Below are 115,343 nucleotides of genomic sequence, written 5' to 3' on the forward strand. Positions count from 1 at the left end.
AAAGAAAACAATTGCAATTAAAAAAAATGACTTTGGCATTAGATTTGAATAGTAATCAACAGAAGGAAATGGAAAAAATTATTTCTGAACAATCTGCTAAACGAGAAGCCAAAATGGCGGAAAGAAAAGCTTCAAAAGAGTCTAAAAAAGAATTGACTGCCGACGCACGCTTTGCCATGGAAAACCAAAGGCTCGACGAACAAATCGCCACGAAAGCCAGAGTGAAAAAGATTTTAAACGCTGAACAATTTGAAAAATGGGAAAAAATGAAAGCCCAAAGACATCATAAAGGCGGAAAGAAATTTCACAAAAAGTAATTGAATGGTGAAAATAAGCCGATTGCGATAATTTAATTTTGATGTTTTGTTCAAATGATTTAGATTTGACATTCTATAAACTAGACTAAACCAAATTACCATGAAAAAAATAATTGCTCTTTTGACTTTATTCTTTGCTTTTACATTTAACGTTTCTGCACAAGATGCATCGAAAGTTAATGAACTTGCTAAAAAGGACGTTGCATTACTTTCAACAATTGTAAAAGTTAGTCCACAAGCTCAAGCAAAATTGAGCGAGGCTTTTTTGAGAAAACATGAGGTATACACTCAGGGAAATCTTTCTGAAGAAAGAAAAAAAATTGTAGCTAAATCTATCGATGCGAAATTGAGAGCTACTTTAAGCGCTGACGAAATGACTAAACTGCAAGCAAATGCCGAAGTTTACAAACAGTTGACTCAAAATTAATTTATCAAGAATAAAAAAAAGGCTTTCCGATCGGAAAGCCTTTTTTATTTAGAATTCTTTTGAAATTTTGTCGATTGCGTTTATCGTAAAATCTAAGTCTTCATAACTCAAAGCATCAGTGATAAACCAAGTTTCATAAGCAGATGGCGCAATGTAAACGCCTTCTTTTAATAATCCGTGGAAGAATTTTTTGAAGGTTTCGTTGTCTCCTTTTGAAGCAGATTGTAAGTCAGTTACAGACGCTTCGTCAAAATGTACCGAAATCATCGAACCAACTCTATTGATCGTAAATTTCACGTTATTAGCGGTTAACTTTTCAGCAATTCCTTTTTCTAAGTAAGCTGTTTTTTGGTCTAATCTTTCGAAAATTGCTGGTTCAGAATTTAATGCTTTCAACATTTCTAATCCGGCAGCCATCGCCAACGGATTTCCTGACAACGTTCCCGCTTGATAAACCGGACCTAACGGTGCCAAATAATTCATTATTTCATTTCTTGCAGCAAAAGCACCAACTGGCAATCCGCCACCGATTACTTTTCCGAACGCGACAATATCAGCTTTGATGCCAAATAATTCTTGCGCACCACCTTTTGCAAGACGAAATCCTGTCATTACTTCATCAAAAATCAATAACGTTCCGTTTTCATCGCAAAGCATTCTTAAAGCTTCCAAAAACCCTTTCTGTGGTGGAATACAACCCATATTTCCGGCGACAGGTTCAATGATAATCGCCGCAATTTCATTTTTATTTGATTCAAATAATTCTTTTACGCTATTTAGATCATTGTATTTTGCCAGTAAAGTATCTTTTGCTGTTCCCTTCGTAACTCCAGGACTATTTGGCGTTCCAAAAGTCATTCCGCCACTACCCGCTTGAATCAAAAACGAATCAGAATGTCCGTGATAACAGCCTGCAAATTTGACGATTTTATCTCTATTTGTAAATCCCCTGGCCAAGCGGATGGCACTCATACAAGCTTCTGTACCTGAATTCACAAAACGGATTTTGTCAATATTTGGAACCATTGAAACCGCTAATTCTGCAATCTCAGTTTCAAGCGCAGTAGGCATTCCGAAGGAGGTTCCCAGTTTTGCTCTTTCGATAACTGCGTTTACAACTGGTTCAAAAGCATGGCCCAAAATCATTGGTCCCCAAGAATTTATATAGTCGATTAATTTGTTTCCGTCTTCGTCAAAAAGATAAGCACCTTTGGCAGATTTGACAAAAATTGGCGTTCCGCCAACGCCTTTAAATGCGCGAACTGGAGAATTTACGCCACCCGGAATTACTTTTTCAGCTTCAGCAAAAAGCTGACTGCTTCTTTGATATAACATAATGTATTTTTAGAAGTTGCAAAGGCACAAAGTTACAAAGTTGAATTCTTTTGCGATGCTAATTTGTAGTTAAGTTTGGAGGGACAAAGATTCCAAAAGATAAAATGGTTTGTCAAATAGCCCCGATTGGCGGCAGTAGCTTTTTCTTCCGATTTTTCATCGGAGAAAAACTACTGCAGAAAGCGGGAAAATGGATTGCTGAAAATGCCTTAACTTTCGCTTCTAAGAAGAAAAAAATTATTTAACTTTTATCGATTGTCCGATTGAAATGGCGTTATCGGACATATTATTGAGTCGTTTTAAATCATCAACGGTCGTACCAAAACGCTTGGAAATGGAATACAACGTATCGCCCTTTGAAACTTCGTAATAACCTTCTCCTGAGCTGGTTGGCCTTGGTTTTGGAGCTGAAGCAATCGGCTGACTTTTGGTAATTGGCGTGTAATTTGTGCCTAAAACCTCAGCGTCATATTGGTGCAAATTGTAACGTTCGATGTAGCTGATCAATTTGTCTGGATATTTTGGATCTGTGGCGTAACCGGCGGCTTTAAGGCCTTTTGCCCAAGCTTCGTAATCTCCTTTTTCCAACTTAAAAAGATTGGCGTAACGGCTTCTTCCTGTCAAAAATTCGGCATGGTCGCGGTAAGATTCTGCTGGATCTTTGTATTTTCTGAAACATTCTTGAGACGCGTCGTCATCGTGGCGCACGCTTTCTCCTTCCCAACCTGTGTGGCATTTTATACCAAAATGATTGTTGGCATTTTTACTCAAAGTTCCAGAACCAGCGCCAGATTCCAAAATTCCTTGGGCCAAAATAATACTTGCAGGAATTCCATATTGCTTCATATTTCCTTTGGCGATGTCTTTAAATTGTGCCACATAATTGTTCACCACGTCACTGTAAACCACCGTTCTTGAAGTCGATTCTATGACTTCTGTAGTCCTGTCGTTTGAAGAATTCGATTTTGAAGAAGACGTTTTTGAAGCTGTTGGTTTTCTGGTTACAACAGTTTTCTTTGGTTTATAAGCTGTTTTTTTTGATCGTGATGACTTTGAAGAACCGCAACTCACCAACGTTGCGATTGCCAATAGAAATAAGATTTTTTTAAACATTTGTGGTTATTTTGGGTAATTGTTTTTTTGCTAATAATTGGTTCATCCCTTGAATTCCCTGCAATCCGCCGGTGTGAATCATCAAAATTTTTGAATTGGCTGGAAAATAATTTTTATCGATTAAATCTAAAACGCCAAACGCCATCTTGCTTGTATAAACGGGGTCTAATGGAATTTTATTACTCTCACTGAAATTATTTATGAAATTAATAAGCTCTAAATTTACTTTTCCGTAGCCTCCAAAATGGTAATCTGTAATCAATTGCCAATTATCGGTTTTTGCAAACTTACAAATTTCTTCTTGCAAGAAGTCACCTTTTAAGGCTGGAAATCCTAAAACTTTTTGATTTGGCAAAGCCGAATTAATTAATCCGGAAATAGTTCCACCGGTTCCAACAGCGCAGCAGATGTAATCAAATTGGGAATCTTCTTTAGTTAAAATTTCTTCGCAACCTTTTATGGCCAAATCATTTGTGCCACCTTCTGGAATCAGGTAAAAGCTTCCAAATTTTTGTTTTAATTGGTCGATGAATTCTGGTTTTTCTTTATTGGAATAATCATTTCTTGACACAAAATCAAACTGCATTCCGTTTTCTTGAGCAAATTTTAAAGTCGGATTTTCTTGAATTTTATGGCGTAATTCATCACCACGAATGATTCCGATGGTTTTGAAATTATTTTCTTTTCCGGCAAAAGCGACGGCTGCGATATGGTTTGAAAATGCTCCTCCAAAAGTCAGCAAAGTGTCTTGGTTTTCAACTTTTGCTTGGAGCAAATTATATTTCAATTTTCTAAATTTATTTCCCGAAACAAACGGATGAATCAGGTCTTCTCGACGAATCGCGACCGTAATTCCGTTTTTTTGAGCGGGAAGACATTCTGTTGGGATTTCCAAAATATATTAAATGTAATTTTTAAATTTCCAGAACGGACGCGTTTTCAAATAATCTAAATTTCGTTCATTATCATAAGCTTCTCTTTCAAAACTAATATTTCGATAGGCTTTATTTCGGTCTTTAAATTGAACCAATCGTATTAAATATTCCAGAAAATAAAGCACAAAAAACGGCAAAATTAAAAGTTCTAATTGCTGACGAATGTGGATTCTTTCGTGATTCAAAAGCACTTTATTTTCTTTGTCTAAAAAATCCCTAATGATAACAAAAGGAAAAAGCGTCAGTCCGCGATAACCTTTCGGAATTAAATATTTAGAAACGATTAGAAACATTAATTATAAAGTTTATATTTTTGCTATTATGAATGAGCAAAATAATGAAAATAAATTAAAAGAAGGCGAAGATTTTTATTATACTCCCGAAGGCTACAAATGTTTTACGGAGAAATTTCATCTGAAACGCGGTTATTGCTGCAAAAGCGGATGCCGTCATTGCCCGTATGGATTTGATAAAAAAACAGGCTCTAACAAAAGGACATCTTAGTATTTTAGACTTGTTAGACACTTTAGACTTAAGTAAATTGAAAAATAATTTCGATAAAACATATTGCGTTGCTTCCTTAGAAAGTTAGCAACTCTTAACCTCAGCAACTTTAAAAAAATGACTTTCAAAGAACAAATACAACAAGGAATTCCGTCGATTTTACCGGAACCAAAACCTTATGAAACGGATATAAATCACGCTCCAAAGCGAAAAGAAATTCTTTCTGACGAAGAGAAAAAACTGGCTTTAAGAAATGCGTTGCGTTATTTTGAACCAAAAGATCACCCGGTTTTAGTTCCAGAATTTTTGGAAGAACTAAATACCTACGGGAGAATTTACATGTATCGCTTGCGTCCGGATTACAAAATGTATGCGCGACCGATTGAAGAATATCCAGGAAAATCAGAACAGGCAAAAGCCATTATGCTGATGATCCAAAACAACTTGGATTATGCCGTGGCGCAACATCCGCATGAGCTAATAACTTATGGCGGAAACGGTGCCGTTTTCTCAAACTGGGCGCAATATCTTCTGACGATGAAATATCTTTCAGAAATGACTGACGAGCAGACTTTGACGATGTATTCTGGACATCCGATGGGATTATTTCCTTCGCACAAAGAAGCACCAAGAGTTGTGGTGACAAACGGAATGGTGATTCCGAATTATTCAAAACCAGATGATTGGGAAAAATTCAATGCGTTGGGAGTTTCACAATATGGGCAAATGACCGCGGGAAGTTATATGTATATTGGTCCGCAAGGAATTGTGCACGGAACGACAATCACGGTTTTAAACGGATTTAGAAAGATAAAAAAATCTCCGACCGGCGGTTTATTTGCAACTTCTGGCTTGGGAGGAATGTCTGGCGCACAGCCAAAAGCCGGAAATATTGCTGGATGCGTGACGGTTTGTGCCGAAGTAAATCCAAAAATTACCAAAATTCGTCATGAACAAGGTTGGGTAAATGAAATTGTTGAAAACATTGAGGATTTGGTTCCAAGAGTCAAAAAAGCTTTGGAAAATAAAGAAGTGATTTCGATAGCTTATTTAGGAAATGTGGTAGATGTTTGGGAGCGTTTTGACCAAGAAAATTTACATATCGATTTGGGTTCTGACCAAACTTCGCTTCACAATCCGTGGGCTGGTGGTTATTATCCGATTGGCCACACTTTTGAGGAATCAAACGAAATGATGGCAAATAATCCGGAGAAATTTAAGGAGGAAGTTCAAAAAACTTTGCGTCGCCACGCTGATGCGATTAACAAACACACGGCAAAAGGAACTTATTTCTTTGATTATGGAAACGCTTTTTTACTAGAAGCTTCTCGTGCCGGAGCTGATGTTTTTGCTAAAAACGGAATTGACTTCAAGTATCCGAGTTATGTTCAAGACATTATGGGACCAATGTGTTTTGACTATGGATTTGGGCCTTTTCGATGGGTTTGTGCTTCGGGAAAACCAGAAGATTTAGCAAAAACTGATGCTATCGCCTTGCAAGTTTTGGAAGAAATGAAGAAAAATTCTCCGGAAGAAATCCAACAGCAAATGCAGGATAATATCCAATGGATAAAAGGCGCTCAAGAAAACAAATTGGTGGTTGGCTCGCAAGCCAGAATTTTATACGCGGATGCGGAAGGAAGAATTAAAATTGCCGAAGCTTTTAACCAAGCGATTGCAAAAGGTGAAATCGGTTACGTAATTTTAGGTCGTGACCACCACGATGTTTCTGGAACGGATTCTCCTTACAGAGAAACTTCAAATATTTATGACGGATCAAAATTCACGGCTGATATGGCGATTCAAAACGTTATTGGAGATAGTTTCAGAGGCGCTACTTGGGTTTCAATTCACAATGGCGGTGGCGTCGGTTGGGGCGAGGTTATAAATGGCGGTTTTGGTATGGTTCTTGATGGTTCTACAGAAGCTTCAAGACGCTTGCAATCAATGCTTTTCTGGGACGTGAACAACGGAATTTCACGAAGAAACTGGGCAAGAAACGACGAAGCTATTTTTGCAATTAAAAGAGCCATGCAAACGCAACCTTTATTAAAAGTTACCATCCCTAATAAAGTGGACGATGCGCTCTTAAATTTTTAATATTTTCTTTTAAATATGTCGAAATTGAATAGCATATCATTAATGTTCATGGGGCTTGGATTTTTTATTTTGGGCTTAGTTTTTGAAAATATTTATTTGAAAATAACATTGCTTTTTTTGGCCGCCGTTTTAAACATAGCCGCTGCAATAAAAAGTTTTAAAGACAAGAAAAACAAACGCTTTTGATATAAAACATTTACTTTTAAACATGATTTGCTATGAAAACGATTAAATTTTTACCATTGCTTTTTCTCTTTGTATTGGCCTCCTGCTCTTCTGTGAGAGTGGCTTCTGACTTTGATAAAAACGCTGATTTTAACCAATACAAGACTTACGCTTTTTACAAATCTGGAATTGACAAAGTTGAAATTTCTGATTTAGATAAAAGAAGAATTTTGCAAGCAATTGATACAGAATTGGCCTCAAAAGGATTTACGAAAAGTGAAAATCCAGATTTATTGATTAATATTTTTACCAAGTCAAGACAGCAAGTTGACATCAACCAATTCAATGCGGGTTGGGGTTACGGCTGGGGTTGGGGTTGGAATCCTTGGATGTGGGGCGGAAACAATACTTCTGTTTCAACTTCTACGGAAGGAACACTTTACATTGACCTTGTCGACGCCAAAAAGAAAGAACTTGTTTGGCAAGGCGAGGGAATTGGCGTATTGACTCAAAATATGAATAAAAAAGACGAGCGAATTCAAGAATTTGTTCAAAAGATATTGGCGAAATATCCGCCAGAGAAAAAATAATTTCCTGCAAACTTACCCCAAAAAAGCCATGGAGAAATCTGTGGCTTTTTTATTATTTTACATTTTTTAAGACTCATTTCGTTTAAAGATTTGTAAATTTACCGAAACTACAACGTTTGAAAATATGGACGCAAAAATTGAAAGCAACCCGCTAATAGACAGACTTCCTGAACATTTAAAGCAATTTATAAAACCACAGGATTATGCAGATTACACACCGATAAATCAAGCGGTTTGGCGCTATGTGATGCGTAAAAACGTCGATTATCTTTCAAAAGTAGCACACAATTCTTATCTCGACGGTTTAAAAAAGACCGGTCTTGAGATAGAAAATATTCCAAATATGTATGGCATGAACCGAATTTTGAAGGAAATTGGTTGGGCTGCCGTCGCCGTTGACGGATTTATTCCGCCAAATGCTTTTATGGAATTCCAGGCTTATAATGTCTTGGTAATCGCTTCAGATATCAGACAATTAGAACACATTGAATACACTCCAGCGCCAGATATTATTCACGAAGGCGCCGGCCACGCTCCCATTATTGCCAATCCAGAATATGCTGAATATTTGAGACGTTTTGGCGAAATTGGTTGCAAAGCGATTTCTTCTGCTCACGATTATGAAATGTATGAAGCCGTTCGTTTACTTTCAATTTTAAAGGAAGCCGAAGGAACGCCGCAAAGCGAAATTGACGCTATCGAGAAAAAAGTCGACGATTTGCAAAACAATATGGGCGAATTATCTGAAATGGCTTTGATCAGAAATCTGCATTGGTGGACTGTGGAATATGGCTTGATTGGAGATTTGAACAACCCAAAAATTTATGGCGCCGGATTGCTTTCTTCTATCGGAGAAAGTGCTTGGTGCATGACCGATAACGTGAAGAAAATTCCGTATGATATCGAAGCTGCTTATCAAAATTTTGACATTACAAAACCGCAACCGCAGTTATTTGTAACGCCAGATTTTGCACAATTAAGTTCTGTTTTAGAGGAATTTGCAAATACAATGGCGCTTCGAACCGGAGGTCTTTCTGGATTAGAAAAATTGAAAGAATCAAATGCTTTAGGAACAATTGAATTGAGTACTGGAATCCAAATTTCAGGGGTCTTGACTAACGTAATTGAACACGAAGGAAAACCCGTTTATGTCCAAACCACCGGAAAAACGGCGTTATCTTACAGAGAAAAAGAATTAGTTGGACACGCAACTTCTTATCATTCTGAAGGTTTTGGAAGCCCAATCGGGAAATTAAAAGGAATTAATTTGGCCATTGAAGATATGAGTCCGAGGGATTTGCAAGCGTATGCAATTTACGAAGGCGAACGCGTGACTTTAGAATTTCAAGGCGATATTACCATTTCGGGAGAAATTATTACCGGAACTCGAAATATTCAGGGAAAAATCATTTTGATCAGCTTTAAAGATTGCACCGTTACGCACAACGACACCGTTTTATTCCAGCCAGAATGGGGAATTTATGACATGGCTGTTGGTAAAAAAGTGGTTTCGGCATTTTCTGGTCCGGCTGATGTGAGAAGTTTTGACTTAATCAATCACGTTCCGTCAAGTACGACAATTAAGGCGAAGAAAAGCGACGAAAGGGAAGAATTAGAAAGTCTTTATTTGAATATCAGAAATATTCGTGAAGGAAAAACATCGTTTATGACGATTGAAAAAACTTTTGAAAATCTAATCGAAAATCATCCAAAAGATTGGCTTTTGGCTGTAGAAATTGCAGAACTTTTAGACAAAGAAAATGAAACCGAATTGCTTCAAAAAGTGATTTTATACTTAGAAAAACAAAAACAAAACCGTCCTGAAATTGCTCATTTGATTTCTGGCGGATTAGAGTTGATCTTTGAGAAAGAAAGTGTTTAAAAGATTGCAGGTTGCAGATATTAGAAAACAGAACCGCAGATTCGCAGATTTTAAAATATGAAATTTTAGAATAATCTGCAAATCTGCGGTTTATTTTTAAAGCAAAACTTTGTCTAAAGATTCTTCATTCACGGTTTCGCCTTCATATTTCAGCGTCCAGCCCATTGAATTTGTGGTAATTAAAATCTTTGAAAGCTCGCTGATCAATCGATTTTTTGCGTTTGATTTCAACGTAGATTTTTCAATTTTCTTAGCCAAATTTGCTTTCACCGTTTTATTTATTTTGTTGTAATCATCGCCAGTAAACGGATTCATTCGGCTTTGATTCACGTCATAAAACTTAATATCTGGATTGATTTTTATTTCTTCCTTTGGAATATATGTAATCGTAATCGTTTTATTTTTTTCGTCGATATCATATTTCATTTGGCGCAAATCATAAGCTACAGTTACATCGGCGTTAACAATAACCAGCGCCTTTTTCTCGAAAGAAACCATATCCATCAAATACTTATCTTGGTCTTTATATGTCAAAACCTCAGCAAAATGGCCTTCGGTTACGATCAATTTCCCCACATTTACAATACGCTCTTGGATTAAATTGGTATCATATTCGATTGTTTCGCCATCATTTTTTTTAAATTCACAAAAGCGAAAAGCCAAAAAGATTACCACTATAATTCCAACAAAAATGAGTATTCTGCGCATAAGTTTTTTTATAAAGTTATCGAATTAAAAGTTAGTCTGTTTTAATTTTGTCCTAAATTGCAACAATTAAGCCAAACTAAATTAGAATTTCATAAACGGAAATTGGCGTTGCAAAACCGAAATTTGCTGTTGCAATTTCGCCAAAAAAATCAAATGCTGTTCAGATTCTGCATTAAACGGACGGTGATTTAAACCTTTTTGGATATTTTCAACTTCTTGCAAAACAGAAAATGCTTCCTCAGAAATCCAAGTTTCAGAAAAACGATTCCAGATATAATCAATCGCAGTTTGGTTTGGATGAATCATATCTTCGGCATAAAATCTATAATCTCGAAGCTCGTCCATCATAATTTCATAGCTGGGAAAATAAGAAGTGTTCAGATTGCAGTGTTCAGATTGCAGTGTTTGATGTAAAGCTGAAATAAGATTTGCCTTGCTCCACTGGTTTTCCACAAAACCGTCTTTTATGTGACGAACCGGCGAAATCGTGAAGACGATTTTTGCTTTTTTATTTACCGAAGAAATCTTGTCAATAATTTTGTCCAAACTACTTTTTATGTCTTCCACCGAAAGCAATTCCTTTTTAAATTGATTTTGTGACACTTTATGGCAATTGGCTACAACTGAATTAGTCTCAACCTTTCTGTAAATCCACGAAGTTCCTAGTGTGATTATAATATGGGAACTTTCGGCCAAATCATTGTACAAACTTTTTAAATTTACGTTAAGCGTTTTTAAAAATTGTGCCTCATCAGAAGCGCTCAAATCAGAATGAACATCAAACGAATGCCAACGTTCATTATGAAAAAAAATATCTTCTTTAGAAAATTCATCCTTAAGAATTGCCTTCGAAATAATTTTTTCCAAAGCCAAAGGATGAAATAAAATTCCAAACGGATTGACGCTATTTTGGAATTTATAGCGCTCAAATTTCTCTCCAATATTTACCGCAAAACATGATCCCAATGATACAATTTTTGAATTGTAATCAATCTGGCGATTGCTTTTTTTGATTGGAATTGGCGTTGTAAATTGCATTTTTTTATAAAGTTCAGAGTTACAAAGATAGAATTTTCATATGAAATCATATCCTTTGAATTTGTACACAAGTTACATTTTCGAGTAAATTCTATCCGTTTTCTGCAGCGAGCCAATTTTTAATCTCGCCGAAAAATAACTACGTTTGAAAGAATTGGACTTACTACAATTAAATATTTTTTAGAAGAATCAAATAGAAAAGGCATTCAGATTATAAAATTTGTATGAAATTTCAATCGTCAAAACCATTTTTTCGCTAAATTTACAAACCTAAACTATCCCCAAAGTTAGGAACCATGGAAAATCAAAAACGAATTATAACAATTGAAACCAGCATAAATGCGCCCATTGAAAAAGTTTGGGAAAGTGCCACTTTAAGCAAACATATTAAGAACTGGATTTTCGCTTCAGACGATTGGCATTCTCCAGGAGCAGAAAATAACCCAAATGACGGCGGTACTTTTTCTGTAAAAATGGCTTCAAAAGATGGTAGCATGAACTATGATTATGAAGGTAAATACAAATCGATCATAACTCACAAAAAAATAGAATATGAAATTTCGGAAGGTCGAGAAGTCAAGCTCTTGTTTGAAGAAATAGACCAGTTTATAAACGTTACTCTTACATTTAATCCAGAAATTCAGAATCCTTACGAACTTCAACAAAATCTTTGGCAAGCGATTTTAGACAATTTCAAAAAATATACAGAAACACTTTAAATAAAAAAACCACAACATAATAGTTGTGGTTTTTTGTTATCTGCAAACTGAAGTCTGCTACCTAAAATCTATTTCACAAAGTCAACTGCTTTTTCTAAAGCTTCCTTGATTCCGGCAACGTTCTTTCCTCCTGCTGTTGCAAAGAAAGGCTGTCCGCCACCGCCACCTTGGATATATTTCCCTAATTCACGAACAACTTTTCCGGCATTTATATTTTTTTCTGCGACTAATTCTTTTGAAATATAACAGGTAAGCATTGGTTTTCCTTCATCGGCTGTAGCCAAAACCAAGAATACATTTGTTCCCAAAGTTCCCAATTCATAAGCCAAATCTTTTGCAGCTTCAGCGTTTAAATCAACTTGTTTTGCCAAGAATTTCACACCGTTGATTTCTTGGATTTCTAAAGCCAATTCTCCTTTCAAGTTTTTCGCTTTTTCTTTCAATAAAGCTTCCACTTGCTTCTTCAATTTTGCATTTTCATCTTGCAATGAAACTACGGCTTTCAATGAATCTTGCGGATTTTTCAGCGCTTCTTTAATTTCTTTCAAAGCCACTTCTTGCGATGCAAAAAATACTTTTACGCCTTCATTGGTAATAGCTTCTATTCTTCGGATTCCTGCTGCAACTGCTCCTTCCGAAACAATTTTAAAGTGCCAGATCTCTGCTGTGTTTTTCACGTGGATGCCACCGCAAAGTTCCATGCTTTCTCCGAATTTTATCGCACGAACATTGTCACCATATTTTTCTCCGAACAACGCCATTGCGCCTTCTTCCACGGCTTGCTTAAACGGAATATCTCTTCTTTCGATCAATGGCAAATGTTCTTGAATTTTCTCGTTTACGAAGTTTTCCACCAATTCTAATTCTTCTTCGGTCACTTTTGCAAAATGTGAAAAGTCAAAACGCAGGTGATTTGGAGAAACCAACGAACCTTTTTGTTCCACGTGCGTTCCTAAGATATGGCGCAACCCTTGATGCAACAAGTGCGTAGCCGAGTGATTGCTTGCTGATTCGCTTCTTAATTTCGTATTCACCAACGCCATGAATTTCCCTTCTGGATTTTCTGGAAGCTCTTTTGTGAAATGCAAAATTAGGTTGTTTTCTTTCTTCGTATCTAAGATTTCGATGGCTTGGTTTGGCGTAAAAAGTGTTCCTTTATCACCAACTTGACCACCTCCTTCTGGATAAAAAGGTGTGTTGTCTAAAACGATTTGGTACAATTTACCGTCTTTTTTAGAATCTACTTTTCTATATCTTGTGATTTTTACTTCTTTTTCGACTTCGTCATAACCTACGAAAGTTTCAGTATTTCCTTCTACCAAAATTGTCCAGTCATCTGTTGAAGTTTCAGAAGCAGCACGAGATCTTGTTTTTTGCTTTTGCAATTCTGAGTCAAATTCTGCTTCGTTATAAGACATTCCTTTTTCTTTCAAAATCAAGGCTGTCAAATCTTTTGGAAACCCGAAAGTATCGTATAATTCAAACGCTTTTGCTCCAGAAACTTCTGCTCCTTTTGTGTCTTTAACAACATTTTCTAGCAACTGCAATCCTTGGTCCAAAGTTCTTAAAAACGAAGCTTCTTCCTCACGAATTACGTTGGTAACCAAGTTTTGCTGTGATTTGATTTCTGGGAAAAATTCGCCCATTTGATTGGCCAAAACCGCCACCAATTTGTAAATAAACGGTTCTTTTGTATCTAAAAATGTAAATCCGTAGCGAATCGCTCTACGCAAAATTCTTCTGATTACGTAACCAGCTCCTGTGTTTGAAGGCAACTGTCCGTCAGCAATCGCAAACGCAACAGCACGAACGTGATCAACAACCACACGAATTGCGATGTTTGTTTTGTCTTGCTCTTCGCTTACATTTTTAATTTCGTTTGAAGTATATTTTCTTCCTGTAATTTTTTCAACTTCTTCAATAAGCGGTGTAAAAACATCGGTATCATAATTAGAAGTTACGCCTTGCAAAGCCATGCACAAACGCTCAAAACCCATTCCGGTATCGACGTGCTGCGCTGGTAACTTTTCAAGCGAACCGTCAGCTTTACGGTTGAATTCCATGAAAACGTTGTTCCAAATTTCCACCACTTGCGGATGGTCATTGTTCACCAAACTTTTTCCGGAAACCTGTGCTTTTTCTTCCGCAGTTCTTAAATCTACGTGAATTTCTGAGCAAGGACCACACGGACCTTGGTCGCCCATTTCCCAGAAATTATCTTTTTTATTTCCTAAAATGATTCGGTCTTCATCGATCAAAGTTTTCCAGATATCCCAAGCTTCCTGGTCAAAAGGCACATTTTCCGCTGGATTTCCTTCGAAAACAGAAACGTATAGATTTTCCTTCGGAATTTTATAAACTTCCGTCAATAATTCCCAAGCCCAATTGATAGCGTCTTTTTTGAAATAATCTCCAAACGACCAGTTTCCAAGCATTTCGAACATCGTATGATGGTAGGTATCAAAACCTACATCCTCTAAATCATTGTGCTTTCCTGAAACACGAAGACATTTTTGCGTATCGGCAATTCTCTTGCTTTTTGGCGTGGCGTTACCCAAAAAATATTCTTTAAACTGCGCCATTCCTGAGTTGTTGAACATCAAGGTTGGGTCATCTTTTAGAACAATTGGCGCCGAAGGAACAATCAAATGTCCTTTGCTTTCAAAAAATTGTAGAAACTGCTTTCTGATATCTTGTGATTTCATTGAAAATTGGTTTAAGGTCTTGGGTTTAAGGTTCAAGGCTTTGCGAAGCGATCTTGACCGTCAACATTTTAAATTTATTATTACAAAATAAAAAGGCGAACGAATGAAACATTTATTAAATTTGTTCGTCTAACTATATATCAACCGACAATTAAATTGCATCAGCATTGATATTTACGGTGCAAAAATAGCATATTTTAAAATATGAAAAAGGTAAAATATTATTACGATACCGAAAATTTAGCTTACCGAAAAATCAAGCCGAAGAAAGGACAGAAATTAGGCGTAATTGCTTTATTTTTATTGGCTTCGGGATTGTTTGGATTTTTATGTTTCGTAATTTTGATAAATACGCCATTTTTTGAAACTCCTAAAGATAGACTTCAAGCTCGCGAAATTGAGAATATGAAAATCAATTATGCGCTTTTGAATAAAAAAATGGATCAAGTCGATGAAGTTTTAGAAAGTGTTGCTGAAAGAGACAATAATTTATACCGAGTTTATTTCAACTCGTCACCGATTCCGGAAGAACAGCGAAAAGCGGGTTTTGGAGGAGTGAATCGTTACAAAGCTTTGGAAGGTTATGACAATTCAGAATTGGTTGTCAGTACGACAAAACGTGTTGATGTCATCTCAAAAGAATTAGTCATTCAGTCAAAATCTTTGGACGAAATATTGAAATTGGCTAAGGAAAAAGAAAAATTATTGGTAGCAATTCCAGCGATTCAGCCAGTTAAAAATGAGAACTTAAAGTCGATGGCGTCTGGGTTTGGCTACCGAAGCGATCCGTTTACCAAAATCAGAAAGTTTCACGCAGGAATGGATTTTTCTGCCAAAACCGGAACTCCGATTTATGCGACTGGCGACGGTGTTGTGGAACGCGCAGACAACACCGCGTCAGGTTATGGAAACCATATTGTTATTCGGCACGGATTTGGATACGAAACATTATACGGACATTTGAGCAAATACAAAGTCAGAGCCGGGCAAAGAGTCAAACGTGGCGACGTGATTGGTTATGTGGGAAGCACGGGACGTTCAGAAGCGCCGCATTTGCATTATGAAGTACACAAAAACGGGGAAGTCGTAAACCCTTTAAATTTTTATTACGGAAATATTTCGGCGGCAGAATTTGCAGCCATTTCAAAATTAGCGAACCAAGAAAACCAATCTTTAGATTAATGCATTTAGACTTACCAACAGACAAAAGATATTACAGCATTGGAGAATTGGCCAAGGCTTTTGACGTAAACGCCTCACTAATTCGTTTTTGGGACAAAGAATTTGATATTCTGCAGCCCAAGAAGAACGCAAAAGGAAACCGAATGTTTACTCCCGAAGACGTGAAAAACCTGCAATTGATTTATCATCTGGTAAAAGAACGCGGCTTTACTCTGGAAGGCGCGAAAACGCATTTGAAAGAAGGACAGAAAAAGACTTTGGATAAATTTGAGGTGATTAGTAAGTTGGAATCTATTAAGGCGCAGTTGAGTAGTATTAAGAATGCGTTGTAGATAACCGAAAAATATATTTGTAGAATTTTGTAAAGAAAGAAAACTAATGAAAATTAAAAAAATTAATTTTAAAAAATATCGTGCTATTAACGAATCAGGCAAAATCAAAAAAATTCAATTAGAGCAAAATCACATCTTAGATTTAAATATCTATGGAGATGAAATTCAGAATATCCTTTGTGATGTTTACGGAAATGAAATTTCAACTTGGAAAACAGAATATAATGATATTGGCAAAATTTCTAAAAGCTATAATGATTCAAACTCAAAAAAAAATTTTCATTATAACGAAAATGGTTTATTGATAGAAATGCTATTTTTCTTTAATGAACAAATTGAGTATAAATTACAATATGAATATGATGACGAAGAAGGCGGAACAGGAGATTTAATTTCAGAATACCGCATTGATGAGAAAGCACAAAATTTCACTAAAACATTATATGATTTTGATTCAAGCGGAAATAATTTAGAACGTACCAGGTTAAAACAAAAAAATGGAATAACAACTAATGAAAAATTCTACAAGAATGGACAACTCACTCATGAGCATTTTTTCAGTTATGATTTAGGTGAAAAAACATCTACTATTTGTTATACTTATGACCTTTTTGGAAACCTCATTAAAAAGGATTCTTATTTTGCACCTGATGGGAATGCCAGCGTTGAAGAATATGATTATGAATTCGATAATTATCAAAATTGGACAAAACAAATTGTGAATAAAAACTCAATGTCCCCAATAGTTATTGAAAGAGAAATTCAATATTTCTAAACGAAAATAAAATTATTTAAACAAAAACAAATCAATAAATAAACTCTAAAAACAAGAACAAAATGAAAAGATGGTTAATACCTGTAGGAATTATTATTGCGTTAATAGTAATTATCGGATTCTGGGTTGTGGGAATCAAAAACACAGCTTTGAAACACAATCAAGCCGTTGGAAAAGAATGGGGTAACGTGGAAACAGCGTACCAAAGAAGAAATGACCTTATCGGAAACTTGGTAAACACGGTAAAAGGTGCCGCTGATTTTGAAAAAGGAACGCTGACTGCTGTTGTAGAAGCTCGTGCAAAAGCAACTTCTGTGACAATTGATCCAAGCAATGTGACTCCAGAGCAAATGGCACAATTCCAACAAGCGCAGTCGAATGTTTCTTCTAGCTTATCAAGATTATTGGTTTCTGTGGAAGCATATCCGCAATTGAGAGCGAACGAAAACTTCTTGAAATTACAAGATGAATTGGCAAGCACAGAAAACCAAATTTTGACCGCAAGAACACGTTTTAACGAGCAAGTTCAAGTATATAACGGTTATGTACTTACAATTCCAAACAGTTGGTTTTTGGGCGGTTCTTATCCTGAAAAACCATATTTCAAATCTGTGGAAGGTGCTGAAAAACCAGTAGAAGTAAAATTCTAAAAACGAAAACCGATGTCAAAAGTAGAAGATTTTTTAACTTCTGAAGAAGAGGCTGAAATTGTAAAAGCGATTTCTCAGGCTGAAAAAAACACTTCGGGAGAAATAAGAGTCCACATCGAAAATCATACAGAAAAACCTCCGCTTGAAAGAGCTCAGGAGGTTTTTCATTTTTTAGGTATGGATCAGACTTCCTTGCGAAATGGAGTCCTTTTTTATGTGGGCGTTGCCGATCATGCTTTTGCCATCATTGGTGACGAAGGCATTGATAAAGTTGTGGAAAGTGATTTTTGGGATTGTACAAAAGATACGATAATTTCAAATTTTAAAGAGAAGAAATATAAAGAAGGTTTGGTTGCCGGAATTTTGAAAGCTGGCGAAAAATTGGAACAGTATTTCCCATTCACAGATGGCGACAAAGACGAATTATCTAACGAAATATCAAAAGGATAAATGAAAATTTTAAATTTAAAAAGCGCCTTTTTCCTGTCGGTATTTTTGTTGGTTCAAACTTTGGGATTTGCGCAGTATGACATTCCTCCTGTTCCAAAATTTCAGACCAGTTTATATGATTATGCCGGAATAATGAATGCTTCGGAGAAGGCAAATTTGGAAGAAAAACTGATCAAATATTCTGATTCGACTTCTACTCAAATTGTAATTATCACGATTGAATCTTTAAAAGGAGAAGATATTGGAATCCTTACACCAAAATGGGGACAAGCTTGGGGAATTGGCGGCTCGAAAGATAATGATAACGGCGTTATTGTGCTTTTAGCAGAACAAGAACGCAAGATCTGGATTTCTGCCGGATATGGCGTTGAAGATCGTTTATCTGCAGGAATTATTGGAGAATTGACAAGAAACGTAATCATTCCGGAATTTAAGGCTGGAAGTTATTACAAAGGCCTGGACAAAGGGACGGATGCTATTTTTGAAGTCTTAAAAGGAAAATATAAAGGAACCAGAAAACAAGATTCTGGAGAATCGAATTCAGGTGGTTTGATTTTCTTTATCATCATTTTTGTGGTCTTGATTTTTATTATTTCTAAGAATAAAAACAATAAAAACGGTGGAAATCGCGGTGGCGGAATGGATTTGGCTGACATTATCATCTTGAGCAGTCTGGGTCGCGGAAGCGGTTCTGGCGGTGGCTTTGGTGGTTTTGGAGGCGGTTCTTCTGGCGGTGGCGGTGGATTCGGCGGTGGATTTGGCGGTGGCGGCTTTAGTGGCGGTGGCGCTGGAGGAAGTTGGTAAACCTGTTTTAAAATATTTAAAAAGCTTCGCTGTATTGCGGAGCTTTTTTTTTGCTTTTCTTCAGACGCGGATTTTGAATAATGACGCGGATTTTCGCAGATTTCTTCCTAACAGGCATTTCTCCTGTTAGGTTTAATTTATAGAACAAAGAAACAACTGGTGTAATCTTTATACCTAACAGGTTTTTAAACCTGTTAGGATATCGACAACGATTAGTACAGACGTTTACTGAAAATTCAAATGGTTTCTCCCATAGCCCTGATGGTTGCAACTATCCTTTTGTTCTGTGGTTCAGAACAAAAGATAGTGCATCCAGCAGGAAAATGGTCAGCAAATATGCCTTCACTTTCGCTTCAAAAAATAAAAAAGTCAAGAGATGAAACCCGACTTTACTTTCTTAAAACATTTGAATTCCGCCGCCCTTTTTTTCTTTTCCGGCGAATTTTTCGATTTTATAAGTTAGCGAAAACATAACGTATCGTTTCAAAACGTCGTTTTCTTCGTCGCGGATTGTGGTGGCAGAAATGGTTCGTGTTGTGCTTAAATTTTGGTTCAAAACATCATAAACTTTTACTTTTGCGAGTAAGGTTTTGTTCAAGAAATTGTAGCCCAAACTGGTGTTCCAAAGGTAAAAATCTTTCTTGAAACCGTCGGCGATATTTGAGTTGTACGTGTATCCAAAATCGTTCCCGAAAACAAAATTCTTTGGAAAATATGTTGTGGCTTGTAGGTTAAATTTGTGCGTGAAATTTGAAGCTTTGTCTAAAATATAGTTGGTGTATTCTGTCTCTCGATACGTAAAATTATAGGTTGGATTTAAGGAAATCAGCTCGCCATAATCATAGTTAAAAGAAAGCTTTGGCGTGATTCTCTTGCTCTTTGCGTCAAACAATTGACCGTCTGTAAAACCTTTGTTTATGTCATACGAACCGCCTAAACTTAATCCGAATTTATACGAATGTGCTTCGTTTTTTAGCGCTTTGTTCCAGCTTGCACCAAACCAAGAACTGAAAGTTCCCGAAACGTTTTTATATGTGGTTGTTCGCTTGTTACTTTCATCAAATGTCGTGGAAGAGACAATTTGGCTGTCATAAAAATTACCGCCCATATAAATATTAAATCCGGTTTTTGTGGCAAAATCATAATCTCGCAAACTCATGTAAACATAGTGGCTTTTATTGGGATCAAGATCTGGATTTCCGATGTAAGTATTCAAAGCATTTGAAAGGTCTGCAACAGGCAAAATTTCATTTGGATTTGCAAAATCTACTTCGTAGCCGTAGTTCATCCAAAAGGATTTTGACTTTGTAAATTTGTAATTTCCGTATAATCCCACACTTGGAAGCACATAATTTTTTACCAGATTTGTCGCGTTATTCAAATACAGTGAGCTACTTTCAAATTTTGAAATTGCCGTTCCCATGTTCAAACCAAAATAAAAATCTTTCTTAGTCATACCGATAAACATGTACGGATTTACAGTATTTGTCGTGGACGAAAGAAAATTTGTAAGCAACTCATTTCGAACCGAATATTCGTTTGTTGTCGCGTCAAAATCAAAACCATCTCTATTTTCTGAAGTCTTGTTGTTTTTATATTTTAAAGTAAAACCAACTTTTAACGAATCGGCAACCGGTTCAAAATATGAAAATTCTGCCGTGTACGTATCTTTTAATTTTCGGTTTTTCAAGATTTGATTTCTTGCGTCTATCGTTGAATCATCGAAAATTCCGTCGTTGTCAGTATCGGTGTAAAATGTTGTCGTTGTGTTATTTAAACTATTTAAATCCTCTTTTGTATTGTCATTTTCAAAACCAACTTCGATTGATCTGCCTTTTTTCTTAAACGATTTGTAAAAATAAATGGAGTTTGCAAAATTCAAATTATCGGTTTCATCAAAGGTATTTCCCACGCTTTCATTTGCAATCTGATTTGTCTCATTCGTAGAAAATTCAGAAAGATTTTTTGAGTATCTTGATTTTGCTTTGACAAATTTTGGAGCCACATAAATTGAAGTTGTCGAATCGATTTTATATTCAAAATTGTAATTGAAATTATGGGCAAATTTATCGTCAACAGTTTTTGAATTTGACTCTGTAGTGAAATTTCCGGTTGGCCTTAAATTGATCTGCTTGGTTCTATTGTTGTTTTTTGAATTGGCATCTGTATAAAAATAGCTTCCGTTTGCGTCGAGATTTTTGAACCATTCGTCGGCATAATTTAATCCGACCATGTTTGAAACGGTGATTCCAGCGCCTCCGCCAAAACGCATTCCGTTAATTCCAAAGCTTCCGTTGTCGCTCGTGTAAATTGAGTTATTTCGGCCGCCGCCCATGCTATCAAAAATTTCATTCATCGAAAATCCGGTAGAATTGATATTATTTGAAGAAGCCAGAACGCTAATTTTTCTCTTGTTTTTAAAATAATTGACCAAAAAACTGCTTTCGTATCTATTATCGGAACCATAACCTCCCATAAATTTTCCGAAAAATCCCTTATTTTTATCTTCATCAATTGTCAAGTTGATGCTGGCATTATTTGAGCTCGCCTTCTCGCCAGAAATCTCTTCTTTTTTAGATTTTGTGTCTGTAATTTGAACTTTGTTGATGATTTCAGAAGGCAAATTTTGGAGCGCAATTTTTCCGTCTTTGTCAAAAAACGGTTTTCCGTTTACAAGAACTTGGTTGACTTCTTTTCCGTTGACCGTAATCTTTCCTTCGTTATCGATTTCAACGCCGGGTAATTGCTTAAGCAACGCTTCAACATTGGCATCTGGCCGAACTTTAAATGACGAAGCATTGAATTCTAAAGTGTCATTTTTGATTCGGATCGGTGGTGCTTCGCCAGTTACCACAACTTCTCCCAACGTCGTCACGTCATCATTAATCAAAAGTTCTCCCAAGTCTAAATTTGCTTCCAAACTCTTAAATTCTTTTTGAAAGGTTTCAAAACCAATTGAAGAAACTTTGACGATAAAAGGTTTCGTTTGTTTTTTTACAGAGAAGTTGAAACTTCCGTTTTTATCAGAAATCGTGTAGTCAATCATCGTTGAATCTTTTGCAGATGTCAAATAGACAGTTGCAGATTCGATTGGTTTTTTATCAACAGCGCTCAAAGTCTTTCCTTTAATTGAAAAATTATTTTGGGCAGAAGCGATAATCGAAAAAAGGAAAAAAGTTAAAAATAGAATGATTTTTGGCACTGAATGAGGGTTTTAAGTTTTAGTTTGTAAGAAAATAAAAACAGCGAATTAATACAATTATTGTCAATAAAAATATTTTATTTTATAATTTTTAACGATTTATGACGAAATGTTAAAACCCAAAAATAGTTACAAACAAATTGGTTTCAATACAAATGATTCTGATGGCGGCTGTAATTCGTGTGGTTTATTTTTAGAAAACCGAAACATTACTTTTCAGTCGATTGAAGGAATTGTTTATTTCAATCCTAATTTGATTAAACCGCGTTTACCAACCAGTGAAATTTTTTGAAAGAAGCTGAAGTTTATTTAAAAAAATCAATTTAAAAGAAAATTGTCTGAAGTTTTTACGATCAAAACAAAAAAATTTTACGATCTCATTTAAATTTTACGAATCGTCTTTATTATTAGCTATTGCCGATTGCTTTTCAATAGTTATCTTTGCCAAACACAACACACAAAACAATGAACTACTTTTCTTCCGATTTCAAGCTCGGTATTTTAGGCGGAGGCCAATTAGGAAAAATGCTCTTGGCAGACACCCGAAAATTTGACATCCAAACTTATGTTTTAGATCCAAGCGAAGAAGCGCCAAGCCGAATTGCCTGCAATAAATTCTTCCAAGGAAATTTGATGGATTTTGATACCGTTTATAATTTCGGAAAAAATGTGGATGTCCTGACTTTTGAAATTGAATTGGTCAATATTGAAGCTTTAGAAAAATTAGAAAGCGAAGGCGTAAAAGTCTTTCCTTCTCCAAAAACCTTGCGAGGTATCCAAAACAAAGGAAAACAGAAAGATTTCTACGTAGAAAATAATATCCCCACAGCGCCACATAAAAGATTTAAAGATCTAAAAGATTTAAAGATTGAAGTAGAAAACGCTGCCGTTTCTCTTCCATTTGTATGGAAAAGCGCTGAATTTGGTTATGACGGAAATGGCGTGAAAGTCGTTCGCTCTGTTTCAGATTTAGAAAATCTTCCCAATGTGGAATGTATTGCCGAAGAAATGGTTCCGTTTAAAAATGAATTGGCTGTAATTGTGGTTAGAAATCCAAAAGGTGAAATCAAAACTTATCCGGTTGTGGAGATGGAATTTCATCCGGAAGCCAATCAAGTAGAATATGTAATTTGTCCTGCAAGAATTGACGAAAAAGTCGCTGAAAAGGCAAGAGCAATCGCTTTAAATGTTTCCGAAAAATTCAACCACGTTGGACTTTTGGCTGTGGAAATGTTCCAAACTAAAGACGACGAAATTTTGGTCAATGAAGTCGCTCCAAGACCGCATAATTCTGGCCATTATTCTATCGAAGCCAGTTATACTTCACAATTCGAAAACCATTTGAGAGCAATTTTAGATTTGCCTCTAGGAAATACCGACAGTAAAGTAGCCGGAATTATGGTAAATTTAGTTGGCGAAGAAGGTTTTTCTGGACAAGTAGTTTATGAAAATATCGAAGAAATCTTGGCGATTGATGGTGTAACACCGCATATTTATGGAAAACGTGAAACGCGTCCGTTTAGAAAAATGGGACACGTGACAATTGTCAATGAAGATATTACGAAAGCTAGAAAAATCGCAGAAGAAGTGAAGAAATTGATTAGAGTAATTAGCAAATAGATTTTTAGATAGTTGGACCTCTTAGATTTTTAGACTTTCGACTTTTGACATTCAGACTTTAAGACTTAAATAAATAAAAATGAGCAAAGTAGCAATAATAATGGGTTCCATTTCAGACATGCCAGTCATGCAAGAAGCCATCGACATACTGAAAGATTTCAACATCGAAACAGAAGTTGATATCGTTTCGGCACACAGAACGCCTGAAAAATTATTCGATTTCAGCAAAAACGCACATACAAGAGGAATTTCGGTAATCATTGCCGGAGCTGGCGGTGCTGCACATTTACCAGGAATGGTGGCTTCAATGTCGCCTCTTCCAGTAATTGGAGTTCCAGTAAAATCGAGCAATTCTATTGACGGCTGGGATTCTGTTTTGTCGATTCTGCAAATGCCAGGTGGCGTTCCCGTTGCAACTGTGGCCTTGAACGGGGCAAAAAATGCTGGGATTTTGGCAGCACAAATTATCGGAAGTTCTGATGCTTCCGTTTTAGACAGAATTATTGCTTATAAAGAAAATCTGAAACAGGCTGTTATTAAAGCTTCGGAAGGATTAAAATAGCAAGTTTCGAAGTTTTTTCAAACGCAAAGAGACGCAAAGTTTTTCGCAGAATTTCGCAAAGCTACCTTGGCTTTTCATTCTTTGCGAGACCTTAGCGAACTTTGCGTTTAATTTTTTTTATAACGTCAACGTTTTCACAACAATCTTTCAAATCTATCTCCAATTTCATACTTTTGAAATCAATCATAACGAAATTCATTACATGTCAATACTCACACAAAAATTCACGACACAACACGATACCGCTCCTTTTTCCCAAATTAAAAACGAAGATTTTCTTCCCGCTTTTAAGGACGGAATCGCAACTGCAAAAAAAGAAATCGACGAAATAATTGCCAATCCAGAAGCGCCAACTTTTGAAAACACAATTGAAGCAATGGATTTCAGCGGTTCGACTTTGGACCGAATTTCAAGTATTTTTTTCAATTTACATTCAGCAGAAACCAATGATGAAATCCAAAAAATTGCTCAGGAAGTTTCGCCACTTTTATCCGAATTCGGAAATGATATTCGATTGAATGCGGATTTATTTCAAAGAGTAAAAACGGTTTATGACAATAAAGAAAACTTGAATCTGAATGCAGAACAAACAACTTTATTAGACAAAAAATATAAAAGTTTTTCAAGAAACGGTGCCAATTTATCTGAAGAAAAGAAAAATCAACTTCGCGAAATTGACAAAGAATTATCAAAATTGAGCTTGGAATTTGGAGAAAATGTTTTGTCTGAAACACAGAATTTCCAGCTTCACATTACAGACGAAAAAGATTTGTCAGGTTTGCCAGAAGGAACAATTGAAGCAGCAAAAGAATTGGCCAAAAGCCAAGAAAAAGAAGGCTGGATTTTTACTTTAGATTATCCAAGTTATGTTCCGTTTTTGACGTATGCGGACAATCGTGAATTGCGTAAAAAAATGGCAATTGCTTTTGGTTCAAAAGGTTTTCAGAAAAATGAATTTGACAATGAAGAAATTGTTTTGAAAATTGCAAGATTACGTTTTGAACGCGCAAAACTTTTAGGTTATGCTTCGCACGCACACTTTGTTTTGGAAGAAAGAATGGCGGAAAGTCCAGAAAAGGTGACAACTTTTTTGAATGAATTATTAGAAAAAGCAAAACCTGCAGCTGAAAAAGAATTTGAGCAATTGAGGAAATTTGCCAAAGATTTAGACGGAATTGAAGAATTGGAAAAATGGGACGGGGCGTATTATTCTGAGAAATTGAAACAGCAATTATTCAATTTAGATGATGAAAAACTGAAGCCTTATTTCAAATTAGAAAATGTTTTAAACGGCGCTTTTACTGTCGCAAGTCGTTTGTATGGTTTGACTTTCGTCGAAATTAATTCGATAGAAAAATACCATCAAGATGTAAAAACGTATGAAGTAAAAAATATTTCGGGCGAATTGGTTTCCATCTTTTACGCCGATTTTTTCCCAAGAAAAGGAAAACGAAACGGCGCTTGGATGACTTCGTTCAAATCGCAGTATGTTTTGGGAGGAATCAACGAAAGACCGCATATTTCGATTGTTTGCAACTTTACAAAACCAACAGAAACAAAACCTTCTTTATTGACTTTCAACGAAGTAACTACGTTATTTCACGAATTTGGGCACGCTTTACACGGAATGTTGGCCGACACGATTTACCCAAGTTTGTCAGGAACCAGCGTTTTCTGGGATTTTGTGGAGTTGCCGAGCCAGATTTTTGAAAACTGGTGTTATGAGCCGGAAGCTTTGGCTTTGTTCGCGCACCATTATCAAACGGGCGAATTAATTCCGACAGAATATATCCAAAAAATTAAAGAAAGTGCAAGTTTCCAAGAAGGTTTGGCAACAATGCGACAGTTAAGTTTTGGACTTTTAGATATGGGCTGGCACGGACAAGACCCGACGGAAATTAAATCGGTTAAAGATTTTGAAACCGCGCAATTTGAATCTACAAAATTATATCCGGATGTGAAGGAAAATGCGATGAGCACTTCGTTTTCACATATTTTTCAAGGTGGTTATTCTTCAGGATATTACAGTTATAAATGGGCGGAAGTTTTGGATGCCGATGCTTTTGAATTCTTCCAAGAAAAAGGAATTTTTGATGCGGAAGTTGCCAAAAGATTCCAAGAAAATGTACTTTCAAAAGGTGGAACTGAACACCCGATGATTTTGTACAAACGCTTCCGCGGAAGCGAACCAAAACCAGATGCTTTGCTGAAACGAGCGGGATTGTTGAAGACTTCTTAGATTTTTAGAATTTTAGATTATTATTGAGATGGATTGCTGGATTATTTCTGGCAATCCATTTTTAATTTTAGCATCGAATTAAAATTTTTCTTACTAATAAATTATATTTATATATTTGTTTTAACATTTTAATCAAGTTAACTTAAATTTTTTTAAATATGAGCCAAATTTTTACGCCAACTCAAAAAAGAGCTTTAGACTTCATCTGGATTTTAGTTCTGATTATTGCGACTTTTGATATCAGCAATTACTTTGTAAACAACTATGGACCAGACAACACGACTTATACTTATGTTTGGAGAATCCAAAATTGGTTGATTTACAGCACTTTTTTTGCTTGGTATTTTTATAGAAACAGTAAAATCAAACAAGGAATTTTGATTCAGTTGCTGTTTATTCCATACTATATTTTCAGGATTGATTGGAGTATTTTGGGCGATTATTATCTAGATTTTGACAACAGCAGTTCCATTTATAATGTTATTCGGTTTGTTACTTTTATAATTCCAATCACCTATTTTTCAGTTGCTTATTTTAAAAACGAAACGCTTTCTACTTCCATTTCAAAGAAGAAAAAATTCTTTATTCAGCTGGCTCTGACGTTGATTTTATCGTATGTTGTTGAAACAGACGTTGATGAATTTTACAAATATGTGGCTTTTGCGTCAGACTCTCTTTACACGCAAGACATCATCGTTTCGGTAATTTTATTGTTTATTTCAGCCAAAAGCGTTCTAGCGTTAATCGGATTTTTTTACATTTCAAACCGAATTTATTCCAGAACAGAACTCAAAAATCCGTTGGACGTTCAGCACATTTCGAGCGGTCTTTTCAAGTGGGGATTTGTGGTGAGTTACACGCTTTTTGTATTTTCAATCATTGATTTGGGAAGCAGTGCTTTCCGAATTTCGTTTCTTTCCTCAAACATAAAACTAACCGGAATTTTATATCTTTTATCAAGTTTCTTTGTTGTTTTTGTCAGCGGAAGATTTTTTGCGCAGTTGATTCAGTACCGCAATTATTCGCTTAAAAAATATTTTGGCGTAATCAATTCGCTTTCTGTACTTCCTATCTTTAATCTAATTCCGTTTCTGGTTTTATCGATTTCTAAAACAAGTCAAGAAACCATCGAAAATTACATCTCAAAATTAAAAAAGAAACGCAATATTCATCTATTGATTTATTGCTCGTTGCTCATTTTATTTATATGCTACGGTTATTTTTCAACAGATGCAGAATATCGAGATGCGAGCACCTTTTACAAAATTCCAACGATGATTGGCGCTGTAATCCTGCTTTCAAGGTACCGTGTGATGACGAAGGTGGTTCCGTTTGTTTTGGTTTTTATAAGTTATTATGAAGACATTAAATACCTGTTTGATTTCACCAACGGCTTCTTATCTTTCTTTGAAGAAAATATTTTATCCTTTGTTTGGCTCGGAACAATTTCTGTTTTTCTGCTTTATTATTTGATTTACTATGTACTTCACAAATCGTTTTATACCGAATATTTTGAAGACCAAGACGAAGATGAATTTGAAGAAAACATCAAACAATTTCAATAAAAAACGGCTGTCAATTGACAGCCATTTTTGTTATTTCTTTCTAAGAATAAAGGAAAACCGTTCTCCGAAAAAAGAACCGTCTTCTTCACTGGTAATCTTGAAATCGAAATCATATTTACCATCTTTAGGAACTACAAATGATTTATTTTCCCGTTCAAACTCTTGAGACGAATCTTCTCCGCCATTAAAAAGACTCGAGATAAATCCGCTTTCAGACACTTTTGAATTTATTGTGTGCTCGCCACTCATCACGCTGGTGCTGTCAAACGCGACGACTTTATTTTGTGAAGCGATGCTGTATTTTACTTTGTAATCTGAAAATTTGGTCGTGGAGACTTTTGACCAAAAAACAACTTCTTCTCCTTTCTTTAATTCTAAATCTTTTATCGACGTAATTTCATCTAAAACTAACGGAACTTCAGCCAAATCTTCCCCGATTGGGTTACAAGACACAAGCGAAATTAAACCCAAACCAATTATATATTTCTTCATAAATTACTTTTTTTGAGAGATTTCCAAGGAATTATTATTGGAGTAATAATTGAACATTTTGACAAAAAAATCAAGTCCTTTTTCATTTAAAGCTTTTGTATTTTTCAAAATAAACGCTTTTTCATCTTTGTTTATAACACAAATAACTGCAAATTGTTTCTCGGTTTTATTGTCTTCTTTGTTAAATCTTGAAATTTCTACAACGGTGGAATTTCCGTACGGAGTCACTTTATAGTTTGCGCTATAAAAGTTGTTTAAAACATCATAAAATAGTTTTTCAAGCCATTTGCTTCCTTCACCAACTTCAATTCTATCTTGATTTAAGGTATTCAGATATTCAAAAATTTCAGCCTCCTTTTTTGGATTAAATCGATACAATTCTACAAAGGCAAAATCTTCAATTTTCGGCGACACCGACTTATTTTCATCTAAAAAAACGCTCATTTCTTTTTCAAAATTGGCGAACATATTTTTCACCAAATTGATTTCAATTTTTGGACGATTTTCAACATAATCTTTCCAAGCAAATTCTTGTTTTGAAAAATTTGTATTCAAAAGATTTCTAGCATTTCGAAGAAAATAAAATGCCAAATCAAGCTTTTCTTCTAACGGAAATTTCTTTGCCCAGCTGATGGTTCCGTTATAAATCAGGTAACTTTCGGTCTTGGCATCATATTGAAAATGAATCGTCGTAAAAGAATCATCGGCACTAAAAACCAGGCTGTTTTTATCTTCATAATAGATAGTTTCGCTTTCGTACTGTTCTCTTACATCTTCAATTGTCAATAAATTAGAATTTTTTTCCTTGACCACGTAAACCGATTCTTCATATAAAGAATAATCTATAAAAAGTTCATTATGAAGTTCGACGTTGCTGTAATTTTCTTTGGTTGCAAAATCTAATTTCCCAAAGGTATTTTCTGTTTCAAATTCCCCTTTTTCAATAAATTGTGTCTGAAAGTAATAGTTATCCGGAAGGCTAAATTTTAATTCATCAGTAACTTGATGACTTTCAAGATTGACTTTGGTGTTTAAAATTCGCTGGATTTCTCCTTCCGAAATTGAGGCTGTTTCTTGCATTAACTGGCTTTGTAAATCTTGTTTTTCGATACGTTCACAACTGGAAACAATTGCAAACATAGAAAATAGCAAGCCGAGAAATAGTGATTTTTTTAAAGGCATAAACTTTAATTTACATTTCATATATAAAATTTTATACACAAATATATAAATATTAAGAGTTTAACAAGCAATTTAGTATAAAACAAAATAAGTTTCAATTATTTTTGAAAGTTTAAAAATAAGTACTACATTTGGACTATGGAATTCAAAGAAGCAAAAAATAAATTCATTCAAACTTGGGGCGCGCTTGGTTCTCAATGGGGAATTAACAAGACGATGGCGCAAATTCATGCCTTGTTGATGGTTTCGCCAGAAGCACTTTCAATGGAAGATATTATGGAAGAACTTTTGATTTCAAGAGGAAACGCCAGTATGAATTTACGTGCTTTGATGGATTGGGGAATTGTATACAAAGAATATAAATCTGGCGAAAGAAAAGAGTTTTTTACTGCCGAAAAAGATTTGGATGAATTGGCGGTAAAAATAGCAAAAGAAAGAAGCAAAAGAGAAATCAAGCCCGCTTTGCGCGTATTGAAAGACGTTTCTTTAATCGATGCAAACCAGTCTTCAGAAACCAAACATTTTGTGGATCAAACTTCAAAATTATATGATTTTGTATTAAAAGCCGACAATATGATTGACAAAGTAACTGAGTTTAAAGACAATTGGATTGGCCGTTTGGTTATGAAGATTATGAAATAGTATAAAAAAATTTGACTAAAAGTTTCAATTTTTTCTGAAAGTTTAAAAATTTATAGATATGAAAATTATTAAATATATAAACACTTTTGCAATCTTAATTCCTTTTTTAGCAGCTCTTTTTTTCTTACAATTTGGGATAGAAACAATGATTTATAGCCTGTACTTTTTAATGCTTACGGGATTCATTCAAGGTATTTTAGGAATTATTTTATTTATAAAAAATCCGAAAGATAAATTCATTAAAGCCTATTTAATCGCTGTACTGCTATTTTTTGGTCTTTGGTATTTTAATATGAACGTTCACTATTTAAATTTTCTAACCAATTTCCTTATTCCTATTCCACTTATCCTTGCCGTATATCTTTCCGTATTAATTTATAAAAGGAAACAATTATGAAAACCGCCAATAAAATAAATTACGCTCTCGTACTCCTCCCGATACTTCTGGTAATATTAGGGATTTTTGACGAACAATTCTTTTTTTATTTCTTGGTTTCGTTAGTTCCCTTGGGAATTTTCCAAGTCATTATTGCCATTGGATATTCTTCAAAATTTGGCAAAAATCTGCATTATAGAATTTACACGTATGGCGTGATGTTCTTTTTTTCGCTAGCGATTACCGCGCAATTTTGGTGGGATTATTTAGAACCTTACGGCGGATTATTTTATGCTTTGCCTACTATTTTAGCTATTTATTTTTCAATTATTCTTCACGATAAATCTAAAGAACTATGAAAACTCTTGAAAACCAAACATTGCTTTTTGACGAAGATTGTCCGCTTTGCCAAGTTTATACAACTGGTTTTATTAAAGCCGGAATGTTAGACGAAAACGGAAAGAAACCATTCTCAAATTTAACCGATGAAGAACAGAATTTCATAGACATCAAAAGAGCTTCCAACGAAATTGCTTTGGTCGATAATAAAAACAAAACCGTAATCTATGGAATTGACAGCTTGTTAAAAGTCATCGGAAATTCATTCCCTTTTATGGAAAAAGTTGGAAATATTGCTCCTATAAAATTCTTGCTTAAAAAATTATATTCTTTTATTTCTTATAACCGAAAAGTAATTATTCCAAATAAAAAAGTAAGCGAAAAAGTATTGCAATGTGTTCCAAGTTTTAATTACAAATACAGAATTATTTACATCGGTTTTGCAAAACTAATGACAGCTTTGACGCTTTTTAATTATTCAGAATTGATTCCAGATTTACCAAAAGGGAATTTTAACAGAGAATTGATTTTGGCTTTTGGACAAATTATTTTTCAGAGTTTATTCTTATTGAAATTCGACAGAAAAACAATTTTAAATTACGCTGGAAATTTAATGACCGTTTCTCTATTTGGCTCTTTAATTCTGACTCCGATATTAATTCTGAATCAATTTATAAACTTGCCAGAAATAGTAGTTTTAGGTTGGTTCGGAATCACAGTTTTGATAATGTTTATCGAACATTTCAGAAGAATAAAAATTTTAGAACTTCCAAATCATTTAGCTTTCTCTTGGATATTTTATAAAATAATCGCTTTACTAATCATCTTAATTTTATAGTTATGAACATTCAAATCCCAAACTGGCTCATCATCCTCAGCGGCATCGGCCAGATTTTCACAGCAATGATTTATCCTTACATCAGACATCAAGTTTTTGACTGGTACAATGACGTAAAAAAACTGAAACCACTGAATCAAGAAATTGCGAAAACCTATGGAAGATATATTCAAGGTCTGAACTTTTGCTTTGGATTAATTGCAATTGTTTTCACGAATGAATTACAAGAAAAGTCAGCATTGGCAGTTGCTCTGACAGGATTGATTGCTTTGTATTGGGTCGGAAAAGTCGCTACGCAAATTGCCTATTATCCAATGTACCAAATTCCGCAGAAATTGATTTTTAAAATCGGAAGCTATTGTATGAACACGCTTTTCGTATTATTTGCGGTTGTAAATACTTGGCTATTTATTTACAATTTAATCGGACATTACAAATTATGACCAAAATAAAACTCCAAACTAAAATAAAAGCGCCAATCGAAACCGTTTTTAATTTATCCAGAAACATTGATATTCACTTGCTTTCCACAAGCCAAACCAATGAAAAAGCTGTCGCTGGAAAAACTTCGGGATTAATTAATTTGAATGAAACGGTAACTTGGAAAGGCAAGCATTTTGGAATTTATCTGAAACATTCAAGTAGAATTTCTGAGATGGAATTCCCAAACTATTTTGTTGATATTATGGAGAAAGGTCATTTTAAATCGTTTCGTCACGAGCATTATTTTGAAGAAAAAAATGGCTTTACGACGATGAAAGACGTATTGATTTATGAAACGCCTTTTTGGATTTTCGGAAGATTATTTGATAAAATTCTTCTAAAAAATCATATGAAGAAATTTCTTTTAGAACGAAATTCGGTTTTAAAAAACATCGCAGAAAATCAAACCAAATAAACCATTGCCAGCCAAAACATCGGGATACTTTCTACCCAAAAAGAAGTATAATATTTCGAACGATTTTCATTGGCAAAAATCATGAAAAGCGAAGTAGTTACAATTAAAATTGCGTTGACAAAAAGCTGATTCACATCAATTTGGCTTTTTAAAAATTCCAAGAAATAAAGCGGAATCAATAAAAGTATTCCCAAAATTTTCGTCTTCTTCACTCCTATTCTCTGCGGAACGGTTTTCAAAGCCGGGTCATCGGTTCTTAAATCGATGATTTCAAAAATTAAAATCAAGCTGATTACCAATAAAAATCGCTGGCAACATTTTAAAATTACATCCGAAAAAACTTCAGTTCCCGCATTGATTAATGGAAGCAAAGTTGTTACTCCAGACCAGCAAATCGCGACGATATAAATTTTAACACCACTCCAATTTCTAATATTTTTCTTCTTCGAAAAAACTGGAACTGTGTATAAAAATGTCAATCCAAAGAAAATAATGGCGACGATTTGCGTAATTCTTTCCAAACAAAAAAAGAAATAGGCCGAAGCCAAAAAAGAAATTAGGCTTAAAACTAAAATTGCTTTTAGTTCTAATCGAAATGGTTTTTTATTCCGAAAAAAAACTTCGTATTTAATGAAATTGTAACCAAAAATGGTTCCGAAGAAAGCAAATCCCGCCATCGCCAAATCAAATGGATTTTGAAACATATGATTGGTCATCAAAACCAGCGACAAAACCGCAACGGCAACGTGAATGCTTCCGTTTATGTAAAAATTAAATAGTCGTCCGATAGCGTGCATACTGCAAAAATAGCGAAAGTGTTAACAACATACGGTTTTCGTTGAAAAATTCCTAAAAAAACCGTGTTAAAAAACGATTAAATTTTGAGATTAATAAGTACTTTTGTGCCACAAAAAACAACCCACTACACATTATTATGAAAACAGATGCTTTTGCTTTAAGACATATCGGTCCAAGAGAAAACGACCTTCAACATATGTTCAAAACTATTGGTGTTGAGTCGATTGACCAATTGATTTATGAAACGCTTCCGGATGATATTCGTTTGAAAGCGCCATTAAACTTGGAACCAGCAATGACTGAATATGAATATTTGAACCACATTCAGAAATTAGGAAATAAAAATAAAGTATTCAAATCATATATCGGTTTGGGTTATCATCCGGCAATTGTACCTGCGGTTGTTCAAAGAAATGTTTTTGAAAATCCAGGTTGGTACACGGCTTACACGCCTTACCAAGCAGAAATTGCACAAGGTCGTTTGGAAGCTTTGTTGAATTACCAAACTACTGTTATCGAATTAACAGGAATGGAAATCGCAAATGCTTCGTTATTGGATGAAGGAACTTCTGCTGCTGAAGCAATGGCGTTGCTTTTTGACGTAAGAACTCGCGACCAAAAGAAAAATAACGTAAACAAATTCTTCGTTTCTGAAGAAATTTTGCCTCAAACTTTATCGGTTTTAGAAACACGTTCGACTCCAATTGGCGTTGAATTAGTTATCGGAAACCATGAAGAATTTACTTTCGGAAATGATTTCTTCGGAGCAATTTTGCAATATCCAGGGAAATTTGGACAAGTTCACGATTATGCTCAATTTATTGCTAAAGCAAAATCAAGCGATATCAAAGTGGCTGTTGCCGCAGATATTTTAAGCTTGGTAAAATTAACTTCTCCGGGAGAAATGGGCGCTGACGTGGTTGTTGGAACGACACAACGTTTCGGAATTCCGATGGGTTATGGTGGGCCACACGCTGCTTATTTTGCTACAAAAGAAGAATATAAAAGAAGCATGCCAGGAAGAATCATCGGTGTGACTGTTGATACTAATGGAAACCGTGCCCTTCGTATGGCTTTGCAAACACGTGAGCAACATATCAAGCGTGAAAAAGCGACTTCAAATATTTGTACGGCGCAAGTACTTTTGGCTGTTATGGCCGGAATGTATGCCGTTTATCACGGTCCAAAAGGATTGGAATATATTGCTGACAAAGTACATGCTTCGGCAGTAACTACGGCAGAAGCTTTGAATAAAATCGGCGTTTACCAAACGAATACGTCATTCTTCGACACGATTGTTGTGAAAGCTGATGCTCAAAAAGTAAAAGCGATTGCTGAGAAAAACGAATTCAACTTCTATTATATTGACAACGAATCAGTTTCAATTTCTTTTAATGAAACGACAAGTTTGGCTGACATCAACACAATCGTGGCGATTTTTGCTGAAGCTGTTGGAAAAGAAACTGTGACAGTTAGCGAATTAGCGAATGTGTCAATGATTTTGGAAAGCCTAAACAGAACTTCAACATTTTTAACGCACGACGTTTTCAACAAACACCATTCTGAAACCGCTTTGATGCGTTACATTAAAATGTTGGAAAGAAAAGATTTGGCGCTTAATCACTCGATGATTTCGTTAGGATCTTGTACGATGAAATTGAACGCAGCTGCAGAAATGTTGCCTTTAAGCATGGCAAATTGGAACAACATTCACCCATTTGCTCCAGTGGAACAGGCGGAAGGTTACCAAATAATGCTTAAGAAATTAGAAGAGCAATTGAACGTTGTAACTGGTTTTGCAGGAACAACTTTACAGCCAAATTCTGGTGCTCAAGGTGAATATGCAGGTTTGATGGTTATTCGTGCGTACCACCAATCAAGAGGAGATTCTCACAGAAATATCGCTTTGATTCCAGCTTCGGCACACGGAACAAATCCGGCAACGGCAACGATGGCCGGAATGCAAGTTGTGGTTACAAAAACGTCTGAAAACGGAAATATCGATGTTGAAGATTTAAGAGCAAAAGCAATTCAGTATAAAGATAACTTGGCGTGTTTGATGGTGACATACCCATCCACTCACGGAGTTTATGAAGCTTCAATTATCGAAGTCACAAAAATTATCCACGAAAATGGAGGTCAAGTTTATATGGACGGTGCGAATATGAATGCACAAGTTGGTTTGACAAATCCAGCAACGATCGGTGCTGACGTTTGCCACTTAAATTTACATAAAACATTTGCGATTCCTCACGGTGGTGGCGGACCTGGTGTTGGACCAATTTGCGTTGCACAACACTTGGTTGAATTTTTACCTACAAATCCAGTAATTCCAACAGGTGGCGATAACGCGATCACGGCAATTTCTGCAGCGCCTTGGGGTTCTGCTTTGGTTTGCTTGATTTCTTATGGATATATCACAATGCTTGGTGCTGATGGTTTGACAAGTTCAACTCACCACGCCATCTTGAATGCCAATTACATCAAAGAAAGATTAAACGGTCACTTCGACACCTTATATACAGGAGAAATGGGACGCGCGGCACACGAAATGATTATCGAATGTCGTCCGTTTAAAGAAAAAGGAATCGAGGTTACCGATATCGCAAAACGTCTGATGGATTATGGTTTCCACGCTCCGACAGTTTCTTTCCCAGTGGCTGGAACATTGATGATTGAACCTACGGAAAGTGAAAACTTGGAAGAATTAGACCGTTTTTGTGATGCGATGATTTCAATTAGAAAAGAAATTGAAAGAGCTTCTGCAGACGATAAAAATAACGTGTTGAAAAATTCGCCACACACTTTGGCAATGTTGACTGCTGATACTTGGGATTTCCCATATACCAGAGAAGATGCTGCTTTCCCATTAGAATATATTGCTGAAAATAAATTCTGGCCATCAGTTAGAAGAGTTGATGACGCTTATGGTGACAGAAACTTAGTTTGTTCTTGCGCTCCGATTGAAGCTTATATGGAAAGCTAAGAATTTTTGAAGAAATTACATTATAACCCTTTCAAATCGAAAGGGTTATTTTTTTGTCTATAATTTTGATTTAAAATATTCGTTATCTATGTAATAAAATATTTATAATTTGATGCCATGAAAAAAAAATTATTATTTGCATTTATGCTTTACAGTTTCGTGACGTTTAGCCAATCTAAAGAGAAAATTTACCTCATTAATGAAAACGAGAAAATTAGCAAACAGCAATTTGAGGCTTTAGATAAAGAAAAATTTTATTTTACCAAAATCAAAAATGACTCTTCAATTATATCAATTGCAAATTCCCGCCAAAAAATCATCCAATTAAACCCAACTCAACAAAGTCAGATCTCGTTGTATCTGGATAAAATTATTGGCGTTAACTACGATAGTACAAAGAAAACGATGATTCACTTATATAGAAAGAATCAAAAGATCGGGAACGATGCTGAATATAAAAGATATTGGTCATGGATCGAAAGTAACTCGAATAAGTATCAAGCGTTTTTGTTAGGTTCAAAAAATTCCAAAATAGTAGAAAATAGCAAAAAACATATTTTCTTAGACAACGATGGTTTATTTGAAAACTCATTTTTCAGCAAATCTGATTTTGAAATAAACCACATTTTAATTAAGCCATCAGGAGAAGTTTATGTCTTTTATGGAATGGAAGATATTTTAAATGTATTAGATAAATCCGTTGATTAAATTAATTGAAATGCAAGACATTGAAACCAAACAAGATTTGGAAATTCTTCTATCTAAATTTTATTCGAAATTACTTTCTGACAAAACTATAAATTACATTTTCACTGAAATTGCAAAAATTGACATCGAATCACATTTGCCAAAAATCATCGACTTTTGGAATTTAAGTTTATTTGGAAAAGGTGATTATTCGAGCAACGTGATGAAAATTCATTTGGATTTAAATGCGGAAGAAAATTTGAATGAAAATCATTTTAAAACTTGGTTAAGTCACTTTTATAATACTGTTGACGAGAATTTTTCTGGCAAAAACGCAGAAATAATAAAAACCAAAGCGTTGTCAATTGCTACAGTTATGCAAATTAAAATGCATAAACTCAACTAATCACCTATTTATCAGCAACAAAAAATAAAATTATTGAATATTTCATAATTATATGCGCGCATAGCATTTTATTATGTAAGACTATTTATTTTTAATACATTAGCATAATATAAAATTTCCAAAATGAATATCAAAATAATTGGTTCTGGCAGTTACATTCCAGAGGTTAAAGTTACCAATCAAGACTTTGACAAGCACATTTTTTTAAATGAGGACGGGACGCCTCTTGCCCATTCTACTGAGGTCATTATTGGAAAATTTAAAAGTATTACCGGAATTGAAGAACGTCGTTATGTTGACGAAAACTTACTGACTTCTGACATTGCTGCAATCGCCGCTGAAAATGCAATTATTGACGCAAATATCGACCGTGAATCAATTGACTATATCATTCTTGCTCACAATTTTGGAGATGTAAAACATGGAAAAATCCAAGCGGATACTGTTCCAAGTTTAGCAACTAGAGTCAAAAATAAATTACGCATCAAAAACCCAAGATGTGTTGCTTATGACATTCTTTTTGGTTGTCCAGGTTGGATTGAAGGAACGTTGCAAGCCAACGCTTTCATTAAATCCGGCATGGCAAAACGCTGTTTGGTGATTGGTGCTGAAACTTTGTCAAGAGTTATCGATCCGCACGATCGCGATTCGATGATTTATGCCGATGGAGCCGGAGCCACAATCGTGGAAGAATCTCCTGATGATTCTGGACTTTTATCTTATGAAAGCGCCACTTTTGCTTATGACGAAGCCGATTACCTTTACTTCGGAAATTCTTACAACAAAGATTTAGATCCAGATGTTCGCTACATAAAAATGTATGGCAGAAAGATTTATGAATTTGCTTTGAGCCAAGTTCCGTGTGCGATGAAAAGTTGTTTGGAGAAAAGCGGCATCGATATTTCTGACGTTAAAAAAATCTTGATCCACCAAGCTAACGAAAAAATGGACGAAGCGATTATCAATCGTTTTTACAAACTTTTTGACCTTCCGGCACCAAAAGATATTATGCCAATGAGCATCCACGAACACGGAAACAGCAGTGTTGCCACGGTTCCGACGCTTTATGACTTGTTGATGAAAGGAAAAATCGAAAATCAAGAAATTCATAAAGGAGATGTTATTATCTTTGCATCCGTTGGCGCGGGAATGAATATCAACGCCTTCACTTACCGATTATAAAAGTTTTTGTGTTTAAAGTTTAATGTTCTGACTTTAAAGCATTAAACTTTAAACAATTATAAAATGTACGAAAAAACTTTTCCAAATAAAAGATTCGGGCACACGCTAGAATTTTTAAAAAAACACATTACAACTTCTGAAACCATCTTGGATTTAGGTGTAGAAAATCCGTTTTCAAAAATCATGAAACAGGAAGGATTTTCAGTTTCAAATACCAAAGGAGAAGATTTAGACGTTAACCAATCTACGTTGCAAAACGAAAATTATTCGGTCACAACGGCTTTCGAAATTTTCGAACATTTGCTGAATCCTTATACGGTTTTGCAAAACATAAAATCTGACAAATTATTTATTTCCATTCCAATGCGTTTGTGGTTTTCGCCAGCTTATCGCAGTAAAACCGATATGTGGGACAGACATTACCACGAATTTGAAGATTGGCAGCTAGATTGGCTTTTGGAAAAGACGGGCTGGAAAATCATCGACAGAAATAAGTGGACAAATCCGGTGAAAAAATTTGGAATTCGTCCTTTATTGCGAAGATTTACTAATAGATATTATATTGTTTACGCAGAAAAAATTCGTAGCTAAATTATGAACTATTACATTGTAATTCCGGCACATAACGAAGAAGCTTTTATTGCTTTGACATTACAATCTTTATCAGAACAGACTTTGCTTCCTTCAAAAGTTGTAGTCGTTGATGATAATTCAACCGATAAAACTTCGGAAATTGTAAATGAATTTTCTATAAAATTTCCTTTTATTTCTTTGGTCAAAAAAACTTCAGAAGCAATTCATTTACCCGGAAGCAAAGTAATTCAAGCATTCCATAAAGGTTTTGAAACTTTGGACGAAAATTATGATGTCATCGTAAAATTAGATGCTGATTTGATTTTGCCAAGCAATTATTTTGAAACTATAATTAATACTTTCAAGTCAGATCCAAAAATCGGGATGGCTGGAGGTTTTGCTTACATCGAAAAAAATGGGGACTGGATTTTAGAAAATCTTACTGATAAAGATCATATTCGTGGTGCTTTCAAAGCTTACAGAAAAGAATGCTTTTTGCAAATCGGAAACTTAAAACCAGCTATGGGTTGGGATACTGTTGATGAATTGCTTTGTAAATTTTATGGTTGGAAAGTTGTTACCAATCAATCCTTGAAAGTAAAACATTTAAAACCAACTGGCGCAAACTACAATAAAACAGCACGTTACAAACAAGGCGAAGCTTTTTATACTCTTGGTTACGGATTTTTAATTACTTCAATTGCTTCCGCTAAATTGGCGATGCTGAAGAAAAAACCATTGTTGTTTTTTGATTACATCCAGGGATTTTTAAAAGCAAAATCGGCTAAAAAACCACTTTTGGTTACAACCGAACAAGCCAAATTTATTCGAAGCTATCGCTTAAAAAAAATGAAAGAAAAGTTAATTAAATAGCTTGTTTCCGCTTTCCGACTTACCTTTATTTTATTGGCATTATTAGTTTTTGAGCAAATTGAAAAAACAAACAACTCATAACTTATAACTCATAACTAATTTCGTATTTTAGCCATTATTTAGAAAATTGCAATGATTAAAAGATACTTGACCCAAATTGGCCGTTATTTCATAATGTTGAAGGAAATCTTCAACAAACCGACGAAATGGACGTTTATGAAAGAATTGGTTTTAAAAGAAATTGACGACCTCATCATCGGATCTCTTGGAATCGTCGCTTTCATTTCCTTTTTTATCGGAGGTGTTGTGGCGATTCAAACGGCACTAAACTTGACAAATCCGCTTATTCCAAAAACCTTAATTGCGTTTGCAACAAGACAATCGGTAATCTTAGAATTCGCTCCAACATTTATTTCGATCATTATGGCCGGAAAAGTGGGTTCTTTTATTACGTCAAGCATTGGAACTATGCGAGTTACAGAGCAAATTGACGCACTGGAAGTTATGGGTGTAAATTCCTTAAACTATCTGGTTTTCCCAAAAATAATCGCACTTTGCCTTTACCCTTTTGTGATTGCCTTAAGTATGTTTTTAGGAATTTTTGGAGGTTATATGGCCGCAGTTTATGGAAATTTGACCTCAAGCGACGAATTTATTACGGGACTTCAAACCGATTTCATTCCGTTTCACATCCTTTACGCATTTATCAAAACCATGGTTTATGCATTTATTTTAGCAACAATTCCATCGTTTCACGGATATTACATGAAAGGTGGCGCACTGGAAGTTGGTAAAGCCAGTACGGTTTCATTCGTTTGGACCAGCGTCGTGGTCATTCTGATGAACTTTATCTTAACACAATTACTTTTAAGCTCATGATAGAAGTTAAAGACATAAAAAAATCGTTTGGCGATGCCCAAATTTTAAAAGGTATTTCTACGACTTTTGAGACAGGAAAAACCAACTTGATTATCGGGCGTTCTGGTTCCGGAAAAACGGTTATGCTTAAAACTTTATTAGGAATTCATACACCTGACGAAGGAGTAATTTCTTTTGACGGAAGAGATTATGCTAAAATGGCGCCTGATGAAAAACGAGAACTTCGTACTGAAATTGGGATGGTTTTTCAAGGAAGCGCACTTTTTGACTCGATGACCGTTGAAGAAAATGTAGCTTTTCCGTTGCGAATGTTTTCTAATAAAAAACGAAGTGAAATCAAGGAACGTGTCAATCAGGTTTTAGAAAGAGTGAACTTGGTCGATGCCAATAAAAAAATGCCTTCTGAAATCTCTGGGGGAATGCAAAAACGTGTGGCGATTGCAAGAGCGATTGTGAACAACCCAAAATACCTTTTTTGTGATGAACCAAACTCTGGTCTTGATCCAGAAACTTCGATTTTGATTGATGTTTTGATTCAAGAAATTACAAAAGAATATGGAATGACAACCGTGATTAACACGCACGATATGAACTCTGTATTGCAGATTGGTGAGAAAATTGTCTTCCTTAAAAACGGATTAAAAGAATGGGAAGGAAATAACGAAGAAATTTTGGAAACAAAAAACAAATCAATCGTGGAATTCGTTTATTCTTCTGATTTATTCAAAAAAGTAAGAGAAAGTCTCTTGGCGGAAGCTGAAGAGGACGATGATAAAAAATAGTTTGCAGTTTGCAGTTTGCAGTTTGCAGTTTGCAGTTTGCAGTTTGCAGTTTGCAGTTTGCAAAAATAAAAAATCCTGAAACTCAATTTGAATTTCAGGATTTTTTTATTCTATTAATTTGATATTTACTTCGAAACCAGAGCCGTGATTCTCTTAATTTCTTGCTCCTTGCCTTTTGGGTAAATGAGTAAAACATCTTCTTTATCAACAATAATGTAATCGTTTAATCCATCGATAATGATGAGCTTTTTCGCATCAGTTCTGATTATATTGTTTGTAGCATTTTCTAAGAATACATCTGCATTTACAACTGCATTTAACTGATTGTCTTTTGGAAGTTTTTCATACAAAGAACCCCAAGTTCCCAAATCGTTCCAATCAAAAGTCGCGGGCAAAACATACACATTGTCCGCTTTTTCCATTACGGCATAATCAATCGAAATGTTTTCTGCCAAAGAATAATTATTTTCGATGAAGGCTTTTTCTGCATTGGTATTATAAACCGGAAGTCCTTCGTTAAACAAAGCGTTCATTTGTGGCTGAAATTGCTCAAAAGCTTCGGTAATTGCTTTGGCACTCCAAATAAATATTCCGGCGTTCCAAACAAAATTTCCGGCTTGCAAAAATGATTTAGCCGTTTCATAATCTGGTTTTTCTCTGAATTGGCTTACTTTTTTAATCGAATTTTCATCCGACTTATCATACTCGATGTAGCCGAAACCTGTGTTTGGAAAAGTCGGTTGAATCCCCAAAGTCATCAACGCATTTTCCTTTTCACAAAAATCAAAAGCCGTTTGAAGATTATTCACAAATGAAGTTTCGTCTTCAATCCAGTGGTCGCTTGGCGCTACAACCATCACCGCATCCGGATTCATTTTTTTAATTTTCAAAGACGCATATAAAATACAAGGCGCTGTGTTTCGCATTGCTGGTTCAAGCAAAACCTGATCTTGATTTACTTGAGGCAATTGTTGCAAAACCAAATTATTGTATCGTTCATTGGTCAAAATCAATATGTTTTCTGCGGGAATTAGCTTTGATAAACGGCTAAACGTTTTTTGGATGAGCGTCTCGCCCGTTCCAAGCATATCGTGAAATTGTTTCGGAAATTCATTGGTACTGACTGGCCAAAATCGGGAACCGACTCCGCCCGCCATTAATATCGCAAAATAATTTTTATTCATTTGTATTCGTTTTCGATCTATAGTAAATATTGCGATTTTAAGCTTAAAATCATAATAGTTTAGATTTCATTTAACAATTAATGAGGCAATAATTCGACCTCAGCATTTGGGTTGAACAAATATACTCTTCCCGAACTTATTTCTTGGCATTCATAGCGTTTTATTCGCAGTGCGCCTTTCTTAAAAATCTTGCCGTTGTGGATTCTAAAAACGCTTCCTGTCGGCAATTCAAAAACGTAATTCTTATCGTTTTGAGCGTCAAATTGTTTCAAGGCCAAAGACAACTTTGCATCAGTATCGCTACTTGCCGTGGGATTTTTAAAATGTTTGGCAAGCAAAGGCAAAATATGATTCGGAAAAATTTCTGGTCGAATAAATGGAACCATCAACTGCTGAAACGTAAATTTCCATTCGTTTCCGTGTGGTTTTATATTTCTCCCAAATTTTTTAAAAGCTACCAAATGTGCAATTTCGTGAATCAAAGTCATCAGAAATTTGTATTTGTTCAAGCTCGAATTTATCGTGATTTCGTGTTTTCCGCCTGGTCCTTTTCTGTAATCGCCGTGGCGCGTCATTCGCTCGTTCACAATTTTAAGATGGACTTCATTGACCTTGATTAATTCAAAACAAGGAATTACGGCATGTTCAGGCAAATATTTCGAAAGTGTTTCGTTCAAAAGTAACTATAATTTAAGGCGTTGAAGAAGAAACCTGCAACACTTTTCCGTTGTAAAATTTATTTCCCTTTAAGGTAAAATCAAAAATATAATCGGCCATATCTTTTGCCGAAAGTGGCGCTTCATAACCTGGAAAAGCTTCCGCCAACATTTCGGTTTGAACCGACCCTAAAGCCAAAACGTTGAACGAAATTCCTCTTTCTTTAAATTCTTCAGATAATAATTCAGAAAGTGTAATCACGGCGCCTTTGCTCGAACTATAAGCAGAAAGTCCGGCGAATTTCATACTTCCCTGAATGCCACCCATTGAACTAATTGTCACAACGTGGCTTCCGGGATTCAAATATGGCAAAACGATTCTGGTCAATGAAGCGACTCCAAAAACATTTACTTTGTAAACTCTTTCAAAATCTGCCGAAGTAGTTTCTGCAAAAGGTTTTAAAACCAAAGCGCCCGCATTGTGCACAATCGCATCGACTTTTTTCCAAGTGGAAGAAAGAAAATCAGACACTTTTTTCAAGTCATTTTCCTCTGCCAAATCAACTGAAAGGCACGTAATATTTTTGTGTTCTAATAAAGCCTGAGGCGTTTTTCTGGAAATTGCCAAAACTTGGTGACCTTCATTTGCAAATAAAAGTGCCAATTCATAGCCAATTCCTCTGCTCGTTCCCGAGATAATTATATTTTTCATTCTATTCATTTCGAGCTTGCAAAAAGCAATCTCAATTATTTTTTTCTTATTTCTTTAAAGCGATTTCTTTCGTTCCAGAATTGGTCATTTTTTCAATTACCGGAAGCATTTCTTGAACAAAAGAAGCCATGTGCGCCGTGTCCATCAACTTAAATTCGTCTTGTGGCTTGTGGTAATATTCATAATTTTCAAAGTCAAAAGTACAAACTGTTTGGGCAGGAACATTAAATTCTGTGAAAAAAGGATAATTATCTGAAGCCATAAAAAGTCGGTAAGTCAATTCAGCTTGGAGAAAACCAACCAAGTTTTTACCAGCATATTCATTGAATTTCGACGCCATATTTGATTTTCCGTAACCTGTTATGTAAGCTGTAAAATCACGTTTCATCGGAACACCGATCATTTCAAAATTTAGCATCGTGTAAATATTGAAATTTTTCTCTTTCAATTTTTTAGCCAAATGTTTTGAACCTAAAAGCCCTTTTTCTTCGGCAGAAAAGAAGGCAAAAAGTATGCTCCTTCTGTTGGTTTTATTCTTAGCAAAATATTTAATTACTTCAGTAACTGCAGTAGTTCCAGATGCATTGTCATTAGCTCCATTATTAATTTTATCGCCTAAAGCTTTTTCATCAATTCCGATGTGATCGTAATGCGCACCGATGACAACAAATTCATTTTTCAACTTTGGATCGTTTCCTTCGATAACACCAACAACGTTGTAAGCGGTTTTGTCAAAATTGGAAAGCGTGTCTTTATAACTTACAAAGTAAGGTTTCACGCCATTTTGCTTGTACACATTTTCCAAAAAAGCAACTGCTTTTTCGATGCTTTTTGAACCCGGATCTCTTCCTTCCAATTCATCAGAAGTCAAGAATTCCAAGGTTTTTGAAACGTCTTGCTGGCTAACTTTGTAAGTGATTTCAGAAGGTTGCTTTATTTCTGTGACAACGGCATTATTTGATTTACATCCGAAAATAACAACCGGAAGTAGATAAAGTATTTTTTTCATTTTTGTGTTTTATTGGCTTTGCTAAAATAAAGAAATAAAACGCAGATTGCACAGATTTTAGAAATTTCCGTGCACAAAATTCTAATCTATTTCTTGGTTTTAAAATACTTTTTGTAGAATTTATAAGCTTGATACAATCCCATTCCGATGAAAAAAAGCGGAATAATGTGCGACATTAAATAAGTGGAAAGTCCCGTGGAAGATTTTGTGACCAAATTTAAAAATAGGATAAAACAAAGCATTCCGAAGAAAGTGCCAAGCGTTGTTCCGAAAACGTACAAAAACTTGAGATTTGATTTTGAAACGATATAATTTCCGTTGACCAAATAAAGATTCCAGCCACACCAAAACGGAATTTGAACAAAATTTAAGCAACTCAAAATCACTCCGATAATGTAAGGTGAATAGTCTTTGTATTTTTCTAAAACGTCTTGGTTTTCAACTTTCGCTTCTGATTGAGAATAAAAAACATAGGCCAAAAGAAACATAAAAAACACTGAAAAAATCTCGATATATTTCATCAGTTTTTTGTTTTCCAACAATTTACTCGCAAAAATCAACGTGAAATAAATGACAAAAACTTCAATGGAAATTACACCCAAAAGATAAAAAATTAAGATTGAAATTTCTGTTTTGGAATAAATCTCAAAGCCGATAATATTCAAGAAACCCAAAGGAATAGAGCCCAAAAAGCTGACTGCGAAACCAACAAGTATGTTTTTTAACGCTTTCATAAATTAAAAATTCACGATTTTTTTCTTCATCGCAGCATCTAATTTCAATTGTTCAAAACCTACTTTTTTTGTCAAAAACGGAATTCCGTTTTTGTGATTTATCATACTGATTTCAAACATATATTTGATGTGTCGCGCCAATTCTTTCCAAGCAAAAAATAACGAATGTTTTGGATCATAAATATGCGTCGGCTCACTGGAAGCGCCGTTTAATTCTACCAAAAGAAAGTTTTCGCCACGTTCCAATTCTTCAAAAGAGTTGTACATTACATCCAATCTTCCGAAGTAGAAACCTGGAATTTGAAGACACATTTCGTTGATTGTTTTTGTCAGTTTTGGCGTAATCCAATTGGTTCCGTCGATGAATTTTGCACCGCGAGCGTGATTTCCGTAGGGAACCAAATTAACACTTTCGCCTTTTGTCAAAATTTCTTGCAGTTTGCTTCCGTATTCTTGCTTTAAAACGCTTAACTGCATCTCAAATCTTGGATTATTTTTGATCAAATTTTCAATTGTAGAAACTCCGTCGCCATTAATTATTAAAAATTCTTTGGCTACAATTCCGGTGATTCTGCCTTGTTTTTCATTTGGATAACGAACATAAAAAATCCCAACTTCGTTGGCAAACGGAATCATATCTTGAATCACATAATCAAAATCTGCTTTTTCAGAATATACCTTTAAATCATCTGGCGAGTCGATTTTTTTCACCGCCGTTCCGCGCAATCCCATATCTGGTTTGGCAATCATTGGGTATTTCAAATCAGCTTCCTGAGAAATTTTTAGAACTTCAAAAAAAGTTGAATTTGCCTTGACTAATTTGGTTTTTGGATAATATTGCTGCGGAATTATATCATAGATTTCCATTTTTGAATCCATAATAAATCCTCCGTTTCTGATTGTTGGATTGCTGGCATTGAAGAAAAAAATGGTTCTTGCTTTGATTGAAAAATAGGCCCACAAAAAATATATTGGAATATAAACTATTTGGTAAGGCCAGTATTCCCAATGGATCAGCTTATGAAAAAAGAGTTTCAATGCGTTTTATTTGCTACGAAGTTAATTGTATTTTCAAATTCTTTTTGATTCACTAAATCATAATGTTTCATCTTCGCTTCGATATTTTCAACTGTGGTTTGGGTGATGCTTAATGTTTTCAAAAAATTATTTCGGTTAATAACCAAACCGTTTTCTGAGTTTTCATTTTCAGTATATCGATGGAAATTATACATATCATTTTCAGAAAAAATCTCCTTTGAATTCATATAATCAAAAAACCATTTTGCCCGATTTTCACGAACTTCTTTTGGATATAAAGTTGTGGACGACCAAATATAATTTTGATTTGTATCTAAAGCTAATTTGTCTTTTTGGATTCCGTTCCATCGCAATTGATAGAGATTTTTATCTTGAAACAACACTAAAGTAAACGGTTCGATGTTATCTAAATCAATCTCGTTCCAAGCATTTATAGGAGAAAAATCGCTGATGATATCAAGCACGATCAAGCCACGGCTTTTTCTATAATTTCCCGTCATTTTATGTTTTTCATCGGCTCCATTTAGCAATACCAAAACAGTTCCGTCTTCGTTAACAGCATACCAGGTTCCACCCGCTTTTGGGTCTTTTGGAAAAATTACTTCTTTATTATTAACTGTGTAGTTTCTAGGTTCGAGCGCATTTGGCCTCAAAACCTGCTCATCCCGATTTGAAGTGATAATAATTTTATCGTTTGAGCGAACAAAAGTTACTGTGCACATTGATTTCTATATTCGATTGTGGAACGAGCAACGCCGAAATTCTCATCAACTTGAACTTGCTTACATTGCAAAACGGCAACTTTAATCAAGGCTTGGTGGTGAATGCAGTGCTCTAAATTGTATAACAACTCGCGAAAATAATTGCTTTCAATTCTGATTTCGTCTCCATCAATAATTTGTTGCAATTGAATTTCCTTATTTTCTTTCTGGATATTTTTTTTTATTTCGTTTATTTTTTCGATCGCAAAATTCGTGTTTGTTTCGATTTGCAAATTTCTTTCTCGCTTATCATAATTCACTAATCCCGATTTATAATTTTTTTCGAGACATTGAAACATTTCGATAATATGACGCGTGTGTTCCCCGATGGTGGCATTGCTTAAATGCTCACATTTCTTTGAATATTCTTTGTCTGGCAATTGATTTAAAAGCGAAACCAGATCGTCAAGACCTTTTGTAATTGAGTTTGTCAGCATTGGTTTGGTTTGGTGGTTGGTAAAAAGTTGCTAAAAACGTACTCTAATTTAGCTATTCTTTAAATACGACAATTAATCGCTTGCAGATTTTAACATTTTTAAAAAAAGACCTTCGGTTTTGATCCATTTTCTGTTGAATTCTACAAAATAATTACAAGTTATTCCACACAATTACACAAAAACAAACTTAAGATCGAACTTGCCAAAACTCATAAATACTTAAAGAACAAATACTTAAATAGATTTCAATTTACTATTTTACTTTTGGCACATTTATTTCAATTAGCTAAACAACTAAAACATACCACAAAAAATATATATTATGAAAAAGATTCTTGCACTTACAGTTATCGCATTAGGATTCGGAATTAACGCTAATGCATCTATACAAATAAACAGTTCTACTGAGATAAATATCTTACAAGAAAAAACATACACACCTATTGAAGCTTCTGCTATTCCTGCCGATGCGTTAAAAAACATCAGCTCAAAATATGGCGGTTATACATTAAAAGAAGCGCACAAGGCTGAAGATGGAGAATACAAATTGATTTTATCAAAAGACGGTAAAACAGTTACAGCGTACTTTTCAGCTACAGGAGAATTCATTAAAGAAGCATAGTTTAAGTTAAGTTTGTTGAAAAGGGAATTTGTAAAAGTTCTCTGCAAAATAAAAGGAGATGTGGGGGCATCTCCTTTTATTGTTTTATGAAAATTCAATTCGAAAAATTATTGGATTGATTATTTTCCACACTTTTTTTGAGCAAATTTCCACACTTCCACACTTTTCAAATGTTAGAAATTAATGTTGGAAAAAGAAAAATACGTAGCAATATCAAGGCTTTAGAAGAAAATACAGCTTTCATTTTTAAATTGGCATATTTCTTTCATTACTTACATCGAAAAAGAAATACGCACATTATTTACCATAAAGAAATTTGCTATGAAAAAGATATTATTAATGACAGCGATTGCACTCGGTTTCGGAATAAACGCAGATGCAACTACAGATAAAAACATTTCTTCAGAGTTAAATATTCTGCAAGAAAAGCAATATACATCGATTGAACCTTCTGCAATTCCGGCTGATGTACTAAAAAACATTAGCAAGAAATATGGAGGATTGACAATCAAAGAAGCTCACTTGGCAAGCGATGGCGAGTATAAACTGATTTTGGCGAAAGACGAAAAAACAGTTACCGCTTACTTTTCATCGACCGGTGAATTCTTAAAAGAAGCATAGTTTAAGTTAAGTTTGTTGAAAAGAGAGTTTTAAATTCTCTGCAATATTAAAGGAGATGTGGGGGCATCTCCTTTATTGTTTTTATAACATATATTAACACTCATATTTGGTTTAAAACTTTAAATTTGTAAAAAACAGATAATCCATTTATGAGTTCTAAAATTTTGGTAATTGACGATGACACATCTTTTTGTGTAATGCTGAAGACTTTTTTGCAAAAAAAAGGGTATGAAGTTACCAACGCTTTCACTGCGAAGGAAGCCGAAGATGCAATAAAAAATCAGGTTTTTGATGTGGTCTTAACCGACATCAGATTGCCAGACAGCGATGGTATCCAAATTTTAAAATCCATTAAAGAAGTTTCTCAAAAAACACAGGTCATTTTAATGACAGGTTACACCGATATTAAAACTGCCGTGAGCGCTATGAAAATGGGTGCTTATGACTATGTTGGAAAACCAATAAATCCAGATGAAATTCTTCATACGATTGAACAATCCTTAAAAAAGCAAGCTGAAAAACCGGAAGCAGCTTCTTCTAAAAAAGATATTGCTGACAAGGTCGACGTTTCGTTTGTAAAAGGAATTAGTTCAACATCAAATCAACTACACGAATATGTGAGCCTAGTTTCACCAACCAATATGTCAGTTTTGATTATTGGCGACAGCGGAACCGGAAAAGAATATATTGCCCACACGATTCACACGCAAAGCAAACGCAAGGAAAAACCATTTATTCCTGTGGATTGTGGTGCGATTCCAAAAGAATTGGCTTCAAGCGAATTTTTTGGTCACATAAAAGGTTCTTTTACCGGAGCAATCAACGATAAAGTCGGCCACTTTGAAGCGGCAAACGGCGGTACATTGTTTTTGGACGAAGTAGGAAATCTTTCTTATGAAGTTCAAATTCAATTGTTGCGTGCTTTGCAAGAAAGAAAAGTGAAACCAGTGGGAAGCAATCACGAAATTAAAGTGGATATCAGAGTTATTGCGGCTACAAATGAAGATTTATCAGAGGCTGTAAAACGCGGTGATTTCCGTGAAGATTTATACCACAGACTTAATGAATTCTGCATTCAAGCACCACGATTGAGCGAAAGAAAACACGATATTATGATTTTTGCGCATCACTTTTTGGCGCAAGCAAACGAAGATCTTGAGAAAGATATTAAAGGTTTTGACGACGAAGTCATTGATTTATTCATGAATTATGACTGGCCAGGAAATCTTCGTGAAATGAAAAATACGATAAAAAGATCAGTGCTCTTGACCAAAGCTGATTTTGTGCCAATCGAAGTTTTGCCACAAGAAATGCTTTCGGCAAGCGACAACTCACCTATTTCATTTTATACCAAAGAAAACGAAGAATCTGCAATTCGTCAAGCTTTAGAACAAGCCGGATTTAATAAAAGTAAAGCGGCCAAATTATTGAATATTGACAGAAAAACACTTTACAACAAATTAAAACTATACAGCATTGACCTTTAAGCAATGTGCTTTTTAAGCTCAATCACCAATTCGTCGAGCTTTTCGAATATCACTTTTGTATATTCTTCCATTTTTGTTTTATCGCATTCCAAAACGTTGTCCTCGATGGGTTCTAACAAATCCGAAATCGTATAAACTTCCATTTGCTTTAACATCGGAATCATTTTATGTGCGATTTCAGACATTTTTGGTTCGTCCATTGCGGCGACAGCTTCCTTTAAAACTGCCGTATTTTCTGCAACACTCGTGATAAATGTGTCTAAAATCAATTTTAACGAAGCCGGATCATCTTGTGTAAATTTGTTTAAGCTCGTCAAATCAAACAGTTTTTCATCTCTTTTTGCATCAGCAACTTGCACAAAAACATTCATCGGTTTTCCGTTGAAAATCGATTCCATTAAATGTAAAAGTTCTTGCAATTTCAATGGCTTCGGATGAAATGCCGTAAATCCTTTGCTTGTAAAATCTTCTGGATTTAAATTTCTTTTTCCAGACAAAGCGATTACCGGAATCGAAGCAATCTTTGGATTATTATTGTTTCTAATAATTCGAACCAATTCAAAACCGTCGATATTTGGCATTTGAATATCGCTCAAGACCAAATCAAACTGTTCGTGTTCCAAAAGATTTCGCACTTTTGAAGCATCAACCAAAGTCGTGATTTTCACAGGATAATTTGCAAAAATTTCTTTCATCAATGACAACTGCATCGCATCGTCATCCACAATTAAGATTCGCTTATTTTGTAAAAAATCATATTCAGAATTTAAAACCGGAAGCGCTTCCTCAACTGCTTTTTCAACACCCGATTTTATCGCCGGAATTGTAATTGTAAATATCGAACCTTTATTTTCTTCACTATCCAATGTAATTTTTCCGTCCAAAAGACGAAGCATTTTTTTGGCGATTGTTAAACCTAATCCTGTGCCACCAAATTTCTTTTCGATCCCAGAATGAGCCTGTGTAAACTCTTTAAAAACTGCTTTTTGTTTGTTCTTCGCAATCCCAATTCCGGTATCTAAAACGGAAACCTCAATGTTTCCGTTTTCAATTTTTGCACTGACTTCAACAGAGCCTTCTTGTGTAAATTTGATAGCATTTGAAATCAAATTGGTTAAAATCTGCTTCAATCGATATGGATCAGAAACATAATTATTATCTAAAACATCTTCCACATCCCAATTTAATTCGATGCCCTTATTCTCAGCATTTGGTTCTAAAGGTTTGCAAGTACTTTCAATCAAATCTTTAAAATTAAAACTGACTTTTTCAATTTTTATGCGATCATTTTCCAATTTAGAAAAATCAACTAAATCGTTGACTAACTTCAAGATATAGTTGGAAGAATGTTTTATATTATCTAAATATTGGTTTTGTTTAGAACTGATTTCCGTGTTTTTTAGTAAGTCAGAAAAACCGATTACACTTCCCAAAGGCGTTTGAATATCATGCGTTACAGTCGCCAAAAGCATCATTTTACTTCGTAACAAATCTTCTTTTTCAGCATTTAATTTCTCGAGTTGATTTCGATAATTTTGGTTAATCGTCAAATCTCGAATAATAATGTAAGCGAAAATAATCAGGAGACAAAAAGTAAGCGCTCCAACCCAAGCGATTGTCTGAATAATATTGTCGATCGCCAGTTTTGATTCGTTGATTTTGGCGTATGATTTTTGCAAAATCTGCTTTTCTAAAGAGGAAAGCACAATTCGGAGTTGGTCAGAAATGATGCGGTTTTCGTCCAGCATTTTCTGTTCTTTTTTGAAAAGTTGGTATTTTAATTTGTTGTCTTTGATAATTAATTTGGTCAAAACTCCTTCAAAAGCCATCGCAAGCGAATCATTTGAAAGTTGCAATCTTCCCAATGAATCCAACTGTTTTTCTGTTAACGCAGCTTCCAAGAAATCTGTAAATTGTGTTTTTCTAGAAAATTTTACTGGTTTTGAACCACGATACAAGGAATCTTTTGCATCATAAATTCCTTTGACAGCGCGATCAAAAGTGGATTCTTTATTATAGTAATTTCTGAATTGTATAATTTCGTTGATACTATTTCGCTTCTTTTTTAAAAGACCTTGAATCGTATCTAACTTTGCCAATTGAGTCGTGTCTCTAATATCTTTTATGCCTTCAATTTCTAAATTAACGCTATCAAGAAGTCGATTATATTCAGCATAATCAGCTGATGAACCGGTTAAAATTGATGTTCGTCCAACGGCTTCAGACGCATAAAGATTGGCAATTGCATTACTGATTTGGATAATTTGCTGATTGTCTGAATTGACATCTTTGTTGGGAATTGCTGTCTTTAAAATTTCGGTATAAATAAACCAAACAGACAAAACTGCTATCGCAAAAAGCAATAGATATCCAACAATAACTTTTATTTTTAACGATCTTGGCTTCTGACTCATAGCATAAAGATAGTATTTTATGACGCTTTTCTCCAAAAAAAATCCAGCGTAAAAGCTGGATTTTTATTTTTTTTTAAAGGTGCATCTTCACGTTATTGTTGTGAAGTTTACAAAAATGCCGATAGTTTCTCAAATAGCCCTGATGGTGGTGATTATCCTTTTCTTTTTTTCCTTAAAAAAGAAAAGATAATGCCGTCCAGCGGGAATTGCATTTACTGAAAATACCAGCCGATTCGCTTCTAAAAATATTAATCGGCAAGAATACTTCTTGAAATCACGATTCTTTGAATTTCAGAAGTTCCTTCATAAATCTGCGTAATTTTTGCGTCACGCATCATTCTTTCCACATGATATTCACGCACATAACCATTTCCACCATGAATTTGAACGGCTTCAATTGTTGTATCCATCGCAGTTTGAGAAGCAAAAAGTTTTGCCATCGCACCCGATTGAGAAATATCTTGACCATTATCTTTTTCGTAAGCCGCCTTGAAACAAAGCAATTCTGCAGCGCTAATTTGCGTTGCCATATCTGCCAATTTAAAAGCAATTGCTTGGTGTTTTGAGATTTCTTTTCCAAAAGCTTTTCTTTCTTTTGAGTATTTCAAAGCCAATTCGTACGCCCCAGTTGCGATTCCCAAAGCTTGAGAAGCGATACCAATTCTGCCGCCGTTTAAAACTGCCATTGCGAAATTAAATCCGAAACCGTCAGCACCAATTCTGTTTTCTTTTGGAACTTTCACATCAGAAAACATCAAAGAATGCGTGTCAGAACCACGGATTCCCATTTTTTGTTCCTTTGGTCCAATATCAAAACCAGCCCAACCTTTTTCAACGATGAAGGCATTGATTCCTTTGTGGCCTTTTTCGATGTCAGTTTGCGCAATCACGATATAAGTTGAAGCTGTCGCTCCGTTCGTGATCCAGTTTTTTGTTCCGTTTAATAAGTAGTAATCGCCTTTATCAATTGCTGTAGTTTTTTGCGAAGTCGCGTCACTTCCAGCTTCCGGCTCAGAAAGACAAAATGCTCCGATCACTTCTCCTTTTGCCAAAGGCACCAAATATTTTTGTTTTTGCTCTTCGTTGCAATATTTTTCTAATCCTGCGCAAACCAAAGAATTATTTACAGACATCACAACAGCCGCCGAAGCATCGACTTTTGCAATTTCTTTCATCGCCAAAATATAAGAAATACTGTCTAATCCAGAACCTCCATATTTTGGGTCAACCATCATCCCTAGAAAACCTAGTTCAGCCATCATTTTCACCTGTTCTGTTGGAAATTTTGAGTGTTCGTCTCTCTCAATTACACCTGGCAATAATTCATTTTGAGCGAAATCTCTCGCTGCTTGCTGAATCATTATGTGTTCTTCGGTTAATTTAAAATCCATAATTTATAAAGGTATTATTTGCCGTTTGCTGTTTTTTTGTGCCCAAATGTAAATATTAATTATCAAATTTTCAATAAGAATACTTAATTTTGGCATTATGATTACAGAAAGCTATAACGTTATCGGAGTTATGTCGGGAACTTCTTTGGATGGAGTCGATTTAGCCCATATAATTCTTAAAAATACAACAAACAAATGGCATTTTGAAATTCAGGAAGCGACTGCAATTCCGTATTCTGAAGATTGGATTTCAAGATTAAAAAACGCTGTGGATTTCTCGGAAGCTGAATTAAAAAAACTGAATGAAGATTATACCTTATTATTAGGAGGAATAATTTCTGATTTTATCCAAGAAAACAAACTCGAAAATTTAGACGGAATTTGTTCTCACGGACACACAATTTTACACCAGCCACAAAACGGATTTACATTGCAAATCGGAAATCTTCCGAATATTTCAACATTGGTCAATCAAAAAGTTATCTGTGATTTCAGAGTTCAAGATGTAGAATTGGGCGGACAAGGCGCGCCGTTGGTTCCGATTGGCGACCGTTTTCTTTTTTCGGAATATGATTATTGCCTGAATCTTGGCGGTTTTTCAAATGTTTCTTTTGAGGAAAATCAAAACAGAATTGCTTTTGACATTTCTCCTGTAAATACCGTTTTGAATTTTTATGCCAATCAATTAGGACTGGATTATGACGACAGAGGAAATTTAGCAAGAACCGGAAAAATCTCAGAATCGCTTCTGGACGAATTAAATTCGATTGATTTTTATTCCAAAAAACATCCAAAGTCTTTAGGTTTTGAATTCGTGAAAACGGTTGTACTTCCGATGATTGAAAAACATTCGATTTCTTTGGAAGATAAATTGGCCTCTTTTACAGAACATATTGCCATTCAAACTTCTTTGGCTTTGCCTAAAAAAACAGGAAGACTTTTGGCAACCGGCGGTGGCGCTTACAATGATTTTTTGATGGAAAGAATGCAATTTTACTTGCCGGAAATGACTTTTGAAATTCCAGATGACAAAACGATACAATATAAGGAAGCTTTGATTTTTGGATTATTGGGTGTTTTAAAATTGAGAAATGAAATTAATACGTTGGCGAGTGTGACTGGCGCAAAGAAAGATCATAGTTCTGGGAAAATATTTTTGCCTTAACGACTTTAGTATTTTAAATAAATTTATCAAAACTTTTTAGGTTAATAAACCCCAATAATAGAATGTGAAGAAAACTATTTTATTTTTTTTAAAACTCTCAAATTTAGAGAAATTAACGATTATATTGAGTTTGTCAAGCTTGATATCATCTTTGTTTTTCCCTTCTTTTTATATCGACAAACCAGGTAATCCACAGGCCTGGGCAGATAGTTCGTTCATATTTTTTTGCGGAGCGCTTTTTCCATTAGGCGGAGCTTTCATCCCCTTTCTTTTTTGGTTGGCAAATCCTTTATACATCATTGCGCTTATATTTACAATTCAAAGAAATCCAAAAGCATTTTATTTAAGTTCTACATCTGCAGTTTTGGCTATAATCTTTTCCCAAATTGATACTATAATGACAAGCGAATCAGGAAACAATTCTAAAATAACTTCCTTGGAACTTGGATTTAAGTTATGGCTAACCAGTTTTGTAATTTTGTCTGTCGGAAATTTAATAACCTTTTATCTCAAGTCCAAAAAAGAAATTTAACAGACAAAGAATTATCCGAATTATTGAAAGATATCCCAAAATAGAAACCAAAAATTTAAAGTCAGGCAGAAAGCTTGACTTTTTTATGCAAATAATTTAAAAATTGATCCTTTAAAACTATATTTGCGAAGCTAAAAAATAACACTACTCAACAATGAAAGATTTATTAAATAAATTTGAAAATAAAGAACCTGAAATTGTATTCAACTGGAAAGATTCAGAAACAGAAGCTGAAGGTTGGACTGTAATAAACTCACTTCGTGGTGGCGCTGCAGGCGGTGGAACCCGAATGAGAAAAGGACTTGATATGAACGAAGTACTTTCTTTGGCAAAAACAATGGAAGTAAAATTCTCAGTTTCTGGACCAGCAATTGGCGGTGCAAAATCTGGAATCAACTTTGACCCAAATGACCCGAGAAAAAAAGGCGTTTTGCAAAGGTGGTACAAAGCCGTTTCGCCTTTATTGAAAAGTTATTATGGAACCGGTGGCGATTTAAACGTTGACGAAATCCACGAAGTGATTCCAATGACTGAAGAATGTGGCGTTTGGCATCCGCAAGAAGGTGTTTTCAACGGACATTTCAAACCTACTGAAGCTGATAAAATCAACAGAATTGGGCAATTGCGTCAAGGTGTTGTAAAAGTTATCGAAAATCCAATATATTCTCCAGACGTAAACCAAAAATATACGGTTGCTGATATGATTACTGGTTTTGGAGTCGCTGAAGCTGTTCGTCATTTTTATGATATCTATGGTGGGAGCATCAAAGGAAAAAAAGCGATTGTGCAAGGTTTTGGAAACGTAGGTTCGGCGGCAGCTTATTATTTGGCTAATTCTGGAGCGAAAGTTGTTGGGATTATTGATCGTGACGGAGGTGTTATCAACGAAAACGGATTCACTTTTGAAGAAATTAGAACGATGTTCGTTAACAAAAACGGAAACCAATTGGTTGCTGACGGAATGATTCCGTTTGAAGAAATCAACAAAAAAATCTGGACGATTGGTGCTGAAATTTTTACGCCATGTGCTGCTTCAAGATTGGTTACGCAAGAACAATTAGATAACATGACGGCTTCTGGTTTGGAAGTAATTTCTTGTGGTGCGAATGTTCCTTTTGCCGACAAAGAAATTTTCTTCGGACCAATTATGGAAGCTACAGATAAAAAAGTAAGCTTGATTCCTGATTTCATTTCAAACTGTGGAATGGCACGAGTTTTCGCTTATTTTATGGAAAAGAAAGTGCAGATGACTGACGAAGCAATCTTCAACGATACTTCTGAAATCATCAAAAATGCCATCCAAAAAGCACACGATTTAAATTCAGACAAGAAAAACATTAGCGCGACTGCTTTCGAGATTGCCTTGAAACAATTGGTCTAATTATTGATTCCAGTATTTTTAGATAACATTTTTTCGTTATTTCCGTTATCTTTCTATACTTTTATCGAGCAATATTTAAAATTATGAGTCACACCATTTCTGAAGAACAAAAAAAATCATTGGTTATCACTTGCGTCTTGTTTGTGATATTCACTTTGCTTTTGATTTTCATCACTTTTGCTTCGCAAGAACGAATTGAAGAGCTTGCCGGTGGCGGTGGTGGCGGTGTGACGGTAAACTTTGGCGATAGCGAATTTGGTTCTGGAGCTGATTATACGAGCGAGGTTTTAAAAGTAAGCCAAACTGCAAAATCAGCTCCGCAATCATCCGCGAGCGCTCAAGAAGATATTTTGACGCAAGCTTCTGATGACGAAGACGCGGTTTCTGTGGTTGAAAATAAAAGACCAATTAAAACAGAAATTAAAAAAACGGATAAGCCTGTTGTGGTTCCCGAGAAAAAACCTTCAAAATCGACTAATGATGCGCTTGCAAATATCTTAGGCGGAAATAACAAAGGTGGCGATGGCGATGACGGTGTTGCCGGAAACAAAGGAAAACTCAACGGCGATAAAAATTCAAACAATTATTATGGCGACGGAGGTTCTGGCGGTGGAACAGGTGGCGGTAACGGTCCTGGAAATGGACCAGGCAACGGCCCTGGAAGCGGACCAGGTTCTGGTGGCGGAAGTGGCGGCGGTTATTCTTTAGGAAATAGAAAAGCACTTTCTAAACCAGCCCCAAAATATACCTGTAATGAATCTGGAAAAGTTGTGGTTCAAGTAACTGTGGACAGAAGCGGTAAAACCATTGGTGTTGTTACTAATTTTAAAGGAACCACAAATACGGCAAGATGTTTGGCTGACCAAGCTAAAATTGCCGCAATGAACACAAAATGGCAAGCTGACAGCGATGCTCCCGAAAAACAAGTTGGAACAATTGTGTACAACTTCAGCTTGAATTAATTTTCAAACTCACATTTCTCATTTTCAATTCTGAAAAATGAACTATTCTGAAACTTTAGACTGGATGTTCGGTCAATTGCCGATGTACCAAAAACAAGGCGCTTCTGCGTATAAAGAAGATTTGACCAATACTATTTTGTTGGCAAATCATCTCAATAATCCCGAAAAGGAAATCAAAACAATTCACGTTGCAGGAACTAATGGAAAAGGTTCCACTTCACACTTTTTAGCCTCGATTTTACAAGAAGCTGGATACAAAACTGGATTATATACTTCTCCGCATTTAAAAGATTTTAGAGAAAGAATAAAAATCAACGGCGAAGATATTTCCCAAGATTTTGTGGTGGATTTTATTGCATCTAACCAATCGTTTTTTGAAGAAAATCAATTGAGTTTTTTCGAAATGACTGTTGGATTGGCTTTTGATTATTTCCGTCAGGAAAACGTCGATATTGCTATAATTGAAGTTGGTTTGGGCGGAAGATTGGATTCTACAAACATCATTTCTCCCCTACTTTCTGTGATCACAAATATTGGTTTGGATCATATTCAATTCTTAGGAAATACGATTGAAAAAATCGCTTCAGAAAAAGCTGGAATTATCAAACCAAAAACTCCTGTTGTAATTGGCGAATATACTTCTGAAACAAAACCAGTTTTTGAAAGTAAAGCTAAAGAAACACAATCAGAAATTTTCTTTGCTTCGGAATTAATTCAAGAAACATATCCTTCTGTTTTATTGGGAGATTATCAAGTTCAGAACAAAAAGACGGTGTTGCAGGCAATTCGTGTTCTGCAATCTCAAAACCAATTTAAAATTTCGGAAGGAAATATAAAAGATGGTTTTTGGAATGTAGTCAAAAATACCGGATTGCAAGGAAGATGGCAACAACTTGGAACCCATCCAAAAATAATCTGCGACACGGCACACAACAAACACGGACTTGAAATCGTGATGAAACAATTGCAACGAGAAGATTTTGATACTTTGCATTTTGTTTTGGGAGTTGTTAATGACAAAGATTTGGACGATGTCTTGCCACTTTTTCCAAAAAATGCGAAATATTATTTCTGCAAGCCAAATATCCCACGTGGATTGGAAGCTTCGATTTTAGCAGAAAAAGCAATAATTTTTGGACTTAACGGAAAAGTATTTAATTCTGTTACAGAAGCTTATGAAGAAGCTAAGAAAAATGCTTCTGAGAACGACTTTATTTACATTGGCGGAAGCACTTTTGTAGTTGCAGAAATTTTGTAATTTTTTCAAATAAATGCTTGCAGATTTAAAAAACTAGCTTATATTTGCACACGCAATAAGGGAAACCAAATTGCTGAAATCGGGCGATTAGCTCAGCTGGTTCAGAGCACCTCGTTTACACCGAGGGGGTCGGGGGTTCGAACCCCTCATCGCCCACCGATTAACTCCTTAAGAAATTAAGGAGTTTTTTTTTACACAAATTTAACCTCAACAACTTTTTAGAACTTTCAATTCACCTTGAAAATAAACATAAAAAAACACTTGCAAAATAATTCACAAGTGTTTTTTTTAGGTATTCAAATTAAGTTCTGTTCAGCCAATTCGTATTTTATTTCTCTCTAATATAAATATCAATCGGAACGCCTGAAAAATCCCAGTGTTCACGAATTTTGTTTTCCAAGAAACGCTTGTACGGGTCTTTTACATACTGTGGCAAATTGGCGAAAAACACAAACTGAGGCGTTGGTGTTGGCAATTGCATACAGAATTTAATCTTTACATATTTACCTTTCAAAGCCGGCGGTGGATACGCTTCAATCAATTTCAACATATAATCGTTGAATTTTGAAGTCGCAATTCTTTGCTTTCTGCTTTCAAAAACTTTTACCGTTTCTTCCAACGCTTTTAGCAAACGTTGTTTTGTAATTGCTGACGTAAAAATAATCGGCACATCGGTAAAAGGCATTAGTTCCTTGCGGATTTTTGCTTCGTATTCTTTGGTGGACATCGTGTCTTTTTCGACTAAATCCCACTTGTTTACCAAGATAACCACACCTTTTCTATTCTTTTCAGCCAACCAAAAAATATTTTGGTCTTGACCTTCAAAACCTCTTGTGGCGTCGATAATCAAGATACAAACGTCGGCGTGCTCAATCGCACGAACCGAACGCATTACTGAATAAAATTCTAAATCTTCCTTAACTTTTGCCTTACGGCGAATTCCCGCAGTATCGACCAAGTTAAATTCAAATCCAAAACGGTCAAATTTTGTATCGATAGAATCACGAGTTGTTCCCGCAATATCAGTCACAATATATCTGTCTTTACCAATCAAAGCGTTGATAAAGCTCGATTTTCCAGCATTTGGACGACCAACAACTGCAAAACGAGGCAATTCAATTTCTTCCTGAGTTGGTTCTGGTTTTACCGGAAATGACTCAATTAAAGCATCTAATAAATCTCCTGTTCCGCTTCCAGAAATACTGGCAAACGTGTAATAATCACCAAGTCCTAAGTTATAAAATTCCACCGCGTCTTTCTCACGCATAGCATTGTCAACTTTGTTTACCGCTAATAAAACCGGTTTTGTAACCTTGCGAAGCAATTTTGCCACAGCATCATCCATCGGAGTAATTCCTTCCTCAACATCCACGACAAAGATGATAACATCAGCTTCGTCGATGGCCAATTCCACCTGTTTTCTGATTTCGCCTTCAAAAACGTCATCAGACCCGCGCACGTATCCGCCGGTATCAATCACAGAAAACTCTTTTCCGTTCCATTCGCTTTTACCGTAATTTCTATCTCTGGTAACTCCAGAAACTGAATCTACAATAGCTTCTCTTCTTTGTATCAGCCTATTGAAAAGGGTTGATTTCCCCACATTAGGTCTTCCTACTATCGCAACAATATTGTTCATAATTTTTTCAAATATTTTGCAAAGGTACAACTTTTGCACAAGCTTTCACGCTATGAAGCAGTAAGTTGTTTCTGCCTGCCAATTTTGTAATGATTTGTTTAACTTGAATTTAGCTTTTCTTTAAAAAATAAAAAATGTGTTTTTGTGTTTATATGTATATTATTCTCAAGAAAATGGAAAGCAAGAAAAACATAAAACTACGTCTTCGATTTGAACGATTTTCGTCTAAAACTGCCGAAGAAATTAAGGCAGGTTTTGAGCGATTGAGGCAATCTGAATCGGATAATTTCAAGCTAAATAATGCTGGAAACCACATTTGGCTTGGCATCGGGATGTTACGTCGTGAGTTCTGGTCGCCCACTTTGCACATTGAATTAGACAAATATGAAGACGGAAGAACGCACGTCATCGGAACCTTTGGGCCTGACCCAATCCTTTGGTTTGTCTTTTTAGCGGTTCATTTTATTGTAGCAGTTTTATTCGTAATCTTTGGAATCATCGCGTATTCGAAATGGGCTTTGGAACAATCGCCACAATTTGACTTGACCCTAATGTTTCTTTTGGTCAACGCTTGGTTTGTCTTATATTTTCTGGCCAGATATAACAGAAAAAAAGGAGCCCGCCAAATGGACGAACTCCTTAATTTATCGGAGCAATTGATTTAGTTTTTTACCGCAGATTCGCAGATTAAATTTGATTTGTTAATTTCAAAAATCCGTCGAATCCTTTAATCTGTGGCTAAAATTTCAAGCCTACTTATTATTATATCCAAATCTTTTCAATTGGTAAGCGCTATTTCTCCAGTCTTTATTAACTTTTACATACAATTCAATATGGATTTGCTTTCCGAAGAATTTCTCTAAATCTTCACGAGCCTGCATTCCCACTTTTTTCAAAGCACCGCCTTTGTGACCGATGATGATTCCTTTTTGGGTATCTCTTTCCACCATAATTACAGAACGAATACGGATGATTTTTTCGTCTTCCAAAAATTCTTCTGTTTCAATTTCCACTGAATACGGAATTTCTTTTTCGTAATTGATTAAGATTTTCTCACGGATAGTTTCGTTTACGAAGAAACGTTCCGGCTTGTCTGTCAAAGCATCTTTTGGATAATACGCCGGCGATTCTGGCAAAAGGTCGATGATTCTTGAAAAAACTTCTTTCACATTAAAGTTCTCCAAAGCAGATATCGGATGAATTTCAGCATTTGGAACTTTCTCTTTCCAAAGTGCAATTTGTGCTTCCAATACATCTTGGTTCGACTTGTCAATTTTATTCAAAAGCAACAATACCGGAATTTTAGCGTGCACAATCTTATTGAAAAAAGCTTCGTCTTTCAACTCCTTCTCCCCGATTTCAACCATATAAATCAAAATATCGGCATCTTCAAAAGCAGATTTCACAAAATCCATCATCGAAGATTGCAGTTCATAAGCCGGCTTGATGATTCCAGGCGTATCAGAAAGAATGACCTGAAAGTCTTCTCCGTTGACAATCCCTAAGATTCTGTGACGTGTTGTTTGTGCTTTTGAGGTGATAATTGACAAACGTTCGCCAACAAACGCGTTCATCAGCGTTGATTTCCCAACGTTTGGATTACCGATGATATTTACAAATCCTGCTTTATGTGACATTTCAAAAATATTTATTTTGCAAAGGTAGTCATATCAGTTCAATAGAGAAAATAAAACATTTTTCATTAAAAAGCTTGTTTTTTAAGATATTCGTCGTAAATTTGCACCCGAAACATCGCGGGATAGAGCAGTAGGTAGCTCGTCGGGCTCATAACCCGAAGGTCACAGGTTCGAGTCCTGTTCCCGCTACTAAGTTTTACTGGTTCAGTAAACAAAAATACATATTGAGAATACAAACGCACATCGCGGGATAGAGCAGTAGGTAGCTCGTCGGGCTCATAACCCGAAGGTCACAGGTTCGAGTCCTGTTCCCGCTACTAGGTAAAAAAAAAGCTTCAGAGAAATCTGGAGCTTTTTTCGTTTATAGCTATCTCAAAATCGCTTTTATTTTTGCAAATGTTAGAAATTCTTTATCAAGACGAATATATCATCGCAATCAACAAACCAAGCGGATTGTTGGTTCATAAATCATTTTATGCACGCGATGCAAAGATTTACGCCATTCAAGAACTGCGAAATCAAATTGGGCAACACGTTTATCCGATTCATCGGTTGGACCGAAAAACATCTGGAGTCTTGTTATTTGCTTTGGATAAAGAGACCTTGAAAATTATGAATGAGCGTTTTGCCACACGCGAAGTCGAGAAAAAATATCTGGCTATTTTACGTGGCTGGTCACCCGAAGAAATGACGATTGATTATGATTTGACTAATGATGACAATATTACACAAAATGCGATAACCTACTTTCATCGTTTACAAAATGCCGAAGTTGCCTTAGAATTCAACAATAAACCAACGTCCCGGTATTGCTTGGTCGAAGCGGTTCCTGAGACTGGACGTATGCACCAATTGCGAAAACATTTCAAACATATCTTTCATCCCATTTTAGGAAGCCGTCCGCACGGTTGCAACAAACAAAATAAATTATGGTTGGAGAATTATGAGCTGAAAGGAATGATGCTTCATGCACATCAGTTAATTTTTAATCATCCAATGAAAAACGAACAGCTAATCTTGAATGCAAAAATTAATGAAGAGTTCAGCAGAGTTGGCACTATTCTTAATTTAAATTTGGATAAGTATAAATAGAATTTTAAAACTTAAGAGCGCGGTTTAGCCAAATTTCGGTCATACATAACAATAGTCCCTGCAACGGCCACATTCAAACTTTTTTCTGATTTAAATTTCACCAAATGATGGCATTTATCAATTGCTTTTTGAGATAATCCGTGATCTTCTGCTCCCAATAAATAAACGCAACGTCTGGGATGTTCAAAGCTCTCTAAATCACACGCTTTTTCATCTAATTCAACTCCAACTAGTCGTGCTCCTTTTGGTAAGTTTTCAAAAAAAGCTTCAAAAGTATCATAATGAAAATAAGGAATCGACTTTACCGCGTCATGCGTATCAGAGGCTTGTTTGGCATATCGATTGCCTATCGTAAATATAAAAGTGGCACCTAAATTTTGAGCAGATCTCCACAAAACACCCAGATTTTCAGGAGTTTTACCATTTTGAATTCCTATCCCAAAGTATTCATTTATAAAATTATCATTCATTTGGCAAAAATACAAACTGTGATTAGAAAAATCAATTTTATTAGGTAAAACAAAGACTTCTAATAAATCTGTTTTTCTTAAATTTGCTTCTCTCCTATTTACCAAAATTTTTAAAATGAAGAATTTTTATATTTTCGCAATTGCATCGGCTTTTACGATTTTTTTTAGTTGCAAATCCAATATTCCAAAACAAAAAAATGCTATTCAAGTACAAGCGCATCGCGGTGACCGAGGCTATTTTCCTGAAAATACCTTGCCAGCGTTTTACAGCGCAATTGATAAAGGTGCTGATGTCATCGAATTAGACCTGGTGATTTCAAAGGACAAAAAAGTGGTGGTTTCTCACGATACTTTTATGCATTCCGCCTATATTTCTTGGCCAAACGGAAATCCAGTTACGAAAGATGAAGAAAAGAAATCGAATTTGTACCAAATGACGTATGACAGCATCAGGAGTTTTGACGCTGGATTGAGAACGAATCCTGCTTTTCCTGACCAAAAAAGTGTGAAAACCTACAAACCGTTGCTTTCGGAATTGATTGACAGCATTGAAAATTATATTGTAAAAAACAACAAACGGAGAATTCGTTACAACATTGAAATAAAATCGGGTTCGGGAGATTATGGAATCAAGCAACCTCAACCTGAAGAATTTGTGGATTTGGTTTTACAAGTCATCCAAGAAAAGAAAATTGAGAAGTATTGCAACGTGCAGTCTTTTGACCCAAATATTTTAAATGCTTTGCATAAAAAAGCGCCCAAAATAATGATTGCTTTTTTGACTGGAGATATGGGTTTGGATAAAAATTTGGCCAAATTAAATTTCAAGCCAGAAATTTATGCACCTCATTATGGCTTGGTAAATTCGGCTTTAATCGATTCTGTACGAGCTAAAAACATGAAAATTATTCCATGGACGGTGAATGACGTGAGAGATATTGAAAATATGATTTCGTTGAAAGTGGATGGAATTATTACGGATTATCCAGATAGAGTTATTGAGAAACTGAACTAATAATATTGTGTCTTGGCACCTTTGCAGGATATCTTTCACGCAAAGTCGCGAAGACGCAAAGCAATATTTTATATTTTTATAGAGAATTAACTATAATCACTAATACTCATTTGGTTCAATATGAATCAAAATATGTCCCAATTCAGGGATTTCAATTCGAAGGAAATCCTCTAAATTGTGCGCCAAAAGATGTCCTTCTTTTACCGAAATATCTCCGTTGACAATGGCGTGAAGTTCCAAGTGATAATTCATTCCGGCCTTACGGATAAAACATTTTTCAGTATCAATAATTCCTTCGACTTTAACCGAAGCTTTTCTGATTTCCAAAGTCAAATCTTCATATAAATTTTCGTCCATAATTTCGCCCAAAGCCGGACGGAAAATCTTGTAGCAATTAAACAAAATAAATCCGGAAGCAAAAAGCGCTGCCCAATCATCGGCCGATTCATAGCCTTTTCCAAAAAACAACGCAATTGAAATTCCTATAAAAGCCGCAACCGAAGTAATTGCGTCGCTTCGGTGGTGCCAAGCATCGGCGGCCAACGACGAACTTTTGGTTTCCTTGCTCCTTTTCATTACCAATCGAAACGAAATTTCCTTCCAAATAATAATTCCACCAAGAACAATTAAGGTCCAAGGTTTTGGCAAATCGTGCGGCGTTTGGATATTTACGATACTTTCATAAGCAATTATCGTGGCCGAAGTTATCAAAAATCCTACAACTAAAAATGTAATCAGAGGTTCTGCTCGTCCGTGGCCATAAGGATGATTTTCATCCGCTGGACGGCTTGAATATTTAATTCCAAATAAAACCAAAAACGACGCAAAAATATCAGAAGTTGATTCAATCGCATCAGCAATCAGCGCATACGAATTCCCAAAGTAACCCGCGAGCCACTTGATTAAAGCCAATGCGGCGTTTCCGAAGATGCTGAAATACGTAGCTTTTATCGCTTTTTGTTCGTTTGTCACCTTAAAAGAAATTAAGCTTTACAGCAATTGTCAAGACTTTGATAAGCATTTGGATCCGCTTTTAAATCGTCAGCATCATATCCCAGCTTTGTGATAGCCGTTTTAACCTTATCTAAATTTGTCTTTTTTGAATTGTAAACCACTTTTATCGTCATTGCTTTTTCATCCAATTCTACCATTTGAACGCCTTTTTCACGAAGCAAAGTTTTGTTGAATTTATCACCACAAGTCTCACACGCTTTGCAATGATCGCAATGAATCACAGTTTTGATTATTGCAGTTTGAACCGCCTTTTGAGCAAAAGCTGTATTCGAAAAAGTTATCATTCCGATTAATAGCAAGAAAGATTTCAAAAGTGTTTTCATCGATTTAATTTTTTACAAAGTTAACTTTAAACTTTCATTTTTTGAATTCTGACGGCATTTAAAATTGCCAAAAGTGCCACGCCAACATCAGCAAAAACGGCTTCCCACAAAGTTGCGATGCCTCCCGCGCCTAAAATCAGCACTATAACTTTAACGCCAAAAGCCAAGGCGATATTTTGCATCACTATTTTTCGTGTCAATTTCCCGACTTTTATGGAAGTGGCGATTTTGCTGGGCTGATCATTTTGAATTACGATATCGGCTGTTTCAATCGTGGCATCGCTTCCTAAACCGCCCATCGCAATTCCGGCGTCGGCCAAGGCAATTACTGGGGCATCATTTACGCCATCACCAACAAAAACAATTGTTCGCCCTTGATTTTTTAATTCTTGTACTTTTTCAACTTTATTTTCTGGAAGCAGGTTCCCAAAAGCGCTGTCGATATTCAATTCTTTAGAAATTTTATCCACAATGCTTTGCTTGTCACCGCTTAACATTACCGTTTTGATATTCATTTGGTGCAATCTTGAAATCGCATCTTTGGCATCTTCTTTAATTTCATCTGCAATTATAAAATAGCCCGCATATTTATTTTCAATCGCAACAACCACAATAGTTTCGGGATTTGAATCTATGGTTTTATCATAATCAATTTGGAATTTCTGAAGCAGTTTTGCATTTCCTGCCAAGACATTTTTGCCATCAATTTTTCCCGAAAGTCCGTGGCCAGAAATTTCTTCTACATTTTCTACCGAAACATTTTTATAGCTTTCTTTTGCAAATTGAACGATCGCATTGGCAATTGGATGCGTCGATTTGCTTTCCAGCGAAGCTGTTATTTTGATTAATTCTTCTTCAGAAATTCCTTCAGAAACTACTTTTTGGACTTGAAAAACGCCTTTAGTCAAAGTTCCGGTTTTGTCCATCACGACGGTGTCAACCTTTGTCATTACATCTAAATAATTGCCTCCCTTAAATAAAATTCCGTTTCTAGAAGCCAATCCAATTCCTCCAAAATAACCCAGCGGAATTGAAATTACGAGCGCACACGGACAAGAAATTACCAAGAAAACTAATCCGCGGTAAAGCCAATCGTTAAAGACGTAATTTTCGATAAATAAATAAGGAAGAAAGACAATTCCGATTGCCAAAAAGACAACAATTGGCGTATAGATTTTCGCAAATTTTGAAATAAACAATTGCGTTTTTGATTTCTTGGCGGTCGCTTCCTGAACCATCGTCAGAATTCTGGAAAGCTTGCTATCTTTGAACAAAGCCGTAACTTTTACATCGGCTAAAATTTGCAGATTTATCATTCCGGCTAAGATTTTTTCGCCTTTATTTTTAGTATCAGGCTTGCTTTCTCCGGTCAAAGCCGAAGTATTAAACGAAGCCGATTGAGAAATTAATTCTCCGTCCAAAGCCACTTTTTCGCCCGGTTTCACTTGGATAATTTCACCGATTTTTACTTCGGAAGGTTTTACGACAAAAAGCTCTCCATTGCGAATCACGGTCACTTTATCAGGACGAATGTCTAGCAACGCCTTGATGCTTTTCTGTGCTCTTTCGACTGCCGCGTCTTGGAATAATTCTCCGATGGAATAAAAAAGCATCACGGCGACGCCTTCTGAATATTCTCCGATTAAAAATGCCCCGATTGTGGCAATTGACATCAGGAAGAATTCTGAAAAAACATTGCCGTGGCGAATTTCTTTTAAAGCTTCAAAATTGACTTTTAGGCCTACAAACGCATAAGCTAGGAGAAACCAAATTAAATTGATTGGATATCTAAAAAAGGAGGCTTCGGTTTGTTCGAAAATAATTCCGGAAACGAGCAACGTAAAACTTACAATCGCTGGCAAATAAGTACAGAAATTGCTTTGTTCGTGGTGGTGCGCGTGCCCTATTTCTCTGTGATCGTGTTCCATGATATTGAGTGCGAGTTAAATAATCAGCCTGTTACTGCAATTTAAGTAATTATCTCTGCTTAAACGACCTTAAAAAGAATAATTCAATTCGAATTTATATTATTTGCTGCTAAAATTTCGTTGAATTTAGCCTCTTTTCCCTGCTTTTTCATTTCAGAATAAATTGTGTTTATCAATTTTTCGGCATCTGATCTGTAATTCTTAACCAAACAAAAAAGTCTATTTCAAAGCACCCAAACAAATTAACACCCAACTAATTATAATATTTCAAATTAATTTACCTACTTTTGCACCCCGAAATAAGGATTCAAAATTATGAAAAGAGTTGTTGAGCACAGAAAGCTTCTTGGGGTTGATAAAACCGTTACTTTAAAAGAATTAAAAACAATTTACAGAAATACGATGAAAGACTCGCATCCTGATAAATTTGTGAATGACGATGCTGGAAAATTAGAAGCTGAAGAAAAAAGCAAATCTGTGATTGAAGCGTACCACTTTTTGGTGAGCATCAACCCAGAAACGCAAGAAAAATATAAGGAAGAATACACTGAAACTATTGCAAAATCTAATATTCACGATTTTTATTTTGAAAAACAGATTTTGAAAATTCAGCATTTGAACGGAAATATGTACGAATACATTGGTGTTCCAAGAAATACTTACGTGAAAATGGTAAACGCTGAATCTCCAAGCCGTTTTGCAAGAAGACACATCTACGGAAGCTTTATCTACAGAAAGTCTGGTGAAGCAATGGAAGATTAATTCCTCGAAATAAAAAATAAGCGAAGGCTTTCAGAAATTCTGAGAGCCTTTTTTATTGTCAGAAAAAAATAAAGACGTACTTTCATTGAAAGAAAAAATCCTATGAAATATTACCTTCCTCTTTTTGCCATTGCCTTACTTTCTTGCAACGGAAAGTCTCAAGAAATAAATACAAATACCGTAAAAATCAAGTTAAAGGAAGCTTCTGGAGTCGAGGTTTCGAGCGCTTCTGACCTTATTTGGGTTTTGGAAGACAGCGGCAATAAGAACAATATTTATGGCTTAAATTCAGATGGAAGCATCAACCAAACCATTAAAATTGAGAATGTAAAAAACGTGGATTGGGAAGATTTGACGTCTGATAAAGCCGGAAATTTATACATCGGAGATTTTGGGAACAATGATAACGCCCGAAAAGACCTTTGCATTTACAAAGTCAATTCAGATAATTTGAAGCAAGATATTGCAACCGCTTCTCAAAAAATTTCTTTTTATTATCCAGAGCAAACCGAATTTCCTCCAAAGAAATCTGGGCTTCTTTATGACGCCGAATCTTTTTTTGAACACAATGGCAACTTCTATATTTTCACCAAAAACAGAAGCAAAGGTTTTGACGGAATCGTATTTTTGTATAAAATTCCAAACCAAGAAGGAAATCACAAAGCGCAACTTTTAGGCACGTTTCAAGCGTGCAACATTTATAAAAAATGTGCAATTACTTCAGCAGACATAAGCCCTGACGGAAAAACTGTTGCCATTTTAAGCGCCAGCAGAGTGTATCTTTTAACCAATTTTTCTTCTGATGATTTCTTAAGCGGAAAAACAGAAGAAATTCAATTGCCAGAAGTCACACAAAAAGAAGGAATCTGTTTTAAAGACAACGAGACCCTTCTTATTGTGGACGAAAAAGATAAAAAAACCGGTGGTAATCTTTATAAAATAAAAATCTCAGATTTAAAATCCAAACCCTAAACCAGCCGTGAATCGCAGGCCGTCTGTGGAATGAAAAAGCGACATTTGGCCTGTAACCAAATTGACACCGTTAATCCAAATTCCACCGCCGTAAGCTTGGTGCCATTTATCTGAAATTTCATTCGGAACCCAAACGCGTCCGTAATCGAATCCTCCAAAAACGCCGTAGCGAATTGGCGCAAATCCATTTCTGATTTTACCCAAATTTAAACGTAAATCGGTGCTTTGGTACAACGCCGTTTTTCCTGAAAAACGATTGTTTCTGAAACCTCGCAAGTCCATATCACCGCCAACTGTTGCTGCTTGATAAAACTCATAACTGTCGTCAAAAATCGCTTTTCCTTTCACTAACGTTGCCAAAACCCATTTTCCGCTGGTCGAAAGTTTGTACGTAAATCCAAGCGCGCTTTCCGCGTAAGGGAACTTTCTGTCCGTTTCCTGAAGGTTCATTTTGTAGCCACCAAGAACATAAAAAGTCATTCCTAATGCGGGATTCGAAACGTTGTCATAATTCTGAAAACCATATTTTCCGCTGACGTCCACAAAGTTTTTATAAGTGAAAACATCAGGATTTACAACGCCAGGAACATTCACAAAACGCCCTGCTGTATTATCGACTTGAATTCTTTCAAAAGAAGCCTGAACCACCGCAAAACCACCTTGTTCTCCAGTCCATTGTGCTGACGGAGTTGCTTTCAACGTTCTAATTTTTACACGATTGTAATCTCTGTCGATTTCTTTCTGCGGATTTTCGGATTCATTTCCTAGACCAAAATAATTGATAGCAAAATTTGGGCTGGTGTATAAAGCATCCACAACCAAATTCCATTTACCGATTTGCCTTGGAAAAATTCCTTTGTATAACAATTCATATCCGCTTGTCGCGAAATAATAATTGGCTCCAATTGTATGACGTTGCGAATATGGAAATCTATTGAAACCGTTCACCGTGTAATTTACTCTCGCACCGATTTTCACGCCGTCATCTGGGTTAAACCCTAATAATGGATAGCCTGCAAAGACATTATATTTTGGTTTTTCATAGTCATACGTATTGATTTCATAAGAATCCGAAAGCATTAATTTTGCTTTTCCAGCGGAAACCACATCGTTTTCATCATTATCGGCGTCGTAAATTCTAACTTTTTTACCGTTATCAATTACATATGAATCGCGATTTTGTCCGCCAAGAAGTCTGATTTTCATCTTTTTCCTGCCGTTCCCTTTTATTTCAAAAACGTCATCTCCGTCTAAACCATACACCCAAATTTCCTTTGTTTCTGGAGAATTGTATGATTTTTCGTGAATCAATTCTTCGCCGTCTTTTTTAATTCTGTACACTTCAACTTTTGTTTCGTCGTTTTGTCTTGTAATTAAAAAACGGTCTTTTTTATCAGTTCCAACAACCAAAACAGTCTTCTGAAGAATTTCGTGATACTGCACCGCATATTTCTCCAAAAGGTTTTTTCTTGCTTTTAATTCTGATTTAATTTTCTCAATCGAATCGTCTTTAACTTCCTTCGGAAGACCCGCAAAAGCTTTGTCAATTTCAGCATCAGACAAATTATCTACGATGTATTTCGCTTGCTTTAACCATTCTTTTTCATCTGATTTTGTGATGAAAGCCAAATCTAAATTATAAGCTTCACGATTATTCCACTTTAAATTGTCAATTTTTTTGTCGTACGAACGCATGTGTCGCAATGCCGGAATGTTCATCAAAATAGACAATAAAGTTCCGTCATACTTAGAAAAAGCCTGGTCTCTATCACGAGGAATCGGGCGGTAAATAACTTTTCCATCTTCCTTATATTCGCCCCAGCGCCATTGGTCTGAATGACGGTCCCAGTCGCCAATTAGCATATCAAAAAGTCTTGCTTTGATGTAACTTGGCTCATCCACTTCATATTTTTCATCCGAACGAACATTGGCCAAAACATCTTCTGTACTTAAGATTTTCAGCGGATTTCCGAAGCTTTTCAAATTCTTCCATTCATCCATCGGACGTTCTTCAATCATATACAATTCATCGCCGTATTCTTCATTGAAAAGCGCCAAAGTGTTTTGTTTTGGAACATAAAAAAGCTTTGGATTTGAATGGCTGATTTTCACTTTCTCTGACAATTCAGAAACGATAAACGGCGTGTATGGATGCGCTGTCGTGTAAAAATCCATAATGAAATTTTCCGCATACGTATCTTTAAAATCCTTTTCAACCGCTTGGTCTTTAAAAGCTACGGATTGCAAAAATCTAGTGGCGCTTTTTCTCAAGGCGCGCATCACATATTCTTTTCCGTTTTTATCGACCAAACGAAGGGATTTTGACTGATGTCCTCCGCCCGCTTTTGTTGGCGTCAAACCGCCATAAAGCGTATCCAAACTCACCGCTTTCGCATGAATTTTTGTGCTGTAAATATTTCTGTAATGTTTCCCCCAAAGAAAACGATAGGCTCCGCCTTTTTTGGTTTCTGCGCTGGTGTAAATCGTGGTATCTTTGAACGTAGAAAATTTATTTGGAAATTCTCTCAAGTTTGGTTTTGGTCGGTTGAAAGTAGTTTGCTGTTGAAACAAAAGACCTTCTTTTCCTTTGGAATCCATCCCAAAATATGACACTTTTGAAGCTCCGTTTTTCAAGACTTCTAAAACCGCATAACCGTTATTTCCATACGAGAAATCATTTTTATTAATAGCTCGCGCGGCCTCAGTTTTTGAACCCGAACCCGAAATTATCTGCTTGACATTTTCATTGTCGATGTATTGTAAATTATGGTCGTGGCCCGAAACTACAACCACATTGCTCTTTTCTTGAATCAAGGTTTTGATTCGTTTTACAAAGGCATTGTACTTTTTATTTTGCAAATCCTGCGGACTGATTCCAGAAGTTTTTCTCAATAAATTTATCAAACTTCCCACCACAGGAAGCGGAATTTTCTGCTCTAACGGAAACAAATGTTTTACTAAAGAAAATTGGCCACCATGCGTTCCGTTTGACATCAGCGGATGGTGAATCGCGATAATCGTGGTTCTGTTTTGGTAATCGTTTAATTTATTTTCAAAAGCTTCAAAAAATTGCTCTCTGGTTTTAATGTCACAATCGTTATTTATTGTTGGATGTTTGTCCCAATCTTCAAGATACCATTCGCTGTCAATTACGATTAAACCTACATTTTCGTTGATATCAATGTGGTCAAGTCCGCAGTTATTTCTTGGCAAAAATGATTTCTTAGCTTTTAAATAATCTTTCACGAATTTTTCTTGCTCTTTCAAACCTTCCACACCGCTGTACCAATCGTGATTTCCAGGAATAACAACGGTTTTTCCTTTGTAACCTTTGGTCAAATCCAACTGAATTGTCATTTTTTCTTCCGCCAATTTTCGAGTTGGGTCGTTTGGCAAAGGCATTCCGTTTGGATAAATATTGTCTCCAAGAAAAATAACGGTGCTCGCTGAATCGGCTTTTTTGATTTTATCCTGAAATAGTTCTAAAACTCCCTTGGCTTTTGGCTCATCGGCATTGCCTGCGTCGCCAATTAAATAGAAAGTGTGCGCAATTTCTTTAGAATTATTAAAATTATCTTTGATGGTAACCGGCTCTTTTTTACCGAATTGAGAATGGTTGGTGGCACACGATTGCAAAATAAATGCAATGGCGAAATACTTAAACAGTATTATATTTCGTTTATCAATCACATTAAGCCGAAATAATTTCATAATTTGGTGGTAGATTTAATTCAATTTCTATGAATATCGTTCAAAAAGCGGAAAATTTTATATTTGTCCTATTCAAAGATAGCTTATCTTCTGAATATATTTACCATAATTTCAATCATACTTTGCGTGTTGTAAATAGTGTGAATATTCTTATAGAAGGCGAAAACATTTCTACCGAAGATGCAGAATTACTTGTATTGGCATCTTGGTTTCACGATTCTGGATATATTTCTGGCGGAGAAAATCACGAAAAAAGAAGCGCCGAAATTGCTTCTAAGTTCTTAAAAGAAAATAATTATCCGGAGGAAAAAATCGAAATTATCAAACGATTAATTCTTGCGACTGAATTATGCACAACTCCAGAAAGTCATTTGGAAAAAATAATTCGCGATGCCGATTGTTCGCACTTTGCCAGCCCAGATTATTTGAATTTTTCAGAATTATTGCGCCAGGAGTGGAAAAATCTTGGCTTAAAAGAATTTAGCAACAAAGAATGGGCGAAAGAAAATCAGCGCATTTTTGTGAGCGGACATCGATTTTTTACTGATTTTGCCAAGAAAAATTGGCAACCGCTGAAAGACACCAATCTTTCTTTGATTCAGGAAAAAATAACTTCGATGTCAAAAGAAAAGAAGGAAAAAACCAAAGATATTTTAAACAAAAAGAAGCTTGAAAAAATGGACAGTCCAGAACGTGGGATTGATACCGTTTTCAGGGTGACGCTCAACAATCACACGCAATTGAGCCAGATTGCCGACAGCAAGGCGAACATTCTGCTTTCTGTTAACGCGATAATTATTTCGATTGCACTTTCGACTTTGATTCCAAAATTAGACAGTCCGTCGAATGCACATTTGGTTTTTCCAACGTTTATTATGTTGATGTTTAGCGTAGTTTCTATCGTCTTTGCGATACTTTCTACACGACCAAAAGTGACCAGCGGATTTTTTACCAGAAAAGATATTGACGACCGAAAAGTCAATCTTTTATTCTTCGGAAATTTTTATAAAATGCCCATCGATGAATACCAATGGGCAATGAATGAGATGATGAAAGACCGCGAATATCTTTATAATTCGATGATTAAAGATTTGTATTATCTCGGTTTGGTTTTGAACCGAAAATATAAATTATTGCGAATTACTTACAATGTTTTTATGTTTGGGATTATTCTTTCGTTTTTTGCGTTTGTTTATGCGTTTAAGCACGTTTAATTTTTTGAAGGTAATTCTTTTAGCAAATCTTGAAATGTATAACTTGTTTCTGAATCATCATTTTGACTGTATAGAATTTCAACGCGAAGCGCTTTTAAACCTGTAACTCCTTGTAAATCTTCTACTTCAAAAGATTCTACCTTGCCTAACTTATTTTTAAATTGAAGCAATTTGATGTATCTTCTGTATTCGGCTTCCTCTTGATTTTGAGAATAAACTATCGTGATTTTCCCTTTTTCGGTAATTCTTTCGTTGGTTCCCTTGATGTTTGATTTGTCAATTCGCTTTTTCACGACTTCGTATCTCGCATTATAAGTTCCGTCCACATCAAAGCGTTTTTCGTCCATTCTAAAACGGATGGAAATCGGTTGGCTGAAAACCAAAATCAAAGAAGTTACGTCTAATTCATACGGCAAAGTTGGTCGAAGCTGGTAATATTCGTTCTCCAATTCGCACAAAGCCTGCAATTGCCAAAGGCGAAGATTACTTAAATACATTGGATTATAAGCCAATAACGGCGCAATTGAAGCTCCAATGTACAAATTATGCTCTACTCCATCGGTTTTAAATCTTTCGTAATAATGCGGAAAAAACGACTGTGCTTCCTCTTGTTTTTTATCTAAAAGCGAAGCCATTTTTTTATTAATCAAAGAAAGCGTTTGGTCAAAATCTTTTCTAGCGTTGTAAACCATATTAATTTTCGCATCCAAACTAGAAAAATAAGAGCCAATTTTGTCTCCCGTTATTCCTTGCTGTCCTTTAAAATGTTCCAAAATCGGATGCACTTCATTCAAAATATAATTCTGAATAATCGATTCGGTATCTGCTTTTAAATTTTCTTTCAACTGCAATTCATAGGCTTCCAATTCAAAAATATTCTGATAAATTACTGGCATATTTAAATTTTCGCTTAAATATCTCAGCAATTCTAAAAGCGAATAAATTTGTTGCGACAAATCTTTTGCAATTGCAAAATTCCTTGCCGTTGAAGAACCTTTGATGTCAATTTGACCATAAAGCGGATAAACTTCCTTAAAAACAATTTCTTTGAAAGGCAAATCTCGGCTGTTTTTATCGGTCGTGTGCAACGAAGCTTCTTGACGGAATTTCCAGTAAACGCTCGGATGAATCGCGGTATATTCTTTTTGGATAATCGCGTCAATTTGGTTTTGCATATCGACATAAAATCGGTCAATTGTATCAACCAAAAACGGCAAAACCATATCCAACTTATTGGCATTTATAGAATTAAGTTGTTTTGGAACCGAAGAAACCAATTCAACAATTCCCAAAAGTCGTTCGTTTTTTATAACCGGAGCAAAAATACAGCTGTGAATATCTTGCGCCAATAAATGTTCCGCAAGTCTTTTTTCATCAGGCATATTTAACAAAAATTCCTTTACATCAGAAATTACGAAGAATTTTTTCTGACCTAATAAAGTATCGAGTGAACATTCGCCAAGCATATTTTTGCAGTCTTCTTCAAAGCCGTCGTGCATTATATAACTTTTAATATTCTCTTTAAAATCAGCTATTTTAAAATTGGTATCTTCATAACTGAACGCCGTAAAACCGATTCTCAAATCTGGAACTTTAAATATCGAACGAAAAATAGTTTCCATACTTTCATCGCGAAGCGACGTTTTTTCCTCAGAACTTAAAAGGTTACTTTTTAAATTTGAAATTGCGCTTTCCACCGTGTTATCATACAAAGTCATGATTCCAAAACCTTTCACGAGCCAACTTCCTTCGGGAAATTTTTCTTTCCAAAGTTCTAGATTATCATAATTATCTAGCAGAAGATGAATGTCATCTTGTGTCAACGCTATCGCAGATTCCGTTGGAGAAATATCTAAAAAATCAGCGTTATAAAGAATTCTGTAATGTTTAATTACACCGTCTTTATCTGGAATATCATAGAAAATTGGGCTCGAAAAATCGATTTTATAGCCATAATAATAGTTGAGAATCAACGTGCAATTCATTACGTAAAACTGATGCTCGTCAAAATCTCGAATAATTATTTCAAAATCTTCGCCGGCATCTGTAATAATTTTTTCAAGTCGCTCAGAAATATTAAAAATGTAATTGTAAAAAGGAACGGTTACCGCCTTAATTTCGTTCTTGGTCAAAGCCGTTGGAAACAAATCTGACAGCAAATATTTTATTAATTGGTAATGCTTTTCAATCAATTCATAAGATTCAATTCCTTCTCGCAATTCTGGAAAAGGCTCAATTTCTTTCAGCAAACCTTTGGCATAAGTGGCACGATAATCAACGTTTGATTTGGCGATTTCTTCTAAAACCTGAATTACTTTTTCAAAAGAAATTTTGATTTTAAACGGACTGATTTTATCGTAAGTATGGTTCATATTTTTGTATTCAAAAATGTAGGCAAATTTACGAAATAATCCAACCAAAACCTTTTTAAACGCAAAAAAGCCATCAACGGCTTTTGATGGCTTTTTCGAAATAAAAAATCTAAAAACTAAATACTATTTTATTTTCTACTAACTTCTCAATGTATTTTAATTATAATCATTAAATCAAATACTTTGAATTTTCAATAGCTAATATATTAAAATATCGATTATCTGCAAATAAAATCGATAAACTGCAGATTTATTTTAGCCGGTTCTTAAAATTACCAATTATTGAAACTTCATTTTTTTATGTAAAGTGCTGATATTATTGACACAACTGTTAAATTATGACCAACCTACATTAAAATTTGAATAATAAAATTTAGCTTTGTGAATTCAACTATTTAGCACCCTCAAACTAAATTACATACTGGTTTCTTATGAAAATAAAACACTTCGTCTATGCAATACTTATCATTGGAATCGGCGGTCTAATTGTTTACCGAATTACAAATAATAAAAAATCGGATGCCGAAAACGGAAAAGGTCCGGGTAAAAAAGCGCCGACAGCCGTTAGCGGAATTGTTCTAAAACCTCAAAAATTTGCCGATGTTCTTTCACTTTCTGGCTCAATTGAAGCTAATGAACAGGTGGACATCAGAAGTGAAGTTCCGGGAATTGTGGAAAGCATAAATTTTAACGAAGGAACAACGGTTTCAAAAGGCCAAATTCTTTTTAAAGTCAATGATATTGAGCTTCGAGCCAATTTGGCCAGAATTAGAACCGGACAAGGATTGGCTTCAGAAAATGAACGAAGAGCCAAACTTTTATTGCAGAAAGAAGCCATCAGTCAAGAAGAATATGATATCGCAAGTGCCGATTTCAAGACTGCAAAAGCGGAAACGCAATTGATTCAAGCACAAATTGCAAAGACGACCGTTCGCGCTCCGTTTTCTGGTAAAATTGGATTGAGAGCAATTTCAAAAGGAACTTATGTTACTCCAGAAACGGTGATTGCGAAATTGGTAAATACTTCTCAATTAAAAATTACGTTTTCGATTCCAGAAAAATATGTTTCGCAGATGAAAGTTGGAAATTCACTGACTTTTACAACCGCTGGTTCTGCTGAAAAATTTACAGCAAAAATTTATGCAATTGAACCAGAAATTGAAATTGCAACAAGAACTTTAAAACTTCGAGCAATTGCAGAAAATAAGGACGGAAAATTATATCCCGGAACTTTTGCAAACGTAACGCTTCCTTTGGACGACATTAACGACGCACTTTTAGTTCCCACGGAAGCCTTGATTCCGATTCAAAACGGAAAGAAAATTTTTGTTTCTGAAAATGGCAAAGCCAAAGAAATTATCGTGAAAACTGGCGCCAGAACTGATAAAGATATTTTAATTACAGAAGGCTTAAAAGCTGGCGATACAATTTTAACAACCGGCGTGATGACCCTGAAAAACGGAATGCCAGTTCGCGTTCAAATTAAAAAATAACCCATGAGTTTATCCACATTAAGCATTAAAAGGCCGGTTCTGACGATTGTTTTGAACTTGATGCTGATTCTTTTTGGAGTCATCGGTTACACTTATTTGGGCGTTCGAGAATTTCCTTCGATTGACCCAGCGCAGATTTCAGTTAGAACAAGTTATGCTGGTGCAAATGCCGATATCATTGAATCTCAAATCACAGAACCGCTTGAAAAAGCCATCAATTCTATCGACGGAATTCGAAACATTACCTCTTCAAGCAATCAAGGAAGTAGCAATATCACCATCGAATTTAACTTGGATAAAAATCTTGAAGAAGCAGCGAATGATGTTCGCGATAAAGTTTCGCAAGCCGTAAGAAGTTTGCCTCAAGATATTGACGCACCACCAGTTGTATCAAAAGCAGACGCTGATTCTGAGCCAATTATCACGATGACCGTTCAGAGTGATAGCAAAAATGTTTTAGAGCTTTCTGATTATGCGGATAACGTGATTGCACAGCGTTTGCAAACGATTCCTGGCGTAAGTAGCGTTCAGATTTGGGGACAGCGAAAATATGCAATGCGACTTTGGATTGATCCTATAAAAATGACTTCGTATGGCGTGACGGTTTCTGACGTAAGAAATGCTTTGGCGAGTCAAAACGTAGAACTTCCTTCGGGAAAATTGACTGGCGCTAATACCGAATTAACCGTAAAAACTTTAGGAAATTTATCTAAAGAAGAAGAATTCAATAACATCATAATTCTTGCTCAAGGCGAAAAAATTGTGCGTTTCAGCGATATCGGAAATGCCTCTTTGGAAGCCGAAAACTTGGAAACAAAGATGAGCGATTCTGGTCAAGAAATGGTCGGGATGGCAATTATTCCACAACCCGGAACCAATTATCTTGATATTGCAGATGCTTTTTATGTACAATATGACCAATTGAAAAGAGATTTACCAAAAGATTTTAAGCTGAATATTGCCATCGACAACACGGTTTTTGTAAAGAAAGCAGTTGTGGAAGTGGCGGAGACATTGCTGATTGCAATTGTTTTGGTAGTCTTAATTATCTATTTATTTTTCAGAAACTGGGCAATTGCGTTCAGACCTTTGATCGATATTCCGGTTTCATTGATTGCGACGTTCTTCATTATGTGGCTTTTCGGATTTTCAGTAAACGTTTTGACACTTTTGGCAATTGTTTTGGCAACAGGTTTGGTGGTTGATGACGGAATTGTTGTCACCGAAAATATCTTCAAAAAAGTCGAAGAAGGAATGTCTCCGATTGAAGCAGCGATAAAAGGTTCAAACGAAATTTTCTTCGCCGTAATTTCGATTTCCATTACGCTTGCAGCTGTATTTCTTCCGGTAATTTTCTTGGAAGGTTTCGTCGGGCGATTGTTCCGGGAATTTGGCGTGGTTATTGGCGCGGCTGTTTTGATTTCAGCTTTTGTTTCCTTGACCTTAACGCCGATGTTGAATGCTTATTTAATGAAAGGTGGCGAACAAAAAAAATCAAAATTCTATAATTGGAGCGAACCTTATTTCTTGAAATTAAATTCTGGCTATGCGGAAGCTTTGGCCAAATTTATGAAGAAAAAATGGCTGAGTTTTCCAATTTTAATTATTTGTATCGGATTGATTGCTTTATTTTTTAGTACGTTACAAAAAGAAACAGCTCCTTATGACGACAGAAGTTTTGTCGGTGTAAATGTTACTGCTCCAGAAGGCGCTTCGTATGAATACATGGACCGTTTCATGACAGAACTTTCTGATTTGATAAACGATTCGATTCCAGAGAAAAAAGTAAGTTTGATTATTACTTCGCCGGGTTTTGGTTCTGCTTCCGTAAACAGCGGTCGTGCCAGAATTGCTTTGGTGGAAGCCGGCGAAAGAGAACGTTCTCAAAAAGAAATTGCCGAAGCCTTGACAAAAGCTACCAAGAAATTTCCAGAAGCAAAAGTTTCGGTTTCTGAACAGCCTACAATTTCTGTGAACAGACGTGGCGGTTTGCCAATTCAATATATTATCCAAGCGCAGAATTTCGAGAAATTGCAAGAGAAAATTCCTGAATTTATGGATGAAGCCGCGCAGGACCCAACTTTTGCCATTACCGACGTGAATTTGAAATTCAACAAGCCCGAAATTTATGTAACTATCGATAGAGAAAAAGCCCAAAGTCTTGGTGTTTCTGTGATTGATATTGCCCAAACGCTTCAATTATCGTTAAGCGGACAGCGTTTTGGATATTATATGATGAACGGAAAACAGTATCAAGTCATGGGGCAATTTGACCAAAAAGACAGAAATGCGCCAATGGATTTGACTTCGATTTTCGTCAGAAGTTCGACCGGAGAATTGATTCAACTGGATAACGTTGTGGAAATTGAGGAACAAAGTAGCCCGCCACAATTGTACCATAATAACAGATATATGTCGGCCACGGTTTCTGCCGGTCTTGCTCCTGGAAAAAGTATTAGCGACGGAATTGAAGCAATGGAACGTATTAAAACCAAAGTTTTAGACGAAACTTTTACCACAGATTTAGGTGGAGAATCTCGAGATTTTGTGGAAAGTAATTCGAATACAGCTTTTGCTTTCGGATTGGCTTTGCTTCTGATTTATTTAATTTTAGCAGCGCAATTTGAAAGTTTTATTGACCCATTTATAATCATTTTAACCGTTCCGATGGCGGTTGCCGGAGCACTATTTTCGCTTTGGTTATTTGGTCAGACTTGGAATATTTTTAGTCAAATCGGGACCATTATGTTGATTGGTTTGGTGACGAAGAACGGAATTTTGATTGTGGAATTTGCGAACCAACTTCGGGAACAGGGAAAAACAAAATTAGAAGCTATTTTAGAAGCTTCTGAAGACCGTTTGCGTCCGATTTTAATGACGAGTTTGGCAATTGCTTTAGGCGCTTTGCCAATTGCAATGTCGCTTGGCGCGGCGTCAACAAGTAGAATTGGAATGGGAGTTGTAATTGTTGGAGGAACTTTATTCTCTTTAGTTTTAACTTTATTCGTGATTCCTGCGATTTATTTTATGTGGTCGAGAGAAAAGAAACACCGACCAGAATTTGACAATATTGAGAAATATGAAAAAGAATAGTTTTATGAAAGGGAATCTCTTTTTCGCTTTTTTTTGCTTTTTTGGAATTATATCTGGAAATGCGCAAGAATTATTGACTGTCGAAGATGCAGTAAAAATTGCTTTGGAAAACAATTATGAAATAAAAATTGCTTCCAATGATTTAAAAATTGACAAGCAAAATGTAAGTCTTGCCAACGCTGGAATTATGCCGAGTTTAAACGGAGTTCTGACCGAAAACAGTTCCATTTTAGATACCAAACAAACGCAACAAGACGGTTCTATCAGAGAACTTGATGGTGCAAAAAACATGAATCTTTCGTATGGCGTGGCTTTAAATTGGACGATTTTTGACGGTTTCAGAATGTTTGCGAGATACGACCAATTGAAAGAATTGGAGAAACTTGGCGATGCTGAATTAAAACTTTCCATCTTCACAAAAGTTTCTGACGTGATCAGCACTTATTATGATTTGGTTCAGCAAAAACAACAACTTCAGGCTTTAGATACGGCAATTGTGATTTCAAATTTGAGAGTTACGACTGCCGATAATCGCTATAAAATTGGAAAAGCATCAAAATTGGAAGTCTTGAACGCGCAAGTTGACATTAATACCGATACTACAAATTTATTACGTCAAAAGGAATTATTTGCCAACACAAAAATCTTGTTGAATGAACTTTTAGCGCGGGACGTTAATACGCAATTTGATATCATCGCAGAAATTTCAATTGACGAAAGCCTTCTACTTCCTGAATTAATTACGCTGGCAGAAAAACAAAATCCGCAGCTTCAGACACAAATTATAAACAAGCGCGTGACCGAACTGCAACTCAAGCAAGTAAAATCCACTCGTTTGCCGATTGTAAGCATTTCTTCTGGATATAATTTTACTAGAAGTGAGTCGTCGCTTGGTTTTGCAAGACAATCAAACGGTCAAGGTTTGACGTATGGAATCAATGCTTCTGTGCCTATTTTTAACGGCGGATTGCAAAATAGAAACGAAAGAATCGCAAAAATTCAGGTCGAAAATTCGAAAATTTTAGTGGAACAGCAAACGCAAATGCTTCGTTCACAATTGGCTTCGGCATATCAAACTTATTTGACGAATTTGCAATTGACAAAATTGGAGGCCAAAAACGAAGAAATTGCTAGAGAAAACTTGGATATTACCTTAGCAAAATATAAAATCGGAACCATCGCTCCGCTAGAATTTAGGGAAGCGCAATTGAATTATGTGAACGCAAAAGTGAGAAACAGCAACGCGCAATATGAAGCTAAAGTTTCTGAAATTAATTTGAAAGAATTAGCCGGAAATTTGCCATTGGCTTCATTTTAGATTTGCTACTCGATTTCTTAAACGAATGTTAAAAATTTCTATCTTTGATTTTGAACAAACTTAAAAACAAAATCAATTATGGAACTTAATTTTTACCCAATTCTTGCGAGTGGAATTATAACACTTTTAGCTGGCTTCGTTTGGTATCATCCAAAAGTTTTTGGAACAATTTGGATGCGTGAAGCTGGACTTACTCAAGAAGAACTTTCAAAAGGAAATATGCTGAAAATCTTCGGATTGACATATATTTACTCCTTATTAATCGGATTTATGATGATGCCGATTGTGATTCACCAATTTGGTGCCATGGGAATGATTGGCGGTGGCGCTCCAGGAATTGTGCAACCAGAGTCATTCGTCAAGTTTATGTCTGAATATGGAACTGCCTACAGAACCTTTAAACACGGCGCTTTCCACGGTTTTTTAACTGGTTTTCTATTGGTTTTACCGTTAATCGCCATCAATGGTTTATTTGAAAGAAAATCATGGAAATATATTTTAATCACCGGCGGTTATTGGGTTTTAAGCTTGACAATCATTGGGTCTGTAATTTGTGGCTTGTCATAAATTTTTAAACCTAAATTAATTATTCGCCTTTTGAAAAATTCGATACATTTTAAAATTTTTCCTGCCACAAATTTGCTTCCTGAAAACTGGGACTATTTAGCGCAGGAAAATATTTTTCTGTCTAAAAACTACTTACAAGTTCTTGAAAAATCGGCTCCAGAAAATATGTCTTGCCATTTTATTGGCCTGTTTAAAGACGAAAAATTGGTTGGGATTGCCTTATCCCAGTTTTTAAATTTAAATCTTCTGCAATCTTTTGGAGAAAGAGATAAATGCTTAAAAACTTCGGTTCGGAATTTTATTTTTAAGAATTTCAGCTCGCACGTTTTGTTCATTGGAAACAACATGCTGACCGGACAAAATGCCTTTTATTTTTCTCCTGAAATTAATTTTCAGGAAGCACTGAAATCGCTAAAAAAAGCTTCGGAAGCCTTAAAAGATATTTATAAAAACAAAGGTTTAAAAATCCATTTGACTTCTTTCAAGGATTTTTCTGAAGAAGAAATTACGAGTTTTGAAAAAGCTACTTTCGACGGTTATTATAAGTTTTCCACTCAGCCAAATATGGTTTTTGAAATCAAGGAAAATTGGAAAAATTTCGATGATTATGTGGCTGATTTAAGCAAAAAATACCGCGACCAGTTCAAGCGTTCCCGAAAAAAATCAGAAGGAATTACCAAGCAGAAAATGGATTTGGATGCGATTATCAAACACGAGAAAACAATTTATGATTTGTATTTTCACGTTGCTAAAAATGCGCCATTTAATACATTTTTCTTGGCCAAAAACCATTTTCGGGTCTTTAAGGAATTACTTGGCGATAAATTTCTATTTTACGGTTATTTCATTGATAATAATTTAGTCGGGTTTAATACTTTGATTAAAAACGGAGATTCAATGGACACTTATTTTTTGGGTTATGATGACCAAATCCAAAAGGAAAAAATGCTGTATTTGAATATGCTTTATGACATGATTGGCTATTCGATTAATCAAGGTTTCAAGGAAATTGTTTTTGCCAGAACGGCTTTAGAAATTAAAAGTTCCGTCGGTGCAAAACCTGTGGAAATGTTCGGATTTATTCAGCACAGCAATTCTTTGATTAATAAAAAGATAGACAAAATTTTTGATTATTTGGAACCGAAAACAGAATGGCAGGAACGGAATCCGTTTAAGGTTTAGACTTTATTTTACAAACACCAAAAATTATTTTACACGCCATTTACAAATGTTTACATCCACTTTGTTTGGAGCACAAAAATCGATTTCCATTTTTAAATTCGTTGGATTTAAGGAAACAGGTTTGGAATCACATTAAAGAAAATGCCACCTCAAAAGGCATTTTTATCGATTTCGTAAGTGGTTACAACGACCATTGTCATTGTTTAATTTCTCTAGGAATTGACCAAACGATTCAAAAAACAGTTATGTTAATCAAAGGCGAATCATCGTTTTGGATTAATAAAAATCAGCTTACAAAAGAGAAATTTGAATGGCAAGATGAATATTTTGCGGTTTCGGTTTCAGAATCTAAGATTGACGCGGTTAGAAATTATATCAAAAATCAAGAAGAACATCATAAGAAAAAGTCTCTTCAAGAAGAATATGATGAGTTTATTTTGAGATATGGTTTTGAAAAAATTAAAGGTTGAATTAATTGTATTGGAATAAGAAAATAAAAAGATTCGTGTTTTTGATAATCAAAATATGAGTTGGAATGGGCTTTAGCCCATTCATTAAATTACAAAACAAATCGGCTTTAGCCAAATTTTAAAACAAAAAATTAAAGATTTGGCTAAAGCCAATTCAATTGAAACCATGAAATAAACGGGCTAAAGCCCATTCCTATTCATCATAAATTTCGTTGAATCTATTCTTAATATCATCTCAAAAATTAAGGAATCGCCACTTTCATTTGTCCAGGCAAAATTTCAACTTCCAAATTTGTTACTTCGTCGCAATATTCGCCGTCAATTTGAAAACTTACGGGAACGTTTGTGGTAATCGTGGCTTTGTCTGTGGAAATGATTTCAACATCGCCACTTTCGATGGGCATATTTCCAGAAAGAATTTTTCCGAAGACGATTAAATCAAGATTTTTAATGATGACAATTTCAAATTTTCCGTCGTTCATCACCCCATCTGGATTGATGCTTACGCCTGTTCCATATTTTTGAGAATTGGCGATGACCACCATTCTGGCTTCGGTTTCAACGGTTCTTCCTTTGGTTTCGATTTTTGCATGAAACGGTTCTTTTAATCCGGTTAGCGTATTTATAGCTTGAAGTGCGTAGCCTAATTTTCCGCGAACATTACTATTTTCATAGTTTTTTACTAGCTCAGCATTGATTCCGATGTCGCTCAAATGCAAGCTTTTTTTGCCATTGATGGAAATCATATCCATTTCCATATAGGAATTATGGAAGGCAATTTTCAAGTTTTCCTCAATTTCATCGGGTAAATCTAAATCTACCGAAAGTCCGTTTGCAGAACCTCCTGGAATGATTCCTAAAATTACATCGTGGTCTTGAACGGCTTCGGCAACCATTTTTATCGTGCCGTCACCGCCAACGATGATGATTCTTTCGGCATCATTTTCTTCTTGTAATTTCTGAATTGATTTCTCGTCGTTTTTCCCTGTGGTTTCAAAAACGATTAAATCTATATTTTCGTTTTCGGCAAAAGCGGTTGCTGTTTCAATGATTTCGGCCTTGTCAACATCTCCAGAAATGGGATTTACGACCAAGATATACTTCTTTTGCAAGCTCATATTTTTCTTATTGCTATAAATTTTGTAATTTGTTGTAACGTTATATAAATATACAGATTTTTATGAAGCCAATTCTAAAATTATATCGGGGTTATGCCAACGACCAGGAGCTGATTGTGATGGGCCACGTTTTTAAGCCGACGACGAAAGAAGATTATGATTTTGAGAAGAAAAACTTGAAAAATGCGAAGTCGGTTATCAGAATGTTTCGGATTAAAACACAAAAAAATGCTTCGGTATATTTAGAACATAACGGCTTGAAAATCCATACCAAAACGCTTGACGACGGTTATTTTAAATTCTGTATTCCGCTGAATCGTGACTTGGCTTATGGCTGGAATGAGTATAAAGTGAGTATGTTTTTTAAGGAGAAAGAAATCGTTGAAAAAGGAAGTTACATTCGTCCGCACGAAGGCGATTTGGGTTTTATCTCAGATATTGACGACACGTTTTTAGTTTCGCATACGCGGAATGCTTTTAAGAAATTATACATTTTACTTTTTAGAAATGTGAACGACAGAAAGATTTTTGAAGATGTGGTTCCGCATTATCAGGCGCTAAGTTCTGCCGGAAGAGAAAGCGACCGAGAGAAAAATGCATTCTTTTATGTGTCAAGCAGTGAGTGGAATTTGTACCGATTTATTACAAAATTTGCCGAATTGCACGAGCTTCCAAAAGCCGTTTTATTACTGAAAGACATCAAGACCAGTCTAACAGATTTTTTCTTGACCGGAAGAGGCGACCACGACCACAAATTTGAAAAAATCAAACATATTTTAGAGTTTTATCCGCATTTGAAATATGTTTTATTGGGAGATGATTCGCAACACGATCCTTTTTTATATGAAGATATTTGCAAAATATTTCCGATAACGATTAAAGCCGTTTACATCCGCCAGACGGGAAAACACAAAAAGCAAAAAGCGATTGAAGCCGTCGCCAATATGGAAAGTATGGGCGTTGACACTTGCTATTTTAAAGATAGTAAAGATGCGATGGACCATTCAGAACGCATCGGGATTACTTCTGAGACCTTTCACAAAAAGCTATAAAAAAACCAGAGCGAACTCTGGTTTAAAATTTATGCGTTATCGATTTCTAATTGAACGGCTTCCCAATCTTCAAGAAGTTTGTCTAAATCTTTCTTCTTTTTATTGTAAGCTGTAAAGAACGAAGCGTCTTCAATGTGTTTGTCATATTCCGAAGCTAAAAGCTTGTCATCGCGCTGGATGTCATTTTCGAGTTGCTTAATTTGGCTTTCCACTTTGCTTAATTTGTTTTGCAAAGACTTATTTTTCTTTTGGTCTTCGTATGAAGCTTTGTTATTTTCCTTCGGATTTTCTTTTTTGGCGATGTCTCTTTTTTCGACTTCACGCATATTTTCAAGATTGCGTTGTTCCAAGAAAAAGTTGATATCTCCTAAATATTCCTTGATTTTTTGGTCTCTAAATTCATATACCAGATTTGACATTCCTTGCAAGAAATCTCTATCGTGAGAAACCAAAAGCAACGTCCCTTCGTATTTCTGCAATGCCGCTTTCAATACATTTTTAGATTTTATATCCAAGTGATTCGTCGGTTCATCCATCACAAGCACATTTATCGGTTGCAAAAGCAATTTACAAAGAGCAAGACGGTTTCTTTCGCCTCCAGAAAGGACTTTTACCTTTTTCTCAACGTCATCGCCTCTGAACAAGAAAGAACCCAACATATCGCGTACTTTTGAACGATTCGTGTCCGTCGCCGCATCTTCCATAGTTCGCAATAGCGTAATTTCTCCGTCTAAATATTCGGCTTGGTTTTGGGCAAAATAACCCACTTGAACATTATGGCCTAATTTAATATTTCCTTCGTATTCAAATTCATTAACAATCGCTTTGATAAACGTAGATTTCCCTTGACCATTTTGGCCGACGAATGCAATCTTGCTTCCTCTTTCCACCAGAAGTGAAATGTCCTTCAAAATTGTCTTATCGCCATAACTTTTGGTCACATCTTCGGCTTGAATCACCACGCGACCCGGAACTTTTGAAACCGGAAACGAAATATTCATCACAGAATTATCGTCTTCGTCTACTTCAATTCTTTCGACTTTGTCCAATTTTTTGATAAGCGATTGCGCCATCGAAGCCTTCGAAGCTTTCGCACGGAACTTTTCAATCAGCTTTTCTGTTTCTTCAATTTTTTTGGCTTGGTTTTTCTGCGTAGCCAATTGCTTTTCACGAATTTCGTGACGTAATTCTAAATATTGAGAGTAAGGTTTATTGAAATCGTAAGCTTTTCCTAATGAAATTTCGATGGTTCTATTCGTTACGTTATCCAAAAACATTTTATCGTGCGAAACAATTACCACAACTCCCGGGAAATTACGCAGGAAACCTTCCAACCAAATGATACTTTCGATATCCAAGTGGTTCGTTGGCTCATCCAGAAGCAAAATATCGTTGGATTGCAAAAGTAATTTAGCCAACTCGATACGCATTCTCCAACCTCCAGAAAAAGTTTCGGTTTGGTTATTGAAAACTTCTCTTTTGAAACCTAAACCAAGAAGAATTTTCTCAGTATCTCCAACGTAATTGTATCCACCTAAAAGTTCAAAACGGTGTGTGTAATCTGATAAATCTTCAATAATCTGGCTGTATTCTTCACTTTCATAATCAGTTCTTGTAACCAATTGATGATTGATTTCTTCTAATTTTTTCTCAACGTCTTTAATTTCTGTAAACGCCTGATAGGCTTCCTCCAAAACAGTCCTTCCTTGCTCAAAATCAATATCTTGACGAAGAAAACCCATCCTGATTTCTTTTTCTTGAGAAATTGTACCTGAATCTGGAGCAAAATCTCTAGCCAGCATTTTCAACATCGTCGATTTTCCAGCACCATTTTTCCCGACTAAACCAACGCGGTCACCAGCTCCCAAACGGAAAGTAACTTCTTCGAACAAATAAGTTCCTCCAAAGGAAACCGATAAATTATGTATATTAAGCATTTAAAATTGATTAAAAGATTGCGAGATTTAAAGATTTAAACCTCAATTATATTGTAAATTTGTGGAACCAAATAACGGCCAAATCAAATTTTTTGCAAATGTTAAAAAAAGGATCCAAATTATATAGCATTTTAACAGGAACTTGTCCTAAATGCCAGAATGAGAGTATGTATGTGGACAAAAATCCTTATAATTTGTCGAAAGTTTTTGAAATGCACGAACGATGCAGCCATTGTGATTTGAAATACAAGATTGAGCCTTCCTTCTTTTTTGGCGCAATGTACGTCAGTTATGGTGTCGGAATCGCTTTTGGCGTTGCCGCGTTTATTATTTCTTATGTGTTTCTGAAAACAAATTTAAAGGTCGCTTTCATCGCAATTATTGGAGCTTTGATTGTATTCATGCCAGTAATTATGCGAATTTCTAGAAACATTTGGATTAACTTTTTTATCAGTTATGATCCAAACGCTTCGAAGAAATAAACTACCATTGGACTTTTTTAAACCTTTTGATATCAATTGCCAAATCTAACGGTTTGCCGGTTTCAATATTTTCAAACAAATCTCTTGCCATTGCTGGTGCGAGCATCACACCTCGCGTTCCAAGGCCGTTTAATAAATGAACATTTTGGTGTTTTGGGTGCGTTCCTACCATCGGTCGTCGGTCTTTTACTGTTGGCCGAACTCCTGCTAAATGCTCGATTATCTCAAAATCGCAATGTAAAATTTCTTTTATGTTTTCTAAAAGTTCTTGCTTTCCTTCCTCGGTTGGCAAATTTGTTTTGTCTTTCCAATTGTAAGTCGCACCGACCTTGTACAAATCATTTCCCAATGGAAGAATAAAAACTGAAGTTTTCACGACTACATCCAAATTCAAATCTGGCGCTTTAATAATAAGCAATTCGCCTTTTGTTCCATCCAACGGAAGATGTCCGAAATAGGGATTAGAAATCATCCCGAACCCTTCTGCGAAGGCGATATGTTTGGCTTTTATATCTTTATATTCTATGAAATCGCCGTTGGGAATTAAGCTTTCATATTCAAAAATTTCTGCCGAAAACCAACCTTCTGATTTTAAATAATTTTGGTACGATACCAATAAAGCTTCGGTATCAACATAACCGGTTTGCAAAACTTCGCCAAAATTATATGGAGAATCGATACCATTATATTTTTTTAAAACTAATTTAGTTGATAAAAATGATGCCAAACCAATTTTGTCTGTTGCTTGAAACCAATTATTTTGTTCTTCCACAGAAAAAAGCTTTCTATAAATTGGAATTTTAAAATCGAATTTTGCCTCTAATTTCTTTTCCAAATTTCCGTAGAAAGAATCTAGCAAAGTGATTTGTTCTTGGGCATTCCAAACTTCACTAAAGCGTTTTAAAATTACCGGATTATATAATCCGCCGGCAACTCGCGATGATTGCTGTGAATTATTATCAAAAACTCGAATTGATTTACCATTCTGCAGAGCTGTTTCCGCAAAAGCAATCCCCGCCAAACCACAACCAACAACTATATAATCTACCATAATGCAAAAATAAAAAAACTCTTGCCGATTAAGGCAAGAGTTGATTTGTATTGGAGAAATTTTTTATTAATAATTCCACATATCTTGTTCGAAGTTGCGGATTTTATCTTTAACTCTTTCAGATTCTAATAACTGCATTTGAGCGTTATCTTTCAAATAGTCTTCAATTTTCCTGTCTCCCATAACATTTTCTTCTTGATAAATTACACCACTAAAACGGCGCGCATTTAATAAGTGATCAAATGTTACGCCCATTGCAGAGTTTCTATCGTTAAATGCCGAAACACTATGAAGAACATCTCTTGCAGAAGGGAAATAAACCCAGAATAATTCAATTGGATCTTCTTCTTCACTACCCTTTGTATAGACATCAGGAACCATTGGACAAAGTCCTAAAAGACGATATTTTAATTCACCTTGACGTTTGTCAAAATACCAATATCCTTTAATTTTATATCCCATAACATCAGCAGGAACGATTTCTGTTTTAACAATATATTCTTCAGAGATTTTTTCTCCAGCATTATATTGCTCTCTACCAGCATCCATTGTATCCAACCTAGAAAAAGAAGTTTCTATATCTTTTAAGGTTCTCTTAGTCGTAAAATAACTGTCGTCATAAACTTCAGTAATTTTACCATCTTTTATGTTATCAATAAGAGTAACATAAAGTGATTTTCTGTCAGGTCCAAGATTTCCTTCTACCGGAAAGTAAAGAGGAAAATTGATTCTTTCATCAAGATCGACATATTCCCAAACCGTTTTTCCCAAAAGGATGTCACGATCGTGAACATACCCGTAAGGAAGCGGTTTGTCATTGTCAGCGTTAAGCTGTGCTTCTGTTTTCTTCCCGATTTCATCAGGAGTCTTCGCATTTAAAAGATTAGACTGTGCAAAAGTTGCACTAGAAACTAAGCTTAATGTTACTATTAATGAAAAATTTCTCCAATTCATCTTTTTGTAATTTATTAGTTAAGTTAAAAACTCAAACTTTAAATAATTATTGTGTGATTTCGTAAGCAACTGGTGCTGTTTTAGGCAACATAATTGAGCTACCTACTAATTTAGTTTTAATTTCAGAAATTACAACAAGATCTCCTCTACCTGCTTTTTGAACAGCCGATTTTGCTCTAGCATCTAATTTATTTCCAGAAACCACAATTGTTGGTTGTCCAGGAACTTTGATATTAAATCCAACTACAGCAAGATTAACATCAAAATCGAAATCTTCAAGAATTGCATTTACCGTTTGAACTTCTAAGTTAGATTTAGGACCTTTTACAGTTCCTGTTTCTCTTCCTCTTAAAGCACCTGTTGGACCAGGAATATTTTTGATTCTAAATACTTTTTTGTCATTTGCTGTTTTACCGTCAGACATTTTAGCCGTAACATTAATAACAACCTCACGACCAGCACCTGGATTCATCATGTACTTACCATTTCCAGTTTTTGCTAATCCAGCAGCAGAAGCATTTACAGCATTGTCTGGAACACCTGCGAATGAGATTGTCATTGGATTTGCAACACCACGGTAAACTACGTTCATTTTATCAGCAGAAATTGTAGCTGAATTTGGACGTGGAACTACAACATAGTTTCCTGCAAATTTCAATGGAATAACTTTTCCATCTTCCGTAAATGTAAATTCACCATTGATTGATTGTTCACCTACTCCACCTGCAGTTAAAGAGATAACAGCTTGACCGTTTTCTAATTTACCTGGACCTTTAAATGATGTTGGTTTCGTGTTTTCGTCGTAACGACCTAAAACTACTTTACCTTTTACATTCTCACCTTGGAAATAAGCATTTTTCTCAAGAACTACAATTGCTTGGTAGTTACTATAAGATGCAGCTTGAACCGCAGCTTTTCCTAAAGCAGCACTGATTACATCAGATTCTGCTTTTTTAGCATCATTTTGCCATGCAGAAATTTTAGCTACAGAAGCAATCTGTGGGAAACCTTTAAAGTGGTAATCTAAGAACTTTACTTTGATACCTTCTTTATTTGTAACATCAGCTGTCGTAAATGCAGTATTAACTTGATTCAAGATTGCACTGTATTTTTTCTCATTGCCTAAAGCCGCTTTCATTTCTGTTTTATAAGCTTCAATTGCAGCGATAACTGCATTTCCTCTTGGAGTATATCCTTCACCAACAAACAAACTGTTGTCAAGGTTATCCGCCTTATCCTGAGTTTCGTAGTTAGTAGCTTCTTCTGGTTTTGTTCCTTTAGAAGCGTCAGCTTTTAATCCTCCTAAGAAATCATAGAATTTTTTTGTAGCCGCTTCCACTTTATGAGCAGTTTCAGCAGCAACTTTAAATTCTCCTCCGGCTTCACCTGCTTTAGCGTCTAACGCTTGCATCATCCCTTGGTTAGTTTCTGTTGCAGATTTATTTGCTGTTTCAAATTTTTCATTCATCAATCCAAAAGCAGATAAAACTTCTTTGGACATATTCATTGCCAACATCGCGATGAAAACCAGATACATCAGGTTAATCATCTTCTGTCTAGGGGTTAATTTTCCTCCTGCCATTTTTTCTAATTAGTTTAGTTTTATTTTATTAAAATGAAAATATAGTCTTAAACTAATTATCCTTTGTTACTCATTGCAGAAAGCATACCACCATAAACATTGTTTAATGAAGCAATGTTTGCAGTCATAGATTGCATTTGTTCTTTTAATTTAGTAGCGTTATCAGCGATTTCTTTGTTAGCTTCAGCATTTCTAGAAGCGCTTTCTAATTGTACTTTGTAAAGACTGTTCAATGTTTCAAGTGAAGTTGCAGCACTTGTCATTTCGTCAGCATATTTTCTTTGAGAAGCGATAGCATCCACAGTTGGCGCCATGTTTTTTGCTGCTCCTTCGAAGTTTTTGATAGAGTTTCCTAAGCTTGCCATTAATTCTCCGTCAATTTTAGCATCTTTCAACAAGTTGTCTAATTTTTGAGATAATAATCCTTGAGCTTCTGTTGGAGTTTCTTTTTTAACTTCTTTCTTTTTAGCTTCTCCGCCAGCTAATTCTGGGTAAACCAATGTCCAGTCGATTTCGTTGTCAACTGGTTCGAATGCAGATAAAGCAAAGATTAACGCTTCAGTTACAAGACCGATAGATAACATCAATGTTCCTGTTAATGGTCCGATTTCGAAGTGAGTAATTTTGAATAATGCTCCGATGATTACAACTGCCGCTCCCATACCGTAAGCGAAATTCATTGCTTTTTTGCTTAAAATTGCCATAATAAAAAATAGTTTTTAGTTAGTTAAGTAAATAGTAATATAAATAAATATAAAGTTGGTTAAATTTTTATCTGTTTCCAGTATTTTGGGTTCCCATGTAATCTTGAACAGTTCTGAAACCGATAAAGCTTCTTGCAGAATCTGCATATTCAAAATCTCTTGTACTTACTTGCAAGAAATAAGCAACATCTTTCCAAGAACCACCACGTGTTACTTTACGTTGGTTTTTAGCATCCGGAACATTTGGATTCATTGTTGAAACAAATTCGTAAGAACCTGCATCATAAGCAGAATTTGTCCACTCAGCTACGTTACCAGACATATTATATAAGTTATAATCGTTTGGATCGTATGATTTAGCTTCAACTGTGTATAAAGCACCATCAGCTGCGTAATCTCCTCTGTTTGGTTTAAAGTTTGCCAAGAAACAACCTCTGTCGTTTTTAGCATAAGGACCACCCCATGGGAAAGTTCCTGACTCTAAACCACCTCTTGCAGCATACTCCCATTCAGCTTCTGTTGGAAGACGGAAAGAGTTAACTTGATTTCTACCTTTTTTCTTTTTCAAGTAAGCATTTTTCTTAAGGGTCCTCCAAGCACAGAAAGCTTTAGCTTGTTTCCAACTAACTCCCACTACAGGATAATCGTCATAAGCTTGGTGCCATAAATAATCATTATGCATTGGCTCATTATAAGAATAAGCAAAATCTTTAATCCAAACTGTTGTATCAGGATAAATTGCAATCGGCTCAGTTTTCTTATAGAAATCTTTTCTTCCTTTTGTTTTTACAGCTTCGTTTAAGTTAGCTTCAGAATATCTAAATTTCAATTTAGAAACATCAATAGTTCTTAAACCATTATAAGACTCAGCAACTGGCAAATACATTGAATCCATTACCTCAACATAATACTCATCTGGGTATTTCTGTGGATCAGTGATCAATTTAATTTTGTTGTTCAGCTTTCTTCCTGCATAAGGATCATCCCCGCTTCCTAAGCTATAGTAATTTTCATACATATACTTGTCGTAAGCAGACATTGTTGCCGGATCTGTATCGTCAAAAGCAAAGTCTCCAATTCCGCCGCTTCCAGCAGTCTGACCCATTTCTTCAGCCATGATTGCAAGACGCATTCTGATTGTTGAATCTTTTACCCATTTCACGAACTCCTTGTACTCGCTGTTTGTAATTTCAGTTTCATCCATATAAAAGGAACGAACGGTAACTGTTTTCGTTGGAGCATCTTGTACGTTAGCCAAATCATCGTCTGATTTACCCATAATAAAGGCACCGCCTGGAACCAAAGTCATACCATATGGCTTCTCTGGATGCCACTTACGACCTTTAACACCTACTAATTCCCCTTTATCGCTCGAACCACAGCTAGACAATATTGACGCTAATGCTGCAAATGCAATGAACTTCTTCATATAAATTTGGGTTATGATATATTCTTATTTTTTAAGGGCGTAAACCTATTTATTATTTTTCTAAAAAACAATTTTTTTATTAAAAATCCTTAATTAAACTGTAACATTAAATTAAAATTACGTTAAATAATTTACAGGGTACGCATACTAAATTATGTTTTTTCTTTGTGCCTTCCACCATCTCTCAGGGATTTCGCTAGAACAAGCGCCTAAATAATCATCGTGTGTGCATGGTAATAACGTATTTCTTTTTAGTTTATTATTAACATTTGAAATAAATGGTATCTCTATCCACCAACGATCAGTTTTATTGCTTTTGAAGAAAATTAACTCTTCATCCTCTAACGGAACAATGTACTTTAAATAGCTTTCTCTGCTTCCAAAAGGATATTCATTTGATCGGTAGTGAAACCCTTCAATAAAATACCAGATGATTTGGGCAATCAAAACGGCTTCTTGCTTTGAATTATTGTGATTAAAAATGCCAAATATTGAAACTTTATCACTGATCCCTGCATATCTTGATAAAGAACATATCTCTTTACCGTTAAATCCGTTGGGTGTAAATGTAATAAAATTACCGGAATCACAAGATTTTACAGATGTTAAATCTACACTTACAATGTCGGCATCTCTAAATACTGGCTCCGCAATCGATATATTATTGGATACTTCTCCAAGTCGATACGCATCAAAAAATAATTTTTCTACCAAATCGATCTCTTCTTGCGAATTATAATAGGTTTGGTAGCCCAAATTACTATAATTAAAAAGGTTGTTTGGCTCCTCGATAATCATTTTTGTGAGGTACGAATTCGCAGAAAGCGGTTTGCTCGCATCTCCAAAATCAAACTTATTATCAATCGAAACCAAATTTACCATTTGTTCCAAGTCATCATACGCGCGATACAACGGATAAGTTAAATCTTGAGAACCACCAATTACAATTGGGATGATTTTCATCTTTAACAACGAAGCAACGACCTTACGCAAAGCGAAATACGTGTCGTCAATATCGTTTCCAGCCAAGATATTTCCCAAATCGGCAATAGAAGCTTCCCAGTTGCCCGGAAATAATCCATACAATTCTTTTCGAATATGACTCAACTTTGTATTTTCAACTTCAGTGTGTGCACCGCGATTTTCCTTTACGCCAATAATAGCGAGTTTGATTTTATTCAAATCCGGAAAATCTTTGCTCGTATGCAAAACAACCTTACTTCCCAGATTTTGAGAAGAAAGGCCGTTTATAAATTCTAAGATTTCATCATCTAAGGGCGACAGGAAATCAAACTCCATATATTATTTCTTTTTGGTAACTGCTTTTTTTGCAGCTGGTTTTTTAGTTGCTGTAGTTTTTTTCGCTGCCGTTTTCTTTGCAGGTGTTTTCTTTGCAATCATTTCTTGAACTTCTGCCAAGGTCAATTTTGTCGCATCGACATCTTTGCTTAATTCAATCTTGATTTTTCCTTTTGTAATTTCACTTCTTCCCCAACGGGCTTTTTGAACCAAAATTCCTTCTTCTTCCCAATTATGAATTACCTTATCAATGTTTTTCTGAATTTTATCTTCAATTAATTCTTCGATATCACTTTGAGAAAGGTTGTCAAAATTATATTTTTTAGCAACATTAATAAAAATTCCGTTCCATTTTATAAAAGGACCAAATCTGCCAGTTCCTTTTTGAACACCTTCGCCTTTATAAACTGCAATTGGTGCATCAGCTTGAATTTTTTCATCAATTAAAACTTTAGCCCTTTCAAAATCCACATCCAATGGTTCTTCTCCTTTTGGAAGCGAAACAAACACTTTCCCGAATCTAATAAACGGACCAAAACGTCCCAAACTCACTTCAACTTCTTCTCCTTGATAAGTTCCTAATGCTTTTGGAAGCAAAAACAAATTCAAGGCTTCTTCTAAAGTAATTGTTCCAATATTTTGCTCCGGACGCAAACTTGCAAATTTCTTTTCTTCGTCTTCGCTATCCCCAATTTGCGCCATTGCTCCGAATTTCCCCAAACGAACCAAAACCGTTTTACCAGATTCCGGATGTTTTCCTAAAATTCTTTCACCGCTTTCTCTTTCGGCATTTGCTTCTACATCTTTCACATTCGGATGAAACTGATCGTAAAATTCCTGCATCATTTTTGCCCAATTCACATTTCCTTCGGCAATTTCGTCAAAATCCTGTTCCACTTTTGCCGTGAAATTATAATCCAAGATTCTTTCGAAATTCTTCACCAAGAAATCAGTAACGATTGTACCAATATCTGTCGGTACCAATTTTCCTTTATCAGAACCTGTCGTTTCTTTCAGCAATTTCTCTCCAAGCTTTCCAGACTGCAAAGTCAACTGCGTATAATTTCTTTCGTTTCCTTCTAAATTTCCTTTCTCAACATAATTTCTGTTGATAATCGTGGAAATCGTCGGAGCATAAGTTGACGGACGGCCAATTCCAAGTTCCTCCAATTTCTTAACCAAAGAAGCTTCGGTATATCTCGCCGGCGGTCTTGAATATCGTTCTGTCGCTGTAATATAATTGTTTTGCAATTTCTCATTGACTTTCATCGCAGGCAACATGCCTTCTTGCTCTTCATCATCGTCATCATTTCCTTCCAAATATACTTTCAAGAAACCTTCAAAAAGCAACACTTCTCCTGTCGCTGAAAATAATTCTTTATGATTGTTTGCTTCAATTTTTACATTGGTACGTTCCAACTGAGCATCACTCATTTGAGAAGCCAACGTTCTTTTCCAAATCAAATCATACAAACGCGCTTGGTCTCGGTCGATATTCACAGTGTGACGCGACATATCGGTCGGACGAATCGCTTCGTGTGCTTCTTGAGCACCTTTGCTTTTCGTTGTAAAAGTTCTAGGTTTAGAAAACTCTTTCCCGTATGATTTGATGATTTCAGCTTCCGCTGCATTCATAGCATCTGCCGAAAGGTTCACGCTGTCCGTTCTCATATAGGTAATCAAACCCGCTTCATATAATCTTTGTGCTAACTGCATCGTGATTCCAACCGGAAGATACAATTTTCTCGCCGCTTCCTGTTGCAAAGTCGATGTGGTAAATGGAGCAGCGGGAGATTTTTTGGTAGGCTTTGTTTCCAAATCCGCTACCTTATATATAGAACCGATGTTTTTATTTAAAAAATCTTCGGCCTCTTTTTTCGTATTGAAATTCTTGGGCAATTTCGCCTTGAATGTTTTTCCTGCTTCGTTAGCAAATTCAGCCACAACCGAATAACTAGCAACAGCATTAAAATTCTGAATTTCTCTTTCTCTTTCCACAATCAATCGAACCGAAACAGATTGTACTCTTCCCGCTGATAAACCGCCTTTTATTTTTCTCCAAAGAACTGGAGAAAGTTCATATCCCACCAATCTATCCAAGACTCTTCTCGCTTGTTGGGCATTTACCAAGTCGTAGTTAATTCCTCTCGGATTGTCAATCGCTTTCAAAATTGCCGTTTTGGTAATCTCGTGAAAAACGATTCTTTTGGTCTTTTCAGGTTTCAAATTCAACTCTTCCGCCAAGTGCCACGAAATGGCCTCTCCCTCGCGGTCCTCATCACTCGCCAACCAAACCATTTCGGCTTTTTTCGCTAGTCCTTTTAGTTTCGTCACCAATGCTTTTTTATCAGGGGAAACTTCATATTTTGGTGTAAAACCATTCAATACATCCACCCCAATTTCCTTGGAAGGCAAATCCGCAATGTGCCCATAACTGGACTCCACCTGGTAATCGCTTCCCAAAAATTTTTCTATGGTTTTTGCCTTCGCAGGCGACTCAACTATCACTAAATTCTTTGCCATAATGCTTTTATTTCTGTCGCAAAAGTATAGGAATTTTTTAAATATTGCGTTTTAAGATTTTTTTAAATTCAAAATACCTGATTTTCAACACTTAAAAACCGAAACATTTTTGTTTTTATTTAGAAGCGAATCGGCAGTGAATTTCAGCCATCCATTTTCCCGCTGGATGCCACTATCTTTTGTGGCTCCCGAAGCGTCGGGACCGCCAAAAAAGGATAATGGCAACCATCGGGGCTATTTGAGAATCCATTTTAATTTTTGGAATCTTTGGGACCAAGATTGCCGATAATTGGAATCTTTAAAAAATTTTAAAATTATATATATTAAGGTATAAACTATTTTGAAAAATCCTCTAAAAGCTTCGCAACAGTTCCTAACAGGTATTTTCTCCTGTCAGATTTCATTTAAAGAAATCTCGAAATACCTAACAGGAGAAAATACCTATTAGAAATCGAGAACCAAAGAACAAAAATGTAAACAAAATTGTTTACATTTGTATAATGAAATCTAAGCTCGACATATTAAAAGGAGTTCACCCCGGAAAATTCATCGAACGCGAATTGCTGAAATCCAAAATCAGCAAAAGACAATTTGCGCTTTCTATCAATGAATATCCACAAACATTGGGAGCCATCATCAAAGGCACCCGAAATATGAACGTGGATTTATCCTTGAAAATTGAAGAAAAATTAGAATTAGAAGAAGGTTTCTTGATGACCTTACAAGTTTTTCACGACATCAAAAAAGCAAAAAGAGATGAAAATTACAAACCTGATTTATCGAAATTAAATAAAATCACATTTTGGGATACAACTTTTGAAAAGATAGATTGGCGCTTGATGAAAATTTCAGTAATCAAAAGAATTTTCTCTTATGGAAACAAAGACGAACAAGAAGAAATAATTCGTTTTTATGGTAAAAATGAAGTCGATAAAATTCTTTCAAAAATAAAACTACGATGAGCAAATTATACTGGAATACAGTAGCCCCAATTTTGGAAAGTGTTTTGCAAGATATCATAAATGAACCGCTATTTAGTTCTTTCAGATTAGTTGGCGGAACTTCATTAAGTTTACAATTAGGTCATCGAATGTCTGTGGATATCGATTTATTTACAGACGCAGAATATGGCTCAATTGACTACAAAGCGATTAGAGAATTTTTAGAATTGAAATATCCATTTTGTGTTTCAAGAAATTTAGAAAATGTAGCTTTCGGAACCAACTTTGTAGTCGGTAATTCCATAAATGACTGTGTAAAAATCGATTTGTATTACACAGACGACTTCATAGAACCGCCAATAATCATGGAAAGCATTAGAATGGCAACCACAAATGAAATTATTGCAATGAAACTTGACGTTATTCTTCGTGGTGGAAGAAAAAAAGATTTTTGGGATTTGCATTACTTCATCGATAAAATCAATCTTGACGAAATGATTTCCTTGTTCCAGAAAAGGTATCCTTACAACGATGATTATACTAAAATTAGAGAGCAATTTACAAATTTTGAAATCGCAAATACTGATTTCGAACCAATTTGCTTGTTAGACAAAAATTGGGAAATTATAAAACTTGATTTTACGGAATTTGCCTGATTTTAAAGCCACAATTCCTAACAGGTATTTTCTCCTGTTAGGTTTATTGTTATACAATTCAAAAGAAATACCTGTTAGGAAATCACATCATCCAAAATCTTTAAATCATCATAAAAAGTTAAATCTAACCCTGCCAACTTGTCATATTTCTTAAATTTATTCTATATTTGCCAATCGAATAAATTCCGTTGAAGGAAGACGTATGGAAAAGATAATTGAAGAGAACAAGCAAGGTGAAAGTCTTGTTTTAGAACATAAAAAAGAGAATACCAAAAAACTTTTTATCGAGAGTTACGGCTGTGCGATGAATTTTTCGGACAGCGAAGTCGTGGCTTCCATCCTATCTGAAAACGGTTTCAATACTACCCAAATCCTTGAAGAAGCCGATTTGGTTTTGGTAAACACCTGTTCCATCAGAGACAAGGCCGAACAGACCATCAGGAAACGTCTGGAGAAATACAACGCCGTAAAACGCATCAACCCAAAGATGAAAGTCGGGGTTTTGGGCTGTATGGCCGAACGTTTGAAAAGCCAATTCCTGGAAGAAGAAAAAATTGTGGATTTGGTTGTAGGACCAGATGCTTACAAAGATTTACCAAATCTTCTAGCCGAAGTTGAATCTGGAAATGACGCCATCAACGTGATTTTATCGAAAGATGAAACGTATGGCGATATTTCACCTGTTCGCCTGAACAGCAACGGAATTACGGCTTTTGTTTCCATCACAAGAGGTTGTGATAATATGTGCACGTTTTGTGTGGTTCCGTTCACGCGAGGTCGCGAAAGAAGCCGTGAGCCACAAAGCATTATGACTGAAATCACCAATCTTTGGAATCAAGGTTATAAAGAAATCACGCTTTTAGGCCAAAACGTCGACAGCTATTTATGGTACGGTGGAGGATTGAAAAAAGATTTCGAAAAAGCATCGGATATGCAGAAAGCGACAGCCGTGAATTTTGACAATTTATTGGAAATGGTGGCAACTACTTTTCCGAAAATGCGTATTCGTTTTTCAACGTCGAATCCGCAGGATATGCACGAAAGTGTTTTGCACGTCATTGCGAAATATCCAAATATTTGCAAACACATTCACCTTCCGGTTCAATCTGGAAGCGACCGAATATTGAAAGAAATGAACCGTTTGCATACTCGAGCAGAATATTTCGACTTGATTACAAAAATCAGAACCATAATTCCAGAATGCAGTATTTCGCAAGATATGATTGCCGGTTTTCCAACCGAAACAGAACAAGACCACCAAGACACATTGAGCCTGATGGAATTTGTAAAATATAATTTTGGTTATATGTATTCCTATTCTGAACGTCCGGGAACCTTGGCGGGAAGAAAAATGGAAGATGATGTTTTGGAAGAAACAAAAGCGAGAAGATTACAAGAAATTGTGGATTTGCAACAAAAACACAGCTGGTTTAGAAGTGAGGAATTCATCGGAAAAACCGTTGAAGTTTTAATCGAAAAAACATCCAAAAAATCTAAAGAGCAATTTTCAGGAAGAAATTCTCAGAGTATTACCGTAGTTTTTCCAAGAGAGAATTACAATATTGGTGAATTTGTGAATGTAAAAATCAACAGTTGTACAAGTGGCACTTTGATTGGAGAAGTTGTGGGATATAGTGAAATGAATTAAAAATAAATTTCAACACAGATTTCACTGATTAGCACAGAAATATAAATATGGAAAAGGAAATTATTATTGTATACAAACCAACATTGGAATCTTTGACAAGAGTTTCCAAACATCTGTTATATAGCTTACCATTTATCAAATTTATGCCTTTCTTTGTTTTAATAGTTATCCTTTTTAACAGATTTCCTCAAATAATGGGCTTAGAGAATAATCTGGAAAATCAAAATAATGAAATTTTAGAAATTACATTGGCACTTTTAATACTGAGCATAGTTTGGGGTTTTATTTATTTCAAGACGCTTTCAACGATGAAAAAAAATATTCTTTCTAACAAAAGAAATCTCGAAACTCAAAATATTATTCTCTCAAATAAAAGTTATATCCAAGAAGGAGAAACCTTTAAAGTTGAAAACTTTTGGAGTGAAACCTATCAAATCAGGGAAACTAAATTATGGTTTTTAATTTACCCAAATAAATTTTCAGCTTTTCCAATTATTAAATCGAATTTAGAAGACAACCAATATCAGGAATTAAAAACTCTTTTTAATTCATTAGACATAAAAAAGAAATTAAAGTCATAAATTCTACGAATTAATAGAAATTAAATCTGTGAAAATTCGTGAAATCTGTGTTTAAAAAACAAATTATGGAATCAGTTCAGGCCATAAAACAGCGATTTGAAATCATCGGGAACGACCCGAAATTAAATCGTGCGATTGAAAAAGCAATCCAAGTTGCACCAACGGATATTTCGGTTTTGGTTGTGGGAGAAAGCGGTGTCGGGAAAGAAAGTATTCCGAAAATCATCCATTCACTTTCACACAGAAAACACGGAAAATATATTGCCGTAAACTGTGGTGCCATTCCAGAAGGAACTATCGACAGTGAACTTTTTGGTCACGAAAAAGGCGCTTTTACAGGAGCAACTTCCACACGTGAAGGTTATTTTGAAGTAGCCGACGGCGGTACGATTTTCTTGGATGAAGTTGGAGAATTGCCTTTGACTACTCAGGTTCGTTTGCTTCGTGTTTTGGAAAATGGAGAGTTTATTAAAGTAGGTTCTTCACAAGTACAAAAAACAGACGTTCGAATCGTGGCGGCGACAAATGTGAATATGTTTGACGCCATCGAAAAAGGAAAATTCCGTGAAGATTTGTATTACCGTTTGAGCACGGTTGACATTCCGTTGCCTCCATTACGTGATAGAAAAGACGACATTCACTTGCTTTTTAGAAAATTTGCTTCTGATTTTGCCCATAAATATAAAATGCCTCCGATTAAATTGGACGATAATGCCGTTCAATTTTTATTGAAATTTCGCTGGAGCGGAAATATTCGTCAACTTCGAAATGTGGCTGAGCAAATTTCTGTTTTGGAAACCAACAGAGATATTTCGGCTTTGACTTTGCAATCGTATTTGCCAGTTGAGGGAAGTAATTTACCTTCGGTAATTAAGGACAAGAAAAGCGAAAATGATTTCAGCACCGAAAGAGAAATTCTATACAAAGTGCTTTTTGATATGAAAAGCGATTTAAACGATTTGAAAAAATTGACGATGGAATTAATGCAAAACGGAAGCTCGAAAGTGCAAGAAACCAATAAAAATTTGATTCAGAAGATTTACGGAAACGCTAACAATCAAGGCGACAGCGAAATTGATTTTGAAGAACAACCTCGCGTTGCGTACATATCAAATCCGAAGAAAAATGAAGAAGATTTCGAGGAACACGATGATAATTATACTTTTGCAGAAACTGTTGAAGAGGAAGAAATTCTGAAATTAGAAGAAAAAGAGATTGAGCTGATCAAAAAATCTTTGGAGAAAAATAAAGGAAAACGAAAAGCTGCCGCCGATGAACTCGGGATTTCTGAAAGAACTTTATATAGAAAAATCAAACAATTCGATTTATAGTATATTTGTCACAAGATGAAAAAAATTAAAACCATAATTCCTGCGATTCTGCTGTTATTGACGTTCAATAGCTGTTCAGTGTATAACTTTACGGGAACCGGAAAAATTGATGCAAAAACGTTTCAAGTAAATTATTTCCAGAATAATGCAGAATTAATTGAACCAGGAATTGAGCGAACATTTACGCTGGCTTTGCAAGATTTGATTCAAAACCAAACCAATTTGAGCTTAACCAATTCTGGTGGCGATTTGGTCTATGAAGGCGAAATTACGGATTATAGAATTGCTCCGATGACGGCAACCGCTGACCAAAGAGCGGCTCAAAACAGATTGACAATTTCTGTTATGTTGCGCTATCGAAATACCAAAAAAGAAGAAGACGATTTTGAAAAAAGATATTCTTTTTATTATGATTACGCCGGAAACGCCCAACCTGTTGGCGCCGTTTTAAGAACCGCATTAGACGAAATTTTCTTGAGAATTACGCAAGACATTTTCAACGATACGCTTGCAAAATGGTAATTTAAAACCAAATATTTTGAACCTGACTGAATTTACATCTTTATTGAACAACCCAAACGCCATTGGCGACAGGCATACCTTTGTCTTGGAAAAAATTGTGGATGAATTTCCATTTTTTCAGAGCGCAAGAGCTTTACGTTTGAAAAATTTGTACAATCAAAATAGTTTTAAATATAACGGCGAATTAAAAACGACTGCCGCTCACACAACTGACCGAAGCGTTTTATTTGAATTTATTACTTCAGAAAATTTTACGGCGGTTCAAAAAGCATTTTTCGAAGAAAAAGAAGCAAGAATTAAGGAAATTTTGGTCGAAGGTTTTGAAATTGTCCGTGAAGAAAAAATTCAAAAAGAAGAACCAAAGGTAAATCCGTTAGAACAATCAATTATTTCTTCGATAAAAGAAGCAACTCAAGAAGTTGAAACGACCGAAAACTCCCCTGTTTTAGAAGTTGTTCCAGAAGCAGATGGAATTACTTCGGATGAAAAATTAGAGGAGAAATTAGAGATTGGAAAACCGTTAGAATTTTCAACAAATGAACGCCATTCGTTTCAAGAATGGTTGCAATTGTCAAGTTTTAAGCCAATTGAAAGACAAGAAAAGCCAGTTGAAGAGCAAAAAATTGAAGAAAATTTAGAAATTGACTTAGAGAAAAAGAAAAAATTAGACATCATTGACAAGTTCATTGAAGCGAATCCAAAAATTTCTCCGGTAAAGAATACACCAGCAATTTCAATAGTTTCAGAGCGAAATTCACAAGACAGCTCTTATCTTATGACCGAAACTTTAGCCAAAGTTTACCTCGAACAAAAAAAATATCAGAAAGCAATTCAAGCATATGAAATATTAATTTTGAAATATCCAGAAAAAAATCATTTCTTTGCAGACCGAATTTTAGATATAAAATTATTACAACAAAATAACAATAATTAATACAATGAGCACATTTACAATTTTTTTGGTTTTAATCACGATAGTTTGTTTTCTATTGGTAGTAGTAATTATGGTACAAAACCCTAAAGGTGGCGGTTTATCATCTACACTTGGTGGTGGCGGTCAAATTGGTGGTGTGCAAAAAACATCTGATTTCCTTGATAAAAGTACTTGGACTCTGGCTACATTATTAATCGTATTGATTTTATTATCTAGCTTAAGCTTCACAGGAACTTTTGGTGACAACGGATCAAAAATCATTGATAGAAACGCAGCTCCAGCTCCAAAAACAGAAACTGCTGCTCCAACTGCAACAACTCCAGCTCCGGCTACAACAACTCAAGCTCCAGCAACAACAGCTGCTGACACGACGAAATAATCATTACAACATATATATTAAATGCCAACATCTGACGTGTTGGCATTTTTTTTTGCCCAAAATGTCAGAAACAGCGATTGGCACAATTTCTGACTAATAGAAGGAAACTTAGAAAAACAACCTAATATAAATTTTTAATTATGGCTTTAAACATTAAACCACTTTCAGACAGAGTATTAGTGGAACCTGCTGCTGCAGAAACAAAAACTGCTTCTGGAATCTTTATTCCTGACACTGCAAAAGAAAAACCACAAAAAGGAACTGTTGTTGCTGTTGGAAACGGAAACAAAGATCACGATATGACTGTTAAAGTTGGAGATTCTGTACTTTATGGAAAATATGCTGGAACTGAATTGAAATTAGAAGGAAAAGATTATTTGATTATGCGTGAGGACGATATTCTTGCGATTATTTAAAAAGCTGTAAGCTTTAAAATTTGAACATTTACAAATAAAATAACTAAATATAAGAGGACGATTGCTTCGTTTCTCGCAATGACAAAAATGGCAAAAGAAATAAAATTTGATATTGAAGCACGTGACGGTTTAAAACGCGGTGTGGATGCATTGGCAAATGCAGTAAAAGTAACTTTGGGACCAAAAGGTCGTAATGTAATTATTGGAAAATCTTTTGGTGGACCAACAGTTACAAAAGATGGTGTTTCTGTGGCAAAAGAAATTGAGTTGCAAGACACACTTGAAAATATGGGTGCTCAAATGGTTAAAGAAGTAGCTTCAAAAACTAACGATTTAGCTGGAGACGGAACTACAACTGCAACAGTTTTAGCACAAGCAATCGTAAAAGAAGGCTTGAAAAACGTTGCTGCCGGAGCAAATCCAATGGACTTAAAAAGAGGTATCGATAAAGCCGTTGAAGCCATCGTTGCTGACTTGGCAAAACAAGCTACAGAAGTGGGAACAAACGTTGATAAAATCAAACAAGTTGCGTCTATTTCTGCTAACAATGATGATGTAATCGGGGAATTGATTGCAACAGCTTTTGGAAAAGTTGGAAAAGAAGGCGTAATTACTGTCGAAGAAGCAAAAGGAACTGACACGTACGTTGACGTTGTGGAAGGAATGCAATTTGACAGAGGATATCTTTCTCCATATTTTGTGACCAATTCAGAGAAAATGGAAGCAGAATTAGAAAGTCCTTACATCTTATTATATGACAAAAAAGTTTCTTCTTTGAAAGAATTGCTTCCAATTTTGGAACCAGTTGCTCAATCAGGAAAACCGTTATTGATTATTGCAGAAGATGTTGACGGAGAAGCGCTTTCAACTTTAGTTGTAAACAAATTGAGAGGCGCGTTAAAAATCGCAGCTGTAAAAGCACCAGGTTTTGGAGACAGAAGAAAAGCTTTGTTAGAAGATATCGCAATCTTAACTGGCGGAACTGTTATTGCTGAAGAGCAAGGTTACACATTAGAAAACGCAACTCTAGAAATGCTTGGAACAGCAAAAAGAGTAACAATCAACAAAGACACAACTACATTGGTTAGCGGTGCTGGCGATGCAGAATTGATTAAAAACAGAGTGAACCAAATCAAAGGTCAAATGGAAACTACGACTTCTGATTATGACAGAGAGAAATTGCAAGAACGTTTGGCTAAATTAGCCGGAGGTGTTGCCGTTCTTTATGTTGGCGCTGCTTCTGAAGTTGAAATGAAAGAGAAAAAAGACAGAGTTGACGATGCTTTACACGCAACTCGCGCTGCTGTTGAAGAAGGAATCGTTGCTGGTGGAGGTGTCGCTTTGTTAAGAGCTAAAAATGCTTTGAAAGACATTAAAGCTGACAATGCTGATGAAGCTACAGGAATTCAAATCGTAGCTCGCGCGGTTGAAGCTCCGTTGAGAACTATCGTAGAAAACGCTGGTCTTGAAGGCTCTGTGGTTGTAGCAAAAGTGGCTGAAGGTTCAGGAGATTTTGGTTACAATGCTAAAACTGACGAATACGTTGATATGCTAAAAGCAGGAATCATCGACCCTAAGAAAGTGACTCGTGTAGCGCTTGAAAACGCAGCTTCAGTTTCTGGAATGATCTTGACTACAGAATGTGCTTTAGTTGAAATTAAAGAAGAAAACGGTGGCGGAAACCCAATGGGTGGCGGTATGCCGGGAATGATGTAATATCATTTTAAATATATTTTCTAAAAAGACGCTTTTTTCAAAGCGTCTTTTTTTTGAAACTATTTTAATCAATTAATAAAAAAAATCCTATATTTCCCAACTAAAACTTTATAAATGAAATTCAATTCTTATAAGCCAAATTTGTTCTGTTTATTTCTCTTACTATCCTCTTTTTGCACTTACTCTCAAGAAATATCTGATCAAGAAGACTCTGAAATCACAAAGCACATTTCAAGTTATTTTTCATTAGACAGAGAAAACATACATATTCAATTTCCGAAAAAAATATTTTTTACCAATGAAAAAATATTCTTTAAAGGCTTTGTGTACAATATCAAAACAGGAATTCCTTCTGTAATGACCACAAATATCTATGCTACTTTATATAATGAGCAAGGAGAAAAAGTAACTGAAAAGCTTTTTTATTCAAGTAACGGAAGCTTTACTAGCGATTTTGACCTAAATAATTCGTTCTCAACTGGAAAATATTATATTCATTTTTTTACAAATTGGATGAAAAATTTTAAAGAAGATGAGTCGTCAATCAATTCCATACAGATTATTAATAAAGATGATAAATCTTACTCAAAAGAAATAATTCCGGATTTTTCAAGTGTTTCTATAAAATTTAATCCAGAAGGCGGCACTCTTCTTGAAAATCAAAAAAACATAGTCGGCATTAAAATAAGCGATTGTAACGGAAACCCATTTCAAATTTCTGAAGGCGATTTAATCGACGATAAAAACATCGTTTTGCAAAAAATTCACTTAAATAACTTTGGTTTTGGCAAGTTTGAATTTGTCCCAAATAAAAAAATCTATAAAGTTAGATTCCTTATAAATGGCACTTCTTATGAAGAAATGCTTCCAATTGCATCTGCCGAAGGGTTTGCTTTAGACGCAAATAGCTTTTCAGTTAAAGACAAAACACTTTTAAAAATTAGAACCAATTTAAAAACCATTGAAAAATACAGAAACAATTCATTAAAAATTGTTATCAATCAATTTGATAAAATTGCGTTGCTTGACTTAAATTTTATAAATGATCAAGAAGAGCAAACCATTCTTTTTGAAAACGAAAACATTTCTGACGGCATAAATACCATCCGAATTATCGATTCTAATTTAAATGTTCTTGCAGAACGGATGATTTTTAAACATCAAAAAGAAAAATTAGAAGTTGATTTACAAGCCACTAAAAAGGCGTCAGACAGCATTTCTTTTTCTGGAAACTTAAATTTGAAATATAGCGACATTTCTATTTCAATCTTGCCAGAAGAATCGTTATCAATTGACAATGAAAACGATATTTATGGAAGCTTTTTATTAAATTCTTTTCTTTTAGAGAAGTCAAAAAATTCTAGATATTACTTTAATGAAATCACGACAAAAAAGAAATATGAACTTGATTTATTACTTCTAAATCAATCCAAATTCAAATATGATTGGAAAGATATAATTACTTCAGCTCCAAAGGAAACTTTTGAATTTGATAACGGATTGACATTAAAAGGAACTGTAAATCAAAAAATTTCTGACCCAAAAAAAGCGCAAATAATCGTGACTTCTCCAACAAGCGCCAATTTTGGAAATATCGACGAAAAAAATGAATTCTTTTTCAATAATTTGATTTTAACTGATTCGACAAAAGTGAACATTACTTTTATTAACGAAAGAAGTAAATCGGTAGAATTTAAAGATTATCCGCAAGTTTTAAACAGTCGCAGAACGTTTAACAAATCGATTCGCTTCAAAAATAGTTTATGCGAAATCCAGAAACAAAAAGTCGAAATAGATTTTCCACAATTTAAGTTGAAAACAATCATGCTAGACAGCGTGAAAATCGTTGGCGCAACCAAACCAACTCTCAATTATGAAACAAGATTTGGAAATTCAAGATTGAGAGGATTTAAAATTGCTGAAAACGAAGGCAGCGCCATGCTTTTACAGTTTATCAGAATGAATGGCTTTACGACAGAAAATGAAAACACATCGCTTAGAATTCTTAGTGATCGAAATTTTGGCACTTTTAGAACAGGAAAAAGTTCTCCCGCGATTTACATGGACGATATACCAGTCGCAATTTTGGATGTTTTACAGCAAATTACAATGCGTGAAGTGGATGAAATATATTTAGATACAAACATGAGATCGTCTGCCTTTCCTGATAATATTGGAGTGATAAAAATATACATGAAAAAGGGTGCCCGAAATTCTTCCTATAAAAATAATATTACAACCTATCCAATACCCAAAGGTTTTTCAGCGATAAAGCCTTTTAAAAATGTCAGTTACAATTCAACATCGGACTTAGGTTTTAAAAATTTTGGTTTAATTAATTGGATTCCAAATATTATCGCAAATGAAAACGGTCATTTTGCATTTCAAATTCCAAATATGAATCAAAAGAAAGTGAAAATTTTAATCGAAGGTTTTTCTGCCGATGGCAAGTTAATCTCTGAAATAAAAACAATTGAATTAGAATAAAAAAATCCGGAGCCAATTAAGACTCCGGATTTTTTTTTATTTTCGATCGTAGGAACAACACGTATGAAGCTTTGCGTAATCTTCATCTGTCGCGCGAACATCTTTTGTGTCGTGTCCAGCTTTTGCGACGGCCTGCTGTATTTTTAAAGCGTCTGCTTTTTCCTCATTTACAATAACGTGTAAAGTTTGATCATCTTGATGCCATTCAGCAGATTTTACTCCTGAAACTCCAAACGCAGCCTTTTCTATTCGCTTCTTGCACATCTCGCAATTTCCTCTGACTTCGATGTCTTTCTTGGCATTTTTACTCTTTTTTTCTTGTGCCTCAGATGAAAATCCGATTATGGAAAGCAAAAGCACGAACATTATTTTTTTCATATTTGATTGTCTTTGCGAGGAATAGCTTTTCCCGAAACATCGGGAAAGCAATCTCATCCTCAGTTATTATTATTTTATTTTGAATCGTAAACCCGCGTAATACATTTGACCAAAAATTGGCGCATAAATTATAGAACTATCAAAATTTGGTCCAAAAGGATTATCAGCTCCAATTATTGCTTTATCTTGCTTATAGTTACCAATGTTTTCACCACCAACATATACTTCAAATGTAGATGAAAAAGTTCTGGTTATTTGTGCATTCATAACGGCAAAAGCTGGAGAATATTCTGGAAGTCTGTCTACTTCTGGATTTGTAGCCGTGTTTGGCAATTGTTGTTTTCCTAACCAATTGTATGTAAAATCAAATTTCCATTGTTTCCCTTTTTCTGCAATGTGTGTTTCATAAGCTAAATTGGCGAAGAAACGATGCTTTGCCTGAAGCGGTCTTTGGGCACTTCCGCTCAAATAATCGGTTTCAATTTCATAATATTTGTAAGCTGTTCTCAAGTTGAAATGCGTGGCCAATTCATAGTTAAAATCCACTTGCAAGCTGTTGGCATACGAACTTCCGTTCAAGTTATAAAACAAAGCCTGTTGAGGCGAAGCATATAAATCGACAACGGCCTGATTCTGAAAATCAGTTCTATAAAAATCTACGCTAACATCCGCTGGGCGGTTAAAAAGCGTGAAACCTTGCATAAAACTTAAGCCATAATTCCAAGCGATTTCCGCATCCAATCCATAGATTTTTCCATTGGTACTTAAAATATCAAACACTCTTGAACTTGCAAAAAGTTGTTGGTTTTCAGCAAAAATATTCGCAGAACGCTTTCCTCTTCCAGCCGAAGCTCTCAAAGTTGCTTTTTCCCAAGGAATGTATTTTAAATGCAATCTTGGCGTTACAAAAGTTCCCAATCGGTTGTGATTGTCCACCCTCGCGCCAGCAACCAAGCTGAAATTAGTGGTGTTATCATACGTATATTCAAAAAATGCTCCAACAGAATTATCGATTCTATCAAAATCTCTGGAGATATTTGGAACGCCCACAAATTCATCATATTTGTCATACGTAAAATTCAAACCTGTAGAAAATTTGTTCAACGTATTGCTGATAATTGAATTAAAAATTAAGTTCGAATAAAAACTTTTTTGATTGATATCATATTGATTTAAACCAAAATAAGATTCCTGATCGTGACCGTTAAAAGCAGTTTGCAAACCGATACTTTGATATGGCATATCTGGAAAAACGTAACCCAATTTTGCCGAAACATCATAACGTTGCGTCTTGATTTCTGAACCCCAATAATTGGTTGTCAGCTTGTCGCGATCTTTGTCAAAATCAATTTCACCGGTTTGTTTATCGTCGTTCATGTAACGAAAATTGATGAAACTTACCCAGCCTTTTTCAAGGTCTGTATATTGCCAACGGTTTAAAACATTGATTTGTTTTGCCAACGGATTGTCTAAAAATCCATCATCATTCATATCGTTTTTTGCGACACGAGTGTTTCCATGTACAAATAAACTTGTTGCCCATTTATCAGAAACTTTTTTGTTGAAATGCGTATTTACCTCAAAACGGCTATCGGTTGAACCGTAAACATTTAAGAAAAACGGAATGTCATTTACAGGTTTGATTAACTCGGTATTTATTTGTCCCGAAATACTTTCAAAACCGTTTACCACAGAGCCCGCACCTTTTGTAATTTGAATACTTTCCACCCAAGTTCCAGGCGTAAATGATAATCCGTACGCTTGTGAAGCGCCACGAACCGAAGGAATATTTTCCTCCGTAATCATTAAATACGGACTTGTCAAACCCAGCATTTTAATCTGTTTTGTTCCTGTCAAAGCATCCGAAAAATTTACATCGATGGACGGATTTGTTTCAAAACTTTCGGCCAAATTACAGCACGCAGCTTTCAACAATTCTTTGCTTGACATTGTAGAAACATTGGCAGTTTGCAGATTTGAACGCTGTAAACTTTTGCGTTCCTTATTAATCACAACTTCGTCAAGATTTTTGGTTTGAGAAAGCGAATGTTTGATATATTCAGAAGAATTTACGGTCAAGGTATCGGTTTCAAAACCTACAAAACTGATAATCAATTGTGTATTTTCTGAACTATACGGAATAGAAAATTCTCCGTTTTCGTCTGTAATTGTTCCGATTTGTGTATTGAGCCATTGAACGCTGGCTCCTGGAAGTGACTGATTTGCAGTTGTAGCTTCAGTAATTTTTCCTTTTAATTCTTGCGAAAAAGAAAAAGTGGAAACTAAAAATAGTGCAATCAGAAATAATTGCTTTTGCATAAAAAAGATTTAATGTTATCAAGAAATTTTGGCCACAAGAAATGGCTTTGTCATTGAAACATTAATTCACGCGTAGAAAATATATTGAGAATAGAGCTTGAACAGCGGTGGCGCATTGGCATCACAGCAATATTCAATTGGAGTTTGTTTGGTTGAAACAGGAAGCGCTTCAAAAACCAATGGTTTCCAATCATTGATTACAAACGGAAGATCTGAGCTAAAAGAGAAAGTTTTAACGACAACTTGTTCTGATTTTTTCTTTTGCTCAATCTTTTTATCAGAACAACATTTCTTATTTTCCTTTGCTTTTTCGGCACAACATTTTTTAACGGGAGCTTTTTTTTCCGGAATTGTGCAACTTTCGTCAACCTTGTAATTTAACGTAATTGAAGAAATTGTTCCGCTACAAAAGTGCA

The 115,343-nt window shown here is 35.4% G+C and carries 105 protein-coding genes, 3 tRNA genes and 1 pseudogene (2 of these 109 only partly in view); 68 read left to right on the forward strand and 41 right to left on the reverse strand.

Features of this window, described 5'->3' with window-relative positions:
- Positions 1 to 317: the 3' portion of a hypothetical protein gene (locus ACFPVY_RS09360; protein ID WP_379791718.1), read on the forward strand. It extends 136 nt beyond the left edge of the window; only the last 317 of its 453 coding nucleotides appear in the window; its start codon lies beyond the left edge, outside the window; the stop codon is at positions 315 to 317.
- 100 nt (positions 318 to 417) lie between these two features.
- Entirely contained in the window at positions 418 to 744 is a 327-nt protein-coding gene (locus ACFPVY_RS09365; RefSeq protein ID WP_379791719.1) for a hypothetical protein, read from the forward strand.
- Positions 745 to 792: 48 nt separating this feature from the next.
- On the opposite strand, the gene hemL is transcribed toward ACFPVY_RS09365, so the two are convergent.
- Positions 793 to 2,079, reverse strand: a complete 1,287-nt coding sequence (gene hemL / locus ACFPVY_RS09370) for a glutamate-1-semialdehyde 2,1-aminomutase (RefSeq protein WP_379791720.1) — start codon at positions 2,077 to 2,079, stop codon at positions 793 to 795.
- A 104-nt stretch (positions 2,080 to 2,183) separates the two neighbouring features.
- On the opposite strand from hemL, the gene ACFPVY_RS09375 reads away from it, so the two are divergent.
- Positions 2,184 to 2,324 carry a hypothetical protein gene (locus ACFPVY_RS09375; RefSeq protein WP_379791721.1) on the forward strand — a complete coding sequence of 47 codons (141 nt, stop codon included), beginning with the start codon at positions 2,184 to 2,186 and terminating at the stop codon, positions 2,322 to 2,324.
- Here the strand turns inward: ACFPVY_RS09375 and ACFPVY_RS09380 are convergent.
- The 3 genes from ACFPVY_RS09380 to ACFPVY_RS09390 are packed head-to-tail and all read right to left on the reverse strand — an operon-like array spanning position 2,317 to position 4,420.
- Complete coding sequence (locus ACFPVY_RS09380; protein ID WP_379791723.1) at positions 2,317 to 3,192, reverse strand: glucosaminidase domain-containing protein; 876 nt, start codon at positions 3,190 to 3,192, stop codon at positions 2,317 to 2,319. The genes ACFPVY_RS09375 and ACFPVY_RS09380 overlap by 8 nt on opposite strands.
- Complete coding sequence (locus ACFPVY_RS09385; RefSeq protein ID WP_379791724.1) at positions 3,185 to 4,087, reverse strand: 1-aminocyclopropane-1-carboxylate deaminase/D-cysteine desulfhydrase; 903 nt, start codon at positions 4,085 to 4,087, stop codon at positions 3,185 to 3,187. Before ACFPVY_RS09385 ends, ACFPVY_RS09380 begins: the two co-directional genes overlap by 8 nt.
- Before the next feature lie 6 nt (positions 4,088 to 4,093).
- A complete protein-coding gene (locus ACFPVY_RS09390; protein WP_379791725.1) occupies positions 4,094 to 4,420 on the reverse strand; it encodes a hypothetical protein in 327 nt (108 codons plus the stop codon).
- A gap of 28 nt (positions 4,421 to 4,448) precedes the next feature.
- On the opposite strand from ACFPVY_RS09390, the gene ACFPVY_RS09395 reads away from it, so the two are divergent.
- From ACFPVY_RS09395 to ACFPVY_RS09410, 4 genes are all read left to right on the forward strand, one after another.
- Entirely contained in the window at positions 4,449 to 4,631 is a 183-nt protein-coding gene (locus ACFPVY_RS09395) for a DUF5522 domain-containing protein (protein WP_379791726.1), read from the forward strand.
- 117 nt (positions 4,632 to 4,748) lie between these two features.
- Positions 4,749 to 6,731: a urocanate hydratase gene (locus tag ACFPVY_RS09400; RefSeq protein ID WP_379791727.1), complete on the forward strand. Its 1,983-nt coding sequence runs from the start codon at positions 4,749 to 4,751 to the stop codon at positions 6,729 to 6,731.
- Positions 6,732 to 6,949: 218 nt separating this feature from the next.
- The gene (locus tag ACFPVY_RS09405; RefSeq protein WP_379791728.1) at positions 6,950 to 7,486 is read left to right on the forward strand and encodes a DUF4136 domain-containing protein; all 537 of its coding nucleotides are present in this window, start codon (positions 6,950 to 6,952) and stop codon (positions 7,484 to 7,486) included.
- Positions 7,487 to 7,610: 124 nt separating this feature from the next.
- Positions 7,611 to 9,368, forward strand: a complete 1,758-nt coding sequence (locus ACFPVY_RS09410) for an aromatic amino acid hydroxylase (RefSeq protein ID WP_379791729.1) — start codon at positions 7,611 to 7,613, stop codon at positions 9,366 to 9,368.
- 96 nt (positions 9,369 to 9,464) lie between these two features.
- Here the strand turns inward: ACFPVY_RS09410 and ACFPVY_RS09415 are convergent, their stop codons facing one another.
- Together ACFPVY_RS09415 and ACFPVY_RS09420 are read right to left on the reverse strand one after the other, a co-directional pair.
- Positions 9,465 to 10,076: a DUF4230 domain-containing protein gene (locus tag ACFPVY_RS09415; RefSeq protein ID WP_379791730.1), complete on the reverse strand. Its 612-nt coding sequence runs from the start codon at positions 10,074 to 10,076 to the stop codon at positions 9,465 to 9,467.
- 81 nt (positions 10,077 to 10,157) lie between these two features.
- Entirely contained in the window at positions 10,158 to 11,114 is a 957-nt protein-coding gene (locus ACFPVY_RS09420) for a GSCFA domain-containing protein (RefSeq protein WP_379791731.1), read from the reverse strand.
- 296 nt (positions 11,115 to 11,410) lie between these two features.
- On the opposite strand from ACFPVY_RS09420, the gene ACFPVY_RS09425 reads away from it, so the two are divergent.
- Entirely contained in the window at positions 11,411 to 11,833 is a 423-nt protein-coding gene (locus tag ACFPVY_RS09425) for an SRPBCC domain-containing protein (RefSeq protein ID WP_379791732.1), read from the forward strand.
- A 68-nt stretch (positions 11,834 to 11,901) separates the two neighbouring features.
- Here ACFPVY_RS09425 and alaS read toward each other — a convergent pair whose 3' ends face one another.
- Complete coding sequence (alaS, locus tag ACFPVY_RS09430; RefSeq protein ID WP_379791733.1) at positions 11,902 to 14,538, reverse strand: alanine--tRNA ligase; 2,637 nt, start codon at positions 14,536 to 14,538, stop codon at positions 11,902 to 11,904.
- A gap of 204 nt (positions 14,539 to 14,742) precedes the next feature.
- Here alaS and ACFPVY_RS09435 point away from each other — a divergent pair, with 204 nt between their 5' ends.
- The 6 genes from ACFPVY_RS09435 (at position 14,743) to ACFPVY_RS09460 (ending at position 18,731) form a co-directional block, all read left to right on the forward strand.
- Positions 14,743 to 15,720, forward strand: a complete 978-nt coding sequence (locus ACFPVY_RS09435) for a M23 family metallopeptidase (protein WP_379791734.1) — start codon at positions 14,743 to 14,745, stop codon at positions 15,718 to 15,720.
- On the forward strand, positions 15,720 to 16,052 hold the full coding sequence (locus tag ACFPVY_RS09440; RefSeq protein ID WP_379791735.1) for a MerR family transcriptional regulator: 333 nt from the start codon (positions 15,720 to 15,722) through the stop codon (positions 16,050 to 16,052). Before ACFPVY_RS09435 ends, ACFPVY_RS09440 begins: the two co-directional genes overlap by 1 nt.
- 46 nt (positions 16,053 to 16,098) lie before the next feature.
- A complete protein-coding gene (locus ACFPVY_RS09445; RefSeq protein ID WP_379791736.1) occupies positions 16,099 to 16,827 on the forward strand; it encodes a hypothetical protein in 729 nt (242 codons plus the stop codon).
- Between the two features lie 62 nt (positions 16,828 to 16,889).
- Positions 16,890 to 17,477, forward strand: a complete 588-nt coding sequence (locus ACFPVY_RS09450; RefSeq protein ID WP_379791737.1) for a LemA family protein — start codon at positions 16,890 to 16,892, stop codon at positions 17,475 to 17,477.
- Between the two features lie 12 nt (positions 17,478 to 17,489).
- Positions 17,490 to 17,927, forward strand: coding sequence for a TPM domain-containing protein (locus ACFPVY_RS09455; RefSeq protein ID WP_379791738.1), 438 nt, complete (start codon positions 17,490 to 17,492; stop codon positions 17,925 to 17,927).
- A complete protein-coding gene (locus tag ACFPVY_RS09460) occupies positions 17,928 to 18,731 on the forward strand; it encodes a TPM domain-containing protein (protein ID WP_379791739.1) in 804 nt (267 codons plus the stop codon).
- 397 nt (positions 18,732 to 19,128) lie between these two features.
- Here the strand turns inward: ACFPVY_RS09460 and ACFPVY_RS09465 are convergent, their stop codons facing one another.
- Positions 19,129 to 21,933, reverse strand: a complete 2,805-nt coding sequence (locus ACFPVY_RS09465) for an outer membrane beta-barrel protein (protein WP_379791740.1) — start codon at positions 21,931 to 21,933, stop codon at positions 19,129 to 19,131.
- A 465-nt stretch (positions 21,934 to 22,398) separates the two neighbouring features.
- On the opposite strand from ACFPVY_RS09465, the gene ACFPVY_RS09470 reads away from it, so the two are divergent.
- The 4 genes from ACFPVY_RS09470 (at position 22,399) to ACFPVY_RS09485 (ending at position 27,919) form a co-directional block, all read left to right on the forward strand.
- Complete coding sequence (locus tag ACFPVY_RS09470) at positions 22,399 to 23,553, forward strand: 5-(carboxyamino)imidazole ribonucleotide synthase (protein ID WP_379791741.1); 1,155 nt, start codon at positions 22,399 to 22,401, stop codon at positions 23,551 to 23,553.
- A gap of 79 nt (positions 23,554 to 23,632) precedes the next feature.
- Entirely contained in the window at positions 23,633 to 24,115 is a 483-nt protein-coding gene (gene purE, locus ACFPVY_RS09475; RefSeq protein WP_379791742.1) for a 5-(carboxyamino)imidazole ribonucleotide mutase, read from the forward strand.
- A 202-nt stretch (positions 24,116 to 24,317) separates the two neighbouring features.
- Positions 24,318 to 26,354: a M3 family metallopeptidase gene (locus ACFPVY_RS09480; RefSeq protein ID WP_379791743.1), complete on the forward strand. Its 2,037-nt coding sequence runs from the start codon at positions 24,318 to 24,320 to the stop codon at positions 26,352 to 26,354.
- Positions 26,355 to 26,512: 158 nt separating this feature from the next.
- A complete protein-coding gene (locus ACFPVY_RS09485) occupies positions 26,513 to 27,919 on the forward strand; it encodes a hypothetical protein (RefSeq protein WP_379791744.1) in 1,407 nt (468 codons plus the stop codon).
- 30 nt (positions 27,920 to 27,949) lie between these two features.
- On the opposite strand, the gene ACFPVY_RS09490 is transcribed toward ACFPVY_RS09485, so the two are convergent.
- Positions 27,950 to 28,411 (reverse strand): hypothetical protein, encoded by a 462-nt coding sequence (locus ACFPVY_RS09490; protein ID WP_379791745.1) that lies wholly within the window; start codon positions 28,409 to 28,411, stop codon positions 27,950 to 27,952.
- 3 nt (positions 28,412 to 28,414) lie between these two features.
- A complete protein-coding gene (locus ACFPVY_RS09495) occupies positions 28,415 to 29,614 on the reverse strand; it encodes a hypothetical protein (RefSeq protein WP_379791746.1) in 1,200 nt (399 codons plus the stop codon).
- A gap of 117 nt (positions 29,615 to 29,731) precedes the next feature.
- On the opposite strand from ACFPVY_RS09495, the gene ACFPVY_RS09500 reads away from it, so the two are divergent.
- From ACFPVY_RS09500 to ACFPVY_RS09525, 6 genes are read left to right on the forward strand one after another with little or no spacing between them, the layout of a single operon-like run.
- Positions 29,732 to 30,235: a GbsR/MarR family transcriptional regulator gene (locus ACFPVY_RS09500; protein ID WP_379791747.1), complete on the forward strand. Its 504-nt coding sequence runs from the start codon at positions 29,732 to 29,734 to the stop codon at positions 30,233 to 30,235.
- A gap of 58 nt (positions 30,236 to 30,293) precedes the next feature.
- Positions 30,294 to 30,632: a hypothetical protein gene (locus tag ACFPVY_RS09505; RefSeq protein WP_379791748.1), complete on the forward strand. Its 339-nt coding sequence runs from the start codon at positions 30,294 to 30,296 to the stop codon at positions 30,630 to 30,632.
- On the forward strand, positions 30,629 to 30,970 hold the full coding sequence (locus ACFPVY_RS09510) for a hypothetical protein (RefSeq protein WP_379791749.1): 342 nt from the start codon (positions 30,629 to 30,631) through the stop codon (positions 30,968 to 30,970). The genes ACFPVY_RS09505 and ACFPVY_RS09510 overlap by 4 nt, the downstream gene beginning before the upstream one ends.
- Positions 30,967 to 31,788 carry a thiol-disulfide oxidoreductase DCC family protein gene (locus ACFPVY_RS09515; protein ID WP_379791750.1) on the forward strand — a complete coding sequence of 274 codons (822 nt, stop codon included), beginning with the start codon at positions 30,967 to 30,969 and terminating at the stop codon, positions 31,786 to 31,788. The genes ACFPVY_RS09510 and ACFPVY_RS09515 overlap by 4 nt, the downstream gene beginning before the upstream one ends.
- 2 nt (positions 31,789 to 31,790) lie before the next feature.
- The gene (locus ACFPVY_RS09520) at positions 31,791 to 32,231 is read left to right on the forward strand and encodes a hypothetical protein (RefSeq protein ID WP_379791751.1); all 441 of its coding nucleotides are present in this window, start codon (positions 31,791 to 31,793) and stop codon (positions 32,229 to 32,231) included.
- Positions 32,228 to 32,686 carry an SRPBCC family protein gene (locus ACFPVY_RS09525; RefSeq protein ID WP_379791752.1) on the forward strand — a complete coding sequence of 153 codons (459 nt, stop codon included), beginning with the start codon at positions 32,228 to 32,230 and terminating at the stop codon, positions 32,684 to 32,686. The genes ACFPVY_RS09520 and ACFPVY_RS09525 overlap by 4 nt, the downstream gene beginning before the upstream one ends.
- Here the strand turns inward: ACFPVY_RS09525 and ACFPVY_RS09530 are convergent.
- The gene (locus ACFPVY_RS09530; protein ID WP_379791753.1) at positions 32,674 to 33,483 is read right to left on the reverse strand and encodes a hypothetical protein; all 810 of its coding nucleotides are present in this window, start codon (positions 33,481 to 33,483) and stop codon (positions 32,674 to 32,676) included. The genes ACFPVY_RS09525 and ACFPVY_RS09530 overlap by 13 nt on opposite strands.
- Before the next feature lie 137 nt (positions 33,484 to 33,620).
- On the opposite strand from ACFPVY_RS09530, the gene gcvP reads away from it, so the two are divergent.
- From gcvP to ACFPVY_RS09570, 8 genes are all read left to right on the forward strand, one after another.
- Complete coding sequence (gcvP, locus tag ACFPVY_RS09535; RefSeq protein ID WP_379791754.1) at positions 33,621 to 36,470, forward strand: aminomethyl-transferring glycine dehydrogenase; 2,850 nt, start codon at positions 33,621 to 33,623, stop codon at positions 36,468 to 36,470.
- A gap of 117 nt (positions 36,471 to 36,587) precedes the next feature.
- A complete protein-coding gene (locus ACFPVY_RS09540) occupies positions 36,588 to 37,178 on the forward strand; it encodes a hypothetical protein (protein WP_379791755.1) in 591 nt (196 codons plus the stop codon).
- Positions 37,179 to 37,188: 10 nt separating this feature from the next.
- Entirely contained in the window at positions 37,189 to 37,563 is a 375-nt protein-coding gene (locus ACFPVY_RS09545) for a group III truncated hemoglobin (RefSeq protein ID WP_379791756.1), read from the forward strand.
- Between the two features lie 123 nt (positions 37,564 to 37,686).
- The gene (locus tag ACFPVY_RS09550; protein WP_379791757.1) at positions 37,687 to 38,745 is read left to right on the forward strand and encodes a 3-oxoacyl-ACP synthase III family protein; all 1,059 of its coding nucleotides are present in this window, start codon (positions 37,687 to 37,689) and stop codon (positions 38,743 to 38,745) included.
- Positions 38,746 to 38,808: 63 nt separating this feature from the next.
- The gene (locus ACFPVY_RS09555; RefSeq protein WP_379791758.1) at positions 38,809 to 39,336 is read left to right on the forward strand and encodes a methyltransferase domain-containing protein; all 528 of its coding nucleotides are present in this window, start codon (positions 38,809 to 38,811) and stop codon (positions 39,334 to 39,336) included.
- A 3-nt stretch (positions 39,337 to 39,339) separates the two neighbouring features.
- Positions 39,340 to 40,191, forward strand: a complete 852-nt coding sequence (locus tag ACFPVY_RS09560; RefSeq protein WP_379791759.1) for a glycosyltransferase family 2 protein — start codon at positions 39,340 to 39,342, stop codon at positions 40,189 to 40,191.
- Between the two features lie 132 nt (positions 40,192 to 40,323).
- Positions 40,324 to 41,070: an MlaE family ABC transporter permease gene (locus tag ACFPVY_RS09565; RefSeq protein ID WP_379791760.1), complete on the forward strand. Its 747-nt coding sequence runs from the start codon at positions 40,324 to 40,326 to the stop codon at positions 41,068 to 41,070.
- The gene (locus ACFPVY_RS09570) at positions 41,067 to 41,852 is read left to right on the forward strand and encodes an ABC transporter ATP-binding protein (RefSeq protein WP_379791761.1); all 786 of its coding nucleotides are present in this window, start codon (positions 41,067 to 41,069) and stop codon (positions 41,850 to 41,852) included. Before ACFPVY_RS09565 ends, ACFPVY_RS09570 begins: the two co-directional genes overlap by 4 nt.
- Before the next feature lie 125 nt (positions 41,853 to 41,977).
- On the opposite strand, the gene ACFPVY_RS09575 is transcribed toward ACFPVY_RS09570, so the two are convergent.
- The 8 genes from ACFPVY_RS09575 to ACFPVY_RS09610 form a co-directional block, all read right to left on the reverse strand.
- The gene (locus ACFPVY_RS09575) at positions 41,978 to 43,036 is read right to left on the reverse strand and encodes a mannose-1-phosphate guanylyltransferase (protein WP_379791762.1); all 1,059 of its coding nucleotides are present in this window, start codon (positions 43,034 to 43,036) and stop codon (positions 41,978 to 41,980) included.
- A gap of 77 nt (positions 43,037 to 43,113) precedes the next feature.
- Positions 43,114 to 43,713, reverse strand: coding sequence for a SprT-like domain-containing protein (locus ACFPVY_RS09580; RefSeq protein WP_379791763.1), 600 nt, complete (start codon positions 43,711 to 43,713; stop codon positions 43,114 to 43,116).
- A gap of 13 nt (positions 43,714 to 43,726) precedes the next feature.
- The gene (locus ACFPVY_RS09585; RefSeq protein WP_379791765.1) at positions 43,727 to 44,404 is read right to left on the reverse strand and encodes an SDR family NAD(P)-dependent oxidoreductase; all 678 of its coding nucleotides are present in this window, start codon (positions 44,402 to 44,404) and stop codon (positions 43,727 to 43,729) included.
- A 46-nt stretch (positions 44,405 to 44,450) separates the two neighbouring features.
- A complete protein-coding gene (locus tag ACFPVY_RS09590) occupies positions 44,451 to 45,413 on the reverse strand; it encodes a M28 family metallopeptidase (protein ID WP_379791766.1) in 963 nt (320 codons plus the stop codon).
- An 86-nt stretch (positions 45,414 to 45,499) separates the two neighbouring features.
- Positions 45,500 to 46,147, reverse strand: a complete 648-nt coding sequence (locus ACFPVY_RS09595; protein ID WP_379791767.1) for a hypothetical protein — start codon at positions 46,145 to 46,147, stop codon at positions 45,500 to 45,502.
- 3 nt (positions 46,148 to 46,150) lie between these two features.
- Complete coding sequence (locus tag ACFPVY_RS09600) at positions 46,151 to 47,014, reverse strand: ATP-grasp domain-containing protein (protein WP_379791768.1); 864 nt, start codon at positions 47,012 to 47,014, stop codon at positions 46,151 to 46,153.
- Positions 47,015 to 47,181: 167 nt separating this feature from the next.
- The gene (locus ACFPVY_RS09605) at positions 47,182 to 47,907 is read right to left on the reverse strand and encodes an NRDE family protein (protein WP_379791769.1); all 726 of its coding nucleotides are present in this window, start codon (positions 47,905 to 47,907) and stop codon (positions 47,182 to 47,184) included.
- The gene (locus tag ACFPVY_RS09610; RefSeq protein ID WP_379791770.1) at positions 47,895 to 48,383 is read right to left on the reverse strand and encodes a DinB family protein; all 489 of its coding nucleotides are present in this window, start codon (positions 48,381 to 48,383) and stop codon (positions 47,895 to 47,897) included. The genes ACFPVY_RS09605 and ACFPVY_RS09610 overlap by 13 nt, the downstream gene beginning before the upstream one ends.
- A 322-nt stretch (positions 48,384 to 48,705) precedes the next feature.
- Between ACFPVY_RS09610 and ACFPVY_RS09615 the strand changes: the two genes are divergently transcribed.
- The 3 genes from ACFPVY_RS09615 to ACFPVY_RS09625 all read left to right on the forward strand — a co-directional run bounded on the left by ACFPVY_RS09615 (position 48,706) and on the right by ACFPVY_RS09625 (position 51,113).
- A complete protein-coding gene (locus ACFPVY_RS09615) occupies positions 48,706 to 49,005 on the forward strand; it encodes a hypothetical protein (protein ID WP_379791772.1) in 300 nt (99 codons plus the stop codon).
- A gap of 321 nt (positions 49,006 to 49,326) precedes the next feature.
- Positions 49,327 to 49,626 (forward strand): hypothetical protein, encoded by a 300-nt coding sequence (locus tag ACFPVY_RS09620; protein WP_379791773.1) that lies wholly within the window; start codon positions 49,327 to 49,329, stop codon positions 49,624 to 49,626.
- A gap of 149 nt (positions 49,627 to 49,775) precedes the next feature.
- Positions 49,776 to 51,113, forward strand: coding sequence for a sigma-54-dependent transcriptional regulator (locus ACFPVY_RS09625; RefSeq protein ID WP_379791774.1), 1,338 nt, complete (start codon positions 49,776 to 49,778; stop codon positions 51,111 to 51,113).
- On the opposite strand, the gene ACFPVY_RS09630 is transcribed toward ACFPVY_RS09625, so the two are convergent.
- Positions 51,110 to 53,527, reverse strand: a complete 2,418-nt coding sequence (locus ACFPVY_RS09630; RefSeq protein WP_379791775.1) for an ATP-binding protein — start codon at positions 53,525 to 53,527, stop codon at positions 51,110 to 51,112. The two genes, ACFPVY_RS09625 and ACFPVY_RS09630, sit on opposite strands and share 4 nt — an antisense overlap.
- A 248-nt stretch (positions 53,528 to 53,775) precedes the next feature.
- Positions 53,776 to 54,918 (reverse strand): acyl-CoA dehydrogenase, encoded by a 1,143-nt coding sequence (locus ACFPVY_RS09635; protein ID WP_379791776.1) that lies wholly within the window; start codon positions 54,916 to 54,918, stop codon positions 53,776 to 53,778.
- A 97-nt stretch (positions 54,919 to 55,015) separates the two neighbouring features.
- Here ACFPVY_RS09635 and ACFPVY_RS09640 point away from each other — a divergent pair, with 97 nt between their 5' ends.
- From ACFPVY_RS09640 to ACFPVY_RS09665, 6 genes are all read left to right on the forward strand, one after another.
- A complete protein-coding gene (locus ACFPVY_RS09640; RefSeq protein ID WP_379791777.1) occupies positions 55,016 to 56,083 on the forward strand; it encodes an anhydro-N-acetylmuramic acid kinase in 1,068 nt (355 codons plus the stop codon).
- Between the two features lie 64 nt (positions 56,084 to 56,147).
- Entirely contained in the window at positions 56,148 to 56,615 is a 468-nt protein-coding gene (locus ACFPVY_RS09645) for a hypothetical protein (RefSeq protein WP_379791778.1), read from the forward strand.
- 154 nt (positions 56,616 to 56,769) lie between these two features.
- Positions 56,770 to 57,996 carry a Glu/Leu/Phe/Val dehydrogenase dimerization domain-containing protein gene (locus tag ACFPVY_RS09650; RefSeq protein ID WP_379791779.1) on the forward strand — a complete coding sequence of 409 codons (1,227 nt, stop codon included), beginning with the start codon at positions 56,770 to 56,772 and terminating at the stop codon, positions 57,994 to 57,996.
- An 83-nt stretch (positions 57,997 to 58,079) separates the two neighbouring features.
- Positions 58,080 to 58,958, forward strand: a complete 879-nt coding sequence (locus tag ACFPVY_RS09655) for an energy transducer TonB (protein ID WP_379791780.1) — start codon at positions 58,080 to 58,082, stop codon at positions 58,956 to 58,958.
- A 37-nt stretch (positions 58,959 to 58,995) separates the two neighbouring features.
- Positions 58,996 to 60,216, forward strand: coding sequence for a bifunctional folylpolyglutamate synthase/dihydrofolate synthase (locus tag ACFPVY_RS09660; RefSeq protein WP_379791781.1), 1,221 nt, complete (start codon positions 58,996 to 58,998; stop codon positions 60,214 to 60,216).
- An 81-nt stretch (positions 60,217 to 60,297) separates the two neighbouring features.
- Positions 60,298 to 60,372: transfer RNA gene (locus ACFPVY_RS09665), tRNA-Val, on the forward strand.
- A gap of 172 nt (positions 60,373 to 60,544) precedes the next feature.
- Here the strand turns inward: ACFPVY_RS09665 and der are convergent.
- Positions 60,545 to 61,855 (reverse strand): ribosome biogenesis GTPase Der, encoded by a 1,311-nt coding sequence (gene der, locus ACFPVY_RS09670; protein ID WP_379791782.1) that lies wholly within the window; start codon positions 61,853 to 61,855, stop codon positions 60,545 to 60,547.
- 173 nt (positions 61,856 to 62,028) lie between these two features.
- On the opposite strand from der, the gene ACFPVY_RS09675 reads away from it, so the two are divergent.
- Positions 62,029 to 62,520 (forward strand): hypothetical protein, encoded by a 492-nt coding sequence (locus ACFPVY_RS09675; RefSeq protein ID WP_379791783.1) that lies wholly within the window; start codon positions 62,029 to 62,031, stop codon positions 62,518 to 62,520.
- 87 nt (positions 62,521 to 62,607) lie between these two features.
- Here the strand turns inward: ACFPVY_RS09675 and era are convergent, their stop codons facing one another.
- Positions 62,608 to 63,492 (reverse strand): GTPase Era, encoded by an 885-nt coding sequence (gene era / locus ACFPVY_RS09680; RefSeq protein WP_379791784.1) that lies wholly within the window; start codon positions 63,490 to 63,492, stop codon positions 62,608 to 62,610.
- Between the two features lie 116 nt (positions 63,493 to 63,608).
- On the opposite strand from era, the gene ACFPVY_RS09685 reads away from it, so the two are divergent.
- The 3 genes from ACFPVY_RS09685 to ACFPVY_RS09695 all read left to right on the forward strand — a co-directional run bounded on the left by ACFPVY_RS09685 (position 63,609) and on the right by ACFPVY_RS09695 (position 64,584).
- Positions 63,609 to 63,681 (forward strand) — tRNA-Met (locus ACFPVY_RS09685).
- Positions 63,682 to 63,736: 55 nt separating this feature from the next.
- Positions 63,737 to 63,809: transfer RNA gene (locus tag ACFPVY_RS09690), tRNA-Met, on the forward strand.
- A 79-nt stretch (positions 63,810 to 63,888) separates the two neighbouring features.
- Complete coding sequence (locus ACFPVY_RS09695) at positions 63,889 to 64,584, forward strand: pseudouridine synthase (protein ID WP_379791785.1); 696 nt, start codon at positions 63,889 to 63,891, stop codon at positions 64,582 to 64,584.
- An 11-nt stretch (positions 64,585 to 64,595) separates the two neighbouring features.
- On the opposite strand, the gene ACFPVY_RS09700 is transcribed toward ACFPVY_RS09695, so the two are convergent.
- Positions 64,596 to 65,054 (reverse strand): RNA methyltransferase, encoded by a 459-nt coding sequence (locus tag ACFPVY_RS09700; protein ID WP_379792008.1) that lies wholly within the window; start codon positions 65,052 to 65,054, stop codon positions 64,596 to 64,598.
- 115 nt (positions 65,055 to 65,169) lie between these two features.
- Between ACFPVY_RS09700 and ACFPVY_RS09705 the strand changes: the two genes are divergently transcribed.
- Entirely contained in the window at positions 65,170 to 66,069 is a 900-nt protein-coding gene (locus ACFPVY_RS09705) for a glycerophosphodiester phosphodiesterase family protein (protein ID WP_379791786.1), read from the forward strand.
- A 99-nt stretch (positions 66,070 to 66,168) separates the two neighbouring features.
- Here ACFPVY_RS09705 and ACFPVY_RS09710 read toward each other — a convergent pair whose 3' ends face one another.
- The 3 genes from ACFPVY_RS09710 to ACFPVY_RS09720 are packed head-to-tail and all read right to left on the reverse strand — an operon-like array spanning position 66,169 to position 69,334.
- A complete protein-coding gene (locus ACFPVY_RS09710; RefSeq protein ID WP_379791787.1) occupies positions 66,169 to 67,041 on the reverse strand; it encodes a cation diffusion facilitator family transporter in 873 nt (290 codons plus the stop codon).
- 11 nt (positions 67,042 to 67,052) lie between these two features.
- Entirely contained in the window at positions 67,053 to 67,406 is a 354-nt protein-coding gene (locus ACFPVY_RS09715) for a heavy-metal-associated domain-containing protein (RefSeq protein WP_379791788.1), read from the reverse strand.
- Between the two features lie 26 nt (positions 67,407 to 67,432).
- Entirely contained in the window at positions 67,433 to 69,334 is a 1,902-nt protein-coding gene (locus ACFPVY_RS09720) for a heavy metal translocating P-type ATPase (RefSeq protein ID WP_379791790.1), read from the reverse strand.
- A gap of 315 nt (positions 69,335 to 69,649) precedes the next feature.
- Here ACFPVY_RS09720 and ACFPVY_RS09725 point away from each other — a divergent pair, with 315 nt between their 5' ends.
- Together ACFPVY_RS09725 and ACFPVY_RS09730 are read left to right on the forward strand one after the other, a co-directional pair.
- Positions 69,650 to 70,096, forward strand: a complete 447-nt coding sequence (locus tag ACFPVY_RS09725; RefSeq protein WP_379791791.1) for a KTSC domain-containing protein — start codon at positions 69,650 to 69,652, stop codon at positions 70,094 to 70,096.
- A gap of 102 nt (positions 70,097 to 70,198) precedes the next feature.
- A complete protein-coding gene (locus tag ACFPVY_RS09730) occupies positions 70,199 to 71,068 on the forward strand; it encodes a hypothetical protein (RefSeq protein WP_379791792.1) in 870 nt (289 codons plus the stop codon).
- On the opposite strand, the gene ACFPVY_RS09735 is transcribed toward ACFPVY_RS09730, so the two are convergent.
- Positions 71,051 to 74,779, reverse strand: a complete 3,729-nt coding sequence (locus ACFPVY_RS09735) for a metallophosphoesterase (protein ID WP_379791793.1) — start codon at positions 74,777 to 74,779, stop codon at positions 71,051 to 71,053. The genes ACFPVY_RS09730 and ACFPVY_RS09735 overlap by 18 nt on opposite strands.
- Positions 74,780 to 74,808: 29 nt before the next feature.
- On the opposite strand from ACFPVY_RS09735, the gene ACFPVY_RS09740 reads away from it, so the two are divergent.
- Positions 74,809 to 75,993, forward strand: a complete 1,185-nt coding sequence (locus tag ACFPVY_RS09740; RefSeq protein ID WP_379791795.1) for a Pycsar system effector family protein — start codon at positions 74,809 to 74,811, stop codon at positions 75,991 to 75,993.
- Here ACFPVY_RS09740 and ACFPVY_RS09745 read toward each other — a convergent pair.
- Positions 75,990 to 78,365, reverse strand: a complete 2,376-nt coding sequence (locus ACFPVY_RS09745) for a GAF domain-containing protein (protein ID WP_379791796.1) — start codon at positions 78,363 to 78,365, stop codon at positions 75,990 to 75,992. The genes ACFPVY_RS09740 and ACFPVY_RS09745 overlap by 4 nt on opposite strands.
- Positions 78,366 to 78,796: 431 nt before the next feature.
- On the opposite strand from ACFPVY_RS09745, the gene ACFPVY_RS09750 reads away from it, so the two are divergent.
- The 6 genes and pseudogenes from ACFPVY_RS09750 to tnpA all read left to right on the forward strand — a co-directional run bounded on the left by ACFPVY_RS09750 (position 78,797) and on the right by tnpA (position 86,488).
- A complete protein-coding gene (locus ACFPVY_RS09750; RefSeq protein ID WP_379791797.1) occupies positions 78,797 to 79,858 on the forward strand; it encodes an efflux RND transporter periplasmic adaptor subunit in 1,062 nt (353 codons plus the stop codon).
- Between the two features lie 3 nt (positions 79,859 to 79,861).
- Positions 79,862 to 82,951 (forward strand): efflux RND transporter permease subunit, encoded by a 3,090-nt coding sequence (locus ACFPVY_RS09755; RefSeq protein ID WP_379791798.1) that lies wholly within the window; start codon positions 79,862 to 79,864, stop codon positions 82,949 to 82,951.
- A complete protein-coding gene (locus tag ACFPVY_RS09760; protein ID WP_379791799.1) occupies positions 82,938 to 84,269 on the forward strand; it encodes a TolC family protein in 1,332 nt (443 codons plus the stop codon). Before ACFPVY_RS09755 ends, ACFPVY_RS09760 begins: the two co-directional genes overlap by 14 nt.
- A 78-nt stretch (positions 84,270 to 84,347) precedes the next feature.
- Positions 84,348 to 84,836 (forward strand): DUF1761 domain-containing protein, encoded by a 489-nt coding sequence (locus ACFPVY_RS09765; protein ID WP_379791800.1) that lies wholly within the window; start codon positions 84,348 to 84,350, stop codon positions 84,834 to 84,836.
- Between the two features lie 30 nt (positions 84,837 to 84,866).
- A complete protein-coding gene (locus ACFPVY_RS09770) occupies positions 84,867 to 86,018 on the forward strand; it encodes an 8-amino-7-oxononanoate synthase (RefSeq protein WP_379791801.1) in 1,152 nt (383 codons plus the stop codon).
- 54 nt (positions 86,019 to 86,072) lie between these two features.
- Positions 86,073 to 86,488, forward strand: a pseudogene (tnpA, locus tag ACFPVY_RS09775) (IS200/IS605 family transposase).
- 242 nt (positions 86,489 to 86,730) lie between these two features.
- Here tnpA and ACFPVY_RS09780 read toward each other — a convergent pair.
- A complete protein-coding gene (locus tag ACFPVY_RS09780; RefSeq protein WP_379791803.1) occupies positions 86,731 to 87,606 on the reverse strand; it encodes a diacylglycerol/lipid kinase family protein in 876 nt (291 codons plus the stop codon).
- Between the two features lie 62 nt (positions 87,607 to 87,668).
- Between ACFPVY_RS09780 and ACFPVY_RS09785 the strand changes: the two genes are divergently transcribed.
- On the forward strand, positions 87,669 to 88,658 hold the full coding sequence (locus ACFPVY_RS09785) for an App1 family protein (protein WP_379791804.1): 990 nt from the start codon (positions 87,669 to 87,671) through the stop codon (positions 88,656 to 88,658).
- A 29-nt stretch (positions 88,659 to 88,687) separates the two neighbouring features.
- Here the strand turns inward: ACFPVY_RS09785 and ACFPVY_RS09790 are convergent, their stop codons facing one another.
- Entirely contained in the window at positions 88,688 to 90,595 is a 1,908-nt protein-coding gene (locus ACFPVY_RS09790; RefSeq protein ID WP_379791805.1) for an ABC-F family ATP-binding cassette domain-containing protein, read from the reverse strand.
- A gap of 98 nt (positions 90,596 to 90,693) precedes the next feature.
- Between ACFPVY_RS09790 and ACFPVY_RS09795 the strand changes: the two genes are divergently transcribed.
- Positions 90,694 to 91,077, forward strand: coding sequence for a DUF983 domain-containing protein (locus ACFPVY_RS09795; protein WP_379791806.1), 384 nt, complete (start codon positions 90,694 to 90,696; stop codon positions 91,075 to 91,077).
- A gap of 1 nt (position 91,078) precedes the next feature.
- Here the strand turns inward: ACFPVY_RS09795 and ACFPVY_RS09800 are convergent, their stop codons facing one another.
- The 7 genes from ACFPVY_RS09800 to topA all read right to left on the reverse strand — a co-directional run bounded on the left by ACFPVY_RS09800 (position 91,079) and on the right by topA (position 100,619).
- Entirely contained in the window at positions 91,079 to 92,128 is a 1,050-nt protein-coding gene (locus ACFPVY_RS09800) for an NAD(P)/FAD-dependent oxidoreductase (protein ID WP_379791807.1), read from the reverse strand.
- 66 nt (positions 92,129 to 92,194) lie between these two features.
- Positions 92,195 to 93,082: a type IX secretion system ring subunit PorN/GldN gene (porN, locus tag ACFPVY_RS09805; RefSeq protein WP_379791808.1), complete on the reverse strand. Its 888-nt coding sequence runs from the start codon at positions 93,080 to 93,082 to the stop codon at positions 92,195 to 92,197.
- Between the two features lie 46 nt (positions 93,083 to 93,128).
- Positions 93,129 to 94,664 carry a type IX secretion system motor protein PorM/GldM gene (gene porM / locus ACFPVY_RS09810; RefSeq protein WP_379791809.1) on the reverse strand — a complete coding sequence of 512 codons (1,536 nt, stop codon included), beginning with the start codon at positions 94,662 to 94,664 and terminating at the stop codon, positions 93,129 to 93,131.
- Between the two features lie 56 nt (positions 94,665 to 94,720).
- Positions 94,721 to 95,368 (reverse strand): type IX secretion system motor protein PorL/GldL, encoded by a 648-nt coding sequence (porL, locus tag ACFPVY_RS09815; RefSeq protein WP_379791810.1) that lies wholly within the window; start codon positions 95,366 to 95,368, stop codon positions 94,721 to 94,723.
- A gap of 67 nt (positions 95,369 to 95,435) precedes the next feature.
- Positions 95,436 to 96,797 (reverse strand): T9SS ring complex lipoprotein PorK/GldK, encoded by a 1,362-nt coding sequence (porK, locus tag ACFPVY_RS09820; RefSeq protein ID WP_379791811.1) that lies wholly within the window; start codon positions 96,795 to 96,797, stop codon positions 95,436 to 95,438.
- A 147-nt stretch (positions 96,798 to 96,944) separates the two neighbouring features.
- A complete protein-coding gene (locus tag ACFPVY_RS09825) occupies positions 96,945 to 98,096 on the reverse strand; it encodes a formimidoylglutamase (protein WP_379791812.1) in 1,152 nt (383 codons plus the stop codon).
- A gap of 3 nt (positions 98,097 to 98,099) precedes the next feature.
- Positions 98,100 to 100,619 (reverse strand): type I DNA topoisomerase, encoded by a 2,520-nt coding sequence (topA, locus tag ACFPVY_RS09830; RefSeq protein WP_379791813.1) that lies wholly within the window; start codon positions 100,617 to 100,619, stop codon positions 98,100 to 98,102.
- A gap of 500 nt (positions 100,620 to 101,119) precedes the next feature.
- On the opposite strand from topA, the gene ACFPVY_RS09835 reads away from it, so the two are divergent.
- The 11 genes from ACFPVY_RS09835 to ACFPVY_RS09885 all read left to right on the forward strand — a co-directional run bounded on the left by ACFPVY_RS09835 (position 101,120) and on the right by ACFPVY_RS09885 (position 112,230).
- Positions 101,120 to 101,581, forward strand: coding sequence for a helix-turn-helix transcriptional regulator (locus tag ACFPVY_RS09835; RefSeq protein WP_379791814.1), 462 nt, complete (start codon positions 101,120 to 101,122; stop codon positions 101,579 to 101,581).
- A complete protein-coding gene (locus ACFPVY_RS09840) occupies positions 101,578 to 102,216 on the forward strand; it encodes a nucleotidyl transferase AbiEii/AbiGii toxin family protein (RefSeq protein WP_379791815.1) in 639 nt (212 codons plus the stop codon). The genes ACFPVY_RS09835 and ACFPVY_RS09840 overlap by 4 nt, the downstream gene beginning before the upstream one ends.
- Positions 102,217 to 102,418: 202 nt before the next feature.
- Entirely contained in the window at positions 102,419 to 103,864 is a 1,446-nt protein-coding gene (gene miaB, locus ACFPVY_RS09845) for a tRNA (N6-isopentenyl adenosine(37)-C2)-methylthiotransferase MiaB (protein ID WP_379791816.1), read from the forward strand.
- Between the two features lie 47 nt (positions 103,865 to 103,911).
- Positions 103,912 to 104,445 carry a hypothetical protein gene (locus ACFPVY_RS09850; protein WP_379791817.1) on the forward strand — a complete coding sequence of 178 codons (534 nt, stop codon included), beginning with the start codon at positions 103,912 to 103,914 and terminating at the stop codon, positions 104,443 to 104,445.
- Positions 104,446 to 104,510: 65 nt separating this feature from the next.
- Positions 104,511 to 105,776: a sigma 54-interacting transcriptional regulator gene (locus ACFPVY_RS09855; RefSeq protein ID WP_379791818.1), complete on the forward strand. Its 1,266-nt coding sequence runs from the start codon at positions 104,511 to 104,513 to the stop codon at positions 105,774 to 105,776.
- A gap of 15 nt (positions 105,777 to 105,791) precedes the next feature.
- On the forward strand, positions 105,792 to 106,298 hold the full coding sequence (gene lptE, locus ACFPVY_RS09860; RefSeq protein ID WP_379791819.1) for an LPS assembly lipoprotein LptE: 507 nt from the start codon (positions 105,792 to 105,794) through the stop codon (positions 106,296 to 106,298).
- Positions 106,299 to 106,314: 16 nt separating this feature from the next.
- Complete coding sequence (locus tag ACFPVY_RS09865) at positions 106,315 to 107,232, forward strand: tetratricopeptide repeat protein (protein WP_379791820.1); 918 nt, start codon at positions 106,315 to 106,317, stop codon at positions 107,230 to 107,232.
- Between the two features lie 4 nt (positions 107,233 to 107,236).
- Positions 107,237 to 107,611, forward strand: a complete 375-nt coding sequence (secG, locus tag ACFPVY_RS09870) for a preprotein translocase subunit SecG (RefSeq protein ID WP_379791821.1) — start codon at positions 107,237 to 107,239, stop codon at positions 107,609 to 107,611.
- A gap of 140 nt (positions 107,612 to 107,751) precedes the next feature.
- A complete protein-coding gene (locus tag ACFPVY_RS09875; protein WP_125011468.1) occupies positions 107,752 to 108,027 on the forward strand; it encodes a co-chaperone GroES in 276 nt (91 codons plus the stop codon).
- An 87-nt stretch (positions 108,028 to 108,114) separates the two neighbouring features.
- Complete coding sequence (gene groL, locus ACFPVY_RS09880; RefSeq protein WP_379791822.1) at positions 108,115 to 109,743, forward strand: chaperonin GroEL; 1,629 nt, start codon at positions 108,115 to 108,117, stop codon at positions 109,741 to 109,743.
- 114 nt (positions 109,744 to 109,857) lie between these two features.
- Entirely contained in the window at positions 109,858 to 112,230 is a 2,373-nt protein-coding gene (locus ACFPVY_RS09885) for a hypothetical protein (RefSeq protein ID WP_379791823.1), read from the forward strand.
- Between the two features lie 36 nt (positions 112,231 to 112,266).
- Here the strand turns inward: ACFPVY_RS09885 and ACFPVY_RS09890 are convergent, their stop codons facing one another.
- The 3 genes from ACFPVY_RS09890 to ACFPVY_RS09900 form a co-directional block, all read right to left on the reverse strand.
- The gene (locus ACFPVY_RS09890; RefSeq protein WP_379791824.1) at positions 112,267 to 112,608 is read right to left on the reverse strand and encodes a heavy-metal-associated domain-containing protein; all 342 of its coding nucleotides are present in this window, start codon (positions 112,606 to 112,608) and stop codon (positions 112,267 to 112,269) included.
- 69 nt (positions 112,609 to 112,677) lie between these two features.
- Complete coding sequence (locus ACFPVY_RS09895) at positions 112,678 to 114,927, reverse strand: TonB-dependent receptor (protein WP_379791825.1); 2,250 nt, start codon at positions 114,925 to 114,927, stop codon at positions 112,678 to 112,680.
- 66 nt (positions 114,928 to 114,993) lie between these two features.
- Positions 114,994 to 115,343, reverse strand: partial view of an HYC_CC_PP family protein gene (locus ACFPVY_RS09900; protein ID WP_379791826.1) — the 3' portion only. The gene runs 76 nt beyond the window's last position; 350 of the gene's 426 nt are visible here — the last part of the coding sequence; the start codon falls outside the window, past its right edge; its stop codon occupies positions 114,994 to 114,996.

Origin of the sequence: Flavobacterium qiangtangense (assembly GCF_042658345.1) — a bacterium.
Classification (GTDB): Bacteria; Bacteroidota; Bacteroidia; order Flavobacteriales; family Flavobacteriaceae; genus Flavobacterium; species Flavobacterium qiangtangense.

Coding starts and splice junctions, on each gene's coding strand:
- ACFPVY_RS09730 (WP_379791792.1), top strand. CDS start 70,199: ATGAAATATTACCTTCCTCTTTTTGCCATTGCCTTACTTTCTTGCAAC.
- gcvP (WP_379791754.1), top strand. CDS start 33,621: ATGAAAACAGATGCTTTTGCTTTAAGACATATCGGTCCAAGAGAAAAC.
- secG (WP_379791821.1), top strand. CDS start 107,237: ATGAGCACATTTACAATTTTTTTGGTTTTAATCACGATAGTTTGTTTT.
- der (WP_379791782.1), bottom strand. CDS start 61,855: ATGAACAATATTGTTGCGATAGTAGGAAGACCTAATGTGGGGAAATCA.
- ACFPVY_RS09615 (WP_379791772.1), top strand. CDS start 48,706: ATGAAAAAGATTCTTGCACTTACAGTTATCGCATTAGGATTCGGAATT.
- ACFPVY_RS09540 (WP_379791755.1), top strand. CDS start 36,588: ATGAAAAAAAAATTATTATTTGCATTTATGCTTTACAGTTTCGTGACG.
- ACFPVY_RS09415 (WP_379791730.1), bottom strand. CDS start 10,076: ATGCGCAGAATACTCATTTTTGTTGGAATTATAGTGGTAATCTTTTTG.
- ACFPVY_RS09550 (WP_379791757.1), top strand. CDS start 37,687: ATGAATATCAAAATAATTGGTTCTGGCAGTTACATTCCAGAGGTTAAA.
- ACFPVY_RS09660 (WP_379791781.1), top strand. CDS start 58,996: ATGAACTATTCTGAAACTTTAGACTGGATGTTCGGTCAATTGCCGATG.
- ACFPVY_RS09610 (WP_379791770.1), bottom strand. CDS start 48,383: ATGCTGACAAACTCAATTACAAAAGGTCTTGACGATCTGGTTTCGCTT.
- ACFPVY_RS09675 (WP_379791783.1), top strand. CDS start 62,029: ATGGAAAGCAAGAAAAACATAAAACTACGTCTTCGATTTGAACGATTT.
- ACFPVY_RS09765 (WP_379791800.1), top strand. CDS start 84,348: ATGGAACTTAATTTTTACCCAATTCTTGCGAGTGGAATTATAACACTT.
- ACFPVY_RS09785 (WP_379791804.1), top strand. CDS start 87,669: ATGAAGCCAATTCTAAAATTATATCGGGGTTATGCCAACGACCAGGAG.
- ACFPVY_RS09520 (WP_379791751.1), top strand. CDS start 31,791: ATGAACATTCAAATCCCAAACTGGCTCATCATCCTCAGCGGCATCGGC.
- ACFPVY_RS09700 (WP_379792008.1), bottom strand. CDS start 65,054: ATGAATGATAATTTTATAAATGAATACTTTGGGATAGGAATTCAAAAT.
- topA (WP_379791813.1), bottom strand. CDS start 100,619: ATGGCAAAGAATTTAGTGATAGTTGAGTCGCCTGCGAAGGCAAAAACC.
- ACFPVY_RS09555 (WP_379791758.1), top strand. CDS start 38,809: ATGTACGAAAAAACTTTTCCAAATAAAAGATTCGGGCACACGCTAGAA.
- porM (WP_379791809.1), bottom strand. CDS start 94,664: ATGGCAGGAGGAAAATTAACCCCTAGACAGAAGATGATTAACCTGATG.
- purE (WP_379791742.1), top strand. CDS start 23,633: ATGAGCAAAGTAGCAATAATAATGGGTTCCATTTCAGACATGCCAGTC.
- ACFPVY_RS09825 (WP_379791812.1), bottom strand. CDS start 98,096: ATGGAGTTTGATTTCCTGTCGCCCTTAGATGATGAAATCTTAGAATTT.
- ACFPVY_RS09780 (WP_379791803.1), bottom strand. CDS start 87,606: ATGAGCTTGCAAAAGAAGTATATCTTGGTCGTAAATCCCATTTCTGGA.
- ACFPVY_RS09585 (WP_379791765.1), bottom strand. CDS start 44,404: ATGAAAAATATAATTATCTCGGGAACGAGCAGAGGAATTGGCTATGAA.
- ACFPVY_RS09840 (WP_379791815.1), top strand. CDS start 101,578: ATGAGCAAATTATACTGGAATACAGTAGCCCCAATTTTGGAAAGTGTT.
- ACFPVY_RS09545 (WP_379791756.1), top strand. CDS start 37,189: ATGCAAGACATTGAAACCAAACAAGATTTGGAAATTCTTCTATCTAAA.
- ACFPVY_RS09695 (WP_379791785.1), top strand. CDS start 63,889: ATGTTAGAAATTCTTTATCAAGACGAATATATCATCGCAATCAACAAA.
- ACFPVY_RS09635 (WP_379791776.1), bottom strand. CDS start 54,918: ATGGATTTTAAATTAACCGAAGAACACATAATGATTCAGCAAGCAGCG.
- ACFPVY_RS09850 (WP_379791817.1), top strand. CDS start 103,912: ATGGAAAAGGAAATTATTATTGTATACAAACCAACATTGGAATCTTTG.
- ACFPVY_RS09620 (WP_379791773.1), top strand. CDS start 49,327: ATGAAAAAGATATTATTAATGACAGCGATTGCACTCGGTTTCGGAATA.
- ACFPVY_RS09835 (WP_379791814.1), top strand. CDS start 101,120: ATGAAATCTAAGCTCGACATATTAAAAGGAGTTCACCCCGGAAAATTC.
- ACFPVY_RS09525 (WP_379791752.1), top strand. CDS start 32,228: ATGACCAAAATAAAACTCCAAACTAAAATAAAAGCGCCAATCGAAACC.
- ACFPVY_RS09470 (WP_379791741.1), top strand. CDS start 22,399: ATGAACTACTTTTCTTCCGATTTCAAGCTCGGTATTTTAGGCGGAGGC.
- ACFPVY_RS09490 (WP_379791745.1), bottom strand. CDS start 28,411: ATGAAGAAATATATAATTGGTTTGGGTTTAATTTCGCTTGTGTCTTGT.
- miaB (WP_379791816.1), top strand. CDS start 102,419: ATGGAAAAGATAATTGAAGAGAACAAGCAAGGTGAAAGTCTTGTTTTA.
- ACFPVY_RS09755 (WP_379791798.1), top strand. CDS start 79,862: ATGAGTTTATCCACATTAAGCATTAAAAGGCCGGTTCTGACGATTGTT.
- era (WP_379791784.1), bottom strand. CDS start 63,492: ATGTCACATAAAGCAGGATTTGTAAATATCATCGGTAATCCAAACGTT.
- ACFPVY_RS09650 (WP_379791779.1), top strand. CDS start 56,770: ATGAAAGATTTATTAAATAAATTTGAAAATAAAGAACCTGAAATTGTA.
- ACFPVY_RS09890 (WP_379791824.1), bottom strand. CDS start 112,608: ATGAAAAAAATAATGTTCGTGCTTTTGCTTTCCATAATCGGATTTTCA.
- ACFPVY_RS09445 (WP_379791736.1), top strand. CDS start 16,099: ATGAAAATTAAAAAAATTAATTTTAAAAAATATCGTGCTATTAACGAA.
- ACFPVY_RS09590 (WP_379791766.1), bottom strand. CDS start 45,413: ATGAAAAAAATACTTTATCTACTTCCGGTTGTTATTTTCGGATGTAAA.
- ACFPVY_RS09605 (WP_379791769.1), bottom strand. CDS start 47,907: ATGTGCACAGTAACTTTTGTTCGCTCAAACGATAAAATTATTATCACT.
- ACFPVY_RS09630 (WP_379791775.1), bottom strand. CDS start 53,527: ATGAGTCAGAAGCCAAGATCGTTAAAAATAAAAGTTATTGTTGGATAT.
- ACFPVY_RS09740 (WP_379791795.1), top strand. CDS start 74,809: ATGAATATCGTTCAAAAAGCGGAAAATTTTATATTTGTCCTATTCAAA.
- ACFPVY_RS09460 (WP_379791739.1), top strand. CDS start 17,928: ATGAAAATTTTAAATTTAAAAAGCGCCTTTTTCCTGTCGGTATTTTTG.
- ACFPVY_RS09705 (WP_379791786.1), top strand. CDS start 65,170: ATGAAGAATTTTTATATTTTCGCAATTGCATCGGCTTTTACGATTTTT.
- alaS (WP_379791733.1), bottom strand. CDS start 14,538: ATGAAATCACAAGATATCAGAAAGCAGTTTCTACAATTTTTTGAAAGC.
- ACFPVY_RS09795 (WP_379791806.1), top strand. CDS start 90,694: ATGTTAAAAAAAGGATCCAAATTATATAGCATTTTAACAGGAACTTGT.
- ACFPVY_RS09855 (WP_379791818.1), top strand. CDS start 104,511: ATGGAATCAGTTCAGGCCATAAAACAGCGATTTGAAATCATCGGGAAC.
- ACFPVY_RS09455 (WP_379791738.1), top strand. CDS start 17,490: ATGTCAAAAGTAGAAGATTTTTTAACTTCTGAAGAAGAGGCTGAAATT.
- ACFPVY_RS09390 (WP_379791725.1), bottom strand. CDS start 4,420: ATGTTTCTAATCGTTTCTAAATATTTAATTCCGAAAGGTTATCGCGGA.
- ACFPVY_RS09655 (WP_379791780.1), top strand. CDS start 58,080: ATGAGTCACACCATTTCTGAAGAACAAAAAAAATCATTGGTTATCACT.
- ACFPVY_RS09505 (WP_379791748.1), top strand. CDS start 30,294: ATGAAAATTATTAAATATATAAACACTTTTGCAATCTTAATTCCTTTT.
- ACFPVY_RS09640 (WP_379791777.1), top strand. CDS start 55,016: ATGATTACAGAAAGCTATAACGTTATCGGAGTTATGTCGGGAACTTCT.
- ACFPVY_RS09745 (WP_379791796.1), bottom strand. CDS start 78,365: ATGAACCATACTTACGATAAAATCAGTCCGTTTAAAATCAAAATTTCT.
- ACFPVY_RS09600 (WP_379791768.1), bottom strand. CDS start 47,014: ATGGAAATCTATGATATAATTCCGCAGCAATATTATCCAAAAACCAAA.
- ACFPVY_RS09720 (WP_379791790.1), bottom strand. CDS start 69,334: ATGGAACACGATCACAGAGAAATAGGGCACGCGCACCACCACGAACAA.
- ACFPVY_RS09515 (WP_379791750.1), top strand. CDS start 30,967: ATGAAAACTCTTGAAAACCAAACATTGCTTTTTGACGAAGATTGTCCG.
- ACFPVY_RS09435 (WP_379791734.1), top strand. CDS start 14,743: ATGAAAAAGGTAAAATATTATTACGATACCGAAAATTTAGCTTACCGA.
- ACFPVY_RS09725 (WP_379791791.1), top strand. CDS start 69,650: ATGAAAAGAGTTGTTGAGCACAGAAAGCTTCTTGGGGTTGATAAAACC.
- ACFPVY_RS09715 (WP_379791788.1), bottom strand. CDS start 67,406: ATGAAAACACTTTTGAAATCTTTCTTGCTATTAATCGGAATGATAACT.
- porL (WP_379791810.1), bottom strand. CDS start 95,368: ATGGCAATTTTAAGCAAAAAAGCAATGAATTTCGCTTACGGTATGGGA.
- ACFPVY_RS09425 (WP_379791732.1), top strand. CDS start 11,411: ATGGAAAATCAAAAACGAATTATAACAATTGAAACCAGCATAAATGCG.
- ACFPVY_RS09365 (WP_379791719.1), top strand. CDS start 418: ATGAAAAAAATAATTGCTCTTTTGACTTTATTCTTTGCTTTTACATTT.
- ACFPVY_RS09410 (WP_379791729.1), top strand. CDS start 7,611: ATGGACGCAAAAATTGAAAGCAACCCGCTAATAGACAGACTTCCTGAA.
- ACFPVY_RS09400 (WP_379791727.1), top strand. CDS start 4,749: ATGACTTTCAAAGAACAAATACAACAAGGAATTCCGTCGATTTTACCG.
- ACFPVY_RS09790 (WP_379791805.1), bottom strand. CDS start 90,595: ATGCTTAATATACATAATTTATCGGTTTCCTTTGGAGGAACTTATTTG.
- ACFPVY_RS09760 (WP_379791799.1), top strand. CDS start 82,938: ATGAAAAAGAATAGTTTTATGAAAGGGAATCTCTTTTTCGCTTTTTTT.
- ACFPVY_RS09485 (WP_379791744.1), top strand. CDS start 26,513: ATGAGCCAAATTTTTACGCCAACTCAAAAAAGAGCTTTAGACTTCATC.
- ACFPVY_RS09560 (WP_379791759.1), top strand. CDS start 39,340: ATGAACTATTACATTGTAATTCCGGCACATAACGAAGAAGCTTTTATT.
- ACFPVY_RS09495 (WP_379791746.1), bottom strand. CDS start 29,614: ATGAAATGTAAATTAAAGTTTATGCCTTTAAAAAAATCACTATTTCTC.
- ACFPVY_RS09380 (WP_379791723.1), bottom strand. CDS start 3,192: ATGTTTAAAAAAATCTTATTTCTATTGGCAATCGCAACGTTGGTGAGT.
- ACFPVY_RS09565 (WP_379791760.1), top strand. CDS start 40,324: ATGATTAAAAGATACTTGACCCAAATTGGCCGTTATTTCATAATGTTG.
- ACFPVY_RS09625 (WP_379791774.1), top strand. CDS start 49,776: ATGAGTTCTAAAATTTTGGTAATTGACGATGACACATCTTTTTGTGTA.
- ACFPVY_RS09750 (WP_379791797.1), top strand. CDS start 78,797: ATGAAAATAAAACACTTCGTCTATGCAATACTTATCATTGGAATCGGC.
- lptE (WP_379791819.1), top strand. CDS start 105,792: ATGAAAAAAATTAAAACCATAATTCCTGCGATTCTGCTGTTATTGACG.
- ACFPVY_RS09420 (WP_379791731.1), bottom strand. CDS start 11,114: ATGCAATTTACAACGCCAATTCCAATCAAAAAAAGCAATCGCCAGATT.
- ACFPVY_RS09885 (WP_379791823.1), top strand. CDS start 109,858: ATGAAATTCAATTCTTATAAGCCAAATTTGTTCTGTTTATTTCTCTTA.
- ACFPVY_RS09375 (WP_379791721.1), top strand. CDS start 2,184: ATGGTTTGTCAAATAGCCCCGATTGGCGGCAGTAGCTTTTTCTTCCGA.
- ACFPVY_RS09575 (WP_379791762.1), bottom strand. CDS start 43,036: ATGAATAAAAATTATTTTGCGATATTAATGGCGGGCGGAGTCGGTTCC.
- ACFPVY_RS09595 (WP_379791767.1), bottom strand. CDS start 46,147: ATGAAAGCGTTAAAAAACATACTTGTTGGTTTCGCAGTCAGCTTTTTG.
- ACFPVY_RS09450 (WP_379791737.1), top strand. CDS start 16,890: ATGAAAAGATGGTTAATACCTGTAGGAATTATTATTGCGTTAATAGTA.
- ACFPVY_RS09500 (WP_379791747.1), top strand. CDS start 29,732: ATGGAATTCAAAGAAGCAAAAAATAAATTCATTCAAACTTGGGGCGCG.
- ACFPVY_RS09800 (WP_379791807.1), bottom strand. CDS start 92,128: ATGGTAGATTATATAGTTGTTGGTTGTGGTTTGGCGGGGATTGCTTTT.
- ACFPVY_RS09570 (WP_379791761.1), top strand. CDS start 41,067: ATGATAGAAGTTAAAGACATAAAAAAATCGTTTGGCGATGCCCAAATT.
- ACFPVY_RS09480 (WP_379791743.1), top strand. CDS start 24,318: ATGTCAATACTCACACAAAAATTCACGACACAACACGATACCGCTCCT.
- ACFPVY_RS09530 (WP_379791753.1), bottom strand. CDS start 33,483: ATGCACGCTATCGGACGACTATTTAATTTTTACATAAACGGAAGCATT.
- ACFPVY_RS09875 (WP_125011468.1), top strand. CDS start 107,752: ATGGCTTTAAACATTAAACCACTTTCAGACAGAGTATTAGTGGAACCT.
- ACFPVY_RS09895 (WP_379791825.1), bottom strand. CDS start 114,927: ATGCAAAAGCAATTATTTCTGATTGCACTATTTTTAGTTTCCACTTTT.
- porK (WP_379791811.1), bottom strand. CDS start 96,797: ATGAAGAAGTTCATTGCATTTGCAGCATTAGCGTCAATATTGTCTAGC.
- groL (WP_379791822.1), top strand. CDS start 108,115: ATGGCAAAAGAAATAAAATTTGATATTGAAGCACGTGACGGTTTAAAA.
- ACFPVY_RS09395 (WP_379791726.1), top strand. CDS start 4,449: ATGAATGAGCAAAATAATGAAAATAAATTAAAAGAAGGCGAAGATTTT.
- ACFPVY_RS09510 (WP_379791749.1), top strand. CDS start 30,629: ATGAAAACCGCCAATAAAATAAATTACGCTCTCGTACTCCTCCCGATA.
- hemL (WP_379791720.1), bottom strand. CDS start 2,079: ATGTTATATCAAAGAAGCAGTCAGCTTTTTGCTGAAGCTGAAAAAGTA.
- ACFPVY_RS09440 (WP_379791735.1), top strand. CDS start 15,720: ATGCATTTAGACTTACCAACAGACAAAAGATATTACAGCATTGGAGAA.
- porN (WP_379791808.1), bottom strand. CDS start 93,082: ATGAATTGGAGAAATTTTTCATTAATAGTAACATTAAGCTTAGTTTCT.
- ACFPVY_RS09735 (WP_379791793.1), bottom strand. CDS start 74,779: ATGAAATTATTTCGGCTTAATGTGATTGATAAACGAAATATAATACTG.
- ACFPVY_RS09405 (WP_379791728.1), top strand. CDS start 6,950: ATGAAAACGATTAAATTTTTACCATTGCTTTTTCTCTTTGTATTGGCC.